Consider the following 113254-nt stretch of genomic DNA (forward strand, 5'->3'; position numbering starts at 1 on the left):
TTGGCCCGCTCCACCAGGACGTCGAGGAAGGGCCGGTGCACGTCGGTGGCCGTCACCGTGCCGCCGGAGATTTGCGCCAGGGGGATGGTCGCGCCGCCCGAGCCGCAGCCCAACTCCAGAATTTCGGGCCGATCCGGCAGGCCCGCGCACATGTCGTAGGCCCGTTTGGTCGTCTCGTAGTTGCCGGGGCCTTCACGATCCAGCCCTTCATAAATCTTGAAAAACAGCTCCATGATTCCGTCTGTCCCCCTGATCGATTCGATGATTTGGCCGTGCGCGGCGGGCCGGGACCGCTCTCCATCACGCTCGAATGCGCGGCGGGCCACGGCGTCAATCTATCCGCCCGCGCACCCTCCTGGCAATTTTTTTCCCCGATTGCGGGAAAACCGGATTTACCTTCGATTTCTTTTAGTCTATTTGCAATTCAGCGGTCCCGTACATCAATCGAGAAGAAAGTGAGCTTTTCCATGCGTATTTCCGAACGTCTTGCGAGGATCAAGCCGTCCGCCACCCTGGCGGTGAACACCAAGGCCCAGGAGCTTCAGGCCCAAGGCCGCGAAATCATCAGCCTGGCCGTGGGCCAGCCCGATTTCTCCACACCGCCGAATGTCTGCGAAGCCGCCAAGGCGGCCATTGACGAGGGCTTTACCCGGTACACAGCGGTGCCCGGCATCCCCGAACTGCGCGAGGCCGTGGCCGGATATTACGGCCGGTTCTACGGAGCCAAGGCCGACGCGGCCAACACCATCGTCAGTAACGGCGGCAAGCAGGTCCTTTACAACCTCCTCATGGCCCTGGTGAACCCCGGCGACGAGGTGCTCATTCCCGCCCCTTACTGGGTCAGCTACCCGGCCATGGTCCAACTGGCCGACGGCCGGTCCGTGTTCGTTCCGACCACGGCCGAAGACGGCTACCTGGTCACAGTGGAAGCCCTGGAAGCCGCCTGCACGGACAGGACCACGGTGCTCATCCTCAACTCGCCCTCCAACCCCACGGGCTGTTGCTACACTCAGGCGCAACTGGAAGCCATCGCCGAATGGGCCCGTAAAAACGGTATTTTCATCATCTCGGACGAAGTCTACGACCGGCTGGTCTACGCTCCGTTCGAGTCGGTGTCCCTGGCAAAGACCTGGGAGGCGCACCCCGAGACCATCGCCATCGTGGGCGCGTTGTCCAAATCGTTCTGCATGACCGGCTGGCGCGTGGGTTACGCCCTGGCGCACGAAGACCTCGTCAAGGCCATGACGAAGATTCAGGGCCAGTCCACATCCAACATCAACTCCATCACCCAGCGCGCGGCCGTGGCTGCCCTGACCGGCCCCTGGGAAATCGTGGACGAGATGATGCAGGCCTTTGTCCGGCGGCGCAACTTTGCCTACGAGACCATCACCGGATGGGGCGCACCCTGTCCCAAGCCCGACGGAGCGTTCTATCTCTTCCCGGTGCTGGACAAATTCTACACCGAGGATGCGCCCGACTCGGCGGCCATGTGCACAAAGATTCTCGAAGAGGCCGGAGTGGCCCTCGTACCCGGTTCCGCCTTTGGCGACGACAAGTGCATCCGCTTCTCCTACGCCGTGAACGACGAGGTCCTGAAAACCGCCCTCGACAAGGTCGGATCGGTTCTGCTCGGCAAGTAGCCTCCCGACGCCGGCGAAAACAGGGAGACCTCCCCGGAACGGGCCGTTTCTCCCTCCATTCAAAAGACAAAAGCCCCGAACCATGCAGGTTCGGGGCTTTTTTTGCATGTCGATCCGCTGTTCCGGCCCGTTGCGACCGGCGATCGCGGATCAGAGCACGGCCCGCAAGAGCCAGAGCGTGCCCATCCCGCCGAGGATGGTCACCAGGATATTCCGGGTCTTCCAGGCCACCAGCACGGCCACTGCGGCGGCAAGGGGCCGGGCGAGCGCGGTCGGTCCGGCGTCCGCGCCGTGCAGCAGCACCGCCGGGGCGATGATCGCGGGCAGCACCGAGGCCGGGATAAAGCGGAGCATCCGCACCACCGCCTCGGGGAAGGTCACCCGGTTCACGATGAGGATGAAGGAAAAACGCAGAAGAAAGGTTCCCAGGCCAAGGCAGAGAACCACCGGCCAATAGTCCGCCATATCAACCATGTTGCGCCCTCCTCTCGGCCAGATATCCGGCCAGGATGCCGGTCACGGCCCCGGCCATCAGCCCGAGATTGTACGGTAGCCCGTCCGCCAGACAGGCCACTGTTCCGGCCGTCAGGGCGGCCAACGCCGAAGGGCGGTCCTTGATGGCGGGCACGACCACGGCGATGAAGGTAAGGGGGATGGCGAAGCCCAGATCCCAGGAAGGCGGGATAAACGCGCCCACCGACGCCCCGAGGGCCGCGCCGACCAGATAGCAGAGCCAGACGGTGAAGGCCGCGCCGAAGAAATACATAGGACGGTCGACAGACGCCCCGTCCGCCCGGCCGTAGCGGGCGATGGCCAAGGCGTAGGCCTGGTCCGAGAGCATATAGGCGAGGAGGCTCCGTCGCGCCAGGGGAATTCCCTGAAGATGCCGGGCCAGCGACGCGGAATACATGAGAAAACGGGCGTTGATAACCAGCCCGGTGAGGACGACCACGGCCAGGGAGGCGTGATCGGTCATGAGCTGAACCGCGGCCAACTGGCTCGCCCCGGCGTAGATGATGGTCGAAAAACCCACGGCGGCCCACCCGGGCATCCCCGCGTTGACGCAGACTGCGCCGCAAATGAGCCCGAACGGCGCCATGCCGAACAGGATGGGAATGGAGTCGCGCACGCCGTCGCGGAAAAAAAGCCGTTTCTCGTTCATGCCTGGTTCCGTTTGAACGGGGGTACAGTCCGGCCTGTCCGCCGTCAATGGATTAATTGCCGGGCACCCCCGCCCGGAGGGCTGGACTTTTGCCCTCAAATAACGGGATACTCCGTCTCATGAAAACCAAGGAAACCTATCGTTGCGCCGCCTGCGGCGCGCAATCCCTCCGCTGGCAGGGCCAATGCCCGTCGTGCAAGGAATGGAACACCCTCGAAGCGGTGACCGTATCCCGAAAGACGTCGACGCCGGTGGGCGCGGCCGCATCACAGAATTCACCCCGGCTCCTGGAGGAATTGGAAAGCGAACATCTCGGAGCGAGGCCGACCGGAATGCCCTCCCTGGACGACCTGCTCGGGACGGGCCTGGTGCCGGGCGCGGCCATCCTGCTCGGCGGCGAACCGGGCATCGGCAAATCCACCCTGCTGCTGCAACTGGCGGGAAGCCAGGCGCGTCTGGGCCACACGGCCGTCTACCTGTCGGGCGAGGAATCCCTCCCCCAGCTCAAGTCCAGGGCGTCCCGGCTGGGGCTGCTCGGGCCGGGCCTCATGGCCATGGCCACCAACAAGGTGGAGGACGGCCTGGCCGTGCTGGAAGGGCCGAACCCGCCGGAGCTGCTCATCGTGGACTCGGTGCAGACCCTGGCCTCGCCGCTGGCCGAAGGCATCCCCGGCTCGGTCAGCCAGGTGCGCGCGGTGTCCAGCGAGCTGGTCGAAAAGACCAAAAAGACCGGAACCACCCTCATCCTGGTGGGCCACGTGACCAAGGACGGACAGATCGCCGGTCCGAAGCTCCTTGAGCACATGGTGGACACCGTCCTGTACCTGGAAGGCGACCGCAAGCATTTCTCGCGCATCCTGCGCGTGCTCAAGAACAGGTTCGGCCCCAGCGACGAGCTGGTGGTCTTCACCATGAAAGAGCAGGGCCTGGAAGTGGTGGAGGACCCGTCCACGTTTTTCCTGGGCGCGCGCGATCCGTCCCTTTCCGGCACCGCCATGGCGCTGGCCGTGGACGGACAGCGGCCCTTTGCCGTCGAAGTGCAGGCCCTGGTGTCCAAGTCGTTCCTGTCCATCCCGAGGCGCACGGCCCTCGGCTTCGACACCAACCGGCTGAACCTGCTCCTGGCCGTGCTCGAAAAGCGGCTCAGGCTCAACCTGAGCGGACACGACATCTACGCCAAGATATCCGGCGGGCTCGCTTCCAAGGACCCCGGCCTGGACCTGGCCGTGGTGGCCGCGGTCATGTCGTCCTTCTACGACCAGCCCCTGCCCGAAGCCTCGGTCTTCTGGGGCGAGATCGATCTCAACGGCCAGGTGCGCCCGGTGGCCGCCCACGGCGTCCGCATGAAACAGGCCGGACGGCTGGGCCACGGCCCGATCTGCCATTCCGGAACCGCCCCCACCCTGGCCGACCTGCAACAAAAGCTCTTCGGCAAAAGGTAGCGTGCGACATGACATTTTCATCCAAACGGTGATATCCTCGACCCTGACGCGCATATGACGCACCCGATGAAAAGCCCCGTCCGCGCCCGACGCGCGGCGAACACCGACCCCAACCGGGAGGAAGACATGGCTGACATTCTCGACTGGACCAATGCGGACCTCGACCGGCTGAACACGGCCTGCCACGAGGACAAGGCCGGGGACCTGGCCGCGCGTCTGCGCGCCGAGACCGGAGCGGGCAGACTGCCCTTCCTGACCATGCCCTATGAAGCGAAACTGAAAAAAGAGCTGGCCGCCCTCAAGACGCACCTCGACAGGTTCGACCATATGCTCCTGCTGGGCATAGGCGGCTCGGCCCTGGGCGCGCGGGCCCTGCAAAAGGCTTTCTACCCGCAGCAGGACCGACCGGGCCACGACGGCCCGAGCCTGTGGATCGCGGACAACGTGGACGCCTACACGCTCGACGCCTTCCTGGCCGAACTTCCGGCGGAAAAGACCGTGGTGGTCACGGTGTCAAAATCCGGCGGGACCATCGAGACGGTGGGCCAGTACTTCATCGTCAAGGAATGGATGAAGGAACGGCTCGGCGACGGCTGGACCGAAAACATGCTCCTGGTGACCGACGCCGAAGCGGGATTTTTGCGCGGCGAGGCGGACGCCTACGGCATCAAGGCCCTGCCCGTGCCCGACAACCTCGGCGGACGTTATTCCGTGCTCTCGGCCGTCGGGCTGATTCCGGCCCTGTTCCTCGGCATGGACATCAACTCGCTCATGGCCGGAGCCCGCGAAGTCACGGCCCCCCTGGCCAACCCCGCCCTCACCGGCGACGCGCTGGCCGGGACCCAGGCGTTCCGCCTGGCCGCCTGGGCCGCGGCGCTCATGGACAAGGGCTTTACTGAAATGATCTTTTTCGCCTATATCCCCTTGTGGGCCAGCTTCGGAGACTGGTTCGCCCAGTTGTGGGCCGAATCGCTCGGCAAGGAGGGCAAAGGCAGCCAGCCCGTGCCCGCCGTGGGCGTCACGGACCAGCACTCGGTGAACCAGATGTTCATGGACGGCGTGCGCAACAAGGCGTGCCTCTTCCTGACCTGCCCGAACCTGCCCGCCGGGCCGAAGTTCCCGGCCGATCTGCCCGACCAGTTCGCCTATGTCCGAGGCAAGGACTTCGGCGAGCTGCTCCAGGCGGAAGGACTCGGCACCCGCATGGCCCTGTCGGCGAGCGGCGTGCCCCTTGTGGAAATGCGCCTTGGCGCGGATGGCCCGCGACAGGCGGGCAAGCTCATCGGCCTGCTCGGCGCGGCCACGATCCTGACCGGGTGGCTCATGGGCATCAACCCCCTTGACCAGCCCGCGGTGGAGCTAGGCAAGCGGTTGGCCAAGGCGCGCATGAACGCGGACGGCCTCGAAACGGAAAAGGCGGACCTGAACGCCTTCCTGACCGGGGACAGAGATTTACGGGAGTTCTGATTCATTGCTGAACAATCATGAGGACGGCAGCAGTCCGCTCCAGTTCGTCCGGGTCATCTCATTGACCCTGTTCATAATCATCCTGAGCTTCAGCTTGATGCTGTCTCTCTTCATCTCCAAGTATGCGGAGCAGACCCTGCTCGAAAAGCAGGAGGCCTTCGGCCTGCTCCTGGCCGAGAACGTCAGCCACCAGCTCTTCACCCGCTTCGTCATCCCGACAGTGCTGAAGTTCGGGGCCATCCGGCTGCGCAACGAGGACCAGGCCCTGGCCATGGACCGGGTGGTCCGGTCCACCATCCACAGTTTCCACGTGGCCTCCCTGCGTATCTACGACGCCGAGGGCAATATCACCTACTCGCTGGACAAGGACGAAATCGGCGACGAGGGCAAAGCCGACTACATGGTCACCAAGACATGGGAGACCGAGGACTTCAGCGCCGAAATCCTTTCCAAGGTATCCAAGGCGGCCTCCCTGTTCCGGGTAAGCCTGGAGCCGGACTCCATGGTCCTGCGCGCCTACTACCCCCTGCGGGCCGAGCGCAGCCTGACCGACATGGAAAGCAACCCGATCATGGGCATCCTCGAATTCCAGCAGGACATCACCGCCGATTATCTGGCCATGCTCAACTTCGAGCGGCTGGTCATCGCCTTCTCACTCGTCACCTCCCTGGTCCTCTTCTTCCTGGTCCTGACCGTCCTGCGCCGGGCCGAACGGCTGAGCAACAAGCAGCTTCGCGAAAAGGAGCGGCTCATCTTCGAGCTGCAACAGCAGGAAAAACTGGCTGGCATGGGCCGCATGGTTGCGGGCGTGGCCCACGAAATCCGCAATCCGCTGGGGATCATCTGCTCCAGCTCCGAGCTGGTTCTCAAGAAGGCCCGCAAGGAAAACAGCTCCCACGTGCGCATCCTCGAAGCCCTGCACGAAGAGGCCAAGCGGCTCTCGCGCACGGTCACGGAATTCCTGGATTACGCCCGGCCCAAGAAACCGACCATGCACGACGTGGACATCAAGTCCATCCTCGACCAGGTGACTATTTTCATGGAGCCCGAGTGCGAGAAGCTCGGCGTATCCGTTGACCGCGAATACGACGGCGACACAACCGTCAAGGGAGACAAGGACCTGCTCTACCGCGCCTTCTACAACCTGGTGGCCAACGCCCTCCAGGCCATGAACGGGCCCGGCGAGCTGTCCCTCTGCACGGTGCGGGGCGAGAAGGGGCTGCACGTGACCATCATGGACACCGGGCCGGGATTCGCTGCGGAGCATCTCGACCATGTGCGCGATCCGTTTTTCACCACAAAGGACACCGGGACCGGCCTGGGGCTGGCCCTGGTCTCCACCATCTTCGAAAGCCACGGCGCGGAAATGGCCCTGAGCAACGCCGCCGAGGGCGGGGCGCGGGTGGACGTCATCTTCCCCGCCTGACGCAAACCACGGAGACTATCGTCATGTCGAATGCATGGATACAGGCCAAGCACCCGGAATTCGTCCGGGACCTGTTCAAGTTCTTCTGCCAGGCGTGCGACCAGTTGGAGCGGCAGTTCATCCGCTTCGACGAGGACGGCACCGTCGAATTCGGCGTACTCAAGGACCTGGTCGGTTCCGAAATGAACAAGGGCCTTTTGTGGCGCATGAAGGACACGGCCCACCATGTGTTCCGCAACGACCCCCACGCCCAACTGGGCGGCCAATTCCTCGACTGGGCCCTGGGCTACATCTTCCACGAGACGCTGAAACTCAAAGAGGACGCCTACCAGAAGCAGAACTACGCCCCCTGGTTCCACCGCCTCTACGAGGGCGAGTTGGACAACTCCGAAAAGGACGTCACCGCGCAGCTCTTCCAGGTCCTCAACCAGACCGAAGAGTCCATGCGCCGCGAGATCGACCGAATCCGGTTCATCTTCGCCAAATGCCGCCAACTGCTGCCCTACTATCTGCGCCGCTACAGCGACAACGTCCTGCTGGCCCGCTACATCTTCTCCCAAAACGAACTTGTCCGGTCCGTCTTCGACACGGAGTACGAGGGACTCGTTTTCGCCATCTACGGCCACGAGCCGGAACGCATGTACATCCTGGCCAGCCGGAGCCTGCGCCTGGGCGGCTGGGTCGAGGAGGCGGAACAGGCCATGGAGGAAGCCGTCAGGGTAAATCCGGCCAGTAAAATGGTGTTGCAAGAAAAGAAAATTATTGATAATTGGGCGGAGAGAATAAGTATATGACCCAGTTCCTGGCTGGGGATTGCTAACCGAGCTTTATTTTGAGGAGGCCGTTAATGAAAAAACTATTCTTGCTGACAATCGCCCTGTGCGTAGTGTTCGCATGGGGTTGTTCCAAAAAGGTCCAGACCGAACCCGAAGTGGTTGTGGTCGAGGAAAAGGAAGTCGTCGTCGAGCAGCCCGCTCCGGCCCCTGTGGTCGACCCCATGGCCGTCTACAAGGCCGAATACGACGCTCTGCCCGTGACCCACACCGTTACCAAGGGCGAATGCCTGTGGTGGATCTCCGAGTACAAGCACGTGTACAACGATCCGTTCATGTGGCCTTTGATCTACAAGGCCAACCGCGACAAGATCAGCAATCCTGATCTGATCTACCCCGGCCAGCAGTTCGACGTGCCCCGCTACGGCTTCGACCTTGAGGAAGTGAAGGCTTCCCGCAAGCAGGCCGGTGCGCCCTGGAAGGCCCTTGAGCCCGGTCAGGACGCCATGATCCCTGCGGAGATGCGCGCAGCGCTCGGCTTCAGCTTCTAAAGGCCAGCCTCACCAGCCATACAGACCCGCTCATCCCAAAAGGATGGGCGGGTTTTCTTTTGGCCCATCGGCCGGGACGGGATTGCGGCGCAAGAAACGGATGGTTTTGCCGGAAGCTAAAAGGTATCCTGCCTCCATGTCCCACGAAGAAACCATACGCACGGCCCGCCTTCATGCTGTCATGAGCCGGGACGCCTCGGCCGAGGGCTTCTGCTACGCGGTCAGGACCACCGGCGTATATTGCCGCCCAGGATGTCCCTCCCGCGCCCCCAGGCCGGAGAACGTGGTATTCTTCGACACCCCGGCCCAGGCCGAGGCCGCCGGGTATCGCCCGTGCAAGCGGTGCAGGCCGGACGACCCGGCCCACCGGGACATCGCCTCCGCGCGCATTGTCGCCGCCTGCCGGGCCATCGAGCAGACAATCCGGGACGACGCGCCCCCGCCCCTCGCCGTTCTGGCCGAAGACGCGGGGCTGAGCCCGTCCCACTTCCAACGGCTCTTCAAGGCGCGCACCGGGATATCGCCCAAGGAGTACGCCCGCGCCATGCAGGACGAGCGCGTCCGCCGCGCGCTGGCACAAGGCCGATCCGTGACCGAGGCCATTCACGGCGCGGGCTTCGGCTCCCCGAGCCGGTTTTACGAACGCGCCGCCCGGACCATGGGCATGAACGCCTCCGTCTACCGCAAAGGCGGCAAAGGCATGACCATCCGCCATGCCGTGGCCGAGTCCTTTCTCGGCCCGGTCCTGGCCGGGTTCACCGACAAAGGCGTCTGCGCCATCGAGTTTGGCGATACCCCCGAAGCCCTGGTTCAGGCCCTGCGGGAACGCTTTCCCGCCGCCGACATTCGCGACGGGCAACCTGAATTCGCCCGGCTCCTCCAAGAGGTCGCCGACTTCATCAGCCGCCCGGCGCAGGGCCTCGACCTGCCGCTCGATATCCAGGGCACTGCGTTCCAGCAGCGCGTCTGGCGCGAGCTGACCCGCATACCGCCGGGCGAGACCCGCTCCTATACCGACATCGCCCTCGCCATCGAGCGGCCCGAAGCCGTCCGCGCAGTGGCCGCCGCCTGCGCCGCCAACCCGCTGGCCGTGGCCGTGCCCTGCCACCGCGTGCTCCGCAAATCAGGCTACCTCGCAGGCTACCGCTGGGGCCTTGACCGCAAAAGGGCGCTGCTGGACCGGGAGAAGGAATAGCCCCGGCGGCGGGAGCCTGGAACTCCGCCATTCCCCGCGCCGCGAAAAGCCCCCGCCGACAACTCGACGGGGGCCTCACACTCAAAGCCATTCTCATTTTTTGGAGGGCGCGCCCAAGGGGTGCGCGCCCCGCGGCGCATTGCCCGCGCCAAGGCCGAAGCCAGTTCGGCCTCACCCGGCGAGAGCCCTCCCGGAATCATGCGCGGGCCGCGAGCGGAGAAGCCGCCCTCCGTGCCCTAGACAACTCCGAGCGCATCGGCGCGGGTGGGATAGAGAGGGAATATTTTATCGTAGCCGGAGACCTCGAAGACCTCCTGAATGTAATCCTTGACCCCGCAGATGGCCACCGTGCCGGAATTCTTCTTGAGACGCTGATAAGCCAGGACCAGGATGCGCAGCCCGGAACTGTTGATGTAGTCCAGGCCGGAGAAGTCGAAAAGCAGCCTGGTGGTTCCGTTCTCAAGAAGGTTCAAAACCTTCTCCTCCAGAGCGTTCGTGCCTTCGCCGTCAAGATTGCCGTCAACGGCGAGGATGACGACCCCGCCTTCTTCTATCTGATTCAAAGCCATTTTCTCCCTCCGTGACGTTCCTACCCCTTTGCGAAGCACTCGGCCTTGCCGATGTCCTTGCTCAGGGTCAGGACGTTCCTGCCGTTTTCTCGTTTGTAATGGATGCCGTGGACCATGCTCTTGACCAGGTGGATGCCCATACCGCCAACGGGTTTGGCGCGTTCTTCCAGGGGCAGTTCCAGCTCGGGTTCCGGTGCCTCCAGAATATTGAAGGGCTCGGCGTCGTCTTCAACCCGAATGGTCAGCAGATCGCCTTCAAGCGAGATTGTCACGTCGATGGGATGCTCGTCGAAGTCGGCGTACCCGTAGGAAATGATGTTTGTTGTCAGCTCGTCCAGAACCAGAGTAAGCTGGAAGACGATCTTGGGATGCAGCCCGTGCTCGGCTCCGAGTGCCTCCACCTTGGGCTGGAAGCACTTGAAGCAGTTCTCCTTGTTGGTCATGCGGAAGGATATCGAATGCCGAGTCATTGGCCTGCCGCCCGCTCCCTTCTTGACCACGACGACGGCGATGTCGTCCTCCTGGCCATTGACCTGAAACGCCTCCACTCCGGCCATCATGGCCAGACGGATGCCCTCCGCGTTTTTATGGGCATTCTCCCTGACAATGGCAAGCATTCTCTGTTTGCCGAACATCTCGCCCGTCCGGTTCCGGGCCTCCCAGACCCCGTCTGTTGCGAGAACCAGCACCTCCCCCTCTTCGAGGTCGGCTTGGTTGGTCTCATAGACGAAATCCCCGATCACGCCCAAGGGAATGCCCTCGCCATGAAGCTCACCAAAGGCGTCCTCGGCCGGGTTGTAGCGAATGGCCGGATCGTGCCCGGCCCGGACCCACTGGACGCGATCCGAACCCGCTTCGAGCTGAAGATAGAACAGGGTCAGGAACCTGCCGGTTCCGTCCAGGTCGCGGCTGAGCACGCGGTTGATGACCGCCATCCGCTCATGCGGGGCCATGGCGATGTCCGACAGAGTGTGCAACTGGCCCCTGGCCGCAGCCATGACCAGGGCCGACGGCACGCCGTGGCCGGACACGTCGCCGAGGATCACTGCCAGGCAGGCGGCCCCGTCATCCGAACAGACATTAAGGAAATCATAATAATCGCCGCCGGTCTTGTCGCAATAGATGATGCCCCCGGAGATATCGTAACCCGCCAGTTCCGGCTCCGCGCCGGGCAGGAGCAGCCGCTGCACCTCCTCCGCGACCTCCATGTCCCGGTTCAAATGCATAAGCTCCTTGAGCTTCGGCCCCATCTCGTTGAGGGAAAGGACGAGATCGTCGCGCTCGTCGCCCGCGCGGTAGTTCATGCGCGCGCCGAAATCTCCGCTCGTCAGCCGACGGGCCAGCTCGATCATGCTGTAAAGCGGCCGTATGATGGCCCGCGAGCCGAACCAGGCGAAAAGCGTTGTGACAAACAACATGATCCCGGAAATAATCGAAGACAGGACGCGCATCTCGTCGAACAACGCCTGTAAATTGGCGGTGACCTCGTTGGGCAGCTTGGCCACGACGGCCTTGGGCGCGATGACCAGAAAGGACGAGGACGACGCGGAGGCGAAGGCGCACAGGGACGGCTCGCCCTTAAAGGAGACGTCGGCCACGCCGGATTCGCGGGTATCCAACGCTTCCAGCAACGCCCGGTACTCCTCGGAATCATCGAAAACCAGCTTTTCCTGCCCCACCGCGCTTGTCCAGTGCCGGTGCCCCTGCTCGTTGGATTCATTCTGGACCAGGATGGGCAGCCCCTCGGCCGCGGGTGTCCCCGGGGGAATGCGCTCCACCAGGAAGGTCCGCACCTTGCCGCCCCATCGGGCCTCAATGCGGCTGTCCGGCATCAACGCGTGGGCCGGGACATCGATGGTCACGGCTCCGAGAAAACGGCCCGCATCGTCCCGCAGGGGATAGGCCACCGTATTGACGATGAACCGGCTGGCCGGGTCCACATCGTGGGACCACACGCACTTTTCCGACTCCCGGGCCTTGCGGTACCCCCCCTGCACCCTGGGATCGTACATGCCGGGCAGCCTGCCGTGGCCGGGATAGGTCATCACCACCCCGGACTCCATAACAACGTTGATCCAGAACGGAGCCTCGGGCAAATTCCGGTACACGGCCTGGATGCCGGGCACGGCCTGGAGCATACGGCGCATTTCCGGCTCAACGGCCGTCCTGCCCACGGAATGGGGCAGATGAAAGGTGGGATGATCGAAGCTGACCTGAATGAGTTGCTGCCGACCGCCCATGGTCAGCCGGGCATATCCGCGCCGCCGGGCCGCATCGGGCGGCGTCCGGTCGGGGTTGCCGAAGCCGGCGGCAAAAAAGATCTCCCCCCTGTCGGCAGACGGAACCATGTCCATGGCCCAATCCACTTCCCTGGCCGCGCCGATGGCGGCCAACTGCATGGCTTCGGAACTGCGCCCCAGAAGGGTCAGCAGGGAGGTCGCCGAGAACTCGAACTCGTCGGCCATGATGTCCAGCAATTCCTGCCGCGTCTGGGTGGAGGTCTTGTCGATGACGTCCTGCAACGCGCGGCTCATTATGCCCCGCGAAAGGAATATGGGCGCCAGGCTGAAGGCCAGGAGCACCGCAAAGAATTTGACCCTGATGGTTATTTTCATACGCTTACCGGACGGTTTTCATCATGCCCGTTCACTGCCTTTTGACCACAAATATGGGCCAAATGTCCACAAAAGCGCCGCCTTTTACCGTTATTATGCTTGGAAAAGCTTGCCCGAGCGTTTATACCCGAAGTGTCCAGAACCTGAAAACCGGATGCCCCATGCCACACCCGAACGACAGCAAGCGGATCACCAAAACATCTCTCTACTCCTGGGTCCTGTACAAAAGCATCCCCCTCCAGCTCGCCGTGGTGGGCATCATCGTCATCACCGTGGCCATGCGGGTGATCCCGCTGGAGATGCAGAAGCGGATCATCAACCAGGCCATCGGCATGAAGGACATACCGGCCCTGTGGCGATACTGCGCCCTCTACATCGGCGCCGTGACCCTGGCCGGAGTGCTCAAGTTCACCATAAACCTGATGCAGGTGCACATCGGTGAACGGGCCCTGAAAACCATTCGCGAGCGGCTCTACGACCACCTGCTCTCCCTGCCGATCCAGTTCTACCGCCGCACCTCGCCCGGCAACGTCATTTCGTACCTGATAACCGAGTTCATCCCGGTGGCCACCTTCATCGGCCAGGCCGTGGCCGTGCCCGCGGTCAACATCCTCACGTTCCTCGCCATGGCCGGGTACATGATAAACCTCAACCCGACCATCGGGCTGATCTCCATCTCCATCTACCCGGTGGAGCTCTTCATCCTGCCGCGCATCCAGAAATACTTCCGCCGGGCCAACCGCCGCCGCATCAAGCACACCCAGGCATTGTCCGGCCTGGTGGGCGAAGCGGTCTCCGGCGTGCACGAGGTCCACTCCAACGCCTCGATCCCGCTGGAACGGCAACGCTTTTCCAAGGTCCTGAACAAGCTCTACAAGGCCACGGTTCTGCAAAACGGCATCAAGTTCGGCATCAAGTTCGTAAACAACTTCTTCATGAGCATGGGACCGTTCGTCCTCTTCCTCATCGGCGGCTGGTACGCCATCCAGGGCCGGTTCGACGTGGGCGCCATCGTGGCCTTCCTGTCCGCCTACGAAAAGCTCTACGACCCGTGGAAGGAGCTCATGGAGTTTTGGCAGGTCTACCAGGACAGCTCCGTGCGATACAACCAGATCATGCGCGCCTTCGACCACTCGCCCGAGTTCCGGCAGGTCGCCGAAGGCCGCGCCCCGTACATCCTGGACAACGACGTGGAAATCCGCGACCTCTCCTTCGTGGTGGGTGGCAACATCCGGCTGCTCGACAACATCTCCCTCCGCGTCGAAGGCGGCGAGCACGTGGCTCTGGTAGGCTTCTCCGGCTCGGGCAAATCCACCCTGGCCCTGTGCGTTGCCCAGCTCTACAAATACACCGGCGGCTCCGTCCTGCTCGGCGGGCGAGAGGTCTCGGAGCTGACCAAGCAGGATATCTCCTACAACCTCGGCATGGTGGCCCAGCACCCCTTCATATTCGACGGCACGGTCAAGGAGAACCTCCTTTACTCCTGCCGCTCCCTGGCCATGCAAGGCGGACGATGCCCCGCCGGCGAAGAGCCGGGCCTGGACGAACTCATCAAGATATCCCAGCAGGTGGGGCTGTTCACCGACGTGCTTGCCTTTGCCCTGCGCTCGCGACTGGACCCCGAAATGGACAACGAAGCCCTCAAGGAGGCTATCCTGGCCTCCCGCAGGGAGTTCCAGGAAGGCGAGGCGGGCATGTACGCCGATGTGGCCGAACACATCGAATTCTTCGACACCAACTCCTACTCCCGCTACATGACCGTGGCCGAGAACATCGCCTTCGGCGCGGCCAACGCCGAGCAGTTCGACCAGGGGCACCTCCATTCCCACCCGGAATTCCAGGAGTTCCTTGAAAAGCACGGACTGATGGCGCATCTGATAGTTTTGGGCGAGGCCCTGACCCGCCTGGTCACGGACGAGCTGGGGCCGGAACCTTCCCACGACGATTTCCGGAACTCCCCCATCCCGGAGGAGGAATACGGCGAATACCAGAAGGCGGCCAATCGCCTCGATTCGGGCGAGCCGCTTTCCGATCAGGAAAAGGGGCTCATCCTCAAGTTGGCCATGGGCTACACCCCCGGCATCCACAAGCAGGTGGTCCTGGACAAGGGCTTCGCCAACCGCGTGGTCCGCTCCCGCCAGGACTTCATGGTTCTGGTCACGGAACGCTACCCCGGCGCGTTCACCTTCTTCACCAACGACAAGTACATCGACTCCCTGAACATCCAGGACAACATCCTGTTCGGCCGCGTGCGCACGGACGCGCAGGGCGCCGAGGAGGAGATCAACCACCGGATCATGCAGGCGTTGATAATGCAGGGCTCGCTGGAGCCGGTGGTGGAGATGGGCCTCAACTTCCAGGTGGGCTCCATGGGCGACCGGCTGTCCGGCGGACAGCGGCAGAAGGTGGCCCTGGCCCGAACCTTCCTCAAGGTCCCGCCCGTCCTGATTCTGGACGAGGCCACGGCCGCCCTGGACAACAAGTCCCAGGCCCGGGTGCAGAACATCCTGACCACCAACTGGAAGGGCAAGTCCACGGTCCTGGCGGTCATACACCGTCTGGACATGCTGCCCCACTACGACAAGGTGGTGGTCCTCAAGGCGGGCCGCATCGTGGAACAGGGCACGTATCAGGAACTCGTGGACAGGAAGGGCGCGCTGTACTCCCTGATTCACGGCAAGGAGGAATAACCCTCCAGAAAGAGGCTGCGCACGGCGACCGATTCCATCAATGATATGGAATCGGTTGTTTTTTTGCGATAAATCGCAACGATATTCTTCAAGCGGGTGTTTTCACCCTTTTTTTTCCGCTTTACAGTCCAATTTTTTGAATGTACCCAATGACCAACCCAATCGGGACTCTCTCCCTCTCATAGGCCCGGTCCAGGAGACGGTCTCCTGGACCGGACTCTGCCAAAAAGGAGACCGCTATGCCGGAACCTGCTGAAAAAGCAACTGAACTCTTTCGTCAAATGAACAAGAACCGTCGGAACGTCTTCAAGGCGTACCAAGGGTTCACCGCCGCCATCAAAAAAGGCAGCGCCATCGAGGACAAGTACCAGTCCCTGATTCTTATCGCCTGCTCCATCCTGTCCCAGTGCGATATGTGTATTTCCCTCCACGTCCAGAACGCCGTGACCTGCGGCGCGACCAAGGACGAAATCATCGACGCGGGGCTCCTGGCCGTGGCCATGGGCGGCTCCCCCAAGATGATGTACATGCGGTACGTGTACGAAGAGCTCGACAAGCTCTACGAATAAAACGAACGGGCCTGCGCCCGGAAATTCGTCCTCAAGGGGCGCGCCGTGGTCTGCCGCGGCGCGCCTCTTCGTGTTTTCCAAGAACAGGGGTCCCACTGCCGCCCCCGATTTCGACCGCCAGGCACCCGGCTCCCTTCCACAAGGGGCGCCCCTTACGCCTTTCCCGCAAAACCTCCGAAAATAATGGGCTGTTAGAAACAATAACTCTAACCTGATATCATGAGAACGAATAGGTTCATAAACCGACGGCTCGGGCTGACGGCGATCCTCCTCGTACTCGGGGTGGTGCTGGGCTTCGGCGCGCCCGGCCTGGGCAATGGAAGGCTCTTCGTCATTGTGGCCAAGTCCGAATCGGACATGAACTTCGTCCGGGTCTTTGACGCGGCGAAAACCGAGGCTGAAGCCTTCGGTGACCGGATGGTCCTGGTGGGCGGCAAGGGCAAGGCCCACTTCCGCATCCAGGACGAGGAGGTTCGCAACGTGCTGGACCAAAAGCCGAACGGGCTGGCCATCTCGGTCCTGCACAGCCGGTTCCTGGCCGAGAATTCCTTCAAGCTGGTGCGCGCGGCGGAGGTCCCCGTGGTCACCTTCGACTCCGACTTCACGGAAGAATACCAATCACTCAGGGCAGGGTACATCGGCACCGACAACGTGGAGCTGGGCCGCGAGCTTGCCCGGCAGACGCAACGCCTCCGTCCCGAGGGCGGCATGGTGGCCATCATGACTGGCGGACTGGACGACACCAACCTGAACGACCGCATCCGCGGCGTCATCGAACAATTCGACTTCGACGCGCCGGAGTCCCGATGGACGCTACTATCCCGTTCGCCCATCCCGTGCCGGGACAACTACGACGAGGCCCTGCGGCAATTGAAGGCCCTGCTCGACGACGGTTCGGTAAACGTCATCATCTCAGTGGGCTGGTGGGCGCAAATGGCCGACGGGTACGAGGTTCTGGTCAAGCGATATCGGCGGAGCATGAGCCGGGCCGACAAGATACTGGCTTTTGCGGGAGCGCATCCCACACAACGCAAACTCTTCGCCAAGCGGCTGAGCCACGTGAACATAGGGCTGGATTTCGAGGCGATGGGCCGCCTGGCCTACAAGAATCTGTCCGCGTTGGCCGACGGCGGAACCGTGCCGCCCAGGACCTTCACGCCCATGCGCATCTACAGCCAGGATTGTCTCTACACCCCGGCGCGATAGGGCTACAGATCCAGGCCCTGCTTCTTGTATTCGTTGAGCTTGTTGCGCAGAGTGCGCACGGAGATGCCGAGCAGCTCGGCGGCGCGGGTGCGGTTGCCGGTGGTCTCTTCCAGGCTCTTGAGAATGAGCCTTTTCTCCATCTCGTGAAGCGGCATGACCGACATGGCCTCGTCCGGCGTGGACGGAGGCGCGGCCTCGCAGGCGGCCTGCTGATCCGCGTCGATGTCGGCCAGATCGTCCGGGGTCCACTGCTCGTCGCCCATGAGGAAATGACGCGGCCTGATGGGCCCCTGGCCCGCCAGGAGCACCGCCCGCTCCATGAGGTTCTGCAACTCGCGGACATTGCCGGGCCAGTCGTATTCCATGAGCCACTTCCGGGCCTCGTCCGTAAAGGCGAGGCCGCCCAGCCCATAGGCGGCGGTGAACTTGTTGGTGAAATAATCGGCCAGCAGCAGCACGTCCTCGCCCCGCTCTCTCAATGCGGGCAGGGCGAGCGGGATGACGTTCAGACGATAGTAGAGGTCCTGCCGGAACTTGCCTTCCTTGACGGAATCCTCGATGCGCCGGTTGGTGGTGGCCAGGACGCGGACGTCCACCTTGACCGTCTCCACGCCGCCCACGCGATCGAACTCGGACTCCTGCAACACCCGCAGCAGCTTGGCCTGAAGGCCGAGATCCATCTCGGTGATCTCGTCGAGCAGAATGGTCCCGCCGTCGGCCAGCTCGAACTTGCCGAGTTTGCGGCTGATGGCTCCGGTAAACGCGCCCTTTTCATGGCCGAAAAGTTCGGATTCCAGCAGATGCTCGGGCAGGGCCGCGCAGTTGATGGCCACGAACGGCTTGTCCGCACGGTCCGAACTGTGATGCAGATAGCGGGCGAACATCTCCTTGCCGGTGCCCGACTCGCCGGAGATGAGCACGGTCGCCTTGGACCCGGCAACCTGCCTGGCCAGTGCGAGTACGCGCAGCACGGCGGTATGACGGCCGATGATCTGGTATTTTCCCTTGGGCGCGGACGCGGCGGACGGCGCATGGTGCGTCCTGGGCGGACACGGCGCGGGTGCGGGTTCCGGCTCCTCGTCGGGCAGGACCAGCCTGATCTTTTCCCAGACCAGCGGCTCGATCCAATAGTCGCGCGCACCCAGCTCCAGAAATTCCGTGGCCTGCTCCGCGCTGCCCGAACCGGCGAAGACGACCACCGGCGGAAACCCGTCGGTTCCGGCTCCCTTTTGCAGAAACGCCTTGGCGTCGAATCCCTGCAATTCGGGCCTACAAAAGACCAGGCAGGGGCGGGACTTCTTGATGAATCCCATGGCGCCGTTGAGGTTATCGGCCAGCCCGGCCTGCAATCCGGCCTTTTGCAAGGCGGGAAAGATGGTGGTCACGGACTGCGGTTCCGCGATGAAAAGGACTGTTTTTGCCGACATGGTCACTTCTATTATCGGCAAGTCGGGAAGTTTACAAGAGGTTCACGAGGTTCACGCGCGACCGGACGGCCCCGGTCCGCTTCCCTTCCATCCTTGCCCTGATATCACCCATCTGCTACTCCTCGAAAGCTTGATCGCAAACGAGAAAAACACATGACATGCATATCCATACCCGTCCTTTGCTACCATAACGTGTCCGGCGTGAACGGGCACACGCCCGAGATGTTCCGCGCCCACCTCGACACCATCGCCGAGGCAGGCTGGCGGACCATCTCCGGCCGCGAACTGCTCGCCGTCACCCGTGGCGAAATGCGCCCCCCGAAGAAGTCCCTGGTCCTGACCTTCGACGACGGCCACGTCTCCAACTGGATAACCGTGGTCCCGGAACTCGAAAAACGGAACATGACCGGCACTTTTTTCGTCCTCACGGACTTCACCATGGCGGGCGAGGCGCGCACGGCCGAAAACGCGCCCGAGATGCTCCACATGAAACAGGCCTTTCGGGCGGCGCACCTTGAAGGCGACTTCTCCCAGTTCATCAACGAATCCGAAATCCGGGCCATGCTCGACAAGGGCATGGAAATATTCTCCCACGGCCGGCGGCACCAGGCCGCCTTCACGAACCTTACCCCGGAACGCCCCCTCGGCGCGGAAAAAGCGCATTGGGGAGGATGGTCCATCTATCCAGGCCACAATGACGCCTGGCCCACCTTCAAAGTGGGAAGCGCCTATGTCTACGACGGCTTCTGGCCCAAGTTCGAGGGGCTGGGAGAGCCGCGTTTCGTCAAGCGGTCCGAAGAGGAACGCCGCGAATTCTGCCGCCGGGACTTCCGCAAGAGCCTGGAACGCCTCCGGGAATTGAACGGGCTTGACGAACAGCTTTTCTGCTGGCCGTGGGGGCAATTCGACCCGATCGCCGAGGAAGAGCTGAAAGCGGCCGGATACGCGGGCGCGTTTACCCTGGAACGTTGGTCCAACACGCGGGGCACCGATCCGTTTCGGCTCAACCGCCTCGGCGTGGCCGCCAAGAAGGACAGCAAGTGGCTCCGGCACCGGCTGCGCATGTACTCCACCACGCCATCGGCCCGATTCTTCTTCAAAAGATACCACAAGAAGCCCGAGATCAATTCGGTGCTCTACGCCACGGACTCCGCCAAGCTGTCCGGCGGCAGCCGCCAGATGGTCAACAACATCAAGGCCATGTCCGACATGGGCCTGAAGGTCCACGCCCTGGTGACGCCGGACACGCCCATCAGCGCCGCCCTGGACGGCCTGGACGTGGAGGTGATCCGCTACGACGGCTTCAGCCGATATTGGAAGGCCGGGAAATTCCTCAAGAACCTGATCGCGGAAAAGAACATCGACGTGGTCCACTCCTTCCACAACCGGGCCTACAAGATGGGCGTGCTGGCCCGACTCATGGGCGCGAAGTTCAAACTGTTCATCAATCGGGGCGTCATCTCCAGACCCAACACCGTATTTTTCCTCTGGACGGCCTTGAGCGACGGAGTCATCGCCAACTCCGCCCAATGCGCCGAAGTCCTGCGCAAATACTGGGTGAGCAACAAGCTCCTCAACGTGGTCTACAACGCATACGCCGGACCGGACTTCGGCGACCCCAAGCCCCGCAAGAAACGGGGCACCCGCTTCATCTACATGGGCAACTCGGCGGACATCAAGGGATTCGACGTCTTCCTGAAGGCCGCCGACCGACTCTGCCGCGACGGAGCCAGAGACCTGGAATTCGTGGGCGTGGGCGTGCCGGACAGCCGACTCGGCAGATTCACGGACGCCTTCACCCCGGTGGTGCGGGAACGCTACCGCAACGCGGGCGAGATATCCCACGCCGAAGTCCTCGACGAACTGCACTTCGCCGACGTCCTGACCATAACCTCGCGCAAGGAAAGTCTGCCCAACGCCCTGCTCGAAGGATTCGCCCTCGGTCTGCCCGCCGTGTGCACGAACGTGGGCGGCATCCCCGAAGTGGTCCGCGACGGCGTAAACGGTTTTCTCTGCGCATCCGAAAATACGGAATGCCTGGCCGAAAAAATGCGGCTGCTGGCCGAAGACCCGTCGAAGCGGTTCACCCTCGGACAGGTCGGCCATAAAGTGGTCAGCCGCCTGCTCACCATCGAAGCCAAGGGGCGCAACCTCATGCGCGTCTACATGGGCGAACGCCTGTACGAGCCCCTGCCCTTCGAAGACATCACCCGGGAAGCGGCCAAGGCCCCGGACCCGTTCGGGACGCAGGCCGATGTGGAGGAACACCCCCATGAGCACCCCGCGAGCTGATTCTCCGGCCGCCTTCCGGCGCGGTCTGCCCGATGACCTCGCTGCCCTGCTCCGTCTGGGTTTCGTGGGCAAATCACATCTGCTCGGCGTGGCCGGAAGTTGCCTGCGCACGGGCCGGGAAGACCTCGTTCCCGTCGCCTCCGACGCCCTGCGCACACTGATCGCCCACAACCCGCTGGACGGAGGGCTGGCAACCGAGCTGCTGAATTCTGAACCGGCCGCCACCCTCCTCAACCCCGCGACCCGGACCGGGCTTCGCGGACTCGCCGACCACTGGCGCAGGCCCGTCGATCCCACTTCCCTCCTCGACACCCTGGCCACCCGAGATTTCCGCCGGACCGTCGCCTTTCTGGACAAGGCCGTGCGCGACGAACCCGGCAACCTGTTCTGGCGCGAACAGGCATTGACCGTGGGCGCAGTGGAGAACGACCCTGACTTCATTTTCGGTATCCTCAATGCCGACGCCCCGGAAGCCGCCCACCCCGCGCTCAAGGCGGCCGTCGAGCGTGCCCATGCCCTTTTCACTCCGCGCGAAAACCCCTCGGCCGAAACACTCCTTGAGGCATCCCGCCGCGCACCGTGGAACGCGAACCTTGCGTTGCGCGCCCATGACGCCGTATCGGGCACGGCCGACGCCCGCGCTCCCCTGCCCGGCCGCACCGCCGTCCTGCTCTACTCATGGAACAAGGCGAACGAGCTGGACGCCACCCTGCAATCCCTGCTCGCCTCCGACCTGGACGGCGTCTCGGTCTTCGTTCTCGACAACGGCTCCACGGACCGCACCGGCGAGGTCCTGGCGTGCATGGAGACGCGGTTCGCGGACACCCTCGGCGCAGGCCGGTTCACGATCATTTCCCTGCCGGTGAACATCGGCGCGGCTGCCGCGCGCAACTGGCTGCTCGCCTTGGAAGAGGTGCGCGCGAACGAGTTCATCTGCTATCTGGATGACGACGTGGAACTGCCCGCCGACTGGCTGCAACGGCTCGGCGCGGCCGTCTCGCGCTACCCCGAAGCGGGCGTGTGGGGATGCAAGGTCGTGGACCACGCCAACCCGCTGTGCATCCAGAGCGCGGACAGCCATCTCCGGCTCGACCCGGCGGAACACGCCGACCTGACCCGTCTGGCCCCCAACCCGTTCGGCCTCACGGACCTCCACATCCAGACCCTGGACACCGGCGCGTTCGACTTCCTGCGGCCCTGCGCCTCGGTCACGGGGTGCTGCCACCTGTTCCGCACCAGCGTCCTTCTCGACACCGGCGGCTTCGCCATCCAGCTTTCCCCGTCGCAGTACGACGACATGGAACACGACCTGCGCCTGTGCGAAACGCGCCGCTTCCCGGTCTATCAGGGGCACCTGGCGGTGCGCCACAAGAAGCGCACCGGCACGGCGTCCAACACCTCGCGGCAGGAACTCGGCAACGCCCTGGGCAACAAATACAAAATGCAGACCATGCATACCCGCGCCGAGGTGGCCGCCGCCATGGAGGCGGAACAAGTCCTGCTTGAAGCCGACCTGCTTCGAAAACTGGAATATCTCGATTCGCTCTGAATCGAATTTTCGCTGTAATTCTTTTTTTTGGGGGGGGAGGGGAAGAAGGAGTAGTGCGGTTGGGGGTGCCGCGCTTCGCGTTCGACGGTGCGCGTCATCCTTACGTGTTATTTCGCCTTTACGGCGACTTCCTTTTTTGCTGGCGCAGAAAAAAGGAAGCAAAAACTGCGCTTTTTTGGCCCTGCGTGCTCCCGAAAGCAGTGGCCAAGAGCCTGTAGCGGCTTTCGCTGGCCGACAGGATGTCTGCCTCCGGCAGACGCAGTCGGCCCACGCTTCGCCGCTTCAGACAGGCTCTAGGCCCCGGCTTTCGAACGTCTCCTGCGCAAGCGAGGCCATGTCTTCCAACGCGGGAAGGCTTATTTGAGGTTCTTCGTTCTCGGAAAGAGCTTCCATAAACGAGACGAAAACCCTCGCAAAGACGAGTATGATGTAGCGCGAGAATATTAGCGCGCTTCGCGTTCTACGGTGCACGGCATCGTTACGTTTTGTTTCGCCTTTACGGCGACTTCCTTTTTTGCTGGCGCAGAAAAAAGGAAGCAAAAACTGCGCTTTTTTGGCCCTGCGTGCTCCCGAAAGCAGTGGCCAAGAGCCTGTAGCGGCTTTCGCTGCCCGACAGGATGTCTGCCTTTGGCAGACGCAGTCGGCCTACGCTTCGCCGCTTCAGACAGGCTCTAGGCCCCGGCTTTCGAACGTCTCCTGCGCAAGCGAGGCCATGTCTTCCAACGCGGGAAGGGCCTATTTCAGGCTCTTCGTTCTCCTAAAAACACCCAAAGGCGACCGCCCCCCTTAAAGGTCCTACTAGCACTAGCCCTGGATCAGCGGCCTAGAAGCCGACCGCGAAGAGGCGGCGGCTCCTGTGACGATCAAGAAAGTGCTATCGATAGTGGGGAGCGGGCCACCAGAGAAGGACTTATACTTTTGATCGGGTGGAGCCGCCCTGAGCGGAGCGGATTCTTGCCGAAGATCCTGCGGGCGGCCGAGCTGGCGCAAGGCCCTTTTCTTTCGTCTATTTCTTTTGGGCCAGCAAAAGAAATGGACCCCGCCGGGAGGGCATGGAAGCTGAGGAGGCAAAGCCTCCACACTGGCTCTCATCGCCCTAACAAGCTGGCGCACCATCCCGCAAATAAGACCTCTCCCGCAACCAAGCTCCTTCGGAGAGTTACCCAACCCCAGCCCTGGATCAGCGGCGTAGAAGCCGACCGCGAAGGGCCGGCGGCTCCTGTTACGAGCAAGAAAGTGCTATCGAAAGTGGGGAGCTGTACACCAGAGAAGGACCTATACTTTTGCTGGGATGGAGCCGACCCGAGCGGATCGGATTCTTGCCGAAGATCCTGCGGGCGGCCGAGCTGGCGCAAGGCCCTTTTTTGGTTCTTTTTTGGGCAAGCAAAAAAGATCCGCCGCCCGCGAAGGGCATGGAAGCTGAGGAGGCAAAGCCTCCACACTGGCTCTCGCACCAAAGGCGCGCCTGCCTTATCGAGCCGACACACCTTCCCGCAAAGAAAAATACTTGCCGCCTTCCACCCTCAACATAATAAACAAATAAAAAAGCCGCCCTGTTGGGCGGCTCTCCGATTCCCTGTTGTTTATACACTTTTCTGAAACGCTTCCCAATCGGCAAGGAAGGTGGCCAGCCCCTTGTCCGTGAGCGGGTGCTGCATGAGCTGCATGATCGTCGCATACGGCAGGGTAATCACATCCGCACCAATGAGACCGGCCTCAAGCACGTGCAGGGGATGCCGCACCGAGGCGACCAGAATCTTGGTGTCGAAGTCGTAATTATCGAACATGGTCCGCATCTGGTCCACGCCCTCCATGCCGGATTGGCTCAAGCCGTCGAGCCTGCCGACAAAGGGCGAGACGTAGGTGGCTCCGAGCTTGGCGGCCAATAGTGCCTGCGTGGGCGAAAACACCAGCGTCACATTGGTCTGGATGCCCCGTGCGGTCAGCTCCTTGAGGGCCTTGAGCCCCTCGGGAATCATGGGAATCTTGACCACCACATTGGGGCCGAAGGAAACCAGGTCCTTGGCTTCCTTTATCATCTCCTCGTGGGTCGTGCCGATGACCTCAAGGGAGACCGGGCCGTCCACCAGTTCGCAGATGCGCGCGGCCTGCCTGCGCCAGTCGCCGCCCTCGCGGGACATAAGCGTGGGGTTGGTGGTCACTCCGTCGAGCAGGCCGAGCTCGCCCACTTCACGAATCTGGTCCAGGTTGGCGGTATCGAGAAAGAACTGCATGTTTCCTCCTAGGTGACGGGGCGGAACGCTCCGGGGTTTGCAGGGCTGTTCATAACATAAACAAAATTAAGTGAAAACCATCCACAAACGTTTTCATTTCATGCGCATTGTCCTTCCCCCCCGGCTTTGTTTCGTTTACATTGCGGCAATGAGCAAGATTAAACCCGTCCGCATCATCGGGCTGCCGCCCGGTTCCCTATCCCTGTCAAAGACCGCAGCCTCGGCTCTTGCCGAGGCCGATCTCGTTGTGGGCGGCAAGCGGCTTCTTGCGGCCTGTCCGGACGACTTGCTTCAGGCGCACGCCCATCGGCTGGCCATCACGGGTTCGCTCAAGCCGATAATCGAAACCATGCGCAAGGCCGCCCGCAAGGGACGCCAGGTAGTGGTCCTGGCCGACGGGGACCCGCTTTTTTTCGGCATAGGGAAACGGTTGGGCGAGGAGCTTGGCCGCGAAAACCTGGTGGTGGAGCCGAGCCTGTCCACGGTGCAGTTGGCTGCGGCCCGGCTGGCCCTGCCGTGGCAGAAAATGGACTTCGTGTCCCTGCACGGGCGCGACGACTACGCCCCCCTGTACGCGGCATTGGTCCGCGCCGATCTCATCGCGGTCTTCACCGATGCCGAGAACTCTCCGGCCGAGGTGGCCCGCGCCCTGCTTGAACGCGGGGCCGACTGTTTCTCCATGACCGTGCTGGAAAACCTGGGCGCGCCGGACGAGCGCATCCGGCCCCTGGCGTTGTGGGAAACCTGGGGCATGGATTTCTCGCCGCTGAACCTGGTGGTTCTGGAACGGCAGTACCCGCCGGAGATCGGCCTTTCCCTGGGCATTCCGGATCATTTCTACCTGCATCAGAAAAACCTGATTACCAAATTGCCCGTACGCGCGGCCGGACTGGCCCACCTGAACGTGGCGCCGGATTCCACGGTCTGGGACCTCGGCGCGGGCTGCGGCTCCGTGTCCATCGAGGCGTCCCACCTGGCGAGACGGGGACGGGTCTTCGCTGTGGAGCGGAACAAGACCAGGGCGGCCATGATCCGCGAAAACATCCGACGCACCGGGGCGTGGCTGGTGGACGTGGTCCTCGGCGAAATGCCCGGCTCGCTGGAAGGCCTGCCCGAGCCGGACCGCATCTTCATCGGCGGGGGGCTGGGCGGGGAATCCAACCAGGACACAGTCCTGCTGGAAACGGCCTGCCGCAACCTCAAACCGCGCGGCCGTATCGTGGTCCACTGCATCCTCCTCGACTCCCTGCACACGGCCAAAGCTCATTTCCAAGCGCACGGCTGGCACTTCGGCGTGACCCAACTCCAGGCGTCCGCCACGGACTCGCTGGCCGGAGACCTGCGCTTCAAGGCCCAGAACCCGGTCTTCGTACTCTGGGCCGAAAAGCCCTAACGCGGCTTGCCGTCCGCCACGCTCTCGGAGACATAGGCGGCCGCAAGGCGGCTGTAAGTCCCGTCGGTCCTGATTGCGGCCAACCCCGCATTGAACCGCGCCATGAGTTCGCTCGCGCCGGGCTACGTCTTTGAGACCATGAGGCTCAAAGGCGCAAGATACCATGGGGTGGGCGTGGAGCCGAACTGGTCGAAGCGTTCGGGATAGACTCGCCTGATAAGTTCCCAACCCGCCAACTCGTCCTCGGCGAACAAGGCGCACCGCTCCTCCCAGACCTTCCGGATGCCCGAGCCCTCACTGGAGGCGTAGTCCATGCTGAGCCCCTTTTCCTCGAATACTTCCTCGTAGTGATGTCCGGATGTTCCGGCGATGGTGAACCCGCGCAGGTCGTCAAAGGAAGTAAAATCATACTCGCCCAGCCGTCCCCTGAGATAGAAGAAGACGCACCGGCTGATCCAGATCGTGTCGCTGAACCAGGCGTATTCTCCACGCTTCGCGGTATAGGTGAAGGGAAAGGCCGCAAAAGCGTCGCCCTGGCGGAGCATCATGGCGCAACGCCGCCAGGGAAGGAACAACACGGTCGTCTTCACTCCGCTCCGGGCGAATGCGGCCGCGACCACCTCGACCAACAGCCCGGGCCGATCCGTCCAGCTCATGACGTACGGAGCGTATTCACCGGCGACGAGCATGATGGACTCCTCGGCCCGAACGGAAGGAGCAATCAGCAGCATCAGGAGAACGAAGGACGCCAGAAATCAGATCATGGCCCCCCTATTAACACGCCCGTATTGATTCCGCCTCCATTTTTTCCCATAAGTATACAGCTCTGTGGTGGCGCGCCGGGAGCGCATGTATTACCCTGCGCCCCATGTCCGACTCCAGCACCCGACGCACAACCCCGTCCCGCGCGCTTCTCTCCTGGGCCCTGTACGACTGGGCCAACTCCGGCTTCGCCGCATTGGTGCAGACATTCGTGTTCGCCGCCTATTTCGCCAGGGCCGTGGCCGAAAACGAGACCCTGGGCACGGCCTTGTGGGGAAACATGATGGGCATTGCCGGGTTGGTCATCGGCCTGGGAGGCCCGGTGCTCGGCGCACTGGCCGACCGCGCCGGTCGACGCAAACCGTGGCTCGCCGCCTTCACCGTCCTGTGCATCGCGGCCACGGGGCTGCTGTGGTTCGTCCGCCCGGACCCGTCCCACGTCTGGCCCGCTCTCGCCCTGGCCGGAATCGCCACCATCGGCAGCGAGTACGCCATGATCTTCTACAACGCCATGCTCCCGGACCTGGCCCCGCGCAAGCGCATGGGCCGCTGGTCGGGCTGGGGCTGGGGACTGGGCTACGCGGGCGGGCTGGTCCTGCTGCTGATCGCCCTCTACGGCCTGGTCAGGACGCCGGGCTGGTTCGGCATCCCCTCCGCCGACGCACTGAACGTGCGCGCGGTCATGCCCCTGACGGCCCTGTGGTATCTGGTCTTCTGCCTGCCGCTTTTCCTGTTCACCCCGGACGCGCCCTCCGCGAACATTCCGCCGAAACGCGCGGTGCGCGAGGCCGTCGCCCAGTTGCGGGATTCCCTGAAAGGCCTGCGCAAGCACCGGGCCATCGCCCTGTTTCTGCTCGCCCGCATGTTTTACAACGACGGCCTGACCACCATGTTCGCCTTTGGGGGAATCTACGCAGCGGCGGCCTTCGGCATGACCCCAGGCGAGGTCATCGTCTTCGGCATCGGGCTGAACGTCACTGCCGGGCTGGGCGCGGCCGCCTTCGCCTGGCTGGACGACCGCCTCGGGCCGCGCCGGACCATCCTTCTATCCCTGATCGGCCTGGTTGTGCCGGGCACGGCCATCCTGCTGGTGCAAAGCAAAACCCTGTTCTGGATTTTCGGACTGGCCATTGGTATATTTGTTGGTCCGGTACAGGCGTCGAGCCGCTCCTGGCTTGCCCACGCGGCCCCGGCCGGGAAGCGGACCGAGATGTTCGGGCTCATGGCCCTGTCCGGGAAGCTGACTTCATTTCTCGGCCCGTTTCTGGTGGGCTGGCTGACGCTGGCCACGGGCAGCCAGCGGCTGGGCATGTCCTCGGTGATCGCCCTGTTCGGCATCGGCCTTGCGGTCATGCTGTTCGTGCCCGCCCCAACCTGCAAGGAGGAGTGAATCATGTCGGATTTCCGCTTCGAACTGACCGACGAGGAAAAGCAATACCTCAAAAGTCTCGTGGTCATGGCCATCTCTTCCGGCCTGGGGATCGGCGACGCCCCGCACACGCCGCCCGAACCGCCCACCCAAAAGCTGCGCGAACATCTTGGCGCCTTTGTGACGCTCAAGCTCCACGACAGCCTCCGGGGCTGCATCGGCAACGTCTACGGGACGGGCGAACTCTACCGCACGGTCTGGGACATGGCCCTGTCGGCAGCCTTCCGCGACCCGCGCTTCCCGCCCCTGACAGAGGGCGAGTTCCATGCCATGGAATACGAAATCTCCATCCTCGGCCCCATTGAGCCGTGCCCGGACCCGGCCCAGGTGGAAGTGGGGCGCCACGGCCTGATAATGCGCCGGGGAGGACGGTCGGGACTGCTCCTGCCCCAGGTCCCGGTCGAGTGGAAATGGAACCGCGAGACCTTCCTGGCCCAGACCTGCGCCAAGGCGGGCCTTCCCCGCAACTCCTGGAAGGAACCTGCCACGGAGATCTACTGGTTCGAAGCCGAAGTATTCTGATCTCCCCCCCCTCGACGGGAGAATCTCCTATCGACAGTGGTAGTTATTATCGTGTATAGATTTCTTCCATAAACAGGCGGCCGACATTATACATGGCCGCGCAATTTGCCGCGCGCAAGGTATTTCATGTCGGAGAGATCTGAAAAAGAGACAGACAACGCGACCGCGCCTCCCGAGAACAAGGTCGTCAAAATTCCGGGAGTGCAGTTGAGCGTTTCCCCCGGCAAGGACGTGGTCATCCGCGTCCCGGGGGCGGACCGCTCCTACCGGGGCCGCATCGTGGGGTACGATCCCTACGAGTATCTCATCGCATCGGTCCGATTGCCGGGACGCATCCGCCGGGAGCTTGCCCTGGGCGGCCAGATCATCGTCAAATATATCCATCAGGGCACGGTCTACGGATTCAAAAGCATGGTGCACAACGCCATCACCTCCCCGACCTCCCTTCTCTTCTTCGATTATCCCTCGGTAATGGAAAAGGTCGAACTGCGCCGGGACGCCAGGACCAAGTGCAACATCGACGGAATGCTCCAGGCCGAGGACGCGGAATACGAATGCATGATCGTCAACATCAGCGCCACCGGCTGCAAGGCATCGGTCCGCGCCGGTGCGCGGGAACCCATCGCCCGGGTTGAAGTGGGCGACACCCTGGTGGCCATCGTCAACCTTGGGGCGGAGGGCACGCTCAAGCTGCCCATCGTGGTCAGAAACATCCAGCGCGAGCAGGGTATTCACACCCTGGGCGCCATGTTCCTCGACCTCAACAAGGCGGAAGAGGAAAAAATAGGAAACTACCTGGAAAGAATGCGCAGATTGACCCGCTAACCAACGGACTCGCGACATGATTAAAAAAATCCCCATCGAAGACCTGAAGCCAGGCATGGAAGTGGTCCGGGTGGCCAAGGAAATGTGGTACCACCTGCCCTACCTGTATGCCGACCCCGGCATCATCGAATCCGAGGAGGAGGTGGCCCGCCTTCAGGACCTGGGCTACCGGGAGGTCTTCGTCGCCGTCGACGAGGAGGGGGACGAGTCCGACGATACCCGCCTGAGCCAGTTCGCCGCCGCGCGTGAGGACGCCCCGGAACGGCCGGCGCGCGTTCCGTTCCAGCAGGCCATCTCTTCCGCCATGGTCACCTACGAGGATGCCATGGCCCACGCCATGCGCATTGTCCACGACGCCAAGCTGGGACGCAAAATGGACTATGCCGCGTCTCTGGAGACCGCCGGAGCCATCGTGGAATCCGCCGTGTCCAACCCGGACACCCTGATCTGCCTCGCCAAGCTGTCCGAATTCGACGACTACACCTATACCCATTGCATCAACGTGGCCGCCATCAGCGTGGTCTTCGGCGAATACATCGGCATGTCCCGTGAGGAACTGGTCCTGCTCGGCGTGGCCGGAATGATGCACGACCTGGGCAAAACCACGGTCCCCGCCCGGATCATCAACAAGCCCGGCCCGCTGACCTCGGCGGAGCGGGATGAGGTGCGACGCCACCCGGAATACGGGCACGATCTTCTGCGGCGCAACAGCGACATCCCCGCCAAAGTCCTCAAGGCCGTGCTGCACCACCACGAGCGGTACAACGGCTCGGGCTACCCCGAAAGCCTCCTCCGCAAGGATATCCCGGCCTTCGCCCGCATCCTCTGCCTGGCCGACGTGTACGACGCCCTGACTTCCGACAGGTGCTACAAGAACGCCATCCTGCCCAACAAGGCGCTGGGCATCATGTACGGTATGCGCGACCAGGACTTCGACCCCACGGAGGTCCAACTGTTCATCAAATGTCTGGGCATCTTCCCGGCGGGCAGCTTTGTGCGCCTGAACACCGGCGAATACGCCCTGGTCTTCGAAAGCAACTCGCGCGAACCGCTCAACCCGAAGATCCGAATCATCATGGACGCGGACATGAAACCCATCCGGACGCGCGATGTGGACCTGACCCAACGGGTGGACCGGGGCAAGGCCATCGAGATACTGGAATGCGCCGATCCTTCGACCTACCGCAGGACCCTGATGAACTACCTGGCCCCGAACTGATTCGTCCCGCCGGAGACACTTGATGCTGGACATGGACATTTGGCTTGGCGTGATCGTGCTGACGATCCTGCTGTACGGGATCAAGTGGTGGCACGGCAGTCGAAGGCGGGTAAAGGTCTACCGGATCTCGCCCGACTCCCTGAAAAGGGCCAAAGAGGTGCTGATTCCCGTCCTGCCCCTGGTGGAGGACGGGGAAAGCTTCCCGCTGGACGAGCGGCAACTCGCCTACCCGAAGGAAGACATCAAGAGCGCGGCCAAGATCATGGCCTACTATTTCTGGAAAAACCGCCGCAACGAAGAACTTGCCCGGATCAAAAACTGCTTCGTATCCCTGTCACGATTCCAGAACGGTGATCTGGATCTGGAAGCCCAGGAACGGCAGGCCGCACGCGAACGCGGCAGGCTGGAACGCGAATTCAGCCACTACATGACCCACTCACCCTTCAACGCCAAACGCCGAGCCTGACCCGTCACTTCTTTTCGGAAGCCGCCCCGCGAATCTCGGCGAAACGCGCCTTCAGCCGACCCAGAATATGGTCGTATCCCTCCGGCGTATGCGGAATGAGGCAGTTGGTGCAGTCTTTTACGCCCGAATCAAGGACAATGTAGTTGCCTCCGCACTCCTCGAAGAAATAGAGCGGGCAGTAGCAGAACATGCAGTTGAAACGCTCCGGCCGCCTGGTCTTGTGGCAGGGGAAATACTCGCAGTCCGTGTTGCTGAAAAAGCGATGGCTGTTCTTCATGTCAGCGGAACTGTACCTGCTTGGCGGGCGGCTCGCAATCCCCGTCCTCGGGGAACGGGGCAAAGGGGAAAGGCCGCCGGTTGTCGTTCAGGGTGGCGTAGCGCATGATCCTGTAGCCGTACTGCGACAGGTTGTTGCACATCCGCCTGAGGGGTTCGCTCCGTTTCCTGGAGACGAGCAGATAGCCGTATTGGAACAGGGTCGCCACCTCGATTATCAAGGTCAGAACCTCGAAAAAGATGAGGCAAACCAGGGTGACGATAAACCGCTTCAGTATTTCGCTGCGGCTGACGGTGGTCGCTCTTGCTTCAGTAGACATGGGGCACCTTCCGGGTTGACGTTCGCTCAGAGTCAGCCTACCCCATCCGGGACGTTCCGCGCAACCGCCCCTCCGACACAGGACTGGACATCTTCGGCATCATCGCGCAAACTTCAACTTTCGTGGATGTGATCAACCCTCTACCGAGCCGCGTTGCCCTATCGGCTCAACGTAACCCAAAAGACGATAATAGTAACTATGAGATTCAACAATCTATCAGTCAAACTCCGGCTCGCCATCGGTTTTTCCCTTCTATCCATCATCTTCATCGCCTTCGCCCTGTTCCAGAGCCGCGCCATGAACAGTCTTTCCGCGCTCCAGGACGCCGAAGTCGAGGCCACGCGCGAAATGACCGCCCTGCTGGAAATGGATGTCCGTCTCGAATCCATTGACGCCGATTTCTCCCGCACCCTGCTCCGTCCCGACGTCGAGGCATTCAAAACCAAGGTCGCGGGCCTGCGCGAAGAGGGCGCGCAAAACCTGAAGATCGCCCGGTCCGTTGGCGCGAAGCTCGGCATGGAAAACCGCGTGGAGCGGTTGGACAAAGCCTATCAAGACCTCCTGGGGCTCATGGAAAAGGATCTCCCCGAACTGCTGAACAGCGGCGGCGCGGACCAGTCGAGCCTCTATGCCCTGAGCGGCCGCATGGATGAGCACTTCCGCATGGCCAAGGAGCAGGTGGACGCCCTCCAGGCCAAACTCGGCACGTTCATCGAACAGGAGCACGACGCGTTCATTCAAAGCCGTGACGAACTCTCGACCACCACGGTCATCATCACCTCGATGATGGTGATCGCGGCCATCCTCCTCTCCGTATTCATGGCCGCCGGCATCGCGCGTCCGACCAACAAGGCACTGGCCTTCGCCCACGAAATCGCCAAAGGCAACTTCGACGCCAAGCTCGATGTGCACCAGAAGGACGAGATCGGACGGCTGTGCGCCACGCTGGTGGACATCACCGAATCGCTCAAGATCATGTCCAGCCGGTTCAAGGAGACCGCCGACGCCATTGTGGTGGGCAAATTGCGAACCACGGCTCCGGCCGACGGACTTGAAGGCGAGTTCGCCGGTATTCTCGGCCGAAGCAACGAGATCGCCGAAGCCCTTGTCCGGTACCTCGACGCCATCCCCCTGCCGGTCATGACCGTAACCACCAAACTGGACGTGCTCTTCCTGAACGAAATGGGCCGAACCCTGGGCGGATTCAAAGATCACGGCGCTTACAAGGCCATCAACTGCTACGACATATTCAGGACCTCGGACTGCCATACCCAGAAGTGCGCCTGCACCACCTGTATGCGCACCAACAAGATGGAGACCTCGGAGACCGACGCCCACCCGCAGGACATGGACCTGGACATCAAATACACGGGCAAGCCCATCCACGACGCCGAAGGCAAGGTGGTCGGCGCGGTGGAGATCGTCGTGGACCAGACCGAAATCATGACCCTGCAACGCCGCAATGCCCGCCTTTCCCAGCGTGCGGCGGACATCTCCCGGACCCTGGCCGATTCCTCCGCCGACCTCAGCGCGCAGGTGGAGCAGGCCACCCAGGGCTCCCGCATCCAAAACGAGCGGACCACCGAGACCGCCACGGCCATGGAAGAAATGAACGCCACGGTCCTGGAGGTGGCGCGCAACGCCAGCCGGGCCGCCGAGAACACCAGCCAGACCCGTACCAAGGCCGGGGAAGGCGCGGATGTGGTCAACCAGGTGGTCAACGCCATCCGCGAGGTGCAGCAACACGCCGACCATCTCAAAACGGACATGACCGGGCTGGGCGAACAGGCCGACTCCATCGGAAATATCATTGAGGTCATCTCCGACATCGCGGACCAGACCAACCTGCTCGCGCTCAACGCCGCCATTGAAGCGGCCCGCGCGGGCGAGGCTGGCCGGGGCTTCGCCGTGGTCGCCGACGAGGTGCGCAAGCTGGCCGAAAAGACCATGACCGCCACCACCGAGGTGAACAACGCCATCAGCGCGATCCAGGAATCCAGCCGGGCCAATATCGCCTCCACCGACACGGCCGCCGAAGCCGTGGCCGAAAGCACCCGTCTGGCAGATCAGGCCCTGGCCATGCTCGACGAGATCGTGGCCTACTCCGACGACTCCTCCGGACAGGTCCAGTCCATTGCCGCGGCCTCGGAGGAACAGTCCGCATCGGCCGAGGAGATCGCCCGGGCTACCGAGGACATCAACCGCGTCTCGGACGAGACCAACCAGTCCATGACCCGCGCCGCCGGGTCTGTGGGAGACCTCCAGCGCATGGTCATCGAACTCGACGAGCTGATCCAGCAGATGGTCGCCTAGGCGCGAAAAAACCTTCAAAAACACCACGCTAACAGGGGGCGGCATTGCCGCCCCCTGCCCTTTCCCCGACGCCGTGCGGGCTCCCGAACCACATCAAGGCCACATCCCTTCACGACGACAGGGCGGCCAACCCCCTTATCAATCGATTTATTTTTTATTGACTATTTTATCACCCGCCTGAAATATCTCCGTATCATGTATACGAAGACCGCCCCGTCGCAGTTCATCTCCGTTCTCCTGGCCTTGCCGCTGCTCATTTGGCTGGGTTCCTCCCGCGCACTGGCAGCGGGTGCCGACACGGACGGAACCGGGTCCGGCTTGTATGCCGAGGCAGGGGTATCCCTCTATGTCATCGATCTTCCCGAATATCTCCCGCTTTGGAACCGTATCGGTCGGCAAAAAGGCGATCGCCTGGCCACGTTCGACGAGCCGGTGACCGCGCCCATGACGCAAATTTCCCTGGGGTGGCGGAACAGCAACGGCATATTCGTGGAAGCACGGGGCAGGTTCGCGGAATCAAATCCTGTCGAAAAGGGGGAATATTCACCCCATGGAGACTACACGAGGGTCGGCTATTTCCCTGTTTCCGGCAGTGACTCCGGCTTCGGCGGAGCCGGTACGACAGGCACGGCCTACACGCGAACCGAACTCCATTTCCGACAATTGGGCGGAGAGCTGATTGCTGGAACGCACTGGGACGCAGCGGGGTCCGGGCTCACGCTGTTTGCCGGATACTGGGGGATGAAGCTCGACCAGGAGTATTCGCTCGACTACCGCTCCAGCACCGGGGACGTGATGTTCCTTTCCGACAATGTCGAAGCCGCTTACAACGGCGTGCTGGTCGGAATTCGGTTGGAACGGCGGGCGGGACCAATGAAACTGACCCTGGAGACCACCCAGGGAGTGGGCGCCGTTTCCGCGAAATACGATTCAAGGATGAATTCCCAGGCACTCGGAGGCGAAAGCTCCATCACACAGACCAAACACGACATCGCCTACCGGGGAACCCTGGAAGGGACCGTTTCCGCGAATGTTTGGAACGGACTGGACATCGGCCTGAAGTGCGGCCTGCAATATCTTTCCTACGTGCCCCAGGTCCGGGGCAGCGGGCAGGGATGGTCCGTGAAGGAGCCGTCCTATGGACCGGCCGGTCCGGCCCATATCAAGGGGAAACCCTCGGTCGCGGGCAGTCTCGGCCTGAACCTGGCCTATTCGTTCTGAGTGGGGCAGCTCAGGAAGCCAGGAACCGCACCCAGAGTTTGCGGGTCCTGGGGCCGTCGAACTCGCAGAAATATATCTTCTGCCAGGTGCCGAGCATGAGATCGCCGCCCTCGACAATAACCATCTGGTCGCAGCCGAACAGGGACGACTTGATATGCGCGTCGGAATTGCCTTCGGCGTGACGGTAGTCGCCGCCATGGGGCACGAGCTTTCGCATGTTCACGACGATGTCGCGGACCACGTCGGGATCGGCCCCTTCATTGACGGTCACTGCGCCCGTGGTGTGCGGGCAGTAGAGAAGCAGCGCGCCGTCGGTCCATCCGTTTTCCCGGACGGCCTTGCGCACGGCCCCGGTGACGTCGATCAGTTCCTCGCGTTCGCGGGTGCGGATTTCCAAAATCTCCATGGCGTCCTCCCGCCGCGTCAGGCGCGGTACATGTGCTTGAAATCCTTGTCGTAGAGCAGGGAACGGGCCTTGCCCCCATCCTCACGCCCCTGTCCGGGCAGAACCAGAAACACGGTCTGTCGGGTGAAGCCGTTGGCGCGGGCCGTTTCGGCCAGGCCGCCCAGCTCGGTCTCAACCAGTTTCTCGTCCGGCCAGCCCACGCGGAAGGCCATGACCACCAGGGTGGATTCGGCCAGCCCGCCTGCCAGCAGTTCCGCCTGCACGCCCTCGGGATCGCCCGCCGAAAGATATATGCACATGGCCGAGCCATGGGCCGCCAGTTTGCGGAGGCGTTCGCCCTCGGGCACCGGCGTCCGCCCTTCCAGGCGCGTGAAAATGAGCGTCTGGGTCACCTCTGGCACGGTGTACGACCGCCCGGCCGCAGCAGCCGCCGCGAACCCGGCCGTCACGCCCGGCACCACCTCGTAGGTGATCCCGGCCTCGTCGAGCAGGGCAATCTGCTCGCGGATGGCTCCGTAAAGCGAGGGGTCCCCGGTATGCACACGGGCGACCGTGCCGCCCGAAGCCACTGTCTCCGCCATGAGCGCATGGGTTTCATCCAGGCTCATGGGCGCGGAGTCTGCCACGCGGGCGTTCGGCCCGGCACCGGCCACCACTTGGGCGGGCACCAGCGAACCGGCGTAAAGCACCAGATCGGCCTCGGCTATGAGCCGCCGCCCCTTGACGGTCAACAATTCCGGATCGCCCGGTCCGGCACCGATGAAATACACGTCCGCCATCACAGCACCTTGCACAAATAATCGGGGTTCTGGCGCAGGCCGTTCACCGCGATGAGCGCGCACGCCTCCGCGTCTGAAGCCGCGTTGTGGTGATTCAGCTCAATGCCCAGGAACTCGCACACGCTCGGAAGCTTGTTCGAAGCCAGCTCCCAGGTCTTGCGGGCCAACTGCACCGTGCACAGGAAAGGCTGCACCGGCACGGTCCGGCCCGCCTCACGGCAGCAGGTTTGCAACACGGATTTGTCGAAGGCCGCGTTGTGCGCAACGATAAAGTCCGCACCCTCGAAAAACGGTTCCAGCCTCGGCCAAAGCTCGCCGAAACTCGGCTCGTCGCACACGTCAGACCAATGTATCCCGTGCACACGCACGCAAAATGGATTGAACTGGGCCCTGGGCGGCCGGATCAAGCGGTAATCCCGGGCCACGATCTCGCCCCGGTCCACCACCACAATGCCCAAGGCGCACGCCGAATCCCGCTTGGGGTCAGCCGTCTCGAAATCAATGGCCACAAATCGCACATCATCTAATGTTGGCATTAAGAGCCTCCGGCGACCGGGGGAAGGGGAGAGGGGAACCCTTTGTAAAGGGCTTCCCCTCTCCCCTTCTCCCGACCCCCATCCCCTTTCCCCTCCTAAACTTTTTATACCGCCTGCGGCGGGGTGGGCAATGGGGATGAGTTGCATTCAAATAGGTTATTACCAAATATCTTCAAGGCGCTCCCTTTGCTCCCGGCTTCAACCCGCAAAGCGGCGCCAAAAAGTTTGGGAGATTCTCAAGGACCTTTTTCAAAAGGTTCTTGAGCGGGGTCCGGTGCAGCGCCCCGGCCGCCGGAGGCACTCCTCTTAGAAGCCCTCTTCCAGCGGCGGCCAGACAAGGGCCTGCGTTTCCACGCCCATGTCGGACGCGGATGCGTCGGCCAATTTTCGCTCGCCCGGCTTAAGGTGCACTATCCTGCCGCGCGTTTCCAGACGGCCTTCGGCCAGCCACTGCAAGGCCTGGGGATAGATGCGGTGTTCCAGCTTGAGGATGCGCGCCCCAAGCTCGTCGCCGTCTTCCCCCGGCTGGCAGGGAACGGCGGCCTGGACGATGACCGGACCGTGATCCATCTGTTCGTCCACGAAATGCACGGTGCAACCGGAAATCTTGACCCCGTATTCCGCAGCGTCGTCCTGGCCATGTACGCCGGGAAAACTCGGCAGCAAAGCGGGATGGATGTTGATGACGCGGCCCCGGAACGGTTCGAGAAAAACCGGAGTGACGATGCGCATGAACCCGGCCATGACCACCGCGCCGGCCCCGTTCACGCCCGATTCCCGGAGGACCCGGACCAATTCCTCGTCAAAGGACTCGCGGGAATCGAAATCCGTGTGCAGCAGCACGCGGGTGGGGATGTTGTGGTTGCGCGCCCGGGTCAGGCCGTAGGCGTCCTCACGATTGGACACCACGACCTTGATTTCGGCGTCAAGCGCACCCGCTTCGATGCGGTCGATGATGGATTGCAGATTGGACCCGCCCCCGGATACGAGGACGGCGATGGGCATTGCCATGGATGCTCCCTTGGATGGTTGAAAACGGGGGGATTGGCCCCGCCCCAGAACTTGGCCCAAAGCGCGCGCTTTTTCAAGAACGGATTTCCCGCCTGGGCGCCGCATTGCTTTTTCGACCCGCGATCCTTATATTCCGCCGAATTCGACCCGATACCCCCAAATACCCCTATGAAACGCCTGTTCATTCCCCTGATTTTCCTTTTGCTGCTCGGTCCCGATCCGGTTGCGGCCAGCGACCTGCTCGTCATCACCGAGTCCAACCCGCCCTTCACTTTCAACGAAACCGGCGGCCCCGCCGGGATCGCCACGGACCTGTTCCTGCTCATGGCCAAACGGGCCGGACTCGATGTGAAGAGGTCGGACATCAAATTCTGGCCATGGGCGCGCGGATACCAGGAGATACGCGAAAAGCCCAACGTGATCCTCTTCGCCACCGCCCGGACCGGCGAACGGGAGGCGCAGTTCCGCTGGATAGGTCCCATCGCCACCCTGCGCAGCGGGCTGATCGCCTTGAAGTCCAGACGTCTCGTCATCACTGACCCGGTATGGGGAGCGTGGCGATACCGATACGGCACCATACGATCCAGCGCCTCGGAACAGGAGCTGACCAGCCAGGGCGTACCGCCAGCCTGGATGGAACGCGTGCACGACCGCGTCCTGAACATACGCAAACTCGTCAACGGCCATATCGACGTCCTGGTGGGCAACGAGACGAACACCTACCACACCATCCGCCGTCTGGGACTGGACCCGAACGACTTTGAAATGGTCTACCAGCTCATGACCACCGACCTCTACTATGCCGCCAGCCTGGACATGGACCCCGACGTCGTGAACAGGCTGCAAACCGCCCTGGATTCCCTCAAAGCCGACGGCACCGCCGCCCGCATCGCCGTACAATACCGATAGAACCGGCTGAGACGCCGCCTTCCGGGAAAAAGCGCCGACCCGCGCAATACTCGACGCCGGGCGATAGCGCGATCGCCCAGAGTGTGATACGGATTACCATTACCGAGTTCACGTAGGCGTTTTCCCGGCGGATAGGCGCGCGGCACGACGCCTCCGGCACACCCAAGGAGATTCCCCATGGCAGGAAAATACGAAAGGAAACAGGCAAAGGACGAACAGTGGATGTTCAACCTCAAGGCCGGAAACGGCGAGATCATCCTGACCAGCGAACTCTACACCACCAAAGGCGCGTGCGACAACGGCATTGCCAGCGTGCAGAAGAACAGCCCCCTGGATGAACGCTATGAGCGCAAGGAAGCCAAAAACGGCAAGCCCTATTTCGTGCTCAAGGCCGGCAATCACCAGGTCATCGGCAAGAGCGAAATGTACTCTTCCAAGTCGGCCATGGAGAACGGAATCAACTCCGTGAAAACCAACGGCCCGAGCACGAACATCGTGGACGCCTAGCCTTTCCGGCTGACGATGAAAAAGGACCGGCGCGCATGAACTGCGCGCCGGTCCTTTTTGTTCGTCGTGTGCGGCCGGGCCTATTCGGCGGCCGCGTCCGCAAGAAGGGCGTCCACCAGTCCGGGAATGGTGTAGTCGCCCGGCTCGATGTCAGGAGTCAGGCCGAATCCCCTGACCGTCTCGGAGGTGATGGGGCCGATGGAGGCGATCTTCACGCCCGGGCACGCCTTGAAGGCGTCCGCCGGAACGAGCTCGAAGAAATTCTCCACAGTGCTCGACGAGGTGAAGGTCACGTAGCGGATCTCGCCGGAGGTCAGCGCTTCCATGATCTCGTCGCCGCTCGCCTGACCCAGCCGAGTCTCGTAGACCGGCAGGACCGTGACATTGCAGCCCGCCGCCTTCAACTCGCTGGGCAGGACCTCGCGGGCCACCTTGGCGCGCGGGATGAGCACGTCCGAGCCCTGGATGCCGCGTTCGAGCAGCCCCTTGACCACGTGCTCGGCCACGTATTTCTCCGGAATGAAGTCCGGCTCGATGCCGCGCGCCCGCAGCTCGTCGGCCGTGGCCGGGCCGATGGCCGCGACCTGCATTCCGCCGAAGATGCGCGCGTCCAGGCCGATGGCCCGGAGCTGCTGCCAGAAATATTTCACGCCGTTGACCGAGGTGAACACCACCCACTGGTAGCGGGCCAGTTGCAGGATGGCGGTCTCGACCTCGGCGTAGTCGTCCAGAGGCTCCACCGAAATGGTCGGGAACTCGCGGACGCACGCCCCCTGTTCACGCAGGACGTTGACCAGACCGGACGCCTGCTCGCGGGCGCGGGTGACGATCACGCCCTGTCCGAGCATGGGTTTCTTCTCGAACCAGCCCAGCTTGTCATGCAGGCTGCACACGCCGCCCACGATGATGATGGACGGGGCCTTCCACTGCCGGGCCTTGGCCTCTTCGGCCACCCGGTCCAGGGTGGACACGAACGAAGTCTGGTTGCAGCGCGTGCCCCAGCGCACCAACGCCACGGGAGTATCGGCGGCACGGCCGTTGTCCATGAGATTCTGGGCGATCATGGGCAGGTTGCCCACCCCCATGTAGAAAACCAGGGTGGAGGTTGACCGGCCGTACACCGCCCAATCGTGCCCGGATTCGGACTTGGTCGGGTCCTCGTGTCCGGTGATGAAGCAAACGCTGGTGGTGAAGTCGCGGTGGGTCACGGGAATGCCCGCATAGGCCGGAGCGGCCACGCCTGCGGTGATGCCCGGCACCACCTCGAAGTCGATGCCCGCCTCGACAAGCTCCTCGCCTTCCTCACCGCCGCGTCCGAAGACATACGGATCGCCGCCCTTCAACCGGCAGACGCGCCGCCCGGAACGGGCCTTGTCCACGATCAGGTCGTTGATCCTGTCCTGCGGCAGGGTGTGGTCGCCGCCCTTCTTGCCCACGTACAGAATTTCGCAGTCAGGCTTGCACCACTTCAGGAATTCGGCGTTGGCCAGATAGTCATAGATCATCACGTCGCAGGTCTCGATGATCTCCTTGGCCCGAAGGGTGAGCATCCCCGGATCGCCCGGGCCCGCTCCGACGAGAAACACGTTTGCCATAAGTTTGCCTCCTGCGGCCGGGAAACCTTTCAAGAAGCTCCCCGGACCCTCCAAAACTATTATCGCGGCGCAGGTCCGTTGCGCGAAATCCGCAATCCGCTGCGCCGTTTCAGGGCCTGTTCGTTGCCCGGGACGCTAGCCCATCACCGACTCAAGACGCGCCTTGAGCTGGGTGAGCTTGGTCTTTTCCTCTTCCATTTCGGCGAGCTTCTTCTTCTCGCCCTCGACCACCTCGGCCGGAGCGTTGTTGACGAAGCCTGGATTCTTGAGCTTGCCCGCCACGCCCTTCATGGTCTTTTCGAGCTTGCCCAGATTCTTGTCCAGACGCGCCAGCTCGGACTCGAAGTCCACCACGCCTTCCAGCGGGACGGACAGCTCGTTGCCCTGGACCACCGCCGCGCCCGAGGCCTTGGGAGCCTTGACGTCCGGTCCGATGGTCACGTTCTCGATGCGGGCCAGTGCCCGGATCAGATCGAGGTTGGCCTCAAGCACGGCCTTGTCGCCGTCACTGACGGTCTTGATGAGCAGGTCGAGCTTCTTGGCCGGTTCGATCAGAAGCTCGGTGCGGATGTTCCGGGTGCCGGAAACCACGCCCATGAACAGCTCCATCTCAGCCTCGGCCTTTTCGTCCAGGCAGCCGGGCCGCTTTTCCGGGAACGGCAGGGTGGCGATGTCCTCGGAGCGGTCGTCGCCCGCGGGACGGGGCAGCACGGACCAGATTTCCTGGGTGATGAACGGCGTGACCGGATGAAGCAGAACCATGGTCTCGGACAGCACGGTCCACAGAACCCGCTGCGTGTCCGCCTTGGCCTTTTCGTCCTCGCCGTACAGGGCGGGCTTGATCATCTCCAGATACCAGTCGCAGAACTCGGACCAGATGAACTTGTAAAGGGTCTGGGCGATCTCGTTGAACCGATACTCCAGAGTGGCGGCCGCGATGGACTCCTTGACCTCCTCCAGCCGATGGAGAATCCAGCGGTTGGCCAATCCCTCGGCCTCGGTCACGTCCACATCGGGAATCTCGTCGGGCAGGTTCATCATGGCGAACCTGGTGGCGTTCCAGACCTTGTTCATGAAGTGCTTGTAGCCCTCGATGCGCTGCTCAGAGAGCTTGATGTCCCGGCCCATGGCCGCAAAGCTGGTCAGGGTGAAACGCAGGGCGTCCGCGCCGTACTTCTCGATCATGTCCAGGGGGTCGATGACGTTGCCCGTGGACTTGGACATCTTCTTGCCCTGCTCGTCGCGGACCAGGGCGTGGATGTAGACGTGATGGAACGGTATCTCCTTCATGAACTGGAGGCCCATCATCATCATGCGGGCCACCCAGAAGAAGAGAATATCGAAGCCGGTGACCAGGCAGGAGGTCGGGTAGTACTTGGCCAGCTCCTTGGTGTCGTCAGGCCAGCCCATGGTCGAGAACGGCCACAGCGCCGAGGAAAACCAGGTGTCGAGCACATCCTCTTCCTGGACCAGCCTGGAGGAGCCGCACTTGGTGCAGACGGTCGGATCTTCCTTGGCCACGATGAGCTCGCCGCAATCCTCGCAGGTCCAGGCCGGAATGCGGTGGCCCCACCAAATCTGACGGGAAATGCACCAGTCGCGGATTTCGTCGAGCCACTGGTAGTAGGTCTTGGTCCAATGCTCGGGGAAAATCTGCGTCTTCCCGGGAACCGCGGCGCGCGCCTTTTCGGCCAGAGGCTTCATGGACACGAACCACTGAGTGGAAACATGGGGCTCGATGGTGGACTTGCAGCGATAGCAGACGCCGACCGAGTGGTCGTGGTCCACGATCTCGCCGAGCAGGCCCTCGGCGTCGAGGTCTTCGAGCACGGCCTTGCGCGCGTCGGTCACGGACAGGCCCCGGTACTTCTCGGGGGCGTTGTCGTTGATGAAGCCCTGCTCGTTCAGGATGGAGATGACTTCAAGCCCGTGCCTGCGGCCGATCTCCCAGTCGTTCATGTCGTGAGCCGGGGTGACCTTCAGGCAGCCTGTGCCGAACTCGACGTCCACGTAGGAGTCGCCGATGATGGGCAGCTCGCGGCCCACCAGGGGCAGAATGGCGGTCTTGCCTATAAACTTGTTGAACCGCTCGTCGTCCGGATTCACGGCGATGGCCGAGTCGGCCAGCATAGTCTCGGGACGGGTGGTGGCGATCACGAGATGACCGGAGCCGTCTGCCAGGGGGTACTTGACGTGATGGAGCTTGCCGGGCTTGGCCTCGTGCTCGACCTCGTCGTCGGCCAGGGCGGTGTGGCAGCGGTTGCACCAGTTGATGATGTAGTCGCCCTTGTAGATCAGCCCCTGCTCGAACAGGGACACGAAAACCTCGCGCACGGCCTTGGCGCGCTGATCGTCGAAGGTGAAGCATTCGCGGGTCCAGTCGACGCTCGCGCCCATGCGGCGAATCTGGCTCAGGATGTGGTCGCCCTTCTCCTTCTTCCATTCCCAGACGCGCTCGATGAACTTCTCGCGGCCCAGGTCGTCGCGGGTCAACCCCTCTTCCTTGAGCCTGCGCTCGACCACGTTCTGGGTAGCGATGCCCGCATGGTCGGTGCCGGGCACCCACAGAACGTTCTTGCCCTGCTGTCGGTTAAAGCGGCAGAGGATATCCTGGAGCGTCAGGTTCAGGGCGTGGCCCATATGCAGAACGCCGGTGACGTTGGGCGGGGGAATGACGATGGAATAGGACTCGCCCGGACCGTCCGGGTCAGGGGTAAAGGTCTTGCTCTCTTCCCAGTGGGTCTCCCACTTGTCTTCCACATCCCACGGTTCGTAGGCTTTGGCTAACTCTTTCCGGGCCATGAAATTCCTTCCTTTATGCCTGCTGCCGGTACCTGGCGACCGACGGCCTGAGATCTCGTATGGTTACGCTTGCGCAAGTGGTTGCGCCTTTGATAGCGTCGGGCTACCCTTGTCAAGAGAGCCGCATATGTCAAGCATACATATATATTGGGACGAATCGCACTTCTGGGGGCTGTTGGCGGCCAGAGCGCTGTCCGCCTGGGCCATCCCCCACCGTCTGGTGCGCGGCTCTGAAATAGCCGATGGCGCGCTCGCTGGCAAGCTCGGCGAGATTCCGGCCGCGCTCCTCGTGCCCGGCGGACGGGCCAAAGGCAAGGCCGACCGGCTCGGCGTGCGCGGCATGGACGCGATCTGCGAATACGTAAACTCCGGCGGCGCCTACCTCGGCTTCTGCGGCGGTGCGGGCCTGGCCCTGACCGGCCCCTACGGCCTGGGACTCTCCCCCTGGACGCGCAAGGGGTACCGCAACCGGCTCCATCATTTCCTCTCAGGGCATGTGGAAGCCCGTCTGGACAACGCCAGCGGCCTGGTACCGGACGGCATGGACGAAGCCCTGCTCCCTGTCTGGTGGCCGGGCCGGTTCGATCCCGCCGACCCGTCGGTCCAGGTTCTGGCCCGCTATGGCAAGCCCGGCCCCGACTTCTGGGTGGCGGACCTCAACCTGTCCACCCTGCCCAAGGGAACCATGGCCGATTGGGAGGCCCTCTACGGCGTGAACCTGAGCCCGGACTTCATGGAGGGCTCCCCCGTGGTGGCGGCCAACCGATTCGGTGCGGGACGCGTCGTCTTGAGCTACGCCCACCTGGAGACCCCGGCCTCGGAACAGGCCAACCGTTGGCTCTCGCACCTCCTCGGCCGGGTCCTCGACGAGCCCGGCTCGGCGGCGGCAAACCGCAGGCCGGTCCCGGCCTGGGACGTGGCCGCCCGCCCCATCGTCTGGGAGGACGCCACACTCATTCGCGCCCGGCGAACCATGGAAGAGATCATCCGCACCGGGTCCGACCACTTCCTGCTGTTCTGGCGCAACCCCTGGCTGCTCGGTTGGCGGCGCGGCATCCCGGGCGCGGGCATCAACACGCTCTATTCGCTCATCTGCGAATCCCTGGCCTCCGAACCGTCGGACGAGGCCCTGACCTTCTGGCGCGGGATGCGCGACCGCTTCCAGGTGCTCATGGATCTGCTCGGCAACGGGCTGACCGGCTACCTCCTGGCCGAACGGCTGTCCATGACCGTGTTCCACTCCGATTCGGGCGCAGTCTCCAAGGAGGGACTCAGGGAGCAGCGGCGCGCCCTGTTCGGGCTGCCTCCGGAACCGGGCGGCATCTATGCGGACCTGGCCGGGATGCTGGAAGAGTTATACTGGCGCCTGTCCCTTTCGACGACTCCGTAACTATTCCTGAATCAGCCGTTTTTCCAATGGATTGCCAGCCCCGATGTCCCGTGTTAATTAATGCCGGAGAATACGCCTCTCCCCCCGGGACGGTCCGGCCGGGGCGAATTCCCCTTTCACTCCTTATCCGATCACGCGGTGGACCATGCAGGATGAAGAGGCCCTGAAAAACAGCCCGGACGCACAATTTCGCTTCTGCATGTCCGAAGACGGCATGAAGCTCGGTGTCAACCGCTACTTCCCGCCCAACGGGGGCCTTGAGCCGAGCGTGGCTCTGCTCAAGGCGCAGGTGGCCGCCTGCGGAGTCAGGCTGCCCGTGGACGAAGAAGCCGCCAAACGCATCGTCGACGCGGTCCTTGCGGGCGACGAATTCCGGGGCATCCCCCTGGTCCGAGGCATTCCGCCGAGAGAGCCGAGAGAGGCCGTCCTTGCGGCCCTGGGCGACCTGCAATTCCCCGTGTTTCCGGAAGACCGTTTCCTCCGCTACCGTCCCGCCGCCACAGCGGCCAACGGCGAATCCATCGACGGGCGCACCATCCGGCCCAACGGTTCGTTCTCGCCCAAGGCCGTCAAGGTCGAAGCGGGCGAAAACGTGGACTGGGACCCCTCGGCCGGGGCGTACTACTCCCGGGTCTGGGGCATGGCCAAAATACGCGACGGCGTGGTCTCGGTGATCCCGGCCGCCCGCATTACCGACGACGAGGTCGAGGTCGTCGGGACCATCCATCACCGAGATTTCCGGGGCGAGCCCATTACCGTCGAGCGCATCGAAAAGGAACTGCGCGACATGGGCGTGCTCATCACCGTGGACCTGGAGGCGCTCGCGGCCAAGCTCAACCAGGCCCGTGACATGAACATGCCCCTGCCCAACCAGATTCTGGTCAAGGGCGCGCATCCCGTGCCGGGGCGCGACGGCTGGCTGGAATCCCTGGTCGCCACCCGCGACGAGACCGGCACCGAGGACGCCTCGGGCAGGCTCGACTTCCGCGACCGGGGGGCCTATCCCATGGTCGTCACCGGCCAGATCATCGGCAGGCTCCACCCGCCGACCGCGGGCGAAGGCGGCATCGACATCTACGGCAAGACCATTCCGGCCAGCGCGGGACGGGAGTTGAAGATCGTCCTGGGCGAAAACGTCCTGCTCCAGAACGACGGAAAGACATACGCCTCCAAGGCGCAGGGCGTGGCGGTTCTTGAGCGGAACACCCTGTCCGTGACCCAATGCCTGATCGTCAACGGCAACGTGGACCTCAACTCGGGCAACGTGAAGGTCGAGCACGGCTCGATCAAGGTGCTGGGATCGATTCAGGCCGGATTCTCGGTCTCGGCCCCGAAGCATGTCCTGGTGGAAGGGTCCATCGAAAGCGCGACCGTCTACGCGGGCGGTCTGGTGGAAGTCAAAGGCGGCATCCTCATGCCCGACGGCGGCGAAATCGTGTGTGACGGCCGGGTCGTCGCCAACTTCGCCGTCAACGCGCGCATCCGGGCCGGACACGACGTGGTCATCGCCAACGAAATCCAGAACTCGTCCATCCGCACGGACGGCAGGCTCATCGCCCTGTCCGGCAAAGGCACGGTCCTGGGCGGCGAAGTCGTGGCCCGCAAGGGCATCGAGATCAACGAACTCGGGTCCGAACTGGGCGTGGCCACGTCCGTGGGAATCATCGTCGAGGACGCCGAAGACGATGATCTGCGGGAGGAGCGCATCCGGGTGACCCAGTCCATCAAGAAAATCGACGCCACCCTGGGCACCGAACCGCCCGAGACGCTCCTGGCGCGCACGCCCGAAGCCAAACGGCCAGCACTGATCGAGGTCATCAAACACCGCGAGGCCCTTGTCCGGCGGCGCGACGCCCTGAGCGACAAGATCAACAGCCGTGTCATCCGCCACCAACGCGAACTGGAGGGCCTCACCATCCGGGTGAAGAAAATGGTCCACCCCGGCGCGATGATAGGATTCTGCAACGTCAGGAAAAAGGTCGAGAAGCGGCTCGAAGCCACGCTTTTTTACTGGGACGCGGAAAAACGCGACATCCTCGGCCGCTGATCGTCAACTCCCGTATTCGACCCGCATCAGGGTCAGCCCCTGCGGCGGGACCGTGGCCGGCGCCAGGGTTCTGTCGCCGGATTCGAGAAGGGCGCGCACGTCGTCCGGCTCCATCCTTCCCCGCCCGCAAGCCACCAGGCAGCCGACAAGGTTGCGCACCATCTGCTTGAGGAAACCATTGGCCGAAAACCGCCAGACCGATTCGAACTCGGTCGGGCCGGGATGGCGCGAAATCTCGGTCACGGTCCGCACGGTGGACTCGACGTCCGTGCCGACGTTCTGAAAGGCGGCGAAGTCATGCTCGCCCGAGAGGATCGCGGCGGCCTCCTCCATACGCGCGAAGTCCACCGGCCCGCATGCCCAGACGAAACGGCGTCGCTGGGGAAGACAAAAGGCCCGCTCGTGCCACAGGCAGTATTCGTAGGTTTTGGAAACGGCCCCGTACCGGGCATGGAAATCGTCGGCCGCCCAAGCGGCATCAAGCACGCGCACGTCCTTCGGCAGGAGCGCGTTCAGGCTGCGCTGCCAAGGGAAGTTGGGGCGGTCGTCCGGGCAGTCGAAATGAACGGTCTGCCCCAGGGCATGGACCCCGGAATCCGTCCGCCCCGAACCGTGGACGCGGATCGGCCCGCCCAGGATGGTCTCAAGGGCGCGCTCCAGCTCGCCCTGCACGGTGCGGTCGGCGGGCTGCACCTGCCAGCCGCAAAATTCCGTGCCCTCATAGGCCAGGATCATTCGGACGCGCGTCATGGGCCTGCTATACGTGAAGGCGGCCCGCAGTTCAACGCCGGACGGCAGCAAAAAAGGCGGGCGGCCGTCAGACCGCCCGCCCGCAATTATCGGGGTTGCCGAGTCTAGTTCTCGAAGGGAATCTGCAACCTGGTCAGCTCCTCGGAGAGCTTGGCGGCCTTCTTGGATTCCACGAAGGAGAGAATCTCGCCCGCCTGCCTGCCGCGCATTCCCGACAGGACCTTGACGGCCAGATCGTCGTCCATGGACTGCAATATTTCGGCGGCCTTCTTGGCCTTGGTGTTGGAAAGCATGTCCACCAGCTTCTTGACGCGCTGGTCCTTGAGCTGCTTGGCCTCGGCGAGCATGGACTTGATCTCGGCATGGAGTTTCTCGACCCGCTCGGCTTCGGCCTTGATGGAAGCCTCCATCTCCTTGAGAGCGCGCTCCTTGGCGGCCAGCTCGTCTTCCTTACGCTTCAGGGCCTTCCACTCCTCGGGCAAATCCTCTTCGGTGCGCTTTTCGGCGGCGGTACGATCCAGGGCGGCCTCGGACTTTGCCGCGCGGTTGGCCTCGGAATCCGCCTTGTCGGCGATGGGCGTGGAAGCAGCCGCATCGTTCCGGGCGGGGGCGGCGTTGTCCTGGGCAGCGGCGGTTTCGCCGGACAAAACGTCGGGCAACACGTTCCCGACAGCCCTGAGCGTCATGGAATCGACGCTCAGAAGGCCGAACACGGTCAGCTTCAGCAAAGCCAGAAAGACGAGACTGACGAGGACTTTAGTGATCGTGAGATTTGAACCGGAGCGTTGCCGTTTCATCGTTTTCCTTTTCTTCGCGGGCGTTTTCTCGATCATGATGCCTCTTGGCTTGCGTTTGCTTGAGCTTCTCCAGGAGCTTCTTGTCCCTGGAACGTTCCACAGCTTCCGTGCGGCATCGTTGCAATTTGAGTTCCAAACCCTGCAAATCCACCCTGGCGATGGCCACGTCCTGGGACAAGGCGTCCTTGTATTGCCGCCACAGCCACATGTCGTTGGCCGAGCCGTGCGACTCCGCCTCGGCTGCCAAATGGGCCTCCAACCGCTCCTCCAGGCCGCGCAGGACCTCGGCCTGGGCGTCGCGCGCGGCCCTGGCCCGGGCGAGCGCGCCCCTGGCCTGCTCCTCAAGCTGCTCGCGGTAATCGAGCACCTTGTCGAGCTTGAAACGAAACGGTTTGGACACGATTCGAAATCCTTTCGAAAAAAAGGACGGCGGCTAGGCTTCGGCCCCGGCGGGCTTACCGGCCATGCCGCAGTACCCGACGCCCTGCTCGCGGTCCACCCAGCGCCACATCATGCACTGGGCCACCTGGCACATCTTCATCTTGTCGTCATGGGTCATGAGCAGGGGGCAGAACAAAAATTTGGCGTCATCCACGTGAACGAGCATGGGGCTTCTCCTTGCGGCAAATGAAAAACGGCGCGCCGACCGATCGGCGCGCCGTCAATATAGCGTGTATCAACTCCGCTGACTAGCTGCCGGGCACGGTTTCGCGCTGAGCCACCTCGGCGGCCACGGCCGGGGCCTCGGCCACGGGCTGCGGGCTCTCCCCGCCCATGGAAACAAGGGTCTCCATGCCGAGCAGGGACTTGAGCTTTTCGAGCGCGAGCACCGAGCGGCGGGCGTTCTCGTCCAGCACCTCGGCGTAGCCGCCGTCGCGAATGACCTTGGCGTAGTCGCCGTCCTGAAGCTTGGGCTCGTTCTTGAACCGGGCCTCGAAGTTGCGGGCGTACTCTTCGATGAGATCGTCCACCCGGGCCTCCGGCATGGACATGACGTCCTGAAGTCCGTTGGCCAGGAACTCCGGGGTGAGGTCGCGCGACTCCACCACTTTGGAGAAGCTGCGCACGTAACGCAGGGTCCCGTCATAGATGTGCGACCGCTGGACCACGTTCATGCCCGCCCAGCCGGCCTTCAACCACTTGAACAGGAAAACCGTGCTGCGGGGCGCTTCGGCGTCCTGCTCCACGAATATCTGGACCGAACCCGAGGCGTAGGTGAAGGTGTCCATCCAGCCGATCATGCCCTTGTTGAGCCCCTCCAGGCCGGAGTAGAAATAGTCCCAGCGCTTGTCGTCCAGGATGGCGCCCTTGCGCCCCACATCGGACTTGCCGTCCTGCTCGGACACGGAAATAAGCACGTTCTTGCCCTGGAACCGGGTCAGGATGATGAGCCGGTTCAGGTCATAGCCGTAATACGCCTCGGCAAAGGAGTCGGGCGTGGTCACCTCGTACTCGCTGCCCCGGACCACCACGGGCCCGTTTTCTCCGAGCGAAGGCAGCTCCTCCCACAGACCGTTCGGCCGGGCGAGGAACTCGCTGTCCTTATGCCATCCCGACATGCGCAGAACCGCCGGGCAGAGCAGATGATTGGGAATGTCCGGGTTGTAGAAATACTTGAGGATGCGGGCCAGATCCGTGGACACGTCGCGGCGCAGGCAGATGCCCCGGCCGTCGAACCGCTTGGCGGGCTCGATGTCCTTGGGGTCGGCCTCCACGTTGACCACGAAATCGAGCATGGGTTGCAGCTCGGACACGGACAGGGGGGTGGATTTGTCGTCAAGAACGGCGAAAAGATGACTCAATCCCTTTTCCACGTCCCCGGCCAACGGCGAGGTCTTGGCCGAAAGGTCCACATCCATGAGTCCCTTGTGTTCCTCTTCGGCCGCCGCTCCGGCCGCGAACAGGCACGGCGCGACCAGCGCGAAGGCAAGAACCAGGAGGTCCCTAAAACAGGGCAACATCTTGTTTTTCATAACATTCCGAATGGTTGACATTCCTTAAACACTCGCCTGACGGCGACCCTTTTTGTTCATTGCAATATTTCTATGTAGTAATCTTCTTCAGCTTTGGCAAGCTGGAACCGCCAAAACCGCACAGGACTGGTCAATCGGCGGAATTGGTTGGTTTTTTCTTGAAGCCCAGCAGATCCACACGGGTCACGGCCTTGCCGCCAAACTTGCGCCGGACCTCGTCCACGGCCCTGTCCAACTCGCTGGTCGACTCCATTTGCTCCGGCGATTCCTCGAACAAATTGACCTGGCGGACGCGGGCCTCGAAATTCGACACTCCCACGCCGATGAGCCTGACAGCGCGGTGCAGGCGGACCTGCTCAAGCAGGGCGCAGGCGGTCTCGAAGATGACCCCGGTGTTGTCCGTACGTGCGTCCAGACTCTTGGAACGGGTGATCTGGGTGAAATCCGAATACTTGATCTTGAGCGTCACGGTGCGCCCTTTGTAGCCGTGGCGGCGCAAGTCCCCGCCCACCCGTTCGGACTGCGCCAAAAGCCATTTGCGAAGCAGCGTCCGGTCCGTGGTGTCCTCCCGAAAGGTGTTCTCCGCACTACAACTCTTGGCCGCCTCGTGGGGCGTGACCGGCGTGGGGTCGATGCCGCGCGCCCGATCGAACAGGGCCGCGCCGTATTTGCCCAGCCGCTCCTCCCAGTATTCGCCGGGCTTGAGCAGGACATCGCCACAGGTGCGCACGCCCATCCGCTTCAAGACCGCCAGCAGCTTGGCCCCCACGCCCGGAATTTTGCCCACGGGCAGGGTGCGCAGAAACTCCCCGACCTCCTCGTGCCGGACGATGAACATGCCGTCCGGCTTGTCCATATCCGAGGCTATCTTGGCCAGGAACCGCACCGGAGCCGCCCCAACCGAGCAGGTCAGCCCGGTGGCTTCCTTCACACGCGCCTTGATGCGCCGCCCCATCTCGTCGATGGGGCCGAACAGCCGCTCCAGTCCCGTGCCGTCCAGATACGCCTCGTCCACGCTGGCCTGTTCCACGGTCGGCGAGAACTCCCTCAGCGCGTCCATGACCTGCCGCGAGACTTCCTTGTAGCGTTCCATACGGCCCGGCACCATGATGATCTCCGGGCAGAGCTTTCGCGCCTTGACCACGGACATGGCCGAACGGACCCCGTATTTGCGCACCTCGTAGCTGGCGGCCGAAACCACGCTGCGGTCCGACGTGCCGCCCACGGCTACGGGCTTGCCCCGCAGTTCTGGGTTGTCCATCTGCTCCACCGACGCGAAGAACGCATCCATGTCGATATGAAGAATCCACGTCCGCATCCTGTGTCTTCTACCCGGTCGGCTCTCGTTTGTTAAGCGGAGAGAGCCCCGACGGCGGGATGAGGAGGGACCGAGGAAGCCCGGTTATCACAAATCCCTGCCGACTTCGATGCACGCCCGCACGAAGGAGCGCGCGATCTCCGGGTTGGAGCCGAAATGGAGATGAACATAGGAGCCGAGGGTGTTTTGGGTGACGAACCCTTCGGGAGCGTCGATGGGCCCCTTGCGGCCGGACATGGAGTAGACCGGACGCAGGGAGTCGGACGCGCCGTCTTCCTGGAGGGACGAATAGTGGAACTCGTGCCCACGAGCGACAATGCCCGCGGGACCGAGGACAGTGGCCTCGCGGGTGGCGATTTCACGGTACCCCAGGGCGCGGAATCTCTCGTTCATCTCCGCGCGCACAGGATAAACGCCGGTCATGGCGTAGCGGCCCCGCCCGGTGACGATGTCGTTCATGAGCAGCATGAACCCGCCGCACTCTGCGTAGACAGGTCGGCCGGACTCGCAGAACTCCTTGATGTCGCGACGCATACGCGTGTTCTGGCCGAGTTCGAAGGCGTAAAGTTCCGGGTAGCCACCGCCCAGATACAGGCCGTCCAGGTGCTCGGGAAGACGCGCGTCGGCGAGGGGAGAAAACTCCACCAGCCTGGCTCCGGCCTCGCGAAGGAGACGGAGATTTTCCTCGTAATAGAAACAAAATGCGTTGTCCCGGGCCAGCCCGATGGTCACCCTGGGGAGTTGGGGCACGGGCTCGAACGGGGGCACGGCCACGATGTCGGGCAGCCGGGCCAGAAGCGCGTCGGGGTCCAGCCCTGTCTCCACCCAGTCGGCCAGCCGCTGGTATCGCGACAGGTCCGGGGCGTCCTGCTCCGGGGTGACGAGGCCGAGATGGCGCGAGGGGGTGGCGATGGACTCGTCGCGGCCAAGCACGCCGAGCACCGGCACATCCGGCACCAAAGTCATGGCCTCGCGCAGCAATTCCGCATGGGACGCGCTGCCCACGCGGTTGAAGATAACCCCGGCGATGGTCACCTCGGGGTCGAAGTCCGCGTATCCGGCCACCAGGGCGGCGGCGGACCGGGCCATGGACCGGGCGTCCACCACCAGGATGACGGGCAGGCCGAGAATCTTGGCCAACTGGGCCGTGGACCCGGCTTCGCCCGTGCCGGAAATGCCGTCGAACAGGCCCATGCCCCCTTCGATGATGGCCACGTCGCTGTCCGCCGCGTAGCGGTTGAAGATGTCGAAGTTGACGGCCTCGTCGAGCATCCAGCCGTCGAGATTGTGGCTGGGAACGGGCGCGCCGTCCAACGCGCAGGCCAGGGAGTGGTGGCCGGGATCGATGAAGTCCGGGCCGCTCTTGAAGGGCTGCACCCTGACGCCGCGACGGGCCAAGGAGGCCATAAGCCCCAGGGAAATGGAAGTCTTGCCGCACCCGCTGTGCGTTCCGGCGATGACAAAAGCTTTGACCGCGCTCATTGCCGCCCCCTAGATCAAACCTTTCTTGACGAGATGGTCCATCATCCGGCGGCCTTCCTCGTGGCCGGGGGCCAGCTCCAGGCACTTGGCCGCGGCCTCGGCGCAGGCGGCCCAGTCCTGCCGTTCGAACTGGGCGCGGGCCAGGTTGTACCAGAGGTTCTCGTCGTCTCCGGCAAGTTCCAGGGCGCGCCGGTAGTAGTCGACGGCCTGGCCGAAGAGCCGCTTCTTGCGCAGGGCTATGCCATACTCGTTGAAGAGATGCTTGTAGTCGTCGGAAAAGGCGGTATCCAGGCCGAGGATGCGGTCGAAGACCTTCTTGGCCTTTTCCTCCTCGTCCCGGGCCAGAAGGCACAGGCCGATGCCGAAATTCGCGCGCACGTTCAGTTCGTCCAGGTTCAAGGCGTTGGCGTACTCGTACTCGGCGGTGAACGTTTCGCCCCGCTTGCGGTACTTGTCGCCGCGGGCCACGGATTTCTGCACCGCGCGGAGATTGCCGAACACTTCCTTGAAAAGTTGCGGCACGGGCAGATAGTCGGCCAGCAGCTCATCCCTGGTGATGACCTCGACCGGCCCGAAGGGCACATTCCGGCTGTTCAGGCCCTGAAGCTCGACATTGCCGTTCTCCGTTTCCCTGGCGTAATACAACGCGCTCTGCCCAACCCGCCGGGAAGTGGTCCCCGTGCCGATCCGGGTCGTGCGTTCGATGGAGAAGACGCCTTCGATCAGTCCTTGTTCGCTCATCATTGTCGGATGCCTTGTGTTTTTTGAAAAAAATCGGCCGCATTCACCCGGTGAACGTACACCGTATCCCGCCCGATAGAAAGCGTTCCACTACTCGGACGGCTCCCGCCTCGGGGCGGTGCGCAGGACGAGAAAGCCGCCCACGCCCGCAGCCAGCGACGCGCCGAGTATGGCGGTCTTGGCCCCGGTGAGCAGTTCAGGCGAGTTCCCGAAGGCCAGGGTGGCGATAAACAGGGACATGGTGAAGCCGATGCCGCCGAGCATCCCCGCGCCGATGAAATGCTTGAGGGTCACGCCGCGCGGATACCCCTCTGAAAAACGGATTACGAGCATGACCATGAGCACGATGCCGAGGGGCTTGCCGAGAACCAGCCCGAGGGCCGTGCCCAAAGCGGCGGGGACCGCCTGCGCGTCGATGCCGCCGGACAGGACCACGCCCGCGTTGGCCAGGGCGAAAATGGGCATGATGACGAGGTCCACCAGTGGATGCAGGGCGTGTTCCAGCCGTTGCAACGGCGTCTGGGCGCGGGTCACGACGTGCTGCATGGACAGCAGTACCGAGTGCATGTGCTGGTTGGTCAGGACCGATCCGTCCGACTCCACGGACTCGCGGTAGTCGTCCAGAAGCCGGGTGGCGTTGAAGGAAAAGGCCTCGGCATCGCATCGGGTCCGGGATGGAATGGTGAAGGCCATGAGTACGCCGGCCACGGTGGAATGGACCCCGGACTTGAGTACAAAGAACCAGAGCAGACAGCCCGTCAGGGCATAGAAAAACGGCGACCGCACACCCATGCGGTTCCCGGCGAAAGCCAGCGCCAAACAGGCCGCACCCGCGCCGAGCATGACGAAGGAGATGTCCGCCGTGTAGAACAGGGCGATGACCAGGATGGACCCTATGTCGTCCACGATGGCTACGGCGGTCAGGAATATCTTGATCTGGTAGGGAACACGGTCGCCCAGCAGGGCCAGGATGCCCAGCGCGAAGGCGATGTCCGTGGCCATGGGAATACCCCAGCCCGAAATGGACGTCTCGCCCATATTGACCAGAGCAAAGATGGACGCGGGCACGACCATGCCGCCTATGGCCGCCGCGATGGGCAGCACGGCATGACTGCGCGTGGACAGCTCGCCCACCAGAAATTCCCGTTTTATTTCAAGTCCCACGACGAAAAAGAATAGGGCCATGAGTCCATCGTTGACCCACAGGATGACCGGCTTGGACAGGGTGGCCGCACCGAAGCCCACGGTGAACGGGGTCTGCCACAGCGCCATATAGGAATCGGCCCAGGGCGAGTTGGCCCAGACAAGCGCGGCCGCCGCGCCCAGAATCAGCAGGATGCCGCTGGTGGACTGGGACCGGAAAAACACCTGGAACGGCATGAGCACCTGCTCGATGGGCTCCACCCCGCAGCTTATGTAATCGCGTATCGCCATGATTTCCCTCCGCTGACGGCGGATATCAGCCGCGCCGCTGTCCCTCAAGGAGGCTGTCCACCTGGGACACGGACATCGGCTTGTAGAAGAAATATCCCTGCACGAAGCGGCACCCCTCGCGCTCCAGGAAACCGAGTTGGCCCGCCGTCTCCACGCCCTCGGCCACGATCTTGAGCCCCATGGACTCGCCCAGGGAAAAAACCGTGCGCACGATGGCCTGACTGTCCTGGTCCTCGTCCACGGCGATGATGAAGCTCCTGTCCACCTTGACCACGTCGATGGGGAAGCGTTGGAGGTAGGAAAGCGAGGAATAGCCCGTTCCGAAATCATCGATGCAGATATGGATGCCGAGATCCTTGAGCTGTTGCAGAATCTCCTCGGCCACCGAAGGATTGTCCATGAGAGCGGACTCTGTGATCTCGATGTTCAGGGACCCGGCGGGCAGGCCGGAATCCTCCAGGGCGCGGGATATCTGGCCAGCCAGCATGGACTGGCCGAAATGCTTGCCCGAGACGTTGATGTTGACGCTCAAGTCCGCGCCCGGGCCGTCTCCGGCCATGGTCTGCCAGCGGCGCACCTGAGCGCAGGCCTCTTCCAGCACCATGTTGTCGATGGCGTAGATCAGCCCGGTGTCCTCGGCCAGCCCGATGAAGTCGCTGGGGGCGATGATGCCGTGCTCCGGATGACGCCAGCGGACCAGGGCCTCGACCCCGCATACGCGCCGGGTCGGCACCTCGACGATCGGCTGATAGACCACCTCGAACTCCCGCAGATCCACTGCGCGCCGAAGGTCCGTCTCAAGCTCCATGAGCTGAAGAGCCTGGTCGTGCATCTTGCGGTTGAAAACCTTGAAGCGCGACTTGCCGAGTTCCTTGGCCCGGTACATGGCCGTGTCGGCATCGCGCAGCAGGGCCTCGGGCCGGTCGTAGCCGTCGGTCTTGAGAACAATGCCCAGGGAGGCCGAAGTGAAAACCTCGTTGCCGCCGATGTTGAACGGCTGGCGCACGCCTTCGAGGATGCGCCGGGCAATGGCGATGGCGTCCTTTGGCGCGGAAATCTCTTCCTGGAGAATGGCGAACTCGTCGCCGCCGAACCGGGCGATGGTGTCCACCGAACGGCCGCACTGCTCAAGCACCCTGGCCACCCCGCGCAACAACTCGTCGCCCGCGTCGTGGCCGAGGGAATCGTTGACCACCTTGAAACGGTCCAGGTCCATATAGAGGACCGCGAACATATGCTTGCGCCGCCGGGAGCGTTCCATGGCCATGCGCAGATGGTCCAGGAACAGAGCGCGGTTGGGCAGCCCGGTGAGCGGATCGTGAAATGCCTGGCGCTTGAGTTGATCCTCGGCCTTCTTGCGCATGGTGATGTCCTCGATGGACCCCTCGAAGCAGACGACGACGCCCTTTTCGTCCACGACCTTGCGCGCGTTCTCCGCGACCCAGATGATCCGGCCGTCCCGCTTGCGCACCTTGGACACGAAATTCTTGATCTCGCCCCGCTCCTCGGTGAGGCGCAGGAACTCCTTGCGCCGGTCCGGGTCCACGTAAATCTGGGTGCCGATGTCGTAGACGGAGCTCATCAGGTCCTCGGGCGACTTGTACCCGAGAATGCGCGCCAGGGCCGGGTTGGTGTCCTGGAACCGGCCGGACAGGGACGACTGGTAGATGCCCTCCACCGCGTTCTCGAAGATGGCCCGGTACTTCTTCTCAGCCTTGCGCAGGGCGTCGCCGATGACCTTGCGCTCGGCGATCTCGATCTTGAGCTGCGTGTTGGTGCGCATCAACTCGCCGGTGCGCTCCTCCACCTTCTGCTTGAGGGCGTCCCGGGCTTCCTGAAGCTCGTGGGTCTTCTGCCTGACCCGGTCCTCCAGGTTGCCGACCAGCTCTGATATCTGGCCTGTCATGGCTTCCATGGCCCTGGCGAGTTGGCCGACCTCGTCGTTGGAATCGATGGCGGGCACGTTGCCGAAATCCTTGACCGCCACACGTCCGGCGTACTCGGTGAGCTGTTTGAGCGGCTTGGAAATATTGACCACGAAGAGAAAGACGAGAAGGAGGCTGGCCCCGAACAGAATGAGCATGACCACCTGCTGCTCAAGCACGGCCTCATGTATGTTCTTGTCTATGGCCGTGTAGTCCATGCCTATGTGCACGTCCCCGGCCAGGCCGGAGAGGATGGGGCTCGACACGTGCAGGTACCGCTTCCCGTCCAGGATCACGTCGCGCATGATGTGGCCCTCGCGGGTTTCGAGCTTCGGCGTCTCCGCCACGAGGCGAAGGATTTTAGGCGGGATGACCGGAACAAAGGTATGAGCCAGGACTTTGCCCTTCTCGTCGGCCACCAGGACGTAGGACACGGCGTTGATGGAGAGGTATTGGTCTATGCGCCCCTGCAGGGACCCGGCGTCCTGGCTGAGGATGGTGGCTATGTCCGATTCGGCCACGGACCTGGCCAGGGCCAGGGCCTTGGACTCGTACTCGCGAGTCAGCTCGCGGCGGAGCTGGCTCGAAAAGGTCAGGGAAGTGACCACGGCGATGATGCCGAAGACCACGACCATCAGCAGGAGAGGCTTGACGAATAGCTTGGGGGCCTTCATTTCCGCCACCTCTCCCAGCTCTCGACGGCCCGGAAATGTCCGTCCCGCACGGTGGTCAGATAAATGGCGTCAAGCCCCTGGTGGCGGCCATGGCCGAAATGCGCGTTGACCCCGATGCCCAAATCGAAATTCTGAATGGACTCCATCACTGCCGGGATACGCTCCCGCGACGGCTCGTCCCCCATGCGCCGGACCAGCTCGCCCAGCAAAACGCCGTTGAGAAACCCCTCGAAGCTGACAAAGCTGAACCGGCGCGGGGAGTACGCCTCGTCCGAAGGGGGATTGCCGCCCTCGTACCCGGCCATGACCTCGCGGTAAAAACGCACGCCGGGCAGGCCGGTATCCTCGTAGCTGGGGACCACCTGGGACTGAATCAGGTCGAGGGTGTAGTCCCGCCCCTTGCGCCCGCCCTCCTCCTTAAGCAGGTCGAGCATCTTGTCGCTGTCCGCAAAGGAAAGACCGGCGATGGGCAGAGTGCACCCCAGGTCGCGGGCATCGCGGATAAAAGCCGCCTGCGAGGCATAGGTCCCGACGACAATGACGGCGTCCACGTCCGTGTCCATGAAGTGGCTGACCTCCCGGGAGAAATCCTGGGCAAAAGCGGCTCCCCGGTCATAGGCGGCCTCGGCTTCGATATGCAGCCCCTGTCCGGCCAAGGCCCGCCGCACGCCGTCCCAGCCCGTGCGACCGTAGGCGTCGGACTGATAGAACACCCCTATGCGGGTGCGGCCCACGGCCAGGAAGCGGTCCACCAGTGCCCTGGTCTCGTCGAAATAGGAGGCCCGCAAGTTGAAAACGTATCTGCCGAAGGGCGGGGTCCGCATGTGGGTATCCGAAATGATTGCAATCTGCATGGGCCGAAAACCGGAGGAAGGGGCTACTCGGAGACCTTCTTGGCCCGGAAGCGGATGTAGGCGTCGCGGACTGCGGCATACTTGTCCACCGCGCCGGTGGTCAGAGTCTCGTACTCGTTGCCCTCAAGCTGCAGGGAAAGCTCGTTCAGATTCTTGAACACCCGAATGCCCATGAACTCAATGACAGAGAACCGACCGTAGGTCAGCGGATCGCAGTAGGCATCGGCCAGCCAGCCCACCGAGCCGCGCACGGAGCTAGGCCCAACAAAGGGCCAGACAAAATAGAAACCCGTGCCGAAACCGGCCTTGCCCAGGGTCTGGTCGAAACCGTCAGCCGTGGGCCGCTCGGGCTCCCAGTTCTTTGGTCTCCCCGCAGTGACGTCGCCCAGGCCGAACACTCCGAAGGAGGTGTTGGCCACGAACTTGGAAGTCTCCATGTAGGCGGCGTCGAACTTGCCGGTCAGGATGTCGTTGATGAAACGAACCGGGAAGAGCAGGTTCGTGAAAAAGTTGGAAACCCAGGTACGGGGCCGGGGCGGGAGCACCCAGGCATACCCTTGGGCCAGGGGCCGGAACATACCCCGGTAGAGACTGTCGTTGACATCGAACCAGAACCGGTTCCATCCCTCAAGCGGATCGCTCACCAGAGGCTGATCCGCATAGGCGGCATCGAATTCGTCGAATTCGTCGAGGCTGTCAGCGCTTTCGTCCGCGGCGGCGGGTTCACCCCCGAACTGGGCCACACTGAGAGACTCCCCCTGCGGTGCGGCAGCAATGCAAACCCCCGCGACCCCCAACAGGAGCACGGCGGCCAGCAGTACGGCCATAAGGCGAAAACCCGTTTCTTCAGCCCTCATCACGATGCCGGTTGTCCTTCTTTGCCTTGATTGATTTGCCGTATTCGATCCTGAATCGCCTCCAGCAAATCTTCACCTGTCCCCTTGTTCAGTACCTCTGCAAACTGACTTCGATAATTCATCACCAGGCTCACGCCTTCGGCGACGACATCATAAATCATCCATGTTCCTTGAACTATTTTCAAGCGAAATTCAACGATTATTTTCTTATCCTTGTCCGTGACGACCATTTGCACCTTGGCGTTGCTGCCGGAAATGTCCTCGCGTGTGTACTGCACATCCTGGCCGCCGTAGACCGGAATCGTCTTCAGGTAGGAATATTCGAGAAGCTTCATGAAGGCATCCTGCAACCGTGTGCGCAGATCGTCGGACATCTGAAGCCAGGGCCGTCCAACCGCGAACTTGGTGAGCAGTTCGAAGTCGATATACTCCTCGGCCACGTGGAGCAGCCGTCCGAGGGCCTCGTCATGCCGCGCGGGGTCCTGCATCACCGGATCGGACAGCATCTCGATGATCCGGTCGACCCCTTCGTGCACGCGCTCGGAGGGGGATTGCCCGGCCACGGCTGCCGAAGCGACGACGCCCGCCAGACAAATCAGGACAAAAGCCAGTATAGTTCTCTTCAAAAACATATGCGGTACCTATCTCTGGTGCACGTTTATCCGCCCTAGACCGACCCGAAAGCGAACTTGCTTATCAGGTCCTCCAGATCGATCGCGGGCTGCGTGTCGAACAACGTATCGCCCGGCTTGACGGGGTCGCCAAGCCCCCCGGGCACAATCTTCACATATTTGTCGCCGATCAGTCCGTTCGTCTTGATCGCGGCGATGGCGTCGTCCATGAGTTCCACTTCCTTCAACACCATCATGGAAACCTCGGCCACAGCCTTTTCCTGGCTCAGGCCGATCTTGCTGACGAACCCGATGTCCACGCCGTACATCTGCACCGGAGCGTTGACCTTCAGCCCCGAAATGTCTGTGAAATTAGCCTTGATGACATAATATTTGTCCGAAAACAGCTGCACGTTGCCCAGCTTGACGCTCATGTAGACAACGGCCAGCAGTCCCATGATGACAAATATCCCCACAGCGGTTTCTTTCTTTATTTTGAACATCGGTCATCCTTCCGAATGGTGTTTTTTCCGCCCAGGACGCTGGAGCAATCGATCTTCATCATGGCCGGATCTATGGGCGGCATGGTCAGCCTCGGGGCGTCGCGCTCCTCGGCGGCCCGGTCGAGGAATCGGCGCAGGTACGGGTCTTCGGTCCGCTCCAACTCCTCGATGGTCCCCTGAAACAGGCAGCGCCGTTCGCCCAGAATGACCACAAAGTCGGCCAGGCCGCGCATACTCGCCAGATCGTGCGTGACCACAACCATGGTCATGTCGAAGCGGCACATCATCTCCAGCAGGAGCTGATCCAGCTCGGCCGAGAGCACCGGGTCCAGCCCGGAGGTGGGCTCGTCGCAGAAAAGCATCTGCGGGTCCATGACCAGCGCGCGGGCCAGCCCGGCCCGCTTGCGCATTCCGCCGGAAAGCTCGTTGGGGAAGAGGTTCAGGGCGTGTCCCAGTCCGACCATGTCGAGCCGGTCCTGAACGATGCGCATGATCTCCGGCTCCTTGAGCCTGGTATGCTCGCGCAGGGGCAGGGCCACGTTGTCCTTGAGCGTGAGCGAGCCGAGAAGCGCGCCGTCCTGAAAGAGCACGCCGGTGCGCTGGCGCATGCAACGGGCCTGCTTTCCGGTCATCCGCCCCAGGTCGAGATCGCCTATCAGGATGTTGCCGCCCATGGGCGGATACAGACCCAGAATGTGCCTGAGCACGGTGGACTTGCCGCATCCGGAGCCGCCCACGAGCATGGACAGTTTCCCCCCGGGAAATTCTATGTTCAAGTCGGAGACAACGGGCGTTTTGCCGTATCCCACGGTCACGTTTTCCAGTTTTATGCTCGGCGCCGTGCTCATCCCCCCCCCCTACCACAACAGCGAAGTCAGGATATAGTCCGCCGCCAGGATGACGACGCAGGATTTGACCACGGCGTTGGTGGTCGACTGGCTCACGCCCTCGGGTCCGGCGTGCCCGGACCGCTGGTGGGTGTAGTAGCCCTCGAAACAGCAGATAGTGCAAACCAACACCCCGAAAACGACGGACTTGAGGAACCCGCCCTCGATGTCGTCCCAGTCAAGCGATCCCTGGACCCTCGACCAGTACACGCCGGCGTTGGCCCCCAGCAACTTAACGCCAGTCAGCCAGCCGCCCCACAGGGCGATGAGATTGAAAAACGCGGTCAGAATGGGGAAACTCACCAGGCAGGCGGCCATCTTCGGAGCCACCAGATAGCGCATGGGGTTGACGTCCATGATGGAGAGGGCGTCGATCTGCTCGGAGATGCGCATGACCCCGATCTCGGCAGTCATCGCCGACCCGGCCCGGCCGGTGAGCATGATGGCGGTCAGCACGGGGGCCAGTTCACGGACCATGGACAGGGCCACGCCCGTGCCCAGGAAGCCGTCCGCGCCGAACACGGACAGCGCGTAGTACAGCTGCATTCCCATGACCATGCCGGTGAACAGCCCGATCAGGGCGATGACGGACACGGACTGCACGCCGATGAAATACACTTGGCGGATGATTTTGGGAAACTGCCCCAGGCCCGCAAAGACAAGCCGCAACGAATCGAAGAGAAAGAGAGTCAGGCTCCCGATCTCGTCCGCCGTATCGCGAAATATCCTCCAGGGAAAGAGGTGCAACACCTTTCCGCGCGCCTTCTCCGTCATGCGAATGACTCCACGCCTTGGGGAATTGGCACGGGCCGACTCCCCTTTCAAACATATCCGCCGCCCGAAAGCGGCCGATAACCCATCATCCAATTTGGGGTCTTTACCTAATATAACTCTAAACGGCAAGACCGTTAGAAAACTAATCATTGTGCCGGGACAGATTTTCCGCCCGGTCTGAATCACTCCCCGGACTTGCCGTTTTTGCGCTCCCACCAGTCCCGGTCGGGGCCAAGGTACCACCACTCCTTGTGATCGGTTTTCATGATGGTTTCGGCCAACTCCCGGCCCCACTGCGTGCGGACCCGATTCACCGCGCTCTTGAGCCATTCCCCGGCATATTTGTTGCCCTGGTCCAGCTCCTCCTTGAGATTCAGGATGAAATCGAGCTGGTCCGCGTCCTGGGCGAGCTTCGCCTCCAGAGTCTCGGTCTCCTCCAACTCTTTCCAGTAGCCGAGGACATCCTCGGTCAGCCCGGTTCCCTCGGTGGCGTGTTCGAGCACCCGGGTGCGCTCGGACTTGTTGTAGATGTGAGCCACATAATTGAAGTCGCCGGTGCGCGCCTCGTGCAGGTCGTGGAACAGGCACATGTATGTGGTCCGGGCCACGTCCGCGTCGGCCATCAACGCCAGCACATGGCCGATGACCGCCGTGCGGAACGAATGTTCGGCCACGTTCTCCGAGCCCGAGCCCAGAAACTGGTACCCGGTCCTCGGCGTCTTGCGCAGCATCCCGCACTCGTTAAAAAAATCCACCAACCTGGTCAGCCTGCCTCGCTCTTTCATTTTAGACATATGCCGTCCCCGGCCCAAACCCTCTCCTTTCCTGAATCATTCTGACCGCCTGCGGCGCGGGGAGCGGGTATTCGGCGCGTTTTCGTTAGCTGCGGTAGTCCGCGTTGATGGACACGTATTCCTTGCTCAGGTCGGAAGCCAGCAGCATGGAGGAGCCCGGGCCTTCGCCCACGCTGATGTGAATGACGATGTCCCGTTTCTTCATGATCGGATTCAGCAGGTCGTCCATATTGCCCGGCTCGGGCGTGCCGTTGCGGAAGACCAGCACCCCGCCGATTTTGAGAACCAGGTCCTCGGCCTTGAAATTCGCGCCCGAGTAACCCGCCGCGCAGATGATCCGTCCCCAGTTGGGGTCCGAGCCGAAGAGCGCGGTCTTGACCAGAGGCGAGTTGCCCACGGCCCGCGCCACCTTTTCGGCGTCCGCGTCGTCCCGCGCCCCCGAGACCTCTATGAAGGCCACCTTGGTGCCGCCCTCGGCGTCCATGACGATCTTGTAGGCCAGCTCCTCCAGCACGGAAAGCAGATGCTTGCGCAGCAGGACGTAGTCGTCCTCGGACTCGATGGCCACCCCGGATTCGCCGTTGGCCAGGGCCATGACGCAGTCGTTGGTGGACATGTCGCCGTCCACGGTCACCCGGTTGATGGTCAGGTTCACGCAGTCGGACAGCATGACCTGCCACGCCTCGGCCGAGATATCCGCGTCGCAGGTCACGAAGCAGAGCATGGTGGCCATGTTCGGGGAGATCATCCCGGCGCCCTTGCACAGGCCGAGCAGTCGCACCTCGCCGCCCTTGAGTTCGAAGGAGCTTTCGGCCAGCTTGTGCACCGTGTCCGTGGTCATGATAGCGCGGGCCGCGTTCTCGGGCGCGGCCTTGCCGAAGCTTTCCGAGAGCGCGGGCATGACGTCGGCCCACTTCCGCATGTCGAACTGCGCGCCGATGACGCCGGTGGAAGCGGGCAGCAGCTCGTCGGGAGGAACGCCCAGCGCGCGGGCCGCCAGGTTCAGGGTCTCGCGGCAGTTGGCGCGTCCTTCCTCGCCCGTGCAGGCGTTGGCCTGGCCCGAATTGACCAAAAAACCGGACATTCTCCGGCCGTCGGCCAGCATCTCCTTGCATTGCAGCACGGGCGCGGCCTTGAATTTATTGGTGGTGAACACCCCGGCGGCCACGGCCGGGGTCCGGCTGACGATTGCGGCGAGGTCGAGTTTGCCGGGTTTCTTGAAGGACGCCGACGCGGCGGCGAAGCTATATCCTACGGGTATTTTCATCGGGTTCTCCGGATGCTGAGCTAGAATTGCACCCAGCCATAACGCAGAGTCGGCCCTCTGAAAAGGGGGAAGTGGTTGCCTCGCCTCGACGCAAGGAGTATGCCGGACCCCATGGACTCGCTCACCCTCGCCCTCGTGTTCGCCACGTTCTTCTTCGCAGCTTTCCTCAAAGGAACCGCCGGGCTCGGTTTCGCCACCAGCTGCCTGGGCATCATGGCCGCCTATCTCGACATGCGGCAGGCCATCCCCCTGGTCATCATCCCTTCCGTGCTTTCCAACACGCTGGTCATGATCGACGCGGGCGGCTTCCTCCCCATCCTGCGCCGGTTCAAGTTCATGCTCCTGGCCACCCTGCCCGGCCTGGCCCTCGGCCTGTGGATTCTGGGCGGCAGTTCCTCCTCCGTGCCCAGGCTGGTCCTCGGCGCGTCCATGTTTCTCTATGGCGGCTGGGGATTGTGGGGCGGAGTCCTGCAACTGCGCCAGAACCCGCTCGTCGACACCGCGGTGGGCGTGGTCACCGGCGCGGTCAACGGACTGACCGGCTCGCAGATCATGCCCATCCTGCCCTACCTCATGTCCCTCGACATCACGAAGGATCAGCTCGTCCAGGCCATCAACACCTCCTTCACCCTGTCCTCGGTCATCATGCTCGTCGGCCTCAACCGGCTCGGCCTGGTTTCCACGGAGACCCTGATCGTGTCGGCGGTTGGACTGGTTCCCGTATTCCTCGGCATCTACACCGGAAGCAAAATCCGGCGCAGGCTGCCCGAACCCGCCTTCCGGCAGATCGTCTTCGCCCTCATCGGCCTGCTCGGCCTCGGGCTGATCGTCCGGGCCTTCGCATAGCCCTTGCCATCCGGTCCGAAACCGGCATATTCTGGGTCAAATCGGATATCCAAGGAGCCCAAGCCATGCGCACAAAGTCCCTTCGCCTGATCACGGTCCTTCTGGCCGTGACCGTCTTCAGCCTGCCCGCTTTCGCCGGACGCAAGCTCTTCGTTTCGAACGGACAGACCGTGTACGTGCCCATCTACTCCCACATCTACCAGGGCCCCAAGGGCAAACCATACAGCCTGTCCGCCCTGCTCTCCATCCGCAACGTGGACCGCAACCAGACCATCACCGTCACTTCGGTCAAATATTACGACAGCAAAGGCAACATAGTGAAGGACCACTTTGCCAAGCCCGTTTCCATCGCGCCCATGTCCACCAAGGAAGTCTACGTTTCGGAACGGGACTCCTCGGGCGGGTCTGGCGCGAACTTCACCGTCAAATGGGAATCCGACGCCAAGGCGGCCGTCCCCATCATCCAAGCCGTCATGATCGGCACGGCCTCGGGGCAGGGCATCTCCTTCACCTGCGACGGCGTCGTGGTCGAAGAGGAATAACCGCACGGGCGGGAAATTCACCCGAAACAAAAAAGGGCCGTTCCCACGGGGGAACGACCCTTTCAACATTCAACGGGCGGGCGATCAGGCTTCCAGTTCCTTCATCAGCCACTCCTTGATGGGCGGGGTCAATTCAAGGATGCCCTTGATGCCCTTGATATCGTCGAGCAACTGCTTGGCCAGGTCGTCGGGAACCTTCTTGGAACACAGGATGGTGGAGCCGTAATTGTCCATGCGCATGAGCACGACCTTGGGTTCGGCCCAGGTGTCGATGGCGAAATACACGGAATACTCGCCGGAGGTGGTCACCGGCGAACGCATGGCGTCGCGGTAATTGTTGTTGCCCCATTCCAGGTACAGGGTGACGGCATCCTCATGGATCATGTCCCAGTTCACTTCATTCAACCACTGCTTGCAGGTGTTGGTGTCGTCGCTCATATTTCCTCCAATGGTGTTCATTCTGTCATGTGATAATAAGTCTCATTTGATTTTCTGTCCACCCTCGTTTCACGGATCGATGCCGCTCTTCCGGTTTTCCCGCATGACGCGCACCAGGACGGCGAACCCGATCAGCAGCATCAAGGTCGCCAGCTCCCGGACCCACAAGGCCCACACGGTCAGTCCGGCCAGGGCGAAAAAAAACAGCAGACGGGTCCACTTCACCCGATTCCACGGAGCGGCCGACCAGTTTTTCTCCCACTCCACGCCGCGCCGCGCCAGCCGGAACCACCGATTGTCCGGCAGATCGGGAAGCTTTAGCTCGAAGAATCCCGCGCCGAGCAGAATGAGCGACACGGCCAGCAGAAGATAGCCGTGCGCCAACAACGCCAGGCAGAACAGAACCAGGGCCGCAACATGCAGGCACCAGTTCCACGGCTGCCGATGTCTCGACACCGCAAGCGCGAACAGGGACGAGGGCGTGACGGTCATGATTCCTCCGGCCCGACCATACAAACGACCTCACCGTCATTGCAACCCATTACGGCTTTTTGTAAAAGCAGGGCACGGAGGATCGACATGGACACCTATCTCACTTCAAGGGCCGTTTCCGAAGTGGGCGAATGCCTGCGCGCCCAAGACCATTTCCTGGCCACCGCGGAATCCTGCACCGGCGGCCTGCTCGCCAGCACCCTGACGGACACCCCCGGCAGCTCGGAGTGGTTCGCCGGGTCAGTGGTCGCCTATTCAAACAAAGTCAAGAACAGGCTCCTCGACGTTCCCGACGCCACCCTCGAAGAGCACGGCGCGGTCTCCGAGCCCGTGGTCTTGGCCATGGCCCAAAACGTGCTCAAAACCATCGGTGCGGACGTATCCGTGGCCATCTCCGGCATTGCCGGACCGGGCGGCGGCACCCCGGAGAAACCCGTCGGCACCGTCTGGATCGCCTGGGCCTGGCCCGGCGGCTCGCGCGCCCGCAAATACAACTTTCAAGGCACTCGCGATCAGATCAAGAGCCAAACCGTCATGACCGCCATCAACGGACTGCTGGGCGTGACCAAGTAGCCCGCGCAGGCCTCCGAAAAGTAATGAGCCCCCGGCCGTCGATTGCCGGAGGCTCATTGAGAGGAGGTAGGATGGTTTCGGGAAGCATCATGCCGCGGGGGTCAGCACGACTTCCTTGTTGTCGCCGAAACTCAGCGAATATTTTTTGCCGTATTTGGTGAGAAAGTCCTCTTCGGCGATGAAGGGAACGTCGTCCACTTCGATACGAGCGTCTTCATCCTCATCAGGTTCATCAATGCCCAGACCGAGCACGATCTTGGCGTGTCAACCTCCGCCGACTTGGTACTCGCGAAGACGAATGCAGCTTTCTTCGTCCTCGTCCTCCAGCATGTCCCGGAGCTTGTCCAGCATCTCTTCGGGAACAGTCAATTCAAACATATTCTTGTCCTCATTCTTGTTGTCCTGGCCGCATCGGCGTCTCTCCGCCCCATGACCGGGTTACTGTCGTTCTTCCGCCGCCTCGGCCCCCGCCAATTGACGGGCTTGCCGCCACGGGAGGGCCATGCGCCGAAGCGTTATTCGGCCTCGGGGGTCAGCACGACTTCCTTCTTGTCGCTGAAGCTCAGCGTATATTTCCTGCCGTGTTTGAGGAGGAAATCCTTTTCGGCGATGAAGGGCACATCTTCCACTTGAATGCGCTCGTCCTCATCCTCGTCGAGTTCGTCTATGCCCAGACCGAGCACGATCTTCGAATGACAGCCGCCGCCGGTCTTGTATTCACGCAGACGGACGCAGCTCTCTTCGTCATCCAGCATATCGCGCAGCTTTTCCAGCATCTCTTCGGGAACGGTCAATTCAAACATATTCTTATCCTCACGAGTTCTTGATTCGATTACATCATTGCGGGCTTGAGCCCGTTTCCGCTTGTTCCTTCCGCGCGACGGCCGTGAATCGCCTCACCGTCCCGCCGCTCTGAGGACTCCAGCAGGAGGCGGACACACATCCCCGCCGCGGCCTCCACGTAATCGAGGCACACTCCCTTGGAATCCGAATTCGGATCGCGATCCTTGCTCAGCTCGCGGCAACAAACGCTGCCGTAGCGGGCGAGAAAACGATCATGCAGCTCCTTGGAGGCCTTCCGCACCTGATCGTCGGAGGCGCTCCGGGGAGCCTTGCCCAGAATCAGGCTTTGGGCCATTACCGCGCCGGACAGCGCCCCGCAGATGCAGCCCGCATCGCCGATGCCGCCGCAGAATCCCTTGGCGAGGGCCATCACCAGGTCCTGGGACAGGCCGCCGTTGAATTCCCGGTTGATGACGGCGAGCACGGCCTCGGAACAGCACATGGGGCCGTCTCCGTAAAACCGCCGGGCCGCCAGCCCTGATTCGGCGACAAGCCGTTCTTCATCGGGGAAAAGAGGCATCATTGTCCCGCTCCTTAGACGATCACCGACTTGAGGCCGTGATCGACAAAACGCTGCCGGACCACATCCAACTGTTCCGGCGCGTATTCGCCGGACATGCGGTATTCCCAGCCGAGCGCCGCATACTTGTTGCGGCCAAAGGCGTGGCACGGCATGATCTCGATTTCTTCACGGCCGAATTCCTTGAAGAATTCAGCCATGGCCGCGATATTCTCGTCGGAGTCGTTGAGGTTCGGCATGAGCGGCATCCGGATATGCACTTCCTTTCCGGAGGTGAGCGCGGCGCGCATGTTGCGCAGGATGATTCCATTGTCCACGCCGGTCAGCTTCTTGTGCTGTTCCGGGTCCATGTGCTTGCAGTCGAACAGGAACAGGTCCGCCAGCTCTATGGCCTTGTCGAACCGCTCCTCGGGACAGTAGCCGCAGGTGTCCACGGTCACGTGATAGCCCTCGTCCTTGGCCGCCTGGACCATGTCGAGGAAGAATTGTCCGCCCGAGGTGGGCTCTCCGCCGCCAAAGGTCACGCCGCCGCCGGAGTTTTCGTAGAACAGAGAATCCTTGCGCACGACCTCCATGACCTCTTCCACGGTCATGGTCCTGCCGGACAGCTCGCGGGCCTTGCTCGGACAGGAATCCACGCATTCCCCGCAGTTGGTGCACTTTTCCAGGTCCCGGCCGAACTTGCCGTCCTTTTCCACCACGGCCCCGTTGGGGCATGCCTCGGCGCACGCGCCGCAGCCAACGCACAGGTCCGCGAAAAGGAGCAACTGCGGCGACGCTTTCTGCGACTCCGGGTTGCTGCACCACAGGCAGCTCAGGGGACAGCCCTTGAGGAAAACCGTGGTGCGCAGGCCGGGCCCGTCGTGAATGGACATGCGCTGTATATTGTAAATCATTCCCTGGCTCATTTTTTCTCTCCGCAGGTGTTTTCCGTTTCGTGATTCTCACAGAGGGCAGGAATGTCCTTTGTGGGAGAGGGAGACGCGGGGCGAGGGGTTGGGACCCTCGCCCCGCTGTTTGCCTACCCTATTTAGGAGCTAGTTTTGGTATTCAGTGCGCTTGATGATCTCGTTCTGCACACCGCAGTCCAGACGGGTGAAGTAGGCGCTGAAGCCTGCCACGCGGACGACCAGATCGGGGTATTCCTGCGGATGGGCCTTGGCGTCCTTCAGGGTCTCGGAGCTGACGCAGTTGAACTGGATGTGGGAACCGCCGAAGTCGCAGTAGGTCTTGATGAGGGAGATCAGGGTACGCGCCCCGGCCGGGCCCTCGATGACCTGCGGGTTGACCTTCACGTTGAAGTGGTTCGCGCCGTAACGGACGGTGTCGATGGCCTCCGCGCCGGACTTGATGAGAGCCGTGATGCCTTCATGGTCGGTGCCGGGCATTGCGGAGACGGAGCCGTCGGTCAGGGCGACGCCCGCCTTGCGGCCGTTGGGCAGCGCGCCCATCATGGAGCCGAAGTAGTTGTGGTAGGACAGGGAGTACGCGTCCAGCGGGGTGCGCTGGCCAAAGCAGTCCGGGCCCTGCGAGCTGTGGATGGTGTCCACGTCGCGGTAGAACCGCTGTACGAACTTCTCAACCTCGGGGTAATCGTTGCCGTGCTTGGGTGCGTCGAAGCACATCTTGCGGATGTCCTCGAACCCTTCGAAGTTGGCCTTGATGGCTTCGAGGAGCTGCTCCATGGTAATCGTCTTGGTGTCGAAGACCAGGTGCTTGATGGCCAGCAGGGAGTTGGCGGCGTCGATACCAGCGGTCATGATGGGGTTGACCTGCGGGTAGCGGGTTCCGCCGGCCTCTTCGCACATGCCCTTTTCGATGCAGCCGTCGTACATGGCGGAGCGGAAGACGCTCGGCACGACCTGGAGGCGGGCCATCTGGCTGAGATCGGAGTGGGCGCGGGAGATGTGGAACAGGTTGTCCAACTGCTTCTTGGCGGCGTCGTAGAGATCCTCGAAGGTCTCGAAGGTGGTCGGATCGCCGGTTTCCACGCCGACCTTCTTCTTGGTGACCGGGCACTTGCCGTTGTTCAGCACGAGTTCGACGACCTTGGCGAGGCAGGGCTGGTCTTCCTGGGTGATGAAGCTGCCCTTGCCGCACACGCCGGTGGACACGCAGCCGTAGTTGCCGCAGTTGCGGGCGTCTTCCAGGGTGATGCCGTCGGGGTACTGGGCGAAGCGGGCCAGGGTACGCTGGACGACCACGTTGTTATTCAGGATCTGAGGCTGGCCGGAACCGCCGCGGATGCACTCCACGACCTTCTGCATGTAGGAATCCTTGATCTTGGGATGGTACAGCAGGGTCAGCGTGGGCTGAATGCTCCGCATCTGGATCTGGGTTTCGAGAAGCAGCTCCTCCAGCTCGGTGCAGGCGTCTTCGCCGTTTGCGTCCACGCCGCCGATGGTGATGGACTGGCCGGTGTGGCCGGACAGGGTCAGGGCGTAGGAGTTGCCCTGGTACTCGCCGAGTTCGAGATGGCGAATCCACTGGAACTTGAGCAGGGTCAGGACCTGCTCGCGGGTCAGGTTGCCTTCGTCGATGTCCTTCTTGAAGAAGGGATACATGTACTGGCCGTAGCGGCCCGGGGAGACGGCGCAAGCCATCTGCTCGGTGGCAACGCAGAGGTGGAGGAACCAGAAGGACTGAATGGCTTCGCGGAAGTTGCGGGCCGGATGCTCGGGCACGCGGCGGCAGATTTCGGCGATCTCAAGCAGCTCGGCCTTGGTCTTGGGATCGGCTTCCTCGGCAGCGGTCTGCTCGGCCAGGTCGGCGTAGCGATGGGAATGGGCGATGACCGCGTCGAAGGTGATGAGCATGGAGCGGTACAGGTCGATCCGGTCCCTGTCGGCCAGGGTGGTCGGGCACTCTTCGAGGCGCTTCTTCACGTCGTCGATGAGGTAGCGCAGCCCCTTGTTCAGGACCAGGCCGTAATCGGCGATGCCGGAACCGGAAGCAACGGAAACGTTCTCGTAGTACATGCCCGCCTTGGCGTACTGCTTCGGGTTAACGCCGTACTTTTCCTTGTACATCTGGTTGTTCTGGTCGATGCAGGTGCGGCCTCTCCAGAGCTTGTAGGTCTTTTCGAGCAAATCCTGGGTCTCGGCGGGAATCTTCATTTCGCCCAGGGAGGCCATCTTGGCCATCTGCATTTCTTCCTTGATCCAGGAGACGTTCCACTCGGGGTAGGCGTAGACGCCCGCACGAACGCCGGTCAGGGTGCCGACCAGGGGGTTGCCGTCCAGGAATATCTTCTTGCCGGTCAGGACGCGCTCCAGCAGCTTGGCGCGGATGTAGACAACCGGCTCGCCCTGATGCTTTTCATATACTTCAAGAAGGAACTTCAGACGTTCGGGGTCCATGATCTGCGGCGCAGCCATCAGGTAGTCCTTGAGTTCCTTCGCCCGCTTTTCGGCGGTGTCCCAATTGATGCCGTAGCCCTTGGCCTCGGCCTGATTGTCGGTCGTATTCACAACGGAAAGAGTCGTCATTTCCATCTCCTATTCTCTTGATGATGTTCTGAATCGGATTAATGTGTGAAGTTCGTTCGCTTGTTCTTTTTCGCACTAGCACGGGGTGTGCCAGAACACGCTTGCCGCCGACAACAACAAGCAAGATACTGAATTACTGAGATTTTTATTTTCTTTATAGCGCGAGAATCGGAGTGAAAAAATTAATTTATAGAAAAAAATTTTTCTATTTGAAAAAAAATTTTTCTCTTTCTAAGGTGCCGCCAATGTGTTTATAGGCGATCTTGACAAGCCGCAGTCCTTTTTGCGGGGGGAGGAAACCTTTGTATTTTTCCAAAGAAAAGTTCGCCGACGTCAGCCGGGAAAGCGTCCTAACCCCGGCCATGACCGCCATCTGGGACGACCTGGGCGTCGGCGTGGCCGTGGTGAACGCCAACGGCATTTGTGAATATATGAACCCCATCCAACGGCGCGCCGACGGTTTTATCAGCATCCCGGTGGAGGGGCAGCACATCACCAAACTATATGTGCCCCACGAGCTGGACTGCATCCCGACCATCGAATGTCTGCGGAACAGCAGGCCCATCCTGAAAAAATGCTACTTCTACAAGACCACCAACAATTACCTCGCCAGCACGGTCTCTGATTTCTTCCCCCTCTACGATCGCGGAAAAAAAGACGGCGTCATCGCCTTCACCATCTGGACCGGCTCGGCTTCGCTGAGCGATCCCAAGCGGCGGCCGAAAAAAACCGTCAAACGCCCCTACTCCTATTACACGTTCGACAGCATCATCGGTCAGGACGACGGCCTGGCGGACGTGCTGACCGAAGCCCGTACAGCGGCCAAGGCGTCATCCCACGTCATGATCTGGGGCGAAAGCGGCACCGGCAAGGAGCTGTTCGCCCAGGCCATCCACTCCGGAAGCGACCGCCACGACCAGCCGTTCGTGGCCGAAAACTGCGCCGCCATTCCGGAAAACCTGCTGGAGGCGATCCTCTTCGGCACCTCCAAGGGCGCGTACACCGACGCCCCGGAAAAACCCGGCCTGTTCGAAGAGGCCAACGGCGGCACGCTGCTTCTGGACGAGTTGAACTCCATGCCGCTGGGGCTCCAGGCCAAGCTGTTGCGCGTGCTCCAGGAAAAACGGGTGCGCCGCCTCGGCTCCAGCAAGGAGATCCCGGTGGATGTGCGGGTCATCAGCATCCTGAACGAAACGCCCCTGGTCGCGGTCGGGAACGGCATCCTCCGCAGCGACCTGTATTACCGGCTCGCCGTGGTGGGCCTCGCCGTGCCGCCCCTGCGCGACAGAAAGACGGATATCCCCCTGCTGGTTCGCACGTTCATCGAACGCTCCAAGCAGGCGAGTGAAGGCTCGCTCATCGACGTGACCCCAGAAGTCCTCCGAATGTTTCAGGATTACGACTGGCCGGGGAACATCCGCGAGCTGCAACACGTCATCGAAGGCGGCCTCGCCCTGCTCGGCGACCGGGACGTCGTCGACTGCCAATCCCTGCCGCGCCACTTCCGCGAAGCGTGCGAGGCCACATGCGCCTCCGAATCCACGAACCCCATGGCGGAGACGCCGAGCCCTGGCGAGGACGTGGTGCCGGGACGGAACTATTTCGATTACCGGACGGTCAAACGGAACAGCGTCATCCCGCTCAAGCAGTGTATGCAGCGGTACGAGGCTGAATGCCTGTGCAACGTGTTGCGGGTCACGGGCGGCAATGTGGCCAAGGCCGCCCGGATTCTGGAGATCACCGCGGCCGGATTGCGCTACAAGATCAAGCAGCTCGGCATCGAGGACCGCTTCTAGGACGCGGCCCGGCCACTCGACCGGCAGACGGCATCGCGCGCCGGTCGAGCCGGATCAGAGCAGGGACCGCACCAGGCAGACGATGCCTGCAAGCGTGATGATGACCAGAAGCACCCGTCGGAACGTGTCCTGATTGACGTGCTTGGTGATGGGAAAGGCGCACAGGGTGCCCAGCATGGTCGCCGGAATCCCGTACATCGCGTATTCGAGGACGTCCGGGGTGTAGAGCCCCGCTCCGGCCTGCAAAACGCAGGTCATGGTGCCCCGGATCAGGAAGAACACGCCAAGGGTGCCGAGAAAGACCCTGGGGGACCAGCCCACGTAAAGCCCGTACGCGCCAACGGGCGGGCCGTCGAAGGATATGGCCGTGCCGAGCAGCCCCGCGCCGAATCCGGCCGCACTGCCCCGCGACCACGATTCCCGGCGGACCTCGGTGACGCGGAAGGTTCGCTGCCAATACACATAATAGAGCAGCAGCGCGCCCACGGCCCCCTGCAGGATGGTCCCGGGAACGAATTTGAGGATGAAGAGGCCGACAAAGGCCCCGGGCAGGGACCCGACGAGCATGGGCCAGAGCGCGGACACGCGGCAATGCCGGAAATGCGCTCCGGCGATGCAGCCGTCCATGACCACGTTGAGGATGCAACTGAGCGGAATCAGCTCGTGCATGGGGATGAACATGGCCGCCGCCGGAACCGCGACCATGGCCCCGCCGATGCCGCTTACGCCGGAGACGAAGCCGCCGACGAGCCACAGCCCGAATACAAGCAGATGGTTGGGATCGAACATATGGAGAAACCTGCGTGGAATCAGTGGCGCGCGAGGTTGGCCTCGCATGCAGCCAGAGACTCGTGACCCAGCTTGCGCATCAGCAGCTCGTAGCGGTCCCGCACCAGATTGCGGTGCTCCCGCCGAGCGGCTTCGACGCACTCGCGATAGGCTTCCAGGGTGGCCGGGGAATAGGTCTGAAGCTCGGACCCGAGGTAGAGGCAGAAACCGGCGTGGCCGTCGGGATGAATGCATCTCGGGAATTGGGCGGCCACTTCCTTGCGCCACTCGCCTTCCGCGATAACGATATCCCTGATGACCGGGGAATCGCTGAGGGGCGGAATCAACCGCTCCATGAGCGCGTATTTCTCGGTCATGAAGTTGCGCCCCTGCTCGGCGGCGGCCTTCAGGTCAGCCAGATAGGATTCGAGAAAGGCGTCGGACAGAACCCCATGGGAAATTTCCCGCATGAGGCGAAAGGATTCCGGGCGCTCCTGGCACTGCGATGTGCCGCCCCGGTTTTTGACCGCGAGAAACATTTCCAGTTCGCGTTCAATGATGCCGTTGATAAGTGTCTCACGGTATTGCTCGTTCATCATTCCTCCCATTGTAATCGTTAGGAAAAAGGGCCGCAATCAGGCAAAACCCATGCCGTTTCCGCAAATGAAAAAAATAACGAGCAGGACAGTGCAAAGGCGATGCCGATTTTCCAGCTCGCCCGCACTAATGATAAACACTTGCATTTATGCAATAACATCTTGGTTTCTAACACAAATCATATTTGGCACAAATCATCAGCCAACCTCCATTTCGCCTCGGGCCATTGAGGGGCGAGACAAGAGAATTTTGCAAAAAATAAAAATTTTTACAAAAAAAGATAAATTTTTACCCGTCAAAGACATCGGCACACAAGTAAATACTCTTTCGATCATAAGCTATTTTAATGAGTTAGTTAGATGGTGAAGAATTTCACGTATTGGCACCCAATTTGCTTTTCTTTGAAGCAACAACACGTGAGGTTGTTTTCAGGAGGTTCGGATTAGTGATGCAGAGGTTTCGTTCGCCCTCTGTAGTTGCGGATAAAGCCGCGCTCGGCCTGATAGGTTTCAGGAAAAGCGCGGCCCGACAGGCACCGTGAGCTCACGATACGGAGCCATCGGCAGGGGCCTTGCGGGCAGACGCTACGAGGAAAAGCGCGCTGCCGGAAAGCGGGTCCGCCCCGAAACCGGGGCCAAGGCTGCCGAAAACTCATTAAATTTGAGAGATGATCTATGTCACAAGAACAGTTGGAACTGAATAAATCCCTTTCCCCCGCCCAGGTTTGGGCACTGGCCCTCGGGTCTATCGTCGGTTGGGGATGTTTTGTACTGCCCGGAGACATGTTCCTGCCGCAGGCCGGCGTTCTCGGCACACTCATCGGCTTCACGGTTGGCGCCTTTCTCATCTGTTTCGTGGCTGTCTGCTACAGCTACATGATCAAATACGCCCCGGTCGCCGGCGGCGCTTTCGCATATGCCTACGTCGGGTTCGGCCCGTCGGCGGCCTTCATCTGCGGCTGGGCGCTCGTGCTCGGCTACATCGCCATCATCGGCATTGACGTGGCCGCGCTGGCCCTGATTTTCCGATTCCTTTTCCCGGGAGTCTTCGAATTCGGCCCATTGTATTCGATCGCCGGATGGGACGTGTACACCGGCGAAGTCCTGCTCATGACCGCGGCCACACTGCTGTTCGGCTGGATGAACTACCGGGGAACCACCTTCGCGGGCAAATTCCAGGTCGTTCTCACCTTCCTGCTCGTCGTCGGCATCTGCTCCCTGTTCACGGGAGCCGCTTCCCTGGAAACCGCCCAACCCGCCAATCTGCTGCCGCTTTTCGCCGAGCACCGCTCCGCCTTCTCCTGCGTCCTCATCATCTTCGCCATCTCCCCCTTCCTGTTCGCGGGATTTGACACCGTGCCGCAGGCCGCCGAGGAATTCACCTTCGAACCTTCCCGCGCCCGCAACCTCATGATTATCGCCATCCTGTGCGGCCTGGTGCTCTACGCCCTGGTGACGCTGGCCGTCGGCATCGCCATCCCGTATCCCGACATGCTGGCCAAGATGGACGCCATGCGCGCCGCGGGCGGAACCGCCTGGGCCACCGGCGAAGTCGCCTCCATGGCCTTCGGCAAGCTTGGCGCCGTGATCCTGGCCTGCGCCGTCATGGGCGCGGTCTGCACCGGCATCAACGGTTTCTACATCGCCACCTCCCGACTGCTGCTCAGCATGTCCCGAGGCCGCATCCTGCCCGCATGGTTCGGCGACATCCATCCCAAGTACCGTTCGCCCTACAAGGCCATCCTGTTCACCATCGCCATCGTGCTGCTGACTCCCTTCGCGGGCCGTTCCGTCATCGTCTGGATCGTTGACATGAGCTCCGTCGGAACCGGCATCGGCTACCTGTTCTCCTGCCTCGCCGCGCGCCGCGTCATCCTCGGTAGCATGGGCATCGAGAACCGGGCGCTGAGCCTGTTCTGCTGCACCATGGGCACCATCGCTTCCGTACTGTGCATCGTGCTGCTCCTCATCCCCGGCTCCCCCGCCTACATCAGCGAAGCATCCCGCTGGTGCATGGTCTCCTGGGTCGGCATGGGCGTCTTCTTCTACTTCTCCAACAGGGGCGAGTGGGCGAAGCTGTCCGAATCCGACCTGCGCGAGAGCATCCTCGGCCGCAAGGACATCCCCGTCTTCTTCAAGAGCCGTTCCCCCGAAGTGGAGGTTCAGGCCCAGGCCGACTAACCACTGTCTCCTCCTCGGCACCTCTCACCCCGCCAAACAACACCGCCCCCGCCTGCGTAAGCAGACGGGGGCGTCGTTATTTGTCCAGGCCGCCTCCTCCGGGAAACGGCGTCACAACATGCAAGGCGATCTCATCAAGGACGGCCGGAAAAAGAGCGGTCTCCGGCTCCCGCCCGGATGGACGGCATCCGAATGCGGGAAGATTCGCTCCGCCCTCGGGCGGCGGTCCCTACTCCATCCCTTCGTCCTCAAGCAGATCCCTGCCCGAGGCGGCGTTTCTGGCCAGATCGTCCACGCGCTCGTTGAACAGATGGCCCGCGTGGCCCTTGACCCAGTGAAAATTGACGTCGTGTTTTTCAATTAGCGGAAGCAGCTTCCGCCAGAGATCCTGGTTCTTGACCGGCTTTTTCGCGGCGGTTTTCCAGCCGTTGCGCTGCCAGTTCTTGAGCCAGCGTTGGGTGATGGCCTGCTGGACGTATTTGGAGTCTGTCCAGAGGTCCACGGTGCAGGCACGGGTGAGCACGGACAGCCCCTCGATGACGGCAAGCAGCTCCATGCGGTTGTTGGTGGTCCGCTTGAAACCCTGAGCAAGCTCCTTGTAGTTGTCGCCCTTTTCGCCCTTGTATTCGCCGTGGATGAGGACCGCGCCGTAGCCGCCGGGGCCGGGATTGCCCAGGCAGGAACCGTCCGTATACATGGTCACGCGATCACTCACTGCCATTCTCCTTGTTCAATGAATCGAGTTTTTTGATTATTTCAACCAGCACTTCCTGAATGGCCATGGGCCATCCGCCGTCCTTGAAGGAAGGAAGCAGGAAGGTGGTCCTGAGAGACTCTGTGAATTCCTTGCCGAGAGCCTTGCGCACGATCGGGGGAAACCGCAGCTCGACCACGTCGATGGCGGGCGCGAGCCCGATGTACATGGTCTTGTCGTCCAGGTGCGGCACCACGAAATCACCGGCGTAGACCTGTATCCGGCACTCAAGCCCCCACTTGTCGCGCAGGGCTCCCGTGAAGGACACGATCATCTTCTTCTCGTCCTTGGTCAGGACGCCCGTTTCATCATAAACGGCGCTGGCCTGATTGAGCACCTCCACCACGCGCTCATTGTTCTTCATGAACGCCCATATTACGGCGACGAAGACAAGAATCAGCGCAAGGGAGCGGACAAGCTTCTCCTTGGGCGTGGACCCGTGCACTCTGGGGATATTGATACGCATGGCTGCTCTCTATCGTCTGGGCGGCATTGAGGCAAGCACGGAAGCCGGGCTACCCCTCGCCGCGAAGGGCCTGGATGGGATCAAGCGAAGCGGCCTGCCGGGCGGGCTTGAGGCCGAAGACCAGCCCCACGGCCTGCGATCCGGCCAGGGCCATGAAAAACGCCTTCCAGGAGAACTGAATGGTCAGGATGTCCAGCCGCGACAGGAATTGACCGAGCCCCAGCCCGAGGAACAGCCCGAGCACGCCGCCGAGCATGGTCAGGGCGCACGCCTCCACGAGGAATTGCAGCATGATCGCCGAATTGCGCGCGCCCATGGCCTTTTTCAGACCGATCTCCTCCGCCCGCTCCGAAACCGATATGGAAAAGAGATTGGCCAGGACGAAGCCGCCCACCAGCACGGCGATGCCTGCGGTCACGCCCAGGAAAATGGTCAGCCCGCCCTTGAAGATGGCCAGGAACTTGAGCACCTCGTCGGCCGTCAGGATGGTGAAGTCATCGTCGTCCTCCGGCTTCAGGTGGTGCAGGTGCCGAAGCAGGGAACGCAGGTTCTCGGTGTGCGCGGCCATATAATCCGGCTCCGCGAACTTGACCCGCAACGCCCGGAAATACTTTCGGTCCAGATTGTACCGCTGAACCATGGTGGACAGGGGGATGATGATCCTGTTGTCCACATCGCCGCCTCCGCCCGAGGTCACGCCCCGGTAGGAAAGCTTGCCCACCACCTGGAACGGGATGCCCGAGACATACATGACCCGCCCCACCGGCGACTCATCCCCGAACAGCTCCCGCGAAGGCGTCTCGCCGATCAGCGCCACCTTGGCGCCGATGCGCTCGTCCTCGGCCGAAAGGTCCCGTCCCTCGCTCAGCGGCCAGTTCCACGCCTGGGAGTAGTTCTCGTAGGTGCCCACGATGACCACGTCCTGACAGCTCCGGTTGCCCGCTTTCACCGTCTGGCTGCCCCGAGCCCGCATGGGCAGCACCTGATACGCGCCCGGCAGCGACGCCCGGATGCGCTCCGCGTCGTCCCGGCTCAAGGTCAGCGTGCGCATACCGACCGCGCGCTTCTGGAAATTGCCGCCGAATACCAACGCCGCGTCCGGCCCGAACATGTCCACCATCTCCAACGCCTTGCGGTTCGCGCCGTCCACCGCCGTCACGATCAAAGTCAGCGAGGCGATTCCGAATGCAACGCCCAAAATGACAAAGATGGACCGCAACTTGAAAGCCCAAACAGCTTCCAAGCCCATGCTCACCACTCTGGTCAAGGTCCGCATCATTTTTTTTGGTGCCTCCGGCGGCCGGGGGAAGGGGAAAGGGAAACCCTTTGAAAAGGGCTTTCCCTTTCCCCTTCCCCCGAACCCCCATCCCCTTTCCCTTCCAAAACTTTTTGGGCCGCTTCGCGGAGAGGAGATGATCCGAGTTTTTCGTTCCGATCTATACGTTGTTTATCCGGGCCATTTCGTAAAGACGCGCCTTGCGTGTATCCTTCCAGCCATTGCGCCCCCCGCCGAAGGCGGCACAAAAAGTTTTGGAGGGTCCAGGGAACCTTTTTCAAAAGGTTCCCTCGCGGGGTCCGGGGCAGCGCCCCGGCCGCCGGAGGCATTTCTTTTCCAGTTACACCGTCACATCCTCCGCTATGCGCCCGTCGTGCAGGCGGATGATGCGGCCCGCTTCACTGGCCACGTCCTCGTCGTGGGTGACGAGGACGATGGTTTGTCCGGCGTCGTGCACATCGTGAAAGAGCTTCATGATGTCTCCCGATGTGGTGGAGTCGAGCTGGCCGGTGGGTTCGTCGGCCAGAAGGATGCGCGGTTTGTTGAGCATGGCGCGGGCCATGGCAACGCGCTGCTGCTGGCCGCCGGACAGGCGCGAGGGCTTGAAGTTCATGCGGTCGGCCAGTCCCACCCGATCCAGCAGCGACTCGGCGCGGACGACCAGTTCACTGCGCGGCCTGCCGGAATAAAGGCCGGGGAGGATAACGTTTTCAAGCGCGGTGGCATAGGAGATGAGGTAGAACGACTGGAACACGAACCCTAGGGCCTTGTTGCGCAGGTCGGACTGTTGGTCGTCGTCCAGATGCGAGGTGTCGTGGCCGAGAAGATGGTAGGTTCCCGCCGTGGGCCGATCGAGCAGGCCTATGATATGCAGCAGGGTGGACTTGCCCGATCCCGAGGTGCCTTGCAGGGCGATGAACTCGCCGGAAGCGACGTCCAGGGTGATGCCCTTGAGGACCTCGATGCCGGGCCGGGTCTCGTCGTCCTTCCCTTGGAAGAAGGTCTTGGTGATCCCGTCGAGGGAGATGGCCGAGGTCATCACAGGCCCTTTTTGCCGACCTTGGCGCCGGGCAGGACGAGCTGCGTGGCGACCACGTCGCCCTCGGACAGCCCTTCAGTGATCTCGGAGTTCTCCAGGCCGATGAGACCGAGCTTGGGAGCGACCTCCTCGGGTTCCCGGTTCGGATCGGTCACACGGAAACAGACCTGGCGGTCCTTGACCCATTTGAGGGCGTTGTTGGGAACGGTCAGGACGTCGTCCTTGGTCTGAACGATGATCTTGCACTGGGTGGTCATTTCGGGTCGCAGGAAGTCGGCCTGTTCGCGGGTGACCTCGACCAGGGTGCGGTAGTAGACGATGTTGTCGCGGATTTCGGGCTCGGGGTAGATACGGTCCACCACGCCCTCGAAAACCTTGTTCCGGTATGCGTCCACGGTGTAGCGCACGGCCAGGCCCGGCTTGACGCGGCCCACATCGGTCTCGTCCACGTATATCCACATTTCGAGCTTTTCCGGGTTGAGCACGGTGATGAGATTGGACACGGACAGGCCGGACACGATGGTCTCGCCCTCCTGCGCGGCCACCTGGCTGACCACGCCGTCGATGGGCGAATAGATGCTGGTGTAGGAAAGCTGGACCTTGAGGGTATCGAGCTTCGCCTTGGCCGCCGCAACGCTGAAGCGGGCCATTTCGGCGTCCTGCGTGGCCACGTCCAGGGAGTCCTGCGCTTCAAGCCGCTTCTGGACCAGGGTGCGCTTGCGCGGGAGATTCTTCTCCATGTATTCGAGCTTTGCCCGCGCCAGGTCCAGATTGGCTTTGGCCTCGGCGATGCGCGCCTTGAGTTCGCGGCCGTCGATCCTGGCGACAAGCTCGCCCTTCCTCACGTGCTCGCCGACCTTGACGGGCACGGATTCGAGCACGCCCGTGGCCTGCGCGCCGATCTTGACCTGCGCGCCCACCTGGGCCTTGACGATGCCGGTGGCCTCCAGGACCTTGGAGACGCTCCCACGTTTGACCCTATCGGTCTTGAGAACCTTGATCTTTTCGGCGGATTGGCCCGCAGTGAAGTACCAGACGCCGCCTCCGGTCAGAATCGCCGCAATGAGAATGAATATGAGTTTTTTCATTTCCGGTTGTCTTGTTCCTGTTCGATCTCCCGGCGCAGGGCGGCGGAGAAATCGGAGGGTTTGAGCGGTTTGCGGCCAAGCAGCACATCGCGAAACGTCACGGCCCTGTAAGAGTAGCCGCACCCTTTGAGAGTCCGGCCGCCCTGGTAATATAGCGATTTGGACGGATAATTTCTACATAAAGAGAGACGGGACCCATGACGGATGCAGAGATTGTCCTCGCCAAGCATGGTGCAGTCGAAGGTCAGGAACCCCTGCTCGTCACGCTTCAGGGGGACAAAGCGGCCCAGCCCCGGGGCCTCGATCACCAGCCTTTCGAACTCGGAAACATGTCGCAGCCAACGGCCTTCCTCGCTCAGGCGGATGGACCGGCAACACCGGCCGCAACAGAGGCAATGTCCGACCACCTCCACCTCGCGGCGGAGGACGAAAGACCGAAAGCGGCGAAAGAGGCCGGTCAGGCGATCAGTGAGGGCCATGCGCCCAGGCTCCTTTTTTTGTCCCATGTACCGTTTTCAATGCTTTTTCCTTCGGCTCTTCTTGACCTGCTCACGCAATGTGCCTACTTGTGTGTCATTATGAATTGGGATTGGGACAAATTACAAAAGCAGCAACAGGGGCGCCCCGGCGGCAAGCCGCCGAGCTTCGACGATTTTCAGGAGCAGTTCGACAAACTGAAGAAGTTTAAACTGCCCGGTTGGAAACTCGTCCTTCCTATCCTCGTCCTCCTCTGGATCGCCAGCGGGTTCTACATAGTTGAACCCGATGAGGTCGGCGTGGTCAAACAGTTCGGCAAGTTCAACCGTATCACCACGGCTGGTCCAAATTACCATATTCCATATCCTGTGGAAAGCGTTCTCACTCCGAAGGTGACGCAAATCCGCCGCGTGGAATTCGGTTTCAGGTCCGTTGGACGCCCCCTGACGCAAAGCTTCCAGCAGGGCGTCAGCCGCGAGGTAAAGGAAGAATCCCTGATGCTCACCGGCGACGAGAACATCGTCTCGGTGCAGTTCATCGTCCAATACCTTATCAAGGACGCCGAGCACTACCTGTTCAACGTCAACGACCCCGAACAGACCCTGGCCCATGCGGGCGAAGCGGCCATGCGCGAAGTCATCGGCAACGGCAAGATCGACGACGCCCTGACCACCGGAAAACAGGAAATCCAGGTCCAGACCCGCGAGCTGATGCAGCGCATCCTGGACAACTACCAGACAGGGTTGTCCGTGGTCGCGGTACAGATGCAGAACGTGCATCCGCCGGATGAGGTCATCGAGGCGTTCAAAGACGTGGCTAGCGCGCGCGAGGACAAGAGCCGCTTCATCAACGAGGCCGAAGCCTACCAGCGCGACATCCTGCCCAAGGCGCGCGGCGAGGCGTCCCGCATCGTCAACGCCGCCCTGGCCTACAAGGAGGCCAAGGTCCGCCGCTCCGAAGGTGACGCCGCCCGGTTCCTGGCCGTGCTGACCGAATACCGGAAGGCCAAGGACATCACGCGCGAACGACTCTATCTGGAGGCCATGGAGACAATCCTGTCCAATCCCGACACGGAAAAACTGGTCATGTCCGAAGACGCCCTGAAGCAATCTATACCCTATCTCCCCCTGGACAAGCAGCCCCGCCGGGCCGCTCCCAAGGAAGCTCAATAAGGGGAGACTCGATATGAAAAAAACGACCATCATATTCGCCGTCGCCATCATACTCGGCGCCTTTGTGCTGACTTCCGCGGCCTTCACCGTGGACCAGACCCAGCAGGCCATCGTCATCCAGCTCGGTCGTCCCGTCGGGGACAAGGCACTCGACCCCGGCCTGCACTTCAAAATGCCCTTGATCCAGACCGTGGTCTTCTTCGACGCGCGCATCCTGGACTTCGACGCCAAGCCTGAAGAGATCACCACCACGGACAAGAAGTACATGAACGTTGACTCCTACACCAAATGGAAGATCATCGATCCTCTGACTTTCTACACCAAGGTGCGCACCATCCAGGGCGCCCGCGCCCGGCTGGACGACATCGTCCGCTCGCAGCTTCGCGTGGCCCTGGGCCGCTACACCCTGATCGAGGTCGTCTCGCACAAGCGGCAGGAGATCATGGACATGGTGACCGCACGGTCCAAGGAACTGCTCATGCCCTACGGCATCGAGGTGCTGGACGTGCGCATCAAGCGCACCGACCTGCCCGCCGAAAACGCCCGGTCCATCTTCGGACGCATGAAGGCCGAGCGTGAACGTCAGGCCAAGCAGTACCGCTCCGAGGGCCAGGAGGCCTCCGCCAAGATCAAGGCCAATGCCGACAAGGAACGCGCCATCATCCTGGCCGACGCCGGAAAACAGGCCGAAATTATTCGAGGCGAAGGCGATGCCCAGGCGACCAAAATCTATGCGGACGCTTTGGGGCAATCTCCCGACTTCTACGAATTCACCCGCAGCCTTGAAGCCTACCGTAACGGATTCGGTAAGAATACCAGGTTCATATTGACGCCAAAAAGCCCCTTCCTAAAACACCTTCAATGATAAAAACACCCCCCTGTTAATTGAGGATGTGGTCACACAACGGCCACATCCTTTTTCTTTTGCCAAAAATAACCTTAAACGATATCATTGACATTATCGGGAGATTCTCCCAAAGTCCCCGGGAGATTTTCCCTACTCGTCAAAAAACGGCGAAACCTATTGTTTGGTACGGGGGATGCCCCCCATTGAAAAAATATACTGGACGGCATACAGAAGCTACGTTACTCCGATAATAGGGGGAGAGTCTCTTCATGCCGCCATCATTTGTTAAGGAGCAACTATGCCCAAGAAGAAACGGAGATGTGACGAAGCGCAACTCAAGTGGTTTGAGGAAGCCCTTGAACGCATCAAGAAGGCGACCGGGGCACGTACCCAGGTCCAATTGGCCGAGGTGCTCGACGTTCGCCAGTCCAGCATTTCAGACGCCAAGCGCCGCTGCTCTATCCCCGCCGACTGGTTCCTGAAACTGTACCGCAGCCACGGCCTGGACCCCGACTGGTTGTCCGAAGGCGTGGAGCCCGTCTACATCAATGCCGACAAGGCCAAGGTCCCGGCCGACACCCTGCTCCGCGAGACCCCGGCCCCCTACGGCCGGATGAACTCCCGCGGCCGCCTTGTCGCCGTCTCCACCATGGCGGGCGCCGACAAGGATGCCGCCGAGTGGGAACCGAAGCCCATCGAAGAGCTGTCCGTGCCCGAATCCTTCTGCCGCCCCAAACTGCTGGTGGTGAAAGTTGATTCCGCGAGCATGGATCCGGTCATCACGCGCGGCGCTTTCGTCGGCATCGACCGCGACCAGAGCGAACACCCCGACGGCGATCTGTGCGCGGTCCACTTCCCCCACCAGGGACTGACCATCCGCCGAGTCTTCCATCAGGGCGACACCTTCCTGCTCAAGGCCGACAACGAACAGTATTCCGACCTGACCATTCCTGCCGAAGAAATGAACGACCGCACTGTCGGTCGAGTCATCTGGGTGCTCCAGAACCTCGCCCCCATGTAAATCCGGGCCCAATCCGCACCAAGCAAAAAAAGACCGCCCGTTCGCCGGGCGGTCTTTTTTTGCGGTCGAAGCGCCGTAGGCCTCTACGGGTGCACGCCCCCCTTGACTTGGGACCGCAAGCGGCCCTACTCTCCGGGCCATGACTACCTCAGAGAAGCCCACCACACAGGCCAAGGCCAAGCCCGTCACCGCCCCCGTCATCCAGGGCATGAAGGGCGGAGCGAAGATCTGCTGCATGACCGCCTACGATTATCCGTCCGGGCTCATCGCCGACCAGGCGGGCGTGGATCTCGTTCTGGTGGGCGACTCCGTGGCCATGGTCGTGCTCGGCCGCGAGGACACCCTGTCCGTGACCGTGGACGAGATGGTCCACCACACCAGGGCGGCGGCAAGGGGCGTCAAACGCGCGTTGCTCGTGGCCGACATGCCGTTCATGTCGTTCGCCACCGTGGACCGGGCGCTGGAAACCGCCCACCGTCTCATGAGCGAAGGCGGCGCCAAGGCGGTCAAACTCGAAGGCGGCCGAACCGTGGTCCCGCAAATCACCGCCCTGACCGAAGCGGGCGTGCCGGTCATGGCCCACGTTGGCCTGACCCCTCAGCACCTCGCCAGATTCGGTGGATTCAAAGCCCAGGGCAAATCCGCCGAGGCCACCCGCGTGCTCGTCGAGGACGCACAGGCCGTCGAGGCCGCCGGAGCATTCTGCGTGGTCCTGGAGGCCATGCCCGTGGAGGCGGCCCAGGTCATCACCGAGGCCGTGACCATCCCGACCATCGGCATCGGCGCAGGCAACGTGACTGACGGCCAGATTCTGGTCTACCACGACGCACTGGGCCTGTTCGACAGGTTCACGCCCAAGTTCGTCCGCCGCTTCGCCGAATTGGGCGAGGCGTCGCGCAAGGCCGTGGAACTGTATTGCGCGGAAGTCCGGCGCACCACCTTCCCCGGCGACAAGAACACCTTCTACATGCCCAGCGACGAGGTCGCCCAGGTCCGCAAGATCAAGATCAAACCCAGAAAGAAGTAGATGACCCTCGACTTCTCCTGGCCGGTGCTCTGGAACGGCCTGTTCTGGCCGCTCATCAGACTGACGTTCTATATCTCCGTGGCCCTGATGGTGGGCATCCTCATCGAGTCCCTGCGCTGGACCCGGTATGCCGCCAAGCTGGCCGATCCGCTGGCGCGGCGCGCCCGGCTCAAGGACATCTCGGCGGCGAGCTTCACCATGGCCTTTTTCTCGGGGCTCACGGCCAACACCATGCTCGCCGAAGCCCATGAAAAAGGCGAACTGTCGGACCGGGAACTGGTCCTCTCCAACCTGTTCAACTCCCTGCCCACCTACTTTCTGCACCTGCCGACCATATTCTTCATCGCCAGCCCGTTCATCGGCTCTGCCGCCTACACCTATGTGGGCCTGACCGCGCTCGCGTCGGTGCTCCGGACCATGGGCATCGTCTTCGCGGGCAAATTCCTGCTCCCGCCCCTGCCCGAGGGGTGCCTGCCGTGCAGGCTTTCCGAGATCAACGACCAATGGAACAAGTCCGGGACGAAGATCACCTCGCGGGCGTTCCGGCGGCGGCCCGTCAAGGTGCTGCTCATCGTCCGGCGCCGCCTCTCGGCCACCCTGTCCAAGGCGCTCAGGCAAGCCTGGCGAAGGTTCACCAAACGGCTGCCAAAGATTCTCTATCTCACCTGCCCCATCTACACCCTGTTCTTCGTGCTCAAACAGCTCGGCATGTTCGCCTGGATACAGTCGGCCATGGCTGACGGCATCCCGCTGTTCACCTTCCTGCCGCCCGAAGCCCTGTCCATCGTGGCCTTTCACATGGCCGCCGAGTTCACCGCGGGATTGGCCGTGGCCAGTGCGCTCATCGCCGACACCAGCCTTACCCAGGTCCAGGTTATTCTCGCGCTCATGCTCGGGAACGTGCTCTCCTCGCCCGTACGCGCCTTCCGCCACCAATTTCCCTACTACGCGGGCATCTTCCGTCCGCGCATGGCCTTCAAGCTGATTCTCTACAATCAGGTTTCCCGCAGCCTGACCATCGCCCTGGTGGGTACTGTCTACGCCCTTATAATGAACTGATCCCCGTTCACATTGTGCAACGCTGCACATTTTTTTGTGCAATGCACATCACATTGCACAAACGTTGAACATGCAACTAGTACCCAACCAGCTGTAATTATTGACTTGAAAAGTTTGGCACGCCCTATGCTTAAAGCAAGTCATGATTGATGCAGTTACCGTCACTCTCATCATCCTGGCCGTCGTGTTGTTGCGGCGGCCCCTCCTCACCGACCCGGACGCCGCCCCCGGCGTCCGGGAAGACGGGGAAGACAACGGCTTTACGGCCCGTGTTCCCGTGCCCGTCCGGACGACAACCCCCCATCCCGTCTGGATCAAACGGTACGACGATCAGGCCTGATAGCATATACCATACCTCCCTTGAAAAGCAGTTTCTAACCTCAAAACCCCTCCTCAAAAGCAGACCTCCAACCCCTGAAAGGGCCGCGCCAGCGGCCCTTTCACCCTTTCAGGGCCAGCGTACTTCCGTTCATCGCTCCCACTTTTCTTGTCAGAATAGCCCTAAACGCGTATGTATATACCAAATCGGCATACTCAAAACAGCCCGGACGTACGCGCATGAACGATCCCAACAACCACGACCCGAACGACAACCTGCTCGATCTCACCGATGACGAGCGCCTCGCCCTCGTGGTGGAACGCATCGAGGCGAAGTTTCTCGACTACAACGGGTACGACTTCTCCCGGCGGCAAAACATCGCCCTGAACATATTCTTCGAACTCTCCCAGGAAATGCGCGGCCGGGAGATGTTCTACGCGGTCTGCATGGCCATCCCCCACGCCCTGTTCGACCTGGAATCGACCATGTACATCCTGGAGGACGAGGAGACCTTCGCCCTGGCCGCCTGCTCCTCCGGCAAATGCGACAAGGAGTCCGTTCAGCCCTGGAGCGACGTGATGAACCACCGCCTGACGATCAAGGGCGAGGACATGTACATCCCCATCCGGGGGAACCCGGAATACAACGACATGCTCACCTTCGAACCGCCCCACAACGTCCTGGGCTGCTTTGTGATGCGCCCCTCCTCCGGCCTCCCGGGACACATCCGCCTCTTCCTCGAAAAATACGTCAACCGCGTGGGCTACCAGCTCCACCATCGCATCATCCGGGCCCGCAACCGCGAGCATATCGCCTTCATCAAGTCCATGGTTCAGGACATCGGGCATAACGTCATCGTACCCAACATGTACTTCAAGCTCTATTTCAACCGGCTCAAGCGCAAGATCGAAGAGTTGCACCTGACCACCACCACCATCCTCGCGGAGATGAACAAAGCCGCCGACCCGGAACAAATACGGGAGGGCAACCGGCTGGCGCAGATCGTCGGCGGCATCGAGGCCCAGTACCAGGAAATATACAGCCACTACGAGTCCACTTCGATGTTCCTTGAGACCCTGCTCAGGCGGCAGCATTTCGAGGAGGGGCGCTACGTGCTCGACAAGCGGGACGTTAACCTGCGCACCACGGTGGTCGACCCGATGGTCGAACGGTTCCGCCACCGATTCGACGAGCAGGACATCCGCTTCTCACTGGCCCGGGAATGCGCCGAGGATCAAGTCATCCGGCTGACCCTTGACCGAGGACTCATCGCACAGGTTCTGGACAATCTGTTGTCCAACGCTCTCAAATACACCGAAGATACTTCGGTCGACGGCGGCAGGAAAGAGCGGCACGTGTCGTACGGCTGGAAGGTCGTCGACGATTTCTTTGGCCCGGACAAACCCGGCATCCGCCTGTGGATAGCTTCCACGGGCAACCCGCTCGACCTCAAGGAGCCGCTGGAGGTCTTCAAGCCCGGATTCCGCGCCAAGAACGTGGCCAGCAGGCCCGGCACCGGCCACGGCCTCTACTTCGTCCGCCAGGTGGTTGAACTGCACGGCGGCAAGGTCTCTTACACCCATACCGACCAGCGCAACGTGTTCTCGTTCGTTCTCCCGTTCGAGCGGTCCTAGGCCAGCGCAAGCCGCGAGGGCATCCCGAAGACAGGCAGCCCGGCTTGACAAAGAGCCGGCTTGTCCTGTCAGATTCGGAATCGTTTCTCCCGCAACCCGGAGCCCGTATGGATTGGGATACCTATCTGGTGTTTCTGGCCGCCACCGTGGCGGTGCTGCTCATTCCCGGCCCCACCGTGATGATGGTGGTAGGCAGCGCGCTGGCGCAGGGCAGGCGCGCCGCCGTGCCGCTCGCTCTCGGCGTGGGGCTGGGCAACGCCGTGGCCGCAGCGGCTTCCCTGGCCGGGCTGGGTGTGCTGCTGGCCGCTTCCGCCGAGCTGTTCACCCTCTTCAAATGGGCCGGGGCCGCTTACCTCATCTACCTGGGCGTCAAGACGTGGCTGGCCGCCCCGGACACCGGCGCGGAGCCGAAACCCGCCCGGCGCGCAAAGGGCCGAACCCACCTGCTCAACGCCTGCGTTGTCACGGCCACCAACCCCAAAGCCATCGTATTCCTGTGCGCCTTCCTGCCCCAGTTCATCACCCCGAACCGTCCCTATCTGCCCCAGTTGCTCGTTCTGGAGCTCACGGTTCAGGTCCTGACCATGCTCGTGGCCCTGTTCTACGCCCTGCTCGCGGTCCAGGCCCACCGCCTCGTCGCCGATCCGGGCTCCATGCGGCTCATAAACAGGATCGGCGGCACCTCGCTTATCGGCGCGGGCATTCTCACCGCCGCCCTCAAGCGGACTTAGCCGTCAACAGCGGCGTTTCTCCGGCAAGACGCGACCAAATCGCCCCGTCCCTGCATGAGACGGAGTGAACAAGGCCGTGCCGGAACGCCAAGCGCCCGGCCGACGCGTCACTCCGTTTCGGAAGACGGCCGAGAAGCCGTTTCGACCGCTTTCACGGCCAGGAGACGACGATAATAGGAGAGGCAGAGGCAGGTCATGGGCAAGGCGATCAAAAGCCCCAGAAAGCCGAGGAGCCTGCCCCAGATGGACAGGGAAAGAAGAATGAGCCACGGGGAAAGCCCCAGGCTCTCACCCTGGATCTTGGGAACCAGCACGGCATCCTGAATGACCTGGACCACGGCCATGACCGCCATGGCGAGGCCGATGCCCACCCAGACGGACTCGCCCGCCTCAAGCGAATCGAGCCCGGCCAGGAACAGCACCGGGATAACCCCGGCCACCCCCAGGTAGGGGGCGATGTTAAGGATGCCGATGAGCATTCCCATGACCAGGCCAAGGGGCAGGCCGATGAGCAAGAAGCCGATGGACATGAGCACGCCGACGATCAGGCAGACGATGATCTGGCCGCGAAAATACAGGCCCATGGTCTTCTCGAACTCGCCCAGAAAACCCGTCACGCTTTCGCGGTACCGGGCGGGAAGATAGTCCTGCCATCCGGCCTTGATACGCCCGAAATCGGCCAGCAGGAAAATGACGTACAGCAGGATGACGAACACCCCGAAGATTCCGGCCACGGCATTGATCGCGCCCACGGCCACGCCCCGAATGCCCGGGACGACGTTTCCGGCCACGGCTTTGGCCGCGTTGAGCGCACCCTGGGCCGTGAACAGTTCCTGCACCTCCGGCGTTTGCACGGTCTCCCGCACCCACGCCCAGATATCCGGCGGCAGGTGGGCGGCCACCTTGTCGGCCAACTCCGTGTTGGAGACCAGCCGCGACAGGACCTGGCCCATGTGCGCGAACTCATTCACCATCATGGGCACCACCAACAGGATTACGGCGGCCGAGACAACGACCAGCAGAAGCATGGTCAGAAGCACCGCCACGCCCCGGTTGCCCACGCGCTTTTCAAGGGAACACGTCAGGGGATTGAGCAGATAGGCCACCAGCAGGGCAGCAACGAACGGCACGAGCACGCCAGACAGATAGCCAAGCAGCCAGACCATGCCGATGAAAAAACCGGCCCCCAAAACCATCCGCACCACGGAATCCAGGGTGTACGGCTTGTCGTTGTCGAACATGGCCCCTCCTGCATATTCTGTAAGGATTCGAATCTCCCCCGTCCTTATCAGCCCTCCTCCGTTTAGACAACGACCACTTCCGTGACGATGCCTCGGACGGCGACGGTCCTGCGCCGATCCTCCGAAATATAGTCTCGCAGTGATGGAAAATCTGACTGAAAAAGGAGAGAGGGCAACCCTTTTCCAGGGCTGCCCTCTCTCCTTTTCTACGCTTCCCGGCGACTACAGCACGTCGCGGGAGCGCATACCGATGAGGAACAGGATGGCGTCGAGACCGAGGGTGGAGATGGCCTGCCGCGCGCCCTGCTTGACCTTGGGCTTGGCGTGGAAGGCGATGCCCAATCCGGCGAGATTGAGCATGGGCAGATCGTTGGCGCCGTCGCCCACCGCGATGACCTGTTGCAGGGATATGCCCTCTTGGGCGGCGATGGACTGGAGCAGCTCGGCCTTTTTCTGGGCGTCTACAATATCGCCCACAGCCCGGCCGGTGAGCTTGCCGTCCACGATTTCGAGTTCGTTGGCGTAGACGTAGTCGATGCCGTAACGCTGGCGCAGAATTTCCCCGAAATAGGTGAAGCCGCCGGACAGGATGGCGATCTTGTAGCCCACGTTCTTGAGGTTGGAAATGAGCGTTTCCGCGCCCTCTGACATGGGCAGGCGGTCGGCGACCTTTTGCAGCACGGATTCGTCGAGCCCTTCGAGCAGGGAAAGGCGCTTGCGCAGGGACTGCTTGAAGTCCAGCTCTCCGCGCATGGCGGACTCGGTGATGGCGGCCACCTGCTCGCCCACGCCCGCTTCCTTGGCCAGTTCGTCGATGACCTCGGCCTGAATCAGGGTGGAGTCCATGTCAAAGGCCACGAGGCGGCGGTTGCGACGGAAAATGTTGTCCTCCTGAAAGCCGATGTCGACCATCAGCTCGGAGGATATCTCCAGGAATTTGGCGCGCAGTTCGGCAACGTCGCGGGGGGTGCCGCGCACGGTGAACTCCACGCAGCCGCGCGAGCACTCGTAATCGTTGCAATCGAGGGGAACGCGGCCGGAAAGACGGTAGATGGTGTCGATATTCAGCCCGGCCTCGGAAACCACCTTGGTGATGGCGGAAATCTGCGCGGCGGAGACCGAACGGGACAGCAGGGTGATGATGTAGCGCGGCCGGTGCGCCTCGCCCACCCAGGAGTTGTATTTCTCCTCATCCAGGGGGTGGAGCTTCATGGTCACGCCCAGCTCATGCGCCTTGAAGAGCAGGTCCTTGAGCACCGGCTGGGAATTGGCAGGCAGGCGAATCAGGATGCCGAGGGTCAGGAAGTTGTGGATGACCACCTGCCCGATGTCGAGCACATCCACTTCGTAGCTTGCCAGGACGTCGGACAGCTCCGCCGTCAGGCCGGGCCGGTCGCCGCCCGTCACATGCACCAATATGATCTTTTCCATGAAGAGAACTCCCGTGCGAACTTGCGCGGACCTTCTCACATATCGTCCGCGAGGTAAACCTTGTTGGAATGGGCCCAGCCGGGGATTCCCGGCCTCGCACGGCCTTCCGATGCCCGAAAAACGGTCGGCCCGCAGACGCAAATGCGTCGGCGGGCCGATCATTCGGGCAACCGGAACGAGCCGGTTACTTCTTGTCGTTTGCGGACTTGGTTTCGCGGATGTACGCCGTGCCGTCGGTGAGAGAACGGATATGGCGCTGCCGAATCAGTTCGGCCTCGCGAACGTCTTCAGTGGTGAAGGAGACGTATTCCCTGCCCATGGTTTCAACAACTACTTCAAACATCGTAAACCTCCATTAGGCCCCGCCGTCATCGGAGCCGGTCTTGGCGACGTCAGGTTCGTCGGCGGCGGACTCTGTGGCGCTGCCGCCAAAATTAGCGGACACGACCTTGGGCTTGGAGGCCAAACCCTCCGCGCCGGTCATGTGTATGGCCCCTTCGACCAATGCGCCCTGTTCCACAACAAGCACCGAAGTGTCAAGACTCCCCTTGAGCACGCTGGTCTTTTCGAAAACGGCCTTTTCCTTGACGTGCACTTCGCCGCGAATCTCGCCGCAGGAGTTGAGCTGTCCCACGCGAAGGATCCCCTCAATGTAGGCTTTGCGGCCCAGAATAAGCACGCCGTCAGTGGTTATTTCGCCTTCGAACCGGCCGTCGATGCGGACGGTGCCGACGAATTCGAGTTTACCCTTGTATTCGGTACCCACGCCCAGAAAGGCGTTCAATTCAGAATTTTCCTTGGCTTTCTTTTGAGAAAAGAGGCCCATATATATTTTCCTCGCACGTTACCGGGCGGCAGGGCCGTCCCGTGTTGCGGTCATAGCATCAGAGCAGGCCCTTCCTATATACCCGGCCGATGCTGAACGCCACCTATTTTTGTTACGGGGAATATTCCGGAGCCGCGCCAGCCACGGCTTCCACTTGACGTGGACAACCGGCTCACCTAGATAAACAACATGAAACGCAGCGAAATCAACGCCCTTTTACGGGACGCCAAGGAATTCTTCGCGTCCTTCCGGTTCGCCCTGCCCCCGTGGGCCTTCTGGTCCCCGGAGCAATGGAAGGGCAAAGGCGCGTCCGAAGTGGTTCAAAACCAGCTCGGCTGGGATTTGACCGACTACGGGGCCGACGATTTCGAGCACAGGGGGCTGATCCTGTTCACCATGCGCAACGGCAATCTGGCCGCCAACCACCCCAAGAAGTATGCGGAAAAGATCATGATCGTCCGAGAGGATCAAATCTGCCCCATGCACTTCCACTGGTCCAAGACCGAGGACATCATCAACCGGGGCGGCGGCAACCTGGTTATCGAGCTGTACGGCTCCACCCCCTCCGAAGACCTGGCGCGTGAGCCGCTGGCCGTATCCGTGGACGGGTTTACCCGCATAGTCCAGCCCGGGGGCAAGATCGTCCTCACGCCCGGCGAATCCATATTTCTCGAACAGGGCATGTACCACCGCTTTTACGGCGAGCCCGGCAAGGGCAAAGTCCTGGTGGGCGAGGTGTCGTCGGTGAACGACGACAATACCGACAATCGGTTCCATGAACCGCAAGCCCGTTTCCCCGAAATCGACGAGGATGAAGCTCCGCTTCACCTGTTGTGCACCGACTATCCGAACTATGTGTAGGTTTCTTTCCATCGGATGGAAGGGGAAGGCCGCCTGTATGGGCGGCCTTTATTGTTTTATAAAAAACGGATTGAATTCGGCCTACCTGTTATGAACGCTGACTCTTTTTTGGGGAGGGGGCGAGGATGCGGTGACGTAGAGTTGGAGAAGTTGCCGCGCTTCGCGTTCGACGGTGTAGGTTATCCTTACGTTTCGTTTCGCCTTTACGGCGACTTCCTTTTTTGCTGGCGCAGAAAAAAGGAAGCAAAAACTGCGCTTTTCGGCCCTGCGTACTCCCGAAAGCCGAGGCCAAGAGCCTGTAGCGGCTTTCGCTGCCCGACAGGATGTCTGCCTTTGGCAGACGCAGTCGGCCTACGCTTCGCCGCTTCAGACAGGCTCTAGGCCCCGGCTTTCGAACGTCTCCCGCGCAAGCGAGGTTCTGTCTTCCAACGCGGGAAGGCTCATTTGGGTTCTTCGTTCTCGAAGGAGCTTCCATAAGCGAAATGAAGACCCTCCCAAAGGCAAGTGTGATGTAGCGCGTGGATATTAGCGCGCTTCGCGTTCTACGGTGCACGGCATCGTTACGTTTTGTTTCGCCTTTACGGCGACTTCCTTTTTTGCTGGCGCAGAAAAAAGGAAGCAAAAACTGCGCTTTTTTGGCCCTGCGTACTCCCGAAAGCAGTGGCCAAGAGCCTGTAGCGGCTTTCGCTGGCCGACAGGATGTCTGCCTTTGGCAGACGCAGTCGGCCCACGCTTCGCCGCTTCAGACAGGCTCTAGGCCCCGGCTTTCGAACGTCTCCCGCGCAAGCGAGGTCCTGTCTTCCAACGCAGGAAGGCTCATTTAGGTTCTTCGTTCTCGAAGGAGCTTCCATAAGCGAAATGAAGGCCCTCCCAAAGGCAAGTGTGATGTAGCGCGTGGATATTAGCGCGCTTCGCGTTCTACGGTGCACGGCATCCTTACGTGTTGTTTCGCCTTTACGGCGACTTCCTTTTTTGCTGGCGCAGAAAAAAGGAAGCAAAAACTGCGCTTTTCGGCCCTGCGTGCTCCCGAAAGCAGTGGACAAGAGCCTGTAGCGGCTTTCGCTGCCCGACAGGATGTCTGCCTTTGGCAGACGCAGTCGGCCCACGCTTCGCCGCTTCAGACAGGCTCTAGGCCCCGGCTTTCGAACGTCTCCCGCGCAAGCGAGGCCCTGTCTTCCAACGCGGGAAGGCTCATTTAGGTTCTTCGTTCTCAAAGGAACACCCATGAGCGAAACGAAGGCCCTCCCAAAGGCAAGTGTGATGTAGCGCGTGGATATTAGCGCGCTTCACGTTCGACGATGCACGTCATCTTTACGTGTTATTTCGCCTTTACGGCGACTTCCTTTTTTGCTGGCGCAGAAAAAAGGAAGCAAAAACTGCGCTTTTTGGCCCTGCGTGCTCCCGAAAGCAGTGGACAAGAGCCTGTAGCGGCTTTCGCTGCCCGACAGGATGTCTGCCTTTGGCAGACGCAGTCGGCCCACGCTTCGCCGCTTCAGACAGGCTCTAGGCCCCGGCTTTCGAATGTCTTCCGCGCAAGCGAGGCCCTGTCTTCCAACGCGGGAAGGACCTATTTCAGGCTCTTCGTTCTCCTAAAAACACCCAAAGGCGACCGCCCCCCCTTAAAGGTCCTACTAGCACTAGCCCTGGATCAGCGGCGTAGAAGCCGACCGCGAAGGGACGGCGGCTCCTGTTACGAGCAAGAAAGTGCTGGTGAGAGTGGAGATCTGTACACCAGAGAAGGACCTATACTTTTGCTGGGATGGAGCCGACCCGAGCGGATCGGATTCTTGCCGAAGATCCCGCGGGCGGCCGAGCTGGCGCAAGGCCCTTTTTTGGTTCTTTTTTGGGCAAGCAAAAAAGATCCGCCGCCCGCGAAGGGCATGGAAGCTGGGGAGGCAAAGCCTCCACACTGGCTCTCGCCGCCCTAACAAGCTGGCACATCCTCCAGCAAAAAAGCCCCCTCTCCCGCAACCAAGCTCCTGCGGAGAATCGCCAATCCCAGCCCTGGATCAGCGGCGTAGAAGCCGACCGCGAAGGGACGGCGGCTCCTGTTACGAACAAGAAAGTGCTACCGAGAATGGGGAGCTGCCCACCAGAGAAGGACTTATACTTTTGATCGGGTGGAGCCGACCCGAGCGGATCGGATTCTTGCCGAAGATCCTGCGGGCGGCCGAGCTGGCGCAAGGCCCTTTTCTTTCGTCTATTTCTTTTGGGCCAGCAAAAGAAATGGACCCCGCCGGGAGGGCATGGAAGCTGAGGAGGCAAAGCCTCCACACTGGCTCTCGCGCCAAAGGCGCGCCTGCCTTATCAAGCTGGCGCACCATCCCGCAAAAAAAGGAACCTTCCGCTCCCCTCCAGCCTCTCCGCGAAACAAACAATACAGCCGCCCTTCCAGGCGGCTGTCCCCAACCAAACCTACCCCACTTCAAGCCAGGCGGTGTTGTTTTTCGAACTCTCCAAACACGCCTCCATGAAACGTATACCCCGCACTCCATCCTCGCCGGTGGGGAAATCCACGGATGCACCCGTGGCGAGGGTGTCGCAAAACGCCTTGTAGATGTTGGCGAAGGCGAGCAGCCATCCCTCGGGATGCCCCGCCGGGGTGTACGAATAGGCCATGGCCCCGGGCAGCAGCGCGGGCGCGCCCCGCGTGATGAGCCGGGCGGGCTCGTTGATCGGCATGAATCGCAGATGATCGGGGTCTTCCTGGAACCACTCCAGACCGCCCTTGTCGCCGAAGATGCGCACCTTCAAACCGTTGACCATCCCGGTGGCGGCCTGGGAATACCAGTACACCCCGCGCGCGCCGGAGTCGTATTCCGTCAGGATGACGCCGTTGTCGTCAAGAATCCGACCTTCCACCAACGAATCGAGCCGGGCGGCGAGCCGGGTCAGTCTCAGGCCGGTGACATGAGGCACGAGGTACTCGATGTGCGACCCCACGTCGCTGAGCGACAGGGTCCCGCCGCTGCGAACGGGATCGGCACGCCAGGTCGCCTGGACATGCCCGGTGTTCTCCAGCGGTTCGGCCAGCCATCCCTGGGGATACTCGCAGTTGATGAAACGGATCTCGCCGATGTCGCCGCGCGCGATCATCTCGCGCATCTGCCGAACCATGGGATAACCCGCGTAGGTGTAGGTCAAGCCGAGGACGAGCCCCCTTTCGCGGGCCATATCCACCAGTTCCTCGGCCTGGGCCGAGGTGTGGGTGAACGGCTTGTCGCACATGACGTTGATACCGCTTTTGAGGCACGCCTTGACGTTGGGGTAGTGAGCCTCATTGGAAGTGACCACCACGGCGAAATCGATATCCCCGGCCTCCAGACGGGCCAGCTCCTCAGGGGTGGCGTACACCCGATCTTCATCCAGACCAAGCTCCCGGCCCAAAACCCGGCTCTTTTCCAGGTCCCGCGAGAAACAACCCGCCACGAGATCCGCCTGCCCGTTCAGGGACAATGCGCGCCGGTGCACGTCGCCGACAAAAGCCCCGGGGCCGCCGCCGATCATGGCATATTTGAGCATATCTTCACCTCTTTTTTCCCGGAAGCATACACCATGTCGCGCCGTCGGGGAACCCCGCCAGCCGGTTCCGCTGGCATAGCCGAACGCCCTGTGCTATCCCTTTCGGCCATGGGAATTCTGACCAGAATCATGCCCTCGAAACGGACCGCGCACACTGGCGCTTCGGGCGAGGACGCGGCTGCACGGCACCTCGAATCCAGGGGATTCAGGGTGCTGGCCCGCAACTGGCGATACCGGCAATGGGAGCTGGACCTGGTCTGCCGCGACGGGGACACCGTGGTCTTCGTCGAGGTCAAGACGCGCAGGGCCGGGTCCATGGCCGCGCCGGGCGAAGCCCTGACGCGCGCCAAGCAGGCCCGGCTCATCAAGGCGGCCAGCCACTATCTGACCGAGCACGACCTCTGGGACGAGCCGTGCAGGTTCGACCTGGCCTCGGTCACGGACACGGGCATGTCCCTGGATGTGGAAATTGAGGAGAACGTCTTTCAACTGGACGGACAAAGAGCATGAGCGAAACCGGCACCCTGTTTGTAGTGGCAACCCCTCTGGGCAATGCGGACGACCTGTCGCCCCGGGCGCGCAACGTCCTGATGGACGCTGACGTGATACTGGCCGAAGACACCCGAAGGGCCGGGCTGCTGTTCAAGCGGCTGGGCCTGGCCCGCCACGGCAGGCTGATTTCCTTTTTCGAGCACAACGAGGACAAGAAGCTGCCCAAGGTCCTGGACCTGCTGGGCGAGGGCTTGTCCGTGGCGCTCATTTCGGACGCGGGCACCCCGCTCTTGTCCGATCCCGGATTCACTCTCGTGCGCGCCTGCCGCGAACAGGGATTCCGGGTCACGCCCGTACCCGGCCCCAGCGCGCCGGTCACGGCCCTGTCAGCCTCGGGGCTTCCGCCCCTGCCCTACACCTTTCTGGGGTTCCCGCCGCGCAAGAAGAGCCATACGGAAAAGCTCTTCGCCGCCCACCGCGACACCGGGGCCACCCTGGTCCTGTTCGAGCGCAAGACCCGACTGGCGGGCACGCTGGCCATTGCCCGCGACATCCTCGGGGAACGTGACTTCTGCGTGGCCCGGGAGCTGACCAAGGAGTACGAGGAATTCCTGCGCGGCAATCTCGGCGCGCTCGACGATTTCGATTTCGAGCTGCGCGGCGAGCTGACCGTCATTATCGGACCGGGCGCCGACTCGGATGGTGAAACCGACGAGGCGGTCATTCTCAAACGCATCGCCGAAGAGGCCGAGGCCGGGGGCAAGCCCAAGGAGATCGCCCGGCGAGTGGCCGAACGGAGCGAAGGATGGACGGCCAAGGAAATCTACGCCCTCATGCGCGACTGATCGCACGACAGCCAAAAGACCGGAAGGCCGGAAGCGGGATAATTCCGCTTCCGGCCTTCCGGTTTTGCAACAGGCTTGGGAGGACGTCTAGTTCCCGTAAAGGGAGTCCTTGTGAAAGAAGCAGTAAAAATCTTCGGACTCGGAAAACAGGCAGGAGAGACGACGCGCGAACCGGGCGGCCATACGGGACACGACCGGACAGCAATTCTCGACAAACGAACGGATGGCCGTCCCCAGGCTCGCCAGCAGAAACATCAACGCGATGACCAGAACCCCGCCCACAAAAAACATACTTACTTCCATCAACTTGAACCTCCAAAATTTAGAACGGCGATAATCCTACCCCTTTTCGCTCCCGGCGCAACCCCGTTTTCAAATTCTTTTCTTCACATTCCAGGCTGGCCCGCCCGCGTCCCGGCTTGACTTATCGGCACGGCTGCACCACAAATTTCCCATGAACCTGACCGCCATAGCCAGCAAGGCTCTCGACGGCGTCCCGCTCTCCGACGCCGAGATATTGTTCCTTATGGAACTTGCCCCCGAACGCCTGCCGGAGCTGCTCGCCCACGCCCACCGCGTGCGCACGGCCAACTTCGGCAACGAGACGGGATTGTGCGCCATCGTCAACGCCAAGTCCGGCACCTGCTCCGAGGACTGCGCCTTCTGCGCCCAATCCGGCCACCACGCGGCCGAAAGCCCGGAATACCCCCTGATGGACGCGGACGAGATCGCGGCCGCCGGAGCGCGGGCCAAGGCGGCTGGAGCCTCCCGGTTCGGCATCGTGGCCTCGGGCAAACTGGTCGGCGGGGCCGACCTGGACGGATTCGAGGCGGCGGTGCGAAGCGTGGCCGCGCAAGGGCTCGTCCCAGACCTGTCGCCGGGCATTCTCGACCGGACGCAGCTCACGCGACTGAAAAAAGCCGGATTGCGTGGCTATCATCACAACCTGGAGACCTCGGCCCGGCACTTCCCGAAGATGTGCACCACCCACGCCTATGAAGAGGACGTGAACGCGGTGCGGGCCGGGCTCGACGCCGGGCTGTACGTCTGCTCGGGCGGCATCTTCGGCATCGGCGAGACCTGGGACGACCGCGTGGAGCTGGCCCTGCTCCTCCGCGAACTAGGCGTTCCGTCCGTGCCCATGAATTTCCTGACGCCCATTCCGGGCACGCCATTGGAGGACCGCGCCCCGCTCTCCCCGGAGGAGGCGCTCAAGATCATCGCCCTGTATCGATTCCTGCTGCCGGACCGACAACTGCGCATCTGCGGCGGACGGCCCACGGTTTTCGGACAAGACCGCCGCGACGAAGTGCTGACCGCCGGGGCGAGCGGCCTTATGATCGGCGACTATCTGACCACCCGGGGCGGCGACGCCGACGCCGACCTCGCCGCGCTGAGCCGGGCCGGACTGATCCCGGCAAAGGAGTGATCCGCATGACCCGAAACGCCCTGCCCGATTCCCCCCTGGCCTCCCTGCACAAGCTCGTCTGGACCGCGCTCTCGGCCGCCCTCATCGGTGCCGGCGCGTACCTCATCGTGCCCATCGGCCCGGTGCCGGTGTCCATGCAGCCCTTCTTCATCTTCCTGGCCGGATACCTGCTCGGCCCCCGGCACGCGGTTCTGGCGATGGCCCTGTACCTCCTGGCCGGAACCATCGGCCTGCCCGTGTTCGCGGGCGGCAAGTCCGGACTCGGATACCTGCTCGGCCCCACGGGCGGCTACCTGATCGGTTTTTTGGGCACGGCCTTCGTCTGCGGCCTGGCCCGCACCCGGGAAGGCGCCCTGCCCTGGTTCCGGGGCACACTGGCCGGACTGGCCGCCGTGTGCGTCGCCTACGCCCTGGGCGCGGCCTGGCTCAAGACCGTCCTGGACCTCAGTTGGACCAAGGCCGCGGCCGTGGGCGTGCTGCCCTTCATTCCCTGGGACATCATCAAGGTGGTCGCGGCGCTGGCCGCCGCCCGGCACATGGTCCGCCTGGGTCTGACGCCCGACGGCCGCCAGGCGTAACCGCCCGTACCCACTGGACAGCCGGGGGCGTCTGTGCTTTGATGCGCTCCCGCCCATAACCTGATAGGATGTCCGCAATGAAGACCACCCCCCTGACTGATATCCACCGCCTGACCTGGACCGCGCTCATGGCCGCCCTCATCGGAGCCGGCGCCTACCTGAACCTGCCTATCGGGCCGGTTCCCGTCTCCCTGCAAACCTTTTTCGTCGCCTTGGCCGGATTCGCACTGGGCCCCAAACGGGGCGCGCTGGCCGTTGGCCTGTACCTCCTGGCCGGAATCGCCGGGCTGCCCGTTTTCGCGGGCGGCAAGTCCGGCCTGGGACACCTGTGCGGCCCCACCGGCGGCTTCCTGATCGGCTTCATTTTCTACGCCTTCATCGCGGGACTGGCCCGTACCGACGAGAGCATCTCCTGGGCGCGCGGATTCGTCTTCGGCATCCTGGGCATGGTCGTCCTCTTCACCATGGGCGCGGCCTGGCTCAAGTTTTCCCTCGACCTGACCTGGACCAGGACCTGGGCGGCGGGAGTGGCCCCGTTCATCCTCTGGGGCCTCATCAAAACCTCGCTCGCCGTCATCACGGGCAGACACCTTATCCGCGTCGGGCTCCTGCCCATGCGCACCTGATCGGAATGCCCATGGCGGTTCACGGCTTCCCCCGGCTACAGGCCGACACAAAAACGATGGCCTTCCTGCGCAGCTTCCTGCGCTGCTATCTGGCGGGCGCGGCCTTCAACACACGGGGAATGCAGAACATTGGGCTCATGTACGCCATGCAGCCGGGACTCCGGGCCATCCACCAGGACCCCAAGGAACTCCGCACCGCCCTCAAGCGCTATGCGCGCCATTACCAATCGCACCCGTTCTGGACTCCGTGCATGGTCGGCATCCTCCTGAACGTGGAGACCACCATCAGCGCCGGGCACTTCCCGGCGCACATGCTGTCCAAGGTCCGGGACACCACCAGCTACACCCTGTCCGCCATCGGCGATTCCGTCTTCGCGGGCAGCCTGCTCATCTTCTGGGCTCTGCTGACCATCTGTCTGCTCCTGACCGGATACCCGGTCGCGGCCTTCCTGCTGGGGCTGTTCATGTTCATCGGACTCCAGGCGTTCCGCGCATACACCTTCGCGGGCGGGGTGAAGCAGGGATTCCGCTTCCTGGAAAAACTCCGGCGGTGGGACCTCATCAACTGGGGCACCAAGGTCAAGTACGCCAACGCGGCCCTGCTGCTATGGCTGTGGACGCTCATCTGGCCGCGCCCTTACGACTGGTGGGAATTCGTCATCGGCCTGGCCGCGCTCATGCTCTTCGGACGCTATGTGCGCACCGGCATCCTCTCGCGGGTGTTGGCCGTAGCCGTATTCGTCGGCTTCATCGAACTTTTTCCGTGGATCGAGGCACTCGCCGAACACGCTTTTGGCTTGTGATTTCCTTCCCAATCGGACATAACCACGACGTGAAAAGCAGGTTTATATAATGACGGACGCAAACAATAATACCGACGAAGCGCCGGAATACCTATCAAGGAAGGTCATCGTCGCCTCCGAGAACGGGCTGCACGCCCGGCCCGCGGGACGACTGGCGCAGGAGGCCCAGGCCTTCGAAGCGAACATCTCCCTGGTGCACGACGGCCAGACGGTGGACGCCAAATCCATCCTTGATATACTGACCCTGGCCGCAGGCCCGGGCAACATGGTGGAGCTTCGCGCCGAAGGCTCGGACGCCGAAGCCGCGCTCAATCGGCTTGAAGCATTGTTCCTGAACAAATTCGAAGAGGCATAAATGGCAGACACGACCCTCACGGGCATACCGGTCGCCACCGGCATTGCCATCGGCAAGGCCTATTTCGTCAACCGGAATCACATGGCGAACCTGCCTCGGCAGATCGTCGCCGCCGAAGACATGCCCGCGGAGATCGAACGCCTCCACGCCGCCTTCAAGTCCGTGGAAAAGGAGCTGGCCTCCATCCGCGAACAGGTGCCCGAAGAGCTCAAGAGCCACGGTTCCCTTATCGATACACATCTGATGATGCTCAAGGACCCCAAGCTGTCCGGGTCCGCCGAAAAATATATCGAAACCCTGGGCCTGAACGCGGCCTGGGCGCTCGAAAAGGCCGTCTCCGACCAGGAGGCCGCCTTCGAGGCCATCAAGGACCAGTACATTCGCGAACGTATGCAGGACGTGCGCGTGGTGGCCGAAAAAGTCCAGATCAAGCTCATGGGCGTCAAGTCCGACCTGAACTCCATCTCCGGCCGAGCCATCATCATGGCCCACGACCTGACCCCGGCGGACACCGTCGAGCTTCAGGTGGACAAGATCATGGCCTTCGCCACAGTGCGCGGCGGCAAAACCTCCCACACCGGCATCATGGCCCGGTCCCTCAACATCCCCGCCCTCGTGGGCGTGGGCAGGCTTGAGGAAATCCACGACGGCGATCTGGTCATCATCGACGGGCTGACCGGAAAAATCGTGGTCAACCCCACCGAATCTGAGCTGGCCGACTACAACGAACGGGCCGCCCTGTTCGAGGACTACACGCGCAAGATACGTCGCCACTGCCACCTGCCCGCCGAGACCTTCGACGGCTCCCGCGTCATGGTCCAGGCCAACATAGAGCTGGTGGAGGAAGTCACGGCGGTGCTGGACAACGGCGGCGAGGGCGTGGGCCTGTACCGCACGGAATACGCCTACCTCAACCGGACCAGCCTGCCCACCGAGGAAGAGCTGGCCGAAAAATACATTGACCTGGCCGCCATCATGGCCCCGCGAAAGGTGGTCTTCCGCACCCTCGACCTCGGCAGCGACAAATTCATCTCCACCTTCGGCGAACTCAACGAGACCAACCCGGCCATGGGTCTGCGCGCCATCCGCTTCTGCCTCAAGAACCCGCAGCTGTTCAAAACACAGCTCCGGGCCATCCTGCGCGCCTCGGCCTACGGCAACGTCTCGCTCATGTTTCCAATGATCTCGGGCGTCAAGGAGATCCGCCAGGCAAAGGCGTGGCTGGCCCAGGCCAAGGCCGAACTGCGCCGCGAAGGCGTGAAGTACGATCCGGACATGCCGCTGGGGACCATGATCGAACTGCCCGCCGCCGTGTTCATCGCCGAGTTCCTGGCCCATGAGGTGGACTTCTTCTCCATCGGGACCAATGACCTCATCCAGTACTCCATCGGCGTGGACCGGACCAACCGCCACGTGTCCTATCTCTACCAGCCCCTGCACCCCGCAACGCTGCGAGCCATCAAATTGGTGGTTGACGCCGCGCACCAGGCAGGCATAGAAGTGTCCCTTTGCGGTGAGGTGGCGTCGGACCCGTTCTGCGTGCCCATCCTGCTCGGAATGGGCATCGACTCCATCTCCATGACCCCCCAGGCCATTCCCGGAATCAAACGGATCATCCGGCAGACGAACATGCACGACTGCCGTCTGCTCCTCAAGGATGTTCTGGAATGCCGCACGGTCAGCCGCATCAACAATCTGGTGATGGACAACATCTTCAAGCACTTTCCAGAAGAAGTCACCTTCTTCTCCTCCCTGCTCGAAAACGACGAGCAACCCAGTTAAATCATGGCCAAAAAGAAAAAGAACAAGACCCTTTCCCCCGACACCATCGCGGTCAACAAGCAAGCCCGCCGCCTCTACGAGATCCTTGAGACCCTGGAGGCGGGCATCTCCCTTGTTGGCTCCGAAGTGAAGTCCCTGCGCGGCGGACAGGTCTCGTTCAAGGACGGCTATGTCTCCTTTCGCTCCGGCTCCGCCTTCCTGGTGGGCGTGCATATCGCCCCCTACGAAAAGACCGGCATCTACGACCAGCACGCTCCCGAACGCGCCCGGCGGCTTCTTCTGCACAAGCATGAAATCGACATGCTCCAGGCCAAGACCGAACAAAAAGGCCTCTCCGTGGTGCCCATGAAGATGTACTTCAGCCGCGGCAAGGTGAAGGTCCAGCTCGGCCTCGGACGCGGCAAGAACGTCCACTCCAAGAAGCAGGACCTCAAAGACCGCGACATCGCCCGCGACACACAGCGCCAGTTGGCTTCGTATAAGTAGCTTCTTTTTTTTACTTCTTTAGTTTTTTTGCCTCCGGCGGCCGGGGGAAGGGGAGAAGGAAACCCTTTGAAAAAGGGCTTTCCTTCTCCCCTTCCCCCCGACCCCCCTCCCCCCTTACTTACAAAACTTTTTGGGGCGCTTAGGGGGTGTGTGGATGGTCCTGTGAGTTTGGTCCCTTCTTGAAACAGGGATCTTGGTCCTTTGTAGGAAGGTTGAAGCCTTGGTTGTCGACACCCTTGCCGAAGGCACATGAAAAGTTTTGGAGGGTCCAGGGAACCTTTTTCAAAAGGTTCCTTGGCGGGGTCCGGGGCGGCGCCCCGGGTTCCAAGCTTTATGCTGCGGAAATCAGACATAAAAAAAGGAGCCGTCGAGGCTCCTTTTTACATGCGATATGATCGCGGAAATTATTCGTTTGCGGCGAGCTTGCGACGGACTTGTTCGCAGACCTGTCCAGCGTCGCTTTCCTTTTCGGATTCCATGGCGACGGCCAGGAGTTCGAAGAGTTGGTCGTAGTTGAATTCGAGGGTCAGGCTGCCGTTGCTGACGATGCAGCTCTCTTCGCGTTCTTCAAGGCGGTAGGCGCGGCGTTCGCGGGCGTGTCCGATGGCGGAGATGATGCTGTAGGCGAGCTGTTCGTCTTCGGCGCGGTAGAGCTTTTCCATGGTCAACATGCCGGTGTCGTCGTCAAAATACATTTCTTCGCCAATGAGACGGCCGGTAACCTTGAGATCCTCGCCGAAGTCATTGGGCAGGGCAACGTTCAAGATCGGGTCGCTCCCGTCATAACCGCCAACCATTTTTTTCGACATGCCGTTCTCCTTAGTCCAGAGGGAGTTTGAATTGATCCGGCTCGGCCTTCCTCTTGCCTTTGGGGGCCGAGGGCTTCATTCCACTCTCTAAAAATTCCATTAAGGCCGGTTCGGGCACCCGCCACTGGCTGCCGATCTTGACGGCTCGGATGGTGCCGTTCGTAATCAGCCGATAGGCTGTTCTCTGGTGTACCCGCAAATAGTCCGCAACTTCCCGCACGGTAAGCAGCGTGGGCGGTCTGGGCGCATCTGAGTTGTCCATAATGTCTTAATCCGACCTATGATGTTCATTCTTTGACATAGGGTGTCAAAGATTGTCAACAAAGTACACTGTTGTCGCTCTAAGCCTAGAGATTGTCTAGAGATTGCCTTATGAAAAACAATTACAGGACGTTGTTGTTATTTAGGGATTTCATACCAGATTTCGGCTTAAAAAATAATGGGGAAAAACCACGAATTGGACATTTAAGAAACCGCTCTGCTCTTTGGTGGTGGGGAAAAGGCACGATTGCGGAGTCGTTGTTGGACTGTGACTGTAGTTGAAAGCAAAAAGTATAAATTCGATGGGTTACGAATGCTTTTCATGAAGCGGGGCCGCAGGGGGCGGGCAATCGGCACGACTTTGGAGATGTCTGCGGCCGTTGAAGGTGACGCACGAGGCAAAGCCGCGCGGAAAGCGGTCTGAATAAGAGGAATGAGGTCCTGTAAAACACGTTGTGGTTTATTGTGGAATGGGGGTTGGGCTATTTTTGAATCTCATGGACGAGGAGGACTGTGTCGTCCGATTCTTCCAGTTCGTCAAGAAGCACCAGGGTGGCGTCATCCAGGTCATGAACAAGGTGATCGGTCATCTGGGCGAGGATGCGGCGGAAGTAGCGGCGGTCGTTGATGCTCAGGCGTGTGTTGACCACGGCCTGGAGGTCGTCGATGGCGGCCATGACGATCTTGCGCAGGCTTGCGCCCATGGGGGTGAGTACAATGACGGACTGTCGGCGGTCGACCGGGTTGCGTTCGCGGACGAGGAACCCGTCGCGCTCCATCCGCTTGAGGGTATTGGACAAGGTGGCCTGCTCCACGTCCATGGATTCGAGGAGCGTCTTTTGGGTTATGCCATCCTCTTCCCATAGTCTGAAGAACACGTCGAGATACCCCGGCTTGACGCCGTGGGGATCAAGCCGTTTCGACAGACCTTTTGAATAGAGTCGTTGGAAACGGGACATGGCCGGGAAGAAAAGGTGCTCCGGTGCAATTTCCATGATGCCTGCGTGCGTTGGAGTTATGGAGATAAATTATATAGCACGCTGTGCTTTGTTTTACAACGGAGGGTAAATGCAATGATTCAGCTTTACCGTCAAGAGCCGCCGGTATAGTGTGCCGTGGCGTATGGAACCAGGTATCCGGCAGGGTAAAAAAGTATGAATTTGGTGAAACGTTGGAACGCGCAAGGCGGGTACGGAGAGGCGCTGAGCATCGGGCTGCCGCTGGTCGTGAGCATGATTTCCAACACGGCCATGACCTTCACGGACCGTATCTTTCTTGGCAACTACTCTCTTGAAGCGCTGGGTGCCGCCCTTCCGGCCAATGTAATGGCCTTTCTTTTCCTTTCGTTTTTCATGGGCGTGTCCGAATACGTCAATGTCTTCATCGCGCAGTACACCGGCGCATGTCGCCCGGAAAGCGTGGGGCGCGCCCTTTGGCAAGGCATCTGGTTCTGCATTCCCGCCGGGCTTTTTTTGGCCTCGCTCGGATTCATCGCCGATCCCCTCTTCCAGTTGGGCGGTCACCCGGAGGAGCTGCGAAGGCTTGAGGTTGTCTATTTTCAGATTCTCACGGTGGGCAGCCTGCCCTGTCTGCTCGGGCTTTGCCTGTCCAATTTCTTTGCCGGGCGAGGCCTGACCAAGCCGGTCATGCTTATCAGCGTGGGCGGCATTTTCATCAACATTCCGCTGGATTATTGCCTCATCAACGGCGTTGGCCCCTTCCCCGAGATGGGCATCGCCGGAGCGGGTCTGGCGACCGTGATCGGATTTATCGTGCCGTTGATCGTCTATATGGTGCTGATCTTCACGCCCAGGAACGAGCGGAAGTTCAAGGTCCTGTCCGGCTGGCGGTTTGACAGGAAGTTGTTCGGACGGTTCCTGAAGTTCGGGCTGCCCGGCGGAGTCCAGTTTTTCCTGGATATGTTCGCCATTTCCTTTTTCGTCTTCATTGTCGGGCGGTTCGGGGCTGTTGAATTGGCTTCGACCAGCGCAGTCTTTTCCATCTACAATCTCGCCTTCATGCCCACCATCGGCCTGCATGTGGCCGCCAGCATCATGGTCGGCCAGGCCATGGGGGACGGCAATCCGGACCGCGCGGCGTTCGCCACCCATTCGGTGCTTCACCTGGCCCTGGCCTATATGTGCGTCATGGCCGTGGTCTTCTGGGTCATGCCGGAGTACCTGCTCAACCTGTTCCGCGCCAGCGGCGATGCCGGAGCCGATTTCGACGCGGTGTTGCAAATGGGCAGAACGCTTATGCGCTACGCCGCGGTCTTCACCGTGTGCGACGCCGTTGTCATTGTGTACATGGGCGGGCTCAAGGGCGCGGGCGACACACGGTTCATCATGCTTGTCATGGGGACCGCGTCCATCGCCAGCATTGTCATTCCCATGCTCGTGCTGAGCTGGCTGGGCATCACCAATATCCACTGGCCGTGGTTGTTCCTGCTTATCTACGTGATCGTCCTGGCTGTCATCTTTACGGCCCGATTCATTCGCGGTCCGTGGCGGCGCATCGACCTCATAGGCCGCGGCGACGGGCCTGAAATGGGTTGAACCGGGCTGTAGTGTGGGCTAGGCTCGGATAATGAGCCTGCAACATCTTGCCTCTCTCATCGCCGATCGCGCGGGTGAAGGTCGCGCAGCCGTGGCCCTGTCCGGCGGAGTCGACAGCGGGCTGGCGGCCGCCGCCGCGTTCATGGCACTCGGCGACAGAGCCGTGGCCTGCACCGTGTCCAGCGAGCTGACCCCCAAGCGGGACCGGCTCCGCGCGGCTGAAGCGGCCGAGCGAATCGGCATCGAACACCATGTTCTGGATATGTCCGCTCTCGCCTCTTCCGAGGTCCGGCGCAATCTTTCCGACCGTTGTTATCACTGCAAGCGGCTGGTTTTCGGCGCGATGCGCGACGCTGTCGGCGGCGAAAGCCTGTTGATCGACGGGACCAACGCCGAGGACGATCCGGCAAGACCCGGCCTGCGCGCCGTGCGCGAGTTCGGCGTGTATTCCGTCCTTGCCGACGCCGGGCTGGGCAAGTCGGAAATAAGAAGCCTTGCGCGCGAGGCGGGGCTGCCCAACTGGGACGCCCCGTCCGAGAGCTGTCTGGCTACCCGAATTTCCGAAGGCGTAGAGCTTGCGGCCGGGGATTTGGGCCGTGTGGCCGACCTGGAAACCTTTTTACACTCTCTTGGAGCCGACACGGTCAGGGTGCGCCCTGATAATCTGATGGCAACCGTGGAGCATCTTCCGCAGTTTGGCGGAATAATGATGAAAAATCGTGATAAGATCGTGGCCGTTGCGGAGGCGATCGGGTTTGGATCATGCCGATTCAGGGAGTGGAGCTGATGAGCCTGGACCGTCTTCTCGATGAATTCGAGGCCGGGCATGTGTCGCGGGAGAAGTTGAAGAAGGAGCTGCTTCGGCAGTCCTTCATCGAGACCGGCTGCGCCAAGATCGACCAGTTGCGCGAGCTGCGCACAGGCGGTCCCGAGGTGGTCTACTGCGCGGGCAAGAGCCCCGATCAGGTGGCGTCCATATTCGATCATCTCAACCGGCACAACGGACGCGTGCTCGGCACCAAGGCCGAACAGGCCCACTTCGAGGCTGTGCGGGCCGTTGCAAAGGCCCGCTTCGATCCTGTTTCCGGGCTGCTCTCCATAGGTGAGCCGCCTGCCGCTCCGGCGGGCAAGGTGGTGATTGTTTCGGCCGGCACTTCGGATATGCCTGTTGCCGAAGAGGCGGCGGGCACGGCCGAGTTCCTGGGAAGCCGCGTGGAAAGGTATTTCGACTGTGGCGTGGCGGGCATCCACCGGCTCTTCTCCGTCATGGAGGAGCTTAACGGCGCGTCTGTGATCGTGGCCGTGGCGGGCATGGAGGGTGCCCTTCCCTCCGTTGTCGGGGGGCTGGCCCTGCCGCCCATCGTGGCGGTGCCCACCAGCGTGGGGTACGGGGCCAATTTTCAGGGCCTTGCCGCCCTGCTGACCATGATGAACTCGTGCGCCCCGGGCATCGGGGTGGTGAATATCGATAACGGCTTCGGCGCGGGGTATCTCGCGCACAAGATCAACATGCTGGCGTGTGCCGCCAGCGCGGATGACGCCATATGAACACGGTATATCTCGACTGCTCCACTGGAGTGAGCGGCGACATGCTCCTTTCGGCCCTGAGCCATGCCCTTGAGGAATGGCGCGGTCCCGGCCGGGGATTTGCCCACCTGGAAGGCGAATTGGCTCGCCTCGGACTCGACGGCTTCGGCCTTGAATGGACCGAGAAGCGGATCGCGGGCATCCGCACCATGCACGTGGACGTGCTCCAGACGCGGGAGCAGCCCTTGCGCCATTACACGGATCTGTGCCGGATCATCGGGGAAAGCGGTCTGGGCGGCCGAGCCGGAGCCCGAGCCATCGAGGCGTTGCGTCTGCTTGGCGAGGCCGAGGCCAAGGTCCACGGGGTGGATTTGGAACAGGTGCATTTTCATGAAATCGGGGCTGTGGACACCCTTGCGGATATTTGCGGTTCCATGATTCTCCTGGACGCGCTGGAGGCCGATCGGGTGGTTTGCAGCCCGGTTGATCTCGGGTCTGGTTTCGTGGACTGCGCACACGGCAGAATGCCTGTTCCCGCACCGGCTTGCGCGGAACTGGCCAAGGGGCTGGCCACCTTCGGCTCCGACTGCTCAATGGAGCGCGCCACCCCCACCGGCCTGGCCATCTTGCGGACCGTTGCGGAAGGTTTCGGTCCCCTGCCCCTCGGCACCCTCCTCGGCGTGGGCTACGGTTCGGGCGGACGGTCCTCGGATGAACAGCCAACCTATGTCCGGGCCATGGTCCTGGCGAAGGTTTCGGAATAACGGCCGCGGAGTGTCATTGTGCGTGACGACATCAGGGTAATCATCGCCAGATATCGCGAGGACGTGTCCTGGGCCGACAGGTTGGGGTTCGATCACGTGATCTACGACAAGGGCGGCGATTGCGGTCCGTCGGCCCGCGTCCTGCCGAACATAGGGCGGGAGGCTCACACCTATTTCAGCCATATCGTGGCCGAATACGACGCCCTTGCCCCGGTGAACGTTTTCTTGCAGGGCGACCCCTTCGATCATCTCGATGATCGCGGTCGGGCGACGGTCGAGACTCTGCGGGAGCGGCTCGAAGACGTTGCGGACAGGCGCGTGCCCTTCAAAGGGCTGGCCTGGTTCAAGCTCAAAAGCGACGCGCTGGGCAGGCCGCACGACCTGCGAAAGCCCGCCAACAAGGGCCGCTGGGCCGGTTGGGGGCGCGACATCCCGGTGGGCGAGGTGTTCGAGCGTATTTTTGACGCGCCCATGCCACGCGAGATCGTCTGTCGGGCTCCGACGGGCAACTTCTGCGTGACCGGCGAACGCATCCGCACTCGCCCCAGGGCGTTTTATGAGTTCTGTCTCGGGCTCACCGAGGCCGACCCGCGCGACGAGCGCAACACGGGCCACGCCTTCGAGCGGCTGTGGCAGCACATCTTCAACGGCAACACGGCCTGGAATCGGGATTTGTATACATAGAGGAAGACCTACATGCTGCCCCTGAACCTGACCATCGCGGTTTCGTCTCTTTCGGCCCACAAGCTGCGCGCCGTGCTCGCCATGCTCGGGGTGTTCCTGGGCGCGCTGGCCTTTACCGGGGTGCAGCACGTCTCCAAGATCATGGTCCGTCAGGCCGAAATGGAGACTGAAAAGCTCGGCCCCAACCTCTACGCCGTGCTGGCCGGGG

At 62.0% G+C, this 113254-nt stretch carries 111 protein-coding genes (2 of these 111 running past the window's edge); 53 read left to right on the forward strand and 58 right to left on the reverse strand.

What is annotated here, in order from left to right; translation table 11 throughout:
* On the reverse strand, positions 1-326 hold the beginning of the coding sequence (locus LF599_RS16090) for a class I SAM-dependent methyltransferase (RefSeq protein WP_279521497.1). 514 nt of this gene lie to the left of the window's left edge; only the first 326 of its 840 coding nucleotides appear in the window; it begins with the start codon at positions 324-326; the stop codon falls past the left edge of the window.
* 141 nt (positions 327-467) lie between these two features.
* Between LF599_RS16090 and LF599_RS16095 the strand changes: the two genes are divergently transcribed.
* Positions 468-1640 (forward strand): pyridoxal phosphate-dependent aminotransferase, encoded by a 1173-nt coding sequence (locus tag LF599_RS16095; RefSeq protein WP_269941051.1) that lies wholly within the window; start codon positions 468-470, stop codon positions 1638-1640.
* A gap of 150 nt (positions 1641-1790) precedes the next feature.
* Here the strand turns inward: LF599_RS16095 and LF599_RS16100 are convergent, their stop codons facing one another.
* Together LF599_RS16100 and LF599_RS16105 are read right to left on the reverse strand one after the other, a co-directional pair.
* Positions 1791-2114: an AzlD domain-containing protein gene (locus LF599_RS16100; protein ID WP_269940213.1), complete on the reverse strand. Its 324-nt coding sequence runs from the start codon at positions 2112-2114 to the stop codon at positions 1791-1793.
* Positions 2107-2802, reverse strand: coding sequence for an AzlC family ABC transporter permease (locus LF599_RS16105; RefSeq protein ID WP_279521498.1), 696 nt, complete (start codon positions 2800-2802; stop codon positions 2107-2109). Before LF599_RS16105 ends, LF599_RS16100 begins: the two co-directional genes overlap by 8 nt.
* Before the next feature lie 119 nt (positions 2803-2921).
* On the opposite strand from LF599_RS16105, the gene radA reads away from it, so the two are divergent.
* From radA to ada, 6 genes are all read left to right on the forward strand, one after another.
* Positions 2922-4244, forward strand: a complete 1323-nt coding sequence (gene radA, locus LF599_RS16110) for a DNA repair protein RadA (RefSeq protein WP_279521499.1) — start codon at positions 2922-2924, stop codon at positions 4242-4244.
* 126 nt (positions 4245-4370) lie between these two features.
* The gene (locus LF599_RS16115; protein WP_279521500.1) at positions 4371-5711 is read left to right on the forward strand and encodes a glucose-6-phosphate isomerase; all 1341 of its coding nucleotides are present in this window, start codon (positions 4371-4373) and stop codon (positions 5709-5711) included.
* A gap of 4 nt (positions 5712-5715) precedes the next feature.
* Complete coding sequence (locus LF599_RS16120; RefSeq protein ID WP_279521501.1) at positions 5716-7137, forward strand: sensor histidine kinase; 1422 nt, start codon at positions 5716-5718, stop codon at positions 7135-7137.
* A 23-nt stretch (positions 7138-7160) separates the two neighbouring features.
* Positions 7161-7931 (forward strand): hypothetical protein, encoded by a 771-nt coding sequence (locus LF599_RS16125; protein WP_279521502.1) that lies wholly within the window; start codon positions 7161-7163, stop codon positions 7929-7931.
* Between the two features lie 53 nt (positions 7932-7984).
* Complete coding sequence (locus LF599_RS16130; protein ID WP_279521503.1) at positions 7985-8461, forward strand: LysM peptidoglycan-binding domain-containing protein; 477 nt, start codon at positions 7985-7987, stop codon at positions 8459-8461.
* A 136-nt stretch (positions 8462-8597) separates the two neighbouring features.
* Positions 8598-9656 (forward strand): bifunctional DNA-binding transcriptional regulator/O6-methylguanine-DNA methyltransferase Ada, encoded by a 1059-nt coding sequence (gene ada, locus LF599_RS16135; protein ID WP_279521504.1) that lies wholly within the window; start codon positions 8598-8600, stop codon positions 9654-9656.
* A 236-nt stretch (positions 9657-9892) separates the two neighbouring features.
* On the opposite strand, the gene LF599_RS16140 is transcribed toward ada, so the two are convergent.
* Together LF599_RS16140 and LF599_RS16145 are read right to left on the reverse strand one after the other, a co-directional pair.
* A complete protein-coding gene (locus LF599_RS16140; RefSeq protein WP_269940217.1) occupies positions 9893-10225 on the reverse strand; it encodes an STAS domain-containing protein in 333 nt (110 codons plus the stop codon).
* Positions 10226-10245: 20 nt separating this feature from the next.
* Positions 10246-12840 carry a SpoIIE family protein phosphatase gene (locus tag LF599_RS16145; RefSeq protein ID WP_279521505.1) on the reverse strand — a complete coding sequence of 865 codons (2595 nt, stop codon included), beginning with the start codon at positions 12838-12840 and terminating at the stop codon, positions 10246-10248.
* 161 nt (positions 12841-13001) lie between these two features.
* On the opposite strand from LF599_RS16145, the gene LF599_RS16150 reads away from it, so the two are divergent.
* From LF599_RS16150 to LF599_RS16160, 3 genes are all read left to right on the forward strand, one after another.
* Positions 13002-15530, forward strand: a complete 2529-nt coding sequence (locus tag LF599_RS16150; protein WP_279521506.1) for an ABC transporter ATP-binding protein/permease — start codon at positions 13002-13004, stop codon at positions 15528-15530.
* Positions 15531-15769: 239 nt separating this feature from the next.
* Positions 15770-16099, forward strand: coding sequence for a carboxymuconolactone decarboxylase family protein (locus LF599_RS16155; protein ID WP_014323249.1), 330 nt, complete (start codon positions 15770-15772; stop codon positions 16097-16099).
* Positions 16100-16318: 219 nt separating this feature from the next.
* On the forward strand, positions 16319-17305 hold the full coding sequence (locus tag LF599_RS16160; RefSeq protein WP_279521507.1) for a sugar ABC transporter substrate-binding protein: 987 nt from the start codon (positions 16319-16321) through the stop codon (positions 17303-17305).
* A 2-nt stretch (positions 17306-17307) separates the two neighbouring features.
* On the opposite strand, the gene LF599_RS16165 is transcribed toward LF599_RS16160, so the two are convergent.
* A complete protein-coding gene (locus tag LF599_RS16165) occupies positions 17308-18732 on the reverse strand; it encodes a sigma-54 dependent transcriptional regulator (protein ID WP_279521508.1) in 1425 nt (474 codons plus the stop codon).
* 153 nt (positions 18733-18885) lie between these two features.
* Here LF599_RS16165 and LF599_RS16170 point away from each other — a divergent pair, with 153 nt between their 5' ends.
* Positions 18886-21024, forward strand: coding sequence for a glycosyltransferase (locus LF599_RS16170; protein ID WP_279521509.1), 2139 nt, complete (start codon positions 18886-18888; stop codon positions 21022-21024).
* Positions 21005-22573, forward strand: a complete 1569-nt coding sequence (locus tag LF599_RS16175; RefSeq protein ID WP_279521510.1) for a glycosyltransferase family A protein — start codon at positions 21005-21007, stop codon at positions 22571-22573. Before LF599_RS16170 ends, LF599_RS16175 begins: the two co-directional genes overlap by 20 nt.
* Positions 22574-24156: 1583 nt before the next feature.
* Here LF599_RS16175 and fsa read toward each other — a convergent pair.
* A complete protein-coding gene (gene fsa, locus LF599_RS16180; protein ID WP_269940227.1) occupies positions 24157-24807 on the reverse strand; it encodes a fructose-6-phosphate aldolase in 651 nt (216 codons plus the stop codon).
* 148 nt (positions 24808-24955) lie between these two features.
* Here fsa and cbiE point away from each other — a divergent pair, with 148 nt between their 5' ends.
* A complete protein-coding gene (gene cbiE / locus LF599_RS16185) occupies positions 24956-26200 on the forward strand; it encodes a precorrin-6y C5,15-methyltransferase (decarboxylating) subunit CbiE (RefSeq protein ID WP_279521511.1) in 1245 nt (414 codons plus the stop codon).
* A 122-nt stretch (positions 26201-26322) separates the two neighbouring features.
* On the opposite strand, the gene LF599_RS16190 is transcribed toward cbiE, so the two are convergent.
* Positions 26323-26889: a substrate-binding periplasmic protein gene (locus LF599_RS16190; RefSeq protein ID WP_269940231.1), complete on the reverse strand. Its 567-nt coding sequence runs from the start codon at positions 26887-26889 to the stop codon at positions 26323-26325.
* Between the two features lie 179 nt (positions 26890-27068).
* Between LF599_RS16190 and LF599_RS16195 the strand changes: the two genes are divergently transcribed.
* From LF599_RS16195 to LF599_RS16215, 5 genes are all read left to right on the forward strand, one after another.
* Positions 27069-28352 carry an MFS transporter gene (locus LF599_RS16195; protein WP_279521512.1) on the forward strand — a complete coding sequence of 428 codons (1284 nt, stop codon included), beginning with the start codon at positions 27069-27071 and terminating at the stop codon, positions 28350-28352.
* Between the two features lie 3 nt (positions 28353-28355).
* The gene (gene amrA, locus LF599_RS16200; RefSeq protein ID WP_279521513.1) at positions 28356-28913 is read left to right on the forward strand and encodes an AmmeMemoRadiSam system protein A; all 558 of its coding nucleotides are present in this window, start codon (positions 28356-28358) and stop codon (positions 28911-28913) included.
* A 126-nt stretch (positions 28914-29039) separates the two neighbouring features.
* On the forward strand, positions 29040-29738 hold the full coding sequence (locus tag LF599_RS16205; RefSeq protein ID WP_279521514.1) for a flagellar brake protein: 699 nt from the start codon (positions 29040-29042) through the stop codon (positions 29736-29738).
* 16 nt (positions 29739-29754) lie between these two features.
* Complete coding sequence (locus LF599_RS16210) at positions 29755-30957, forward strand: HD-GYP domain-containing protein (protein ID WP_279521515.1); 1203 nt, start codon at positions 29755-29757, stop codon at positions 30955-30957.
* 22 nt (positions 30958-30979) lie between these two features.
* A complete protein-coding gene (locus LF599_RS16215; RefSeq protein WP_279521516.1) occupies positions 30980-31423 on the forward strand; it encodes a hypothetical protein in 444 nt (147 codons plus the stop codon).
* 4 nt (positions 31424-31427) lie between these two features.
* On the opposite strand, the gene LF599_RS16220 is transcribed toward LF599_RS16215, so the two are convergent.
* Positions 31428-31700, reverse strand: coding sequence for a cysteine-rich small domain-containing protein (locus LF599_RS16220; RefSeq protein WP_279521517.1), 273 nt, complete (start codon positions 31698-31700; stop codon positions 31428-31430).
* Between the two features lies 1 nt (position 31701).
* Positions 31702-32019, reverse strand: a complete 318-nt coding sequence (locus LF599_RS16225) for a DUF4389 domain-containing protein (RefSeq protein ID WP_279521518.1) — start codon at positions 32017-32019, stop codon at positions 31702-31704.
* Between the two features lie 198 nt (positions 32020-32217).
* Here LF599_RS16225 and LF599_RS16230 point away from each other — a divergent pair, with 198 nt between their 5' ends.
* Both LF599_RS16230 and LF599_RS16235 read left to right on the forward strand, forming a co-directional pair.
* A complete protein-coding gene (locus tag LF599_RS16230; protein ID WP_279521519.1) occupies positions 32218-34332 on the forward strand; it encodes a methyl-accepting chemotaxis protein in 2115 nt (704 codons plus the stop codon).
* Between the two features lie 195 nt (positions 34333-34527).
* The gene (locus LF599_RS16235) at positions 34528-35553 is read left to right on the forward strand and encodes a hypothetical protein (protein ID WP_279521520.1); all 1026 of its coding nucleotides are present in this window, start codon (positions 34528-34530) and stop codon (positions 35551-35553) included.
* Positions 35554-35563: 10 nt separating this feature from the next.
* Here LF599_RS16235 and LF599_RS16240 read toward each other — a convergent pair whose 3' ends face one another.
* From LF599_RS16240 to purN, 4 genes are all read right to left on the reverse strand, one after another.
* Positions 35564-35959, reverse strand: coding sequence for a secondary thiamine-phosphate synthase enzyme YjbQ (locus tag LF599_RS16240; RefSeq protein ID WP_279521521.1), 396 nt, complete (start codon positions 35957-35959; stop codon positions 35564-35566).
* A 17-nt stretch (positions 35960-35976) separates the two neighbouring features.
* Positions 35977-36738 carry a precorrin-4 C(11)-methyltransferase gene (cobM, locus tag LF599_RS16245; RefSeq protein WP_279521522.1) on the reverse strand — a complete coding sequence of 254 codons (762 nt, stop codon included), beginning with the start codon at positions 36736-36738 and terminating at the stop codon, positions 35977-35979.
* The gene (locus LF599_RS16250; RefSeq protein WP_279521523.1) at positions 36738-37274 is read right to left on the reverse strand and encodes a 3'-5' exonuclease; all 537 of its coding nucleotides are present in this window, start codon (positions 37272-37274) and stop codon (positions 36738-36740) included. The genes cobM and LF599_RS16250 overlap by 1 nt, the downstream gene beginning before the upstream one ends.
* A gap of 306 nt (positions 37275-37580) precedes the next feature.
* Positions 37581-38285: a phosphoribosylglycinamide formyltransferase gene (purN, locus tag LF599_RS16255; protein WP_279521524.1), complete on the reverse strand. Its 705-nt coding sequence runs from the start codon at positions 38283-38285 to the stop codon at positions 37581-37583.
* A 168-nt stretch (positions 38286-38453) separates the two neighbouring features.
* Here purN and LF599_RS16260 point away from each other — a divergent pair, with 168 nt between their 5' ends.
* Together LF599_RS16260 and LF599_RS16265 are read left to right on the forward strand one after the other, a co-directional pair.
* Positions 38454-39194 (forward strand): substrate-binding periplasmic protein, encoded by a 741-nt coding sequence (locus LF599_RS16260; RefSeq protein WP_279521525.1) that lies wholly within the window; start codon positions 38454-38456, stop codon positions 39192-39194.
* 177 nt (positions 39195-39371) lie between these two features.
* Positions 39372-39701 carry a YegP family protein gene (locus LF599_RS16265; RefSeq protein WP_279521526.1) on the forward strand — a complete coding sequence of 110 codons (330 nt, stop codon included), beginning with the start codon at positions 39372-39374 and terminating at the stop codon, positions 39699-39701.
* Positions 39702-39781: 80 nt separating this feature from the next.
* Here the strand turns inward: LF599_RS16265 and cobA are convergent, their stop codons facing one another.
* Together cobA and LF599_RS16275 are read right to left on the reverse strand one after the other, a co-directional pair.
* Positions 39782-41296, reverse strand: coding sequence for a uroporphyrinogen-III C-methyltransferase (gene cobA / locus LF599_RS16270; protein WP_279521527.1), 1515 nt, complete (start codon positions 41294-41296; stop codon positions 39782-39784).
* Positions 41297-41431: 135 nt separating this feature from the next.
* Positions 41432-44098 (reverse strand): valine--tRNA ligase, encoded by a 2667-nt coding sequence (locus tag LF599_RS16275; protein WP_279521528.1) that lies wholly within the window; start codon positions 44096-44098, stop codon positions 41432-41434.
* 127 nt (positions 44099-44225) lie between these two features.
* Between LF599_RS16275 and LF599_RS16280 the strand changes: the two genes are divergently transcribed.
* Positions 44226-45488: a BPL-N domain-containing protein gene (locus tag LF599_RS16280; RefSeq protein WP_279521529.1), complete on the forward strand. Its 1263-nt coding sequence runs from the start codon at positions 44226-44228 to the stop codon at positions 45486-45488.
* Positions 45489-45633: 145 nt separating this feature from the next.
* Complete coding sequence (locus LF599_RS16285; RefSeq protein WP_279521530.1) at positions 45634-47535, forward strand: DUF342 domain-containing protein; 1902 nt, start codon at positions 45634-45636, stop codon at positions 47533-47535.
* A gap of 3 nt (positions 47536-47538) precedes the next feature.
* Here LF599_RS16285 and truA read toward each other — a convergent pair whose 3' ends face one another.
* The 18 genes from truA to argJ all read right to left on the reverse strand — a co-directional run bounded on the left by truA (position 47539) and on the right by argJ (position 65176).
* A complete protein-coding gene (gene truA / locus LF599_RS16290) occupies positions 47539-48285 on the reverse strand; it encodes a tRNA pseudouridine(38-40) synthase TruA (protein WP_279521531.1) in 747 nt (248 codons plus the stop codon).
* Positions 48286-48389: 104 nt separating this feature from the next.
* On the reverse strand, positions 48390-49082 hold the full coding sequence (locus tag LF599_RS16295) for a MotE family protein (RefSeq protein WP_279521532.1): 693 nt from the start codon (positions 49080-49082) through the stop codon (positions 48390-48392).
* Positions 49042-49482, reverse strand: coding sequence for a flagellar export protein FliJ (gene fliJ, locus LF599_RS16300; protein ID WP_279521533.1), 441 nt, complete (start codon positions 49480-49482; stop codon positions 49042-49044). The genes LF599_RS16295 and fliJ overlap by 41 nt, the downstream gene beginning before the upstream one ends.
* A gap of 33 nt (positions 49483-49515) precedes the next feature.
* A complete protein-coding gene (locus LF599_RS16305) occupies positions 49516-49689 on the reverse strand; it encodes a hypothetical protein (protein ID WP_279521534.1) in 174 nt (57 codons plus the stop codon).
* A gap of 82 nt (positions 49690-49771) precedes the next feature.
* Positions 49772-51055 (reverse strand): hypothetical protein, encoded by a 1284-nt coding sequence (locus LF599_RS16310; RefSeq protein ID WP_279521535.1) that lies wholly within the window; start codon positions 51053-51055, stop codon positions 49772-49774.
* A 130-nt stretch (positions 51056-51185) separates the two neighbouring features.
* The gene (locus LF599_RS16315) at positions 51186-52373 is read right to left on the reverse strand and encodes a DNA polymerase IV (RefSeq protein ID WP_269940254.1); all 1188 of its coding nucleotides are present in this window, start codon (positions 52371-52373) and stop codon (positions 51186-51188) included.
* Positions 52374-52460: 87 nt separating this feature from the next.
* The gene (locus LF599_RS16320) at positions 52461-53855 is read right to left on the reverse strand and encodes a cobyrinate a,c-diamide synthase (protein WP_279521536.1); all 1395 of its coding nucleotides are present in this window, start codon (positions 53853-53855) and stop codon (positions 52461-52463) included.
* 9 nt (positions 53856-53864) lie between these two features.
* Positions 53865-54599 (reverse strand): tetratricopeptide repeat protein, encoded by a 735-nt coding sequence (locus LF599_RS16325; protein WP_279521537.1) that lies wholly within the window; start codon positions 54597-54599, stop codon positions 53865-53867.
* Between the two features lie 87 nt (positions 54600-54686).
* Positions 54687-56030 carry a Na+/H+ antiporter NhaA gene (gene nhaA / locus LF599_RS16330; RefSeq protein WP_279521538.1) on the reverse strand — a complete coding sequence of 448 codons (1344 nt, stop codon included), beginning with the start codon at positions 56028-56030 and terminating at the stop codon, positions 54687-54689.
* 25 nt (positions 56031-56055) lie between these two features.
* Positions 56056-58629 carry an EAL domain-containing protein gene (locus LF599_RS16335; RefSeq protein ID WP_279521539.1) on the reverse strand — a complete coding sequence of 858 codons (2574 nt, stop codon included), beginning with the start codon at positions 58627-58629 and terminating at the stop codon, positions 56056-56058.
* Positions 58626-59483, reverse strand: coding sequence for an ABC transporter substrate-binding protein (locus LF599_RS16340; protein ID WP_279521540.1), 858 nt, complete (start codon positions 59481-59483; stop codon positions 58626-58628). The genes LF599_RS16335 and LF599_RS16340 overlap by 4 nt, the downstream gene beginning before the upstream one ends.
* A 23-nt stretch (positions 59484-59506) precedes the next feature.
* The gene (locus LF599_RS16345; RefSeq protein ID WP_279523115.1) at positions 59507-60340 is read right to left on the reverse strand and encodes an MlaA family lipoprotein; all 834 of its coding nucleotides are present in this window, start codon (positions 60338-60340) and stop codon (positions 59507-59509) included.
* Entirely contained in the window at positions 60340-60972 is a 633-nt protein-coding gene (locus tag LF599_RS16350; protein ID WP_279521541.1) for a Tgt2/MlaC family protein, read from the reverse strand. The genes LF599_RS16345 and LF599_RS16350 overlap by 1 nt, the downstream gene beginning before the upstream one ends.
* A 35-nt stretch (positions 60973-61007) precedes the next feature.
* On the reverse strand, positions 61008-61454 hold the full coding sequence (gene mlaD / locus LF599_RS16355; RefSeq protein WP_279521542.1) for an outer membrane lipid asymmetry maintenance protein MlaD: 447 nt from the start codon (positions 61452-61454) through the stop codon (positions 61008-61010).
* Positions 61442-62302, reverse strand: coding sequence for an ABC transporter ATP-binding protein (locus tag LF599_RS16360; protein ID WP_279521543.1), 861 nt, complete (start codon positions 62300-62302; stop codon positions 61442-61444). Before LF599_RS16360 ends, mlaD begins: the two co-directional genes overlap by 13 nt.
* 9 nt (positions 62303-62311) lie before the next feature.
* Complete coding sequence (locus LF599_RS16365; protein ID WP_269940263.1) at positions 62312-63115, reverse strand: MlaE family ABC transporter permease; 804 nt, start codon at positions 63113-63115, stop codon at positions 62312-62314.
* 182 nt (positions 63116-63297) lie between these two features.
* Positions 63298-63909, reverse strand: a complete 612-nt coding sequence (locus tag LF599_RS16370) for an HD domain-containing protein (RefSeq protein WP_279521544.1) — start codon at positions 63907-63909, stop codon at positions 63298-63300.
* Positions 63910-63994: 85 nt separating this feature from the next.
* Entirely contained in the window at positions 63995-65176 is a 1182-nt protein-coding gene (gene argJ, locus LF599_RS16375; protein ID WP_279521545.1) for a bifunctional glutamate N-acetyltransferase/amino-acid acetyltransferase ArgJ, read from the reverse strand.
* Positions 65177-65287: 111 nt separating this feature from the next.
* On the opposite strand from argJ, the gene LF599_RS16380 reads away from it, so the two are divergent.
* Positions 65288-66022: a sulfite exporter TauE/SafE family protein gene (locus tag LF599_RS16380; RefSeq protein WP_279521546.1), complete on the forward strand. Its 735-nt coding sequence runs from the start codon at positions 65288-65290 to the stop codon at positions 66020-66022.
* A gap of 65 nt (positions 66023-66087) precedes the next feature.
* Positions 66088-66564, forward strand: a complete 477-nt coding sequence (locus tag LF599_RS16385) for a DUF3124 domain-containing protein (RefSeq protein ID WP_269940265.1) — start codon at positions 66088-66090, stop codon at positions 66562-66564.
* 84 nt (positions 66565-66648) lie between these two features.
* On the opposite strand, the gene LF599_RS16390 is transcribed toward LF599_RS16385, so the two are convergent.
* Together LF599_RS16390 and LF599_RS16395 are read right to left on the reverse strand one after the other, a co-directional pair.
* Positions 66649-67002 (reverse strand): DVU0772 family protein, encoded by a 354-nt coding sequence (locus tag LF599_RS16390; protein WP_269940266.1) that lies wholly within the window; start codon positions 67000-67002, stop codon positions 66649-66651.
* A gap of 69 nt (positions 67003-67071) precedes the next feature.
* The gene (locus tag LF599_RS16395) at positions 67072-67494 is read right to left on the reverse strand and encodes a hypothetical protein (protein WP_279521547.1); all 423 of its coding nucleotides are present in this window, start codon (positions 67492-67494) and stop codon (positions 67072-67074) included.
* Between the two features lie 87 nt (positions 67495-67581).
* Between LF599_RS16395 and LF599_RS16400 the strand changes: the two genes are divergently transcribed.
* Complete coding sequence (locus LF599_RS16400; RefSeq protein WP_279521548.1) at positions 67582-68067, forward strand: CinA family protein; 486 nt, start codon at positions 67582-67584, stop codon at positions 68065-68067.
* Positions 68068-68154: 87 nt separating this feature from the next.
* Here the strand turns inward: LF599_RS16400 and LF599_RS18345 are convergent, their stop codons facing one another.
* The 5 genes from LF599_RS18345 to LF599_RS16425 form a co-directional block, all read right to left on the reverse strand.
* Positions 68155-68319 (reverse strand): hypothetical protein, encoded by a 165-nt coding sequence (locus LF599_RS18345; protein ID WP_279521549.1) that lies wholly within the window; start codon positions 68317-68319, stop codon positions 68155-68157.
* 263 nt (positions 68320-68582) lie between these two features.
* The gene (locus tag LF599_RS16410; RefSeq protein ID WP_279521550.1) at positions 68583-68870 is read right to left on the reverse strand and encodes an ErpA-related iron-sulfur cluster insertion protein; all 288 of its coding nucleotides are present in this window, start codon (positions 68868-68870) and stop codon (positions 68583-68585) included.
* A 29-nt stretch (positions 68871-68899) separates the two neighbouring features.
* Entirely contained in the window at positions 68900-69433 is a 534-nt protein-coding gene (locus LF599_RS16415; RefSeq protein ID WP_269940270.1) for a C-GCAxxG-C-C family protein, read from the reverse strand.
* 11 nt (positions 69434-69444) lie between these two features.
* The gene (locus LF599_RS16420) at positions 69445-70338 is read right to left on the reverse strand and encodes a glycyl-radical enzyme activating protein (RefSeq protein WP_269940271.1); all 894 of its coding nucleotides are present in this window, start codon (positions 70336-70338) and stop codon (positions 69445-69447) included.
* Between the two features lie 129 nt (positions 70339-70467).
* A complete protein-coding gene (locus LF599_RS16425; protein WP_279521551.1) occupies positions 70468-72918 on the reverse strand; it encodes a glycyl radical protein in 2451 nt (816 codons plus the stop codon).
* A gap of 302 nt (positions 72919-73220) precedes the next feature.
* Here LF599_RS16425 and LF599_RS16430 point away from each other — a divergent pair, with 302 nt between their 5' ends.
* Positions 73221-74714, forward strand: a complete 1494-nt coding sequence (locus LF599_RS16430) for a sigma-54 interaction domain-containing protein (RefSeq protein WP_279521552.1) — start codon at positions 73221-73223, stop codon at positions 74712-74714.
* A gap of 54 nt (positions 74715-74768) precedes the next feature.
* Here LF599_RS16430 and LF599_RS16435 read toward each other — a convergent pair whose 3' ends face one another.
* Together LF599_RS16435 and LF599_RS16440 are read right to left on the reverse strand one after the other, a co-directional pair.
* Positions 74769-75503: a sulfite exporter TauE/SafE family protein gene (locus LF599_RS16435; RefSeq protein ID WP_269940276.1), complete on the reverse strand. Its 735-nt coding sequence runs from the start codon at positions 75501-75503 to the stop codon at positions 74769-74771.
* Positions 75504-75523: 20 nt separating this feature from the next.
* A complete protein-coding gene (locus tag LF599_RS16440; protein WP_279521554.1) occupies positions 75524-76081 on the reverse strand; it encodes a DUF4125 family protein in 558 nt (185 codons plus the stop codon).
* 672 nt (positions 76082-76753) lie between these two features.
* Here LF599_RS16440 and LF599_RS16445 point away from each other — a divergent pair.
* The gene (locus tag LF599_RS16445) at positions 76754-78259 is read left to right on the forward strand and encodes an APC family permease (RefSeq protein ID WP_279521555.1); all 1506 of its coding nucleotides are present in this window, start codon (positions 76754-76756) and stop codon (positions 78257-78259) included.
* Positions 78260-78488: 229 nt separating this feature from the next.
* Here LF599_RS16445 and rnhA read toward each other — a convergent pair whose 3' ends face one another.
* The 6 genes from rnhA to LF599_RS16475 form a co-directional block, all read right to left on the reverse strand.
* On the reverse strand, positions 78489-78980 hold the full coding sequence (rnhA, locus tag LF599_RS16450; protein WP_269940280.1) for a ribonuclease HI: 492 nt from the start codon (positions 78978-78980) through the stop codon (positions 78489-78491).
* Positions 78967-79479, reverse strand: a complete 513-nt coding sequence (locus LF599_RS16455; RefSeq protein WP_279521556.1) for a hypothetical protein — start codon at positions 79477-79479, stop codon at positions 78967-78969. The genes rnhA and LF599_RS16455 overlap by 14 nt, the downstream gene beginning before the upstream one ends.
* 49 nt (positions 79480-79528) lie before the next feature.
* On the reverse strand, positions 79529-80758 hold the full coding sequence (locus LF599_RS16460; RefSeq protein ID WP_269940282.1) for an ABC transporter permease: 1230 nt from the start codon (positions 80756-80758) through the stop codon (positions 79529-79531).
* Positions 80759-81095: 337 nt separating this feature from the next.
* Positions 81096-81794: an ABC transporter ATP-binding protein gene (locus LF599_RS16465; RefSeq protein WP_269940283.1), complete on the reverse strand. Its 699-nt coding sequence runs from the start codon at positions 81792-81794 to the stop codon at positions 81096-81098.
* The gene (locus tag LF599_RS16470) at positions 81794-82882 is read right to left on the reverse strand and encodes an efflux RND transporter periplasmic adaptor subunit (protein WP_279521557.1); all 1089 of its coding nucleotides are present in this window, start codon (positions 82880-82882) and stop codon (positions 81794-81796) included. Before LF599_RS16470 ends, LF599_RS16465 begins: the two co-directional genes overlap by 1 nt.
* Positions 82879-83361, reverse strand: coding sequence for a YkgJ family cysteine cluster protein (locus LF599_RS16475; protein ID WP_269940284.1), 483 nt, complete (start codon positions 83359-83361; stop codon positions 82879-82881). Before LF599_RS16475 ends, LF599_RS16470 begins: the two co-directional genes overlap by 4 nt.
* A gap of 99 nt (positions 83362-83460) precedes the next feature.
* Here LF599_RS16475 and hflK point away from each other — a divergent pair, with 99 nt between their 5' ends.
* From hflK to LF599_RS16515, 8 genes are all read left to right on the forward strand, one after another.
* Complete coding sequence (gene hflK / locus LF599_RS16480; RefSeq protein WP_279521558.1) at positions 83461-84531, forward strand: FtsH protease activity modulator HflK; 1071 nt, start codon at positions 83461-83463, stop codon at positions 84529-84531.
* 13 nt (positions 84532-84544) lie between these two features.
* Entirely contained in the window at positions 84545-85396 is an 852-nt protein-coding gene (gene hflC / locus LF599_RS16485) for a protease modulator HflC (protein ID WP_279521559.1), read from the forward strand.
* 280 nt (positions 85397-85676) lie between these two features.
* Positions 85677-86399: a LexA family transcriptional regulator gene (locus LF599_RS16490; RefSeq protein ID WP_272701000.1), complete on the forward strand. Its 723-nt coding sequence runs from the start codon at positions 85677-85679 to the stop codon at positions 86397-86399.
* A 139-nt stretch (positions 86400-86538) separates the two neighbouring features.
* Complete coding sequence (gene panB, locus LF599_RS16495; RefSeq protein ID WP_269940288.1) at positions 86539-87426, forward strand: 3-methyl-2-oxobutanoate hydroxymethyltransferase; 888 nt, start codon at positions 86539-86541, stop codon at positions 87424-87426.
* Positions 87427-88485: a hypothetical protein gene (locus LF599_RS16500; RefSeq protein ID WP_279521560.1), complete on the forward strand. Its 1059-nt coding sequence runs from the start codon at positions 87427-87429 to the stop codon at positions 88483-88485.
* Between the two features lie 142 nt (positions 88486-88627).
* Positions 88628-88825, forward strand: coding sequence for a hypothetical protein (locus tag LF599_RS16505; RefSeq protein WP_279521561.1), 198 nt, complete (start codon positions 88628-88630; stop codon positions 88823-88825).
* A gap of 218 nt (positions 88826-89043) precedes the next feature.
* The gene (locus LF599_RS16510) at positions 89044-90438 is read left to right on the forward strand and encodes a sensor histidine kinase (RefSeq protein ID WP_279521562.1); all 1395 of its coding nucleotides are present in this window, start codon (positions 89044-89046) and stop codon (positions 90436-90438) included.
* A gap of 107 nt (positions 90439-90545) precedes the next feature.
* Positions 90546-91169 carry a LysE family translocator gene (locus LF599_RS16515; RefSeq protein WP_269940293.1) on the forward strand — a complete coding sequence of 208 codons (624 nt, stop codon included), beginning with the start codon at positions 90546-90548 and terminating at the stop codon, positions 91167-91169.
* A gap of 107 nt (positions 91170-91276) precedes the next feature.
* On the opposite strand, the gene LF599_RS16520 is transcribed toward LF599_RS16515, so the two are convergent.
* The 4 genes from LF599_RS16520 to LF599_RS16535 all read right to left on the reverse strand — a co-directional run bounded on the left by LF599_RS16520 (position 91277) and on the right by LF599_RS16535 (position 94667).
* Positions 91277-92410, reverse strand: coding sequence for an AI-2E family transporter (locus LF599_RS16520; protein ID WP_279521563.1), 1134 nt, complete (start codon positions 92408-92410; stop codon positions 91277-91279).
* Between the two features lie 222 nt (positions 92411-92632).
* Positions 92633-93841 (reverse strand): phosphoserine phosphatase SerB, encoded by a 1209-nt coding sequence (gene serB / locus LF599_RS16525; protein WP_279521564.1) that lies wholly within the window; start codon positions 93839-93841, stop codon positions 92633-92635.
* Positions 93842-94025: 184 nt separating this feature from the next.
* Positions 94026-94184 carry a hypothetical protein gene (locus tag LF599_RS16530; protein ID WP_269940296.1) on the reverse strand — a complete coding sequence of 53 codons (159 nt, stop codon included), beginning with the start codon at positions 94182-94184 and terminating at the stop codon, positions 94026-94028.
* A gap of 12 nt (positions 94185-94196) precedes the next feature.
* The gene (locus LF599_RS16535) at positions 94197-94667 is read right to left on the reverse strand and encodes a bactofilin family protein (protein WP_279521565.1); all 471 of its coding nucleotides are present in this window, start codon (positions 94665-94667) and stop codon (positions 94197-94199) included.
* Positions 94668-94856: 189 nt separating this feature from the next.
* On the opposite strand from LF599_RS16535, the gene LF599_RS16540 reads away from it, so the two are divergent.
* Positions 94857-95528, forward strand: coding sequence for a D-lyxose/D-mannose family sugar isomerase (locus LF599_RS16540; protein WP_279521566.1), 672 nt, complete (start codon positions 94857-94859; stop codon positions 95526-95528).
* Between the two features lie 2415 nt (positions 95529-97943).
* Here LF599_RS16540 and LF599_RS16545 read toward each other — a convergent pair.
* Positions 97944-99050, reverse strand: coding sequence for a Gfo/Idh/MocA family protein (locus LF599_RS16545; protein WP_279521567.1), 1107 nt, complete (start codon positions 99048-99050; stop codon positions 97944-97946).
* Positions 99051-99083: 33 nt separating this feature from the next.
* Here LF599_RS16545 and LF599_RS16550 point away from each other — a divergent pair, with 33 nt between their 5' ends.
* Positions 99084-99560 (forward strand): YraN family protein, encoded by a 477-nt coding sequence (locus LF599_RS16550; protein WP_404823725.1) that lies wholly within the window; start codon positions 99084-99086, stop codon positions 99558-99560.
* Positions 99557-100387 (forward strand): 16S rRNA (cytidine(1402)-2'-O)-methyltransferase, encoded by an 831-nt coding sequence (gene rsmI, locus LF599_RS16555; protein ID WP_279521568.1) that lies wholly within the window; start codon positions 99557-99559, stop codon positions 100385-100387. The genes LF599_RS16550 and rsmI overlap by 4 nt, the downstream gene beginning before the upstream one ends.
* Before the next feature lie 87 nt (positions 100388-100474).
* Here the strand turns inward: rsmI and LF599_RS16560 are convergent, their stop codons facing one another.
* Positions 100475-100690 carry a hypothetical protein gene (locus tag LF599_RS16560; protein WP_279521569.1) on the reverse strand — a complete coding sequence of 72 codons (216 nt, stop codon included), beginning with the start codon at positions 100688-100690 and terminating at the stop codon, positions 100475-100477.
* A 151-nt stretch (positions 100691-100841) separates the two neighbouring features.
* Here LF599_RS16560 and bioB point away from each other — a divergent pair, with 151 nt between their 5' ends.
* From bioB to smpB, 7 genes are all read left to right on the forward strand, one after another.
* Positions 100842-101816 (forward strand): biotin synthase BioB, encoded by a 975-nt coding sequence (gene bioB, locus LF599_RS16565; protein ID WP_279521570.1) that lies wholly within the window; start codon positions 100842-100844, stop codon positions 101814-101816.
* A gap of 5 nt (positions 101817-101821) precedes the next feature.
* Positions 101822-102394 (forward strand): biotin transporter BioY, encoded by a 573-nt coding sequence (locus LF599_RS16570; protein ID WP_279521571.1) that lies wholly within the window; start codon positions 101822-101824, stop codon positions 102392-102394.
* A 77-nt stretch (positions 102395-102471) separates the two neighbouring features.
* Complete coding sequence (locus tag LF599_RS16575; RefSeq protein ID WP_279521572.1) at positions 102472-103020, forward strand: biotin transporter BioY; 549 nt, start codon at positions 102472-102474, stop codon at positions 103018-103020.
* A gap of 11 nt (positions 103021-103031) precedes the next feature.
* On the forward strand, positions 103032-103823 hold the full coding sequence (locus LF599_RS16580; RefSeq protein ID WP_279521573.1) for a PTS system mannose/fructose/sorbose family transporter subunit IID: 792 nt from the start codon (positions 103032-103034) through the stop codon (positions 103821-103823).
* Between the two features lie 49 nt (positions 103824-103872).
* Entirely contained in the window at positions 103873-104178 is a 306-nt protein-coding gene (locus LF599_RS16585) for an HPr family phosphocarrier protein (RefSeq protein WP_269940306.1), read from the forward strand.
* Positions 104179-105960 (forward strand): phosphoenolpyruvate--protein phosphotransferase, encoded by a 1782-nt coding sequence (gene ptsP, locus LF599_RS16590; protein WP_279521574.1) that lies wholly within the window; start codon positions 104179-104181, stop codon positions 105958-105960. It abuts the gene before it with no gap.
* Positions 105961-105963: 3 nt separating this feature from the next.
* On the forward strand, positions 105964-106446 hold the full coding sequence (smpB, locus tag LF599_RS16595) for an SsrA-binding protein SmpB (RefSeq protein WP_279521575.1): 483 nt from the start codon (positions 105964-105966) through the stop codon (positions 106444-106446).
* A 404-nt stretch (positions 106447-106850) separates the two neighbouring features.
* Here the strand turns inward: smpB and LF599_RS16600 are convergent, their stop codons facing one another.
* The 3 genes from LF599_RS16600 to LF599_RS16610 form a co-directional block, all read right to left on the reverse strand.
* Positions 106851-107255: a hypothetical protein gene (locus LF599_RS16600; protein WP_279521576.1), complete on the reverse strand. Its 405-nt coding sequence runs from the start codon at positions 107253-107255 to the stop codon at positions 106851-106853.
* A gap of 10 nt (positions 107256-107265) precedes the next feature.
* Entirely contained in the window at positions 107266-107517 is a 252-nt protein-coding gene (locus tag LF599_RS16605) for a helix-turn-helix domain-containing protein (RefSeq protein WP_279521577.1), read from the reverse strand.
* A gap of 481 nt (positions 107518-107998) precedes the next feature.
* Positions 107999-108511 carry a MarR family winged helix-turn-helix transcriptional regulator gene (locus LF599_RS16610; RefSeq protein ID WP_279521578.1) on the reverse strand — a complete coding sequence of 171 codons (513 nt, stop codon included), beginning with the start codon at positions 108509-108511 and terminating at the stop codon, positions 107999-108001.
* 159 nt (positions 108512-108670) lie between these two features.
* On the opposite strand from LF599_RS16610, the gene LF599_RS16615 reads away from it, so the two are divergent.
* The 6 genes in view from LF599_RS16615 to LF599_RS16640 are tightly spaced (at most 31 nt apart) and all read left to right on the forward strand, a layout consistent with a single transcriptional unit that may run on beyond the window.
* A complete protein-coding gene (locus LF599_RS16615) occupies positions 108671-110071 on the forward strand; it encodes an MATE family efflux transporter (protein ID WP_279521579.1) in 1401 nt (466 codons plus the stop codon).
* Between the two features lie 31 nt (positions 110072-110102).
* The gene (locus LF599_RS16620) at positions 110103-110858 is read left to right on the forward strand and encodes an ATP-dependent sacrificial sulfur transferase LarE (RefSeq protein ID WP_279521580.1); all 756 of its coding nucleotides are present in this window, start codon (positions 110103-110105) and stop codon (positions 110856-110858) included.
* Entirely contained in the window at positions 110834-111619 is a 786-nt protein-coding gene (gene larB, locus LF599_RS16625) for a nickel pincer cofactor biosynthesis protein LarB (protein WP_279521581.1), read from the forward strand. Before LF599_RS16620 ends, larB begins: the two co-directional genes overlap by 25 nt.
* Positions 111616-112362, forward strand: coding sequence for a LarC family nickel insertion protein (locus LF599_RS16630; RefSeq protein ID WP_279521582.1), 747 nt, complete (start codon positions 111616-111618; stop codon positions 112360-112362). Before larB ends, LF599_RS16630 begins: the two co-directional genes overlap by 4 nt.
* Positions 112363-112380: 18 nt before the next feature.
* Entirely contained in the window at positions 112381-113046 is a 666-nt protein-coding gene (locus LF599_RS16635; RefSeq protein ID WP_269940612.1) for a DUF3431 domain-containing protein, read from the forward strand.
* A gap of 12 nt (positions 113047-113058) precedes the next feature.
* A protein-coding gene (locus LF599_RS16640; RefSeq protein WP_279521583.1) for an ABC transporter permease crosses the window boundary here: on the forward strand, positions 113059-113254 show its 5' end (the start). It continues 1025 nt past the right edge of the window; only the first 196 of its 1221 coding nucleotides appear in the window; it begins with the start codon at positions 113059-113061; its stop codon lies off the right edge, out of view.

Origin of the sequence: Pseudodesulfovibrio thermohalotolerans (assembly GCF_021353295.2) — a bacterium.
Lineage (GTDB): Bacteria > Desulfobacterota > Desulfovibrionia > Desulfovibrionales > Desulfovibrionaceae > Pseudodesulfovibrio > Pseudodesulfovibrio thermohalotolerans.

Excerpts from the sequence above, each read along its gene's own strand:
- LF599_RS16095 (WP_269941051.1), top strand. The coding sequence starts at position 468 with ATGCGTATTTCCGAACGTCTTGCGAGGATCAAGCCGTCCGCCACCCTG.
- LF599_RS16100 (WP_269940213.1), bottom strand. The coding sequence starts at position 2,114 with ATGGTTGATATGGCGGACTATTGGCCGGTGGTTCTCTGCCTTGGCCTG.
- LF599_RS16105 (WP_279521498.1), bottom strand. The coding sequence starts at position 2,802 with ATGAACGAGAAACGGCTTTTTTTCCGCGACGGCGTGCGCGACTCCATT.
- radA (WP_279521499.1), top strand. The coding sequence starts at position 2,922 with ATGAAAACCAAGGAAACCTATCGTTGCGCCGCCTGCGGCGCGCAATCC.
- LF599_RS16115 (WP_279521500.1), top strand. The coding sequence starts at position 4,371 with ATGGCTGACATTCTCGACTGGACCAATGCGGACCTCGACCGGCTGAAC.
- LF599_RS16125 (WP_279521502.1), top strand. The coding sequence starts at position 7,161 with ATGTCGAATGCATGGATACAGGCCAAGCACCCGGAATTCGTCCGGGAC.
- LF599_RS16130 (WP_279521503.1), top strand. The coding sequence starts at position 7,985 with ATGAAAAAACTATTCTTGCTGACAATCGCCCTGTGCGTAGTGTTCGCA.
- ada (WP_279521504.1), top strand. The coding sequence starts at position 8,598 with ATGTCCCACGAAGAAACCATACGCACGGCCCGCCTTCATGCTGTCATG.
- LF599_RS16140 (WP_269940217.1), bottom strand. The coding sequence starts at position 10,225 with ATGGCTTTGAATCAGATAGAAGAAGGCGGGGTCGTCATCCTCGCCGTT.
- LF599_RS16145 (WP_279521505.1), bottom strand. The coding sequence starts at position 12,840 with ATGAAAATAACCATCAGGGTCAAATTCTTTGCGGTGCTCCTGGCCTTC.
- LF599_RS16150 (WP_279521506.1), top strand. The coding sequence starts at position 13,002 with ATGCCACACCCGAACGACAGCAAGCGGATCACCAAAACATCTCTCTAC.
- LF599_RS16155 (WP_014323249.1), top strand. The coding sequence starts at position 15,770 with ATGCCGGAACCTGCTGAAAAAGCAACTGAACTCTTTCGTCAAATGAAC.
- LF599_RS16160 (WP_279521507.1), top strand. The coding sequence starts at position 16,319 with ATGAGAACGAATAGGTTCATAAACCGACGGCTCGGGCTGACGGCGATC.
- LF599_RS16165 (WP_279521508.1), bottom strand. The coding sequence starts at position 18,732 with ATGTCGGCAAAAACAGTCCTTTTCATCGCGGAACCGCAGTCCGTGACC.
- LF599_RS16170 (WP_279521509.1), top strand. The coding sequence starts at position 18,886 with ATGACATGCATATCCATACCCGTCCTTTGCTACCATAACGTGTCCGGC.
- LF599_RS16175 (WP_279521510.1), top strand. The coding sequence starts at position 21,005 with ATGAGCACCCCGCGAGCTGATTCTCCGGCCGCCTTCCGGCGCGGTCTG.
- fsa (WP_269940227.1), bottom strand. The coding sequence starts at position 24,807 with ATGCAGTTCTTTCTCGATACCGCCAACCTGGACCAGATTCGTGAAGTG.
- cbiE (WP_279521511.1), top strand. The coding sequence starts at position 24,956 with ATGAGCAAGATTAAACCCGTCCGCATCATCGGGCTGCCGCCCGGTTCC.
- LF599_RS16190 (WP_269940231.1), bottom strand. The coding sequence starts at position 26,889 with ATGCTCGTCGCCGGTGAATACGCTCCGTACGTCATGAGCTGGACGGAT.
- LF599_RS16195 (WP_279521512.1), top strand. The coding sequence starts at position 27,069 with ATGTCCGACTCCAGCACCCGACGCACAACCCCGTCCCGCGCGCTTCTC.
- amrA (WP_279521513.1), top strand. The coding sequence starts at position 28,356 with ATGTCGGATTTCCGCTTCGAACTGACCGACGAGGAAAAGCAATACCTC.
- LF599_RS16205 (WP_279521514.1), top strand. The coding sequence starts at position 29,040 with ATGTCGGAGAGATCTGAAAAAGAGACAGACAACGCGACCGCGCCTCCC.
- LF599_RS16210 (WP_279521515.1), top strand. The coding sequence starts at position 29,755 with ATGATTAAAAAAATCCCCATCGAAGACCTGAAGCCAGGCATGGAAGTG.
- LF599_RS16215 (WP_279521516.1), top strand. The coding sequence starts at position 30,980 with ATGCTGGACATGGACATTTGGCTTGGCGTGATCGTGCTGACGATCCTG.
- LF599_RS16220 (WP_279521517.1), bottom strand. The coding sequence starts at position 31,700 with ATGAAGAACAGCCATCGCTTTTTCAGCAACACGGACTGCGAGTATTTC.
- LF599_RS16225 (WP_279521518.1), bottom strand. The coding sequence starts at position 32,019 with ATGTCTACTGAAGCAAGAGCGACCACCGTCAGCCGCAGCGAAATACTG.
- LF599_RS16230 (WP_279521519.1), top strand. The coding sequence starts at position 32,218 with ATGAGATTCAACAATCTATCAGTCAAACTCCGGCTCGCCATCGGTTTT.
- LF599_RS16235 (WP_279521520.1), top strand. The coding sequence starts at position 34,528 with ATGTATACGAAGACCGCCCCGTCGCAGTTCATCTCCGTTCTCCTGGCC.
- LF599_RS16240 (WP_279521521.1), bottom strand. The coding sequence starts at position 35,959 with ATGGAGATTTTGGAAATCCGCACCCGCGAACGCGAGGAACTGATCGAC.
- cobM (WP_279521522.1), bottom strand. The coding sequence starts at position 36,738 with ATGGCGGACGTGTATTTCATCGGTGCCGGACCGGGCGATCCGGAATTG.
- LF599_RS16250 (WP_279521523.1), bottom strand. The coding sequence starts at position 37,274 with ATGCCAACATTAGATGATGTGCGATTTGTGGCCATTGATTTCGAGACG.
- purN (WP_279521524.1), bottom strand. The coding sequence starts at position 38,285 with ATGGCAATGCCCATCGCCGTCCTCGTATCCGGGGGCGGGTCCAATCTG.
- LF599_RS16260 (WP_279521525.1), top strand. The coding sequence starts at position 38,454 with ATGAAACGCCTGTTCATTCCCCTGATTTTCCTTTTGCTGCTCGGTCCC.
- LF599_RS16265 (WP_279521526.1), top strand. The coding sequence starts at position 39,372 with ATGGCAGGAAAATACGAAAGGAAACAGGCAAAGGACGAACAGTGGATG.
- cobA (WP_279521527.1), bottom strand. The coding sequence starts at position 41,296 with ATGGCAAACGTGTTTCTCGTCGGAGCGGGCCCGGGCGATCCGGGGATG.
- LF599_RS16275 (WP_279521528.1), bottom strand. The coding sequence starts at position 44,098 with ATGGCCCGGAAAGAGTTAGCCAAAGCCTACGAACCGTGGGATGTGGAA.
- LF599_RS16280 (WP_279521529.1), top strand. The coding sequence starts at position 44,226 with ATGTCAAGCATACATATATATTGGGACGAATCGCACTTCTGGGGGCTG.
- LF599_RS16285 (WP_279521530.1), top strand. The coding sequence starts at position 45,634 with ATGCAGGATGAAGAGGCCCTGAAAAACAGCCCGGACGCACAATTTCGC.
- truA (WP_279521531.1), bottom strand. The coding sequence starts at position 48,285 with ATGACGCGCGTCCGAATGATCCTGGCCTATGAGGGCACGGAATTTTGC.
- LF599_RS16295 (WP_279521532.1), bottom strand. The coding sequence starts at position 49,082 with ATGAAACGGCAACGCTCCGGTTCAAATCTCACGATCACTAAAGTCCTC.
- LF599_RS16305 (WP_279521534.1), bottom strand. The coding sequence starts at position 49,689 with ATGCTCGTTCACGTGGATGACGCCAAATTTTTGTTCTGCCCCCTGCTC.
- LF599_RS16310 (WP_279521535.1), bottom strand. The coding sequence starts at position 51,055 with ATGAAAAACAAGATGTTGCCCTGTTTTAGGGACCTCCTGGTTCTTGCC.
- LF599_RS16315 (WP_269940254.1), bottom strand. The coding sequence starts at position 52,373 with ATGCGGACGTGGATTCTTCATATCGACATGGATGCGTTCTTCGCGTCG.
- LF599_RS16320 (WP_279521536.1), bottom strand. The coding sequence starts at position 53,855 with ATGAGCGCGGTCAAAGCTTTTGTCATCGCCGGAACGCACAGCGGGTGC.
- LF599_RS16325 (WP_279521537.1), bottom strand. The coding sequence starts at position 54,599 with ATGATGAGCGAACAAGGACTGATCGAAGGCGTCTTCTCCATCGAACGC.
- nhaA (WP_279521538.1), bottom strand. The coding sequence starts at position 56,030 with ATGGCGATACGCGATTACATAAGCTGCGGGGTGGAGCCCATCGAGCAG.
- LF599_RS16335 (WP_279521539.1), bottom strand. The coding sequence starts at position 58,629 with ATGAAGGCCCCCAAGCTATTCGTCAAGCCTCTCCTGCTGATGGTCGTG.
- LF599_RS16340 (WP_279521540.1), bottom strand. The coding sequence starts at position 59,483 with ATGCAGATTGCAATCATTTCGGATACCCACATGCGGACCCCGCCCTTC.
- LF599_RS16345 (WP_279523115.1), bottom strand. The coding sequence starts at position 60,340 with ATGAGGGCTGAAGAAACGGGTTTTCGCCTTATGGCCGTACTGCTGGCC.
- LF599_RS16350 (WP_279521541.1), bottom strand. The coding sequence starts at position 60,972 with ATGTTTTTGAAGAGAACTATACTGGCTTTTGTCCTGATTTGTCTGGCG.
- mlaD (WP_279521542.1), bottom strand. The coding sequence starts at position 61,454 with ATGTTCAAAATAAAGAAAGAAACCGCTGTGGGGATATTTGTCATCATG.
- LF599_RS16360 (WP_279521543.1), bottom strand. The coding sequence starts at position 62,302 with ATGAGCACGGCGCCGAGCATAAAACTGGAAAACGTGACCGTGGGATAC.
- LF599_RS16365 (WP_269940263.1), bottom strand. The coding sequence starts at position 63,115 with ATGACGGAGAAGGCGCGCGGAAAGGTGTTGCACCTCTTTCCCTGGAGG.
- LF599_RS16370 (WP_279521544.1), bottom strand. The coding sequence starts at position 63,909 with ATGTCTAAAATGAAAGAGCGAGGCAGGCTGACCAGGTTGGTGGATTTT.
- argJ (WP_279521545.1), bottom strand. The coding sequence starts at position 65,176 with ATGAAAATACCCGTAGGATATAGCTTCGCCGCCGCGTCGGCGTCCTTC.
- LF599_RS16380 (WP_279521546.1), top strand. The coding sequence starts at position 65,288 with ATGGACTCGCTCACCCTCGCCCTCGTGTTCGCCACGTTCTTCTTCGCA.
- LF599_RS16385 (WP_269940265.1), top strand. The coding sequence starts at position 66,088 with ATGCGCACAAAGTCCCTTCGCCTGATCACGGTCCTTCTGGCCGTGACC.
- LF599_RS16390 (WP_269940266.1), bottom strand. The coding sequence starts at position 67,002 with ATGAGCGACGACACCAACACCTGCAAGCAGTGGTTGAATGAAGTGAAC.
- LF599_RS16395 (WP_279521547.1), bottom strand. The coding sequence starts at position 67,494 with ATGACCGTCACGCCCTCGTCCCTGTTCGCGCTTGCGGTGTCGAGACAT.
- LF599_RS16400 (WP_279521548.1), top strand. The coding sequence starts at position 67,582 with ATGGACACCTATCTCACTTCAAGGGCCGTTTCCGAAGTGGGCGAATGC.
- LF599_RS16410 (WP_279521550.1), bottom strand. The coding sequence starts at position 68,870 with ATGTTTGAATTGACCGTTCCCGAAGAGATGCTGGAAAAGCTGCGCGAT.
- LF599_RS16415 (WP_269940270.1), bottom strand. The coding sequence starts at position 69,433 with ATGATGCCTCTTTTCCCCGATGAAGAACGGCTTGTCGCCGAATCAGGG.
- LF599_RS16420 (WP_269940271.1), bottom strand. The coding sequence starts at position 70,338 with ATGAGCCAGGGAATGATTTACAATATACAGCGCATGTCCATTCACGAC.
- LF599_RS16425 (WP_279521551.1), bottom strand. The coding sequence starts at position 72,918 with ATGACGACTCTTTCCGTTGTGAATACGACCGACAATCAGGCCGAGGCC.
- LF599_RS16435 (WP_269940276.1), bottom strand. The coding sequence starts at position 75,503 with ATGTTCGATCCCAACCATCTGCTTGTATTCGGGCTGTGGCTCGTCGGC.
- LF599_RS16440 (WP_279521554.1), bottom strand. The coding sequence starts at position 76,081 with ATGATGAACGAGCAATACCGTGAGACACTTATCAACGGCATCATTGAA.
- LF599_RS16445 (WP_279521555.1), top strand. The coding sequence starts at position 76,754 with ATGTCACAAGAACAGTTGGAACTGAATAAATCCCTTTCCCCCGCCCAG.
- rnhA (WP_269940280.1), bottom strand. The coding sequence starts at position 78,980 with ATGGCAGTGAGTGATCGCGTGACCATGTATACGGACGGTTCCTGCCTG.
- LF599_RS16455 (WP_279521556.1), bottom strand. The coding sequence starts at position 79,479 with ATGCGTATCAATATCCCCAGAGTGCACGGGTCCACGCCCAAGGAGAAG.
- LF599_RS16460 (WP_269940282.1), bottom strand. The coding sequence starts at position 80,758 with ATGATGCGGACCTTGACCAGAGTGGTGAGCATGGGCTTGGAAGCTGTT.
- LF599_RS16465 (WP_269940283.1), bottom strand. The coding sequence starts at position 81,794 with ATGACCTCGGCCATCTCCCTCGACGGGATCACCAAGACCTTCTTCCAA.
- LF599_RS16470 (WP_279521557.1), bottom strand. The coding sequence starts at position 82,882 with ATGAAAAAACTCATATTCATTCTCATTGCGGCGATTCTGACCGGAGGC.
- LF599_RS16475 (WP_269940284.1), bottom strand. The coding sequence starts at position 83,361 with ATGGCCCTCACTGATCGCCTGACCGGCCTCTTTCGCCGCTTTCGGTCT.
- hflK (WP_279521558.1), top strand. The coding sequence starts at position 83,461 with ATGAATTGGGATTGGGACAAATTACAAAAGCAGCAACAGGGGCGCCCC.
- hflC (WP_279521559.1), top strand. The coding sequence starts at position 84,545 with ATGAAAAAAACGACCATCATATTCGCCGTCGCCATCATACTCGGCGCC.
- LF599_RS16490 (WP_272701000.1), top strand. The coding sequence starts at position 85,677 with ATGCCCAAGAAGAAACGGAGATGTGACGAAGCGCAACTCAAGTGGTTT.
- panB (WP_269940288.1), top strand. The coding sequence starts at position 86,539 with ATGACTACCTCAGAGAAGCCCACCACACAGGCCAAGGCCAAGCCCGTC.
- LF599_RS16500 (WP_279521560.1), top strand. The coding sequence starts at position 87,427 with ATGACCCTCGACTTCTCCTGGCCGGTGCTCTGGAACGGCCTGTTCTGG.
- LF599_RS16505 (WP_279521561.1), top strand. The coding sequence starts at position 88,628 with ATGATTGATGCAGTTACCGTCACTCTCATCATCCTGGCCGTCGTGTTG.
- LF599_RS16510 (WP_279521562.1), top strand. The coding sequence starts at position 89,044 with ATGAACGATCCCAACAACCACGACCCGAACGACAACCTGCTCGATCTC.
- LF599_RS16515 (WP_269940293.1), top strand. The coding sequence starts at position 90,546 with ATGGATTGGGATACCTATCTGGTGTTTCTGGCCGCCACCGTGGCGGTG.
- LF599_RS16520 (WP_279521563.1), bottom strand. The coding sequence starts at position 92,410 with ATGTTCGACAACGACAAGCCGTACACCCTGGATTCCGTGGTGCGGATG.
- serB (WP_279521564.1), bottom strand. The coding sequence starts at position 93,841 with ATGGAAAAGATCATATTGGTGCATGTGACGGGCGGCGACCGGCCCGGC.
- LF599_RS16530 (WP_269940296.1), bottom strand. The coding sequence starts at position 94,184 with ATGTTTGAAGTAGTTGTTGAAACCATGGGCAGGGAATACGTCTCCTTC.
- LF599_RS16535 (WP_279521565.1), bottom strand. The coding sequence starts at position 94,667 with ATGGGCCTCTTTTCTCAAAAGAAAGCCAAGGAAAATTCTGAATTGAAC.
- LF599_RS16540 (WP_279521566.1), top strand. The coding sequence starts at position 94,857 with ATGAAACGCAGCGAAATCAACGCCCTTTTACGGGACGCCAAGGAATTC.
- LF599_RS16545 (WP_279521567.1), bottom strand. The coding sequence starts at position 99,050 with ATGCTCAAATATGCCATGATCGGCGGCGGCCCCGGGGCTTTTGTCGGC.
- LF599_RS16550 (WP_404823725.1), top strand. The coding sequence starts at position 99,084 with ATGTCGCGCCGTCGGGGAACCCCGCCAGCCGGTTCCGCTGGCATAGCC.
- rsmI (WP_279521568.1), top strand. The coding sequence starts at position 99,557 with ATGAGCGAAACCGGCACCCTGTTTGTAGTGGCAACCCCTCTGGGCAAT.
- LF599_RS16560 (WP_279521569.1), bottom strand. The coding sequence starts at position 100,690 with ATGGAAGTAAGTATGTTTTTTGTGGGCGGGGTTCTGGTCATCGCGTTG.
- bioB (WP_279521570.1), top strand. The coding sequence starts at position 100,842 with ATGAACCTGACCGCCATAGCCAGCAAGGCTCTCGACGGCGTCCCGCTC.
- LF599_RS16570 (WP_279521571.1), top strand. The coding sequence starts at position 101,822 with ATGACCCGAAACGCCCTGCCCGATTCCCCCCTGGCCTCCCTGCACAAG.
- LF599_RS16575 (WP_279521572.1), top strand. The coding sequence starts at position 102,472 with ATGAAGACCACCCCCCTGACTGATATCCACCGCCTGACCTGGACCGCG.
- LF599_RS16580 (WP_279521573.1), top strand. The coding sequence starts at position 103,032 with ATGGCGGTTCACGGCTTCCCCCGGCTACAGGCCGACACAAAAACGATG.
- LF599_RS16585 (WP_269940306.1), top strand. The coding sequence starts at position 103,873 with ATGACGGACGCAAACAATAATACCGACGAAGCGCCGGAATACCTATCA.
- ptsP (WP_279521574.1), top strand. The coding sequence starts at position 104,179 with ATGGCAGACACGACCCTCACGGGCATACCGGTCGCCACCGGCATTGCC.
- smpB (WP_279521575.1), top strand. The coding sequence starts at position 105,964 with ATGGCCAAAAAGAAAAAGAACAAGACCCTTTCCCCCGACACCATCGCG.
- LF599_RS16600 (WP_279521576.1), bottom strand. The coding sequence starts at position 107,255 with ATGTCGAAAAAAATGGTTGGCGGTTATGACGGGAGCGACCCGATCTTG.
- LF599_RS16605 (WP_279521577.1), bottom strand. The coding sequence starts at position 107,517 with ATGGACAACTCAGATGCGCCCAGACCGCCCACGCTGCTTACCGTGCGG.
- LF599_RS16610 (WP_279521578.1), bottom strand. The coding sequence starts at position 108,511 with ATGGAAATTGCACCGGAGCACCTTTTCTTCCCGGCCATGTCCCGTTTC.
- LF599_RS16615 (WP_279521579.1), top strand. The coding sequence starts at position 108,671 with ATGAATTTGGTGAAACGTTGGAACGCGCAAGGCGGGTACGGAGAGGCG.
- LF599_RS16620 (WP_279521580.1), top strand. The coding sequence starts at position 110,103 with ATGAGCCTGCAACATCTTGCCTCTCTCATCGCCGATCGCGCGGGTGAA.
- larB (WP_279521581.1), top strand. The coding sequence starts at position 110,834 with ATGCCGATTCAGGGAGTGGAGCTGATGAGCCTGGACCGTCTTCTCGAT.
- LF599_RS16630 (WP_279521582.1), top strand. The coding sequence starts at position 111,616 with ATGAACACGGTATATCTCGACTGCTCCACTGGAGTGAGCGGCGACATG.